Annotated in this window: 108 protein-coding genes, 2 tRNA genes and 3 pseudogenes (1 of these 113 only partly in view); 60 read left to right on the top strand and 53 right to left on the bottom strand. The window is 68.2% G+C overall.

Annotated features, from left to right (window positions below; translation table 11 throughout):
• Together ACNKFW_RS05150 and ACNKFW_RS05145 are read right to left on the bottom strand one after the other, a co-directional pair.
• Positions 1 to 544, bottom strand: the 5' portion of a protein-coding gene (locus tag ACNKFW_RS05150) for a branched-chain amino acid ABC transporter permease (RefSeq protein WP_024845103.1). Its footprint begins 311 nt before the window's first position; the window shows 544 of its 855 coding nt (coding positions 1-544); the start codon lies at positions 542 to 544; its stop codon lies off the left edge, out of view.
• A 66-nt stretch (positions 545 to 610) separates the two neighbouring features.
• Positions 611 to 1,822, bottom strand: a complete 1,212-nt coding sequence (locus ACNKFW_RS05145; protein WP_147427751.1) for an ABC transporter substrate-binding protein — start codon at positions 1,820 to 1,822, stop codon at positions 611 to 613.
• Between the two features lie 334 nt (positions 1,823 to 2,156).
• Between ACNKFW_RS05145 and tpa the strand changes: the two genes are divergently transcribed.
• Together tpa and ACNKFW_RS05135 are read left to right on the top strand one after the other, a co-directional pair.
• A complete protein-coding gene (gene tpa / locus ACNKFW_RS05140; protein WP_147427750.1) occupies positions 2,157 to 3,536 on the top strand; it encodes a hypotaurine--pyruvate aminotransferase Tpa in 1,380 nt (459 codons plus the stop codon).
• Positions 3,537 to 3,611: 75 nt separating this feature from the next.
• Positions 3,612 to 5,105 (top strand): PLP-dependent aminotransferase family protein, encoded by a 1,494-nt coding sequence (locus ACNKFW_RS05135; protein WP_024845100.1) that lies wholly within the window; start codon positions 3,612 to 3,614, stop codon positions 5,103 to 5,105.
• A 1-nt stretch (position 5,106) separates the two neighbouring features.
• Here ACNKFW_RS05135 and zapE read toward each other — a convergent pair whose 3' ends face one another.
• From zapE to ACNKFW_RS05095, 8 genes are all read right to left on the bottom strand, one after another.
• Positions 5,107 to 6,210 (bottom strand): cell division protein ZapE, encoded by a 1,104-nt coding sequence (gene zapE / locus ACNKFW_RS05130; RefSeq protein ID WP_024845099.1) that lies wholly within the window; start codon positions 6,208 to 6,210, stop codon positions 5,107 to 5,109.
• A gap of 71 nt (positions 6,211 to 6,281) precedes the next feature.
• Entirely contained in the window at positions 6,282 to 6,887 is a 606-nt protein-coding gene (locus ACNKFW_RS05125) for a DUF6778 family protein (RefSeq protein WP_418024794.1), read from the bottom strand.
• Between the two features lie 683 nt (positions 6,888 to 7,570).
• On the bottom strand, positions 7,571 to 8,881 hold the full coding sequence (locus tag ACNKFW_RS05120; RefSeq protein WP_024845097.1) for an MFS transporter: 1,311 nt from the start codon (positions 8,879 to 8,881) through the stop codon (positions 7,571 to 7,573).
• Positions 8,882 to 9,073: 192 nt separating this feature from the next.
• Complete coding sequence (locus tag ACNKFW_RS05115) at positions 9,074 to 10,588, bottom strand: hypothetical protein (protein ID WP_024845096.1); 1,515 nt, start codon at positions 10,586 to 10,588, stop codon at positions 9,074 to 9,076.
• Positions 10,589 to 10,766: 178 nt separating this feature from the next.
• Positions 10,767 to 10,842, bottom strand: a tRNA-Thr gene (locus tag ACNKFW_RS05110).
• Positions 10,843 to 10,893: 51 nt separating this feature from the next.
• Complete coding sequence (locus ACNKFW_RS05105) at positions 10,894 to 12,660, bottom strand: heme biosynthesis protein HemY (RefSeq protein WP_024845007.1); 1,767 nt, start codon at positions 12,658 to 12,660, stop codon at positions 10,894 to 10,896.
• A gap of 10 nt (positions 12,661 to 12,670) precedes the next feature.
• A complete protein-coding gene (locus tag ACNKFW_RS05100) occupies positions 12,671 to 14,152 on the bottom strand; it encodes a hypothetical protein (protein WP_024845008.1) in 1,482 nt (493 codons plus the stop codon).
• 127 nt (positions 14,153 to 14,279) lie between these two features.
• Complete coding sequence (locus ACNKFW_RS05095; RefSeq protein WP_024845009.1) at positions 14,280 to 14,954, bottom strand: uroporphyrinogen-III synthase; 675 nt, start codon at positions 14,952 to 14,954, stop codon at positions 14,280 to 14,282.
• 64 nt (positions 14,955 to 15,018) lie between these two features.
• Between ACNKFW_RS05095 and tsaD the strand changes: the two genes are divergently transcribed.
• From tsaD to ACNKFW_RS05070, 5 genes are read left to right on the top strand one after another with little or no spacing between them, the layout of a single operon-like run.
• Positions 15,019 to 16,089 carry a tRNA (adenosine(37)-N6)-threonylcarbamoyltransferase complex transferase subunit TsaD gene (tsaD, locus tag ACNKFW_RS05090; protein WP_024845010.1) on the top strand — a complete coding sequence of 357 codons (1,071 nt, stop codon included), beginning with the start codon at positions 15,019 to 15,021 and terminating at the stop codon, positions 16,087 to 16,089.
• A complete protein-coding gene (locus ACNKFW_RS05085; RefSeq protein ID WP_024845011.1) occupies positions 16,086 to 17,030 on the top strand; it encodes an NAD(P)H-dependent glycerol-3-phosphate dehydrogenase in 945 nt (314 codons plus the stop codon). The genes tsaD and ACNKFW_RS05085 overlap by 4 nt, the downstream gene beginning before the upstream one ends.
• Positions 17,030 to 17,302: a YciI family protein gene (locus ACNKFW_RS05080; protein WP_167521815.1), complete on the top strand. Its 273-nt coding sequence runs from the start codon at positions 17,030 to 17,032 to the stop codon at positions 17,300 to 17,302. The genes ACNKFW_RS05085 and ACNKFW_RS05080 overlap by 1 nt, the downstream gene beginning before the upstream one ends.
• A complete protein-coding gene (locus tag ACNKFW_RS05075) occupies positions 17,302 to 17,727 on the top strand; it encodes an EVE domain-containing protein (RefSeq protein WP_024845013.1) in 426 nt (141 codons plus the stop codon). Before ACNKFW_RS05080 ends, ACNKFW_RS05075 begins: the two co-directional genes overlap by 1 nt.
• A 41-nt stretch (positions 17,728 to 17,768) precedes the next feature.
• Positions 17,769 to 19,580 carry an ABC transporter transmembrane domain-containing protein gene (locus ACNKFW_RS05070; RefSeq protein ID WP_024845014.1) on the top strand — a complete coding sequence of 604 codons (1,812 nt, stop codon included), beginning with the start codon at positions 17,769 to 17,771 and terminating at the stop codon, positions 19,578 to 19,580.
• Positions 19,581 to 19,708: 128 nt separating this feature from the next.
• Here the strand turns inward: ACNKFW_RS05070 and ACNKFW_RS05065 are convergent, their stop codons facing one another.
• A complete protein-coding gene (locus ACNKFW_RS05065; RefSeq protein WP_231486838.1) occupies positions 19,709 to 20,170 on the bottom strand; it encodes a CAP domain-containing protein in 462 nt (153 codons plus the stop codon).
• Positions 20,171 to 20,384: 214 nt separating this feature from the next.
• Between ACNKFW_RS05065 and lysM the strand changes: the two genes are divergently transcribed.
• From lysM to ACNKFW_RS05045, 4 genes are all read left to right on the top strand, one after another.
• Complete coding sequence (lysM, locus tag ACNKFW_RS05060; protein WP_024845016.1) at positions 20,385 to 20,879, top strand: peptidoglycan-binding protein LysM; 495 nt, start codon at positions 20,385 to 20,387, stop codon at positions 20,877 to 20,879.
• Positions 20,880 to 21,007: 128 nt separating this feature from the next.
• On the top strand, positions 21,008 to 22,894 hold the full coding sequence (locus ACNKFW_RS05055) for an acyl-CoA synthetase (protein WP_147427748.1): 1,887 nt from the start codon (positions 21,008 to 21,010) through the stop codon (positions 22,892 to 22,894).
• Between the two features lie 158 nt (positions 22,895 to 23,052).
• Positions 23,053 to 24,123 carry a glycosyltransferase family 61 protein gene (locus ACNKFW_RS05050; protein ID WP_418024790.1) on the top strand — a complete coding sequence of 357 codons (1,071 nt, stop codon included), beginning with the start codon at positions 23,053 to 23,055 and terminating at the stop codon, positions 24,121 to 24,123.
• On the top strand, positions 24,120 to 24,950 hold the full coding sequence (locus ACNKFW_RS05045) for a glycosyltransferase (protein WP_418024787.1): 831 nt from the start codon (positions 24,120 to 24,122) through the stop codon (positions 24,948 to 24,950). The genes ACNKFW_RS05050 and ACNKFW_RS05045 overlap by 4 nt, the downstream gene beginning before the upstream one ends.
• A gap of 50 nt (positions 24,951 to 25,000) precedes the next feature.
• On the opposite strand, the gene ettA is transcribed toward ACNKFW_RS05045, so the two are convergent.
• The 3 genes from ettA to rimO form a co-directional block, all read right to left on the bottom strand.
• Positions 25,001 to 26,656 carry an energy-dependent translational throttle protein EttA gene (gene ettA, locus ACNKFW_RS05040; protein WP_147427744.1) on the bottom strand — a complete coding sequence of 552 codons (1,656 nt, stop codon included), beginning with the start codon at positions 26,654 to 26,656 and terminating at the stop codon, positions 25,001 to 25,003.
• 69 nt (positions 26,657 to 26,725) lie between these two features.
• Positions 26,726 to 27,583, bottom strand: coding sequence for a sulfotransferase family protein (locus ACNKFW_RS05035; RefSeq protein ID WP_024845021.1), 858 nt, complete (start codon positions 27,581 to 27,583; stop codon positions 26,726 to 26,728).
• A gap of 79 nt (positions 27,584 to 27,662) precedes the next feature.
• Positions 27,663 to 29,045, bottom strand: a complete 1,383-nt coding sequence (gene rimO / locus ACNKFW_RS05030) for a 30S ribosomal protein S12 methylthiotransferase RimO (protein WP_024845022.1) — start codon at positions 29,043 to 29,045, stop codon at positions 27,663 to 27,665.
• A gap of 109 nt (positions 29,046 to 29,154) precedes the next feature.
• On the opposite strand from rimO, the gene ACNKFW_RS05025 reads away from it, so the two are divergent.
• Positions 29,155 to 29,631, top strand: coding sequence for a hypothetical protein (locus tag ACNKFW_RS05025; protein ID WP_114669383.1), 477 nt, complete (start codon positions 29,155 to 29,157; stop codon positions 29,629 to 29,631).
• A gap of 64 nt (positions 29,632 to 29,695) precedes the next feature.
• Positions 29,696 to 30,052, top strand: coding sequence for a hypothetical protein (locus ACNKFW_RS05020; RefSeq protein WP_418024785.1), 357 nt, complete (start codon positions 29,696 to 29,698; stop codon positions 30,050 to 30,052).
• Between the two features lie 34 nt (positions 30,053 to 30,086).
• On the opposite strand, the gene ACNKFW_RS05015 is transcribed toward ACNKFW_RS05020, so the two are convergent.
• The 5 genes from ACNKFW_RS05015 to ACNKFW_RS04995 form a co-directional block, all read right to left on the bottom strand.
• Positions 30,087 to 30,848: an ABC transporter permease gene (locus tag ACNKFW_RS05015; protein ID WP_147427742.1), complete on the bottom strand. Its 762-nt coding sequence runs from the start codon at positions 30,846 to 30,848 to the stop codon at positions 30,087 to 30,089.
• Entirely contained in the window at positions 30,845 to 31,774 is a 930-nt protein-coding gene (locus ACNKFW_RS05010; protein WP_147427741.1) for an ABC transporter ATP-binding protein, read from the bottom strand. Before ACNKFW_RS05010 ends, ACNKFW_RS05015 begins: the two co-directional genes overlap by 4 nt.
• A gap of 106 nt (positions 31,775 to 31,880) precedes the next feature.
• Positions 31,881 to 32,645 (bottom strand): lysophospholipid acyltransferase family protein, encoded by a 765-nt coding sequence (locus ACNKFW_RS05005; RefSeq protein WP_024845027.1) that lies wholly within the window; start codon positions 32,643 to 32,645, stop codon positions 31,881 to 31,883.
• On the bottom strand, positions 32,645 to 33,574 hold the full coding sequence (locus tag ACNKFW_RS05000) for a cell division protein FtsX (RefSeq protein ID WP_036747884.1): 930 nt from the start codon (positions 33,572 to 33,574) through the stop codon (positions 32,645 to 32,647). Before ACNKFW_RS05000 ends, ACNKFW_RS05005 begins: the two co-directional genes overlap by 1 nt.
• On the bottom strand, positions 33,571 to 34,245 hold the full coding sequence (locus ACNKFW_RS04995; RefSeq protein ID WP_024845029.1) for a cell division ATP-binding protein FtsE: 675 nt from the start codon (positions 34,243 to 34,245) through the stop codon (positions 33,571 to 33,573). Before ACNKFW_RS04995 ends, ACNKFW_RS05000 begins: the two co-directional genes overlap by 4 nt.
• 125 nt (positions 34,246 to 34,370) lie before the next feature.
• Between ACNKFW_RS04995 and ACNKFW_RS04990 the strand changes: the two genes are divergently transcribed.
• Positions 34,371 to 35,345: a zinc-ribbon domain-containing protein gene (locus tag ACNKFW_RS04990; protein ID WP_167521783.1), complete on the top strand. Its 975-nt coding sequence runs from the start codon at positions 34,371 to 34,373 to the stop codon at positions 35,343 to 35,345.
• Between the two features lie 49 nt (positions 35,346 to 35,394).
• On the opposite strand, the gene ACNKFW_RS04985 is transcribed toward ACNKFW_RS04990, so the two are convergent.
• From ACNKFW_RS04985 to argH, 5 genes are all read right to left on the bottom strand, one after another.
• Positions 35,395 to 37,896: a DUF4175 domain-containing protein gene (locus ACNKFW_RS04985; protein ID WP_418024782.1), complete on the bottom strand. Its 2,502-nt coding sequence runs from the start codon at positions 37,894 to 37,896 to the stop codon at positions 35,395 to 35,397.
• A gap of 81 nt (positions 37,897 to 37,977) precedes the next feature.
• On the bottom strand, positions 37,978 to 39,243 hold the full coding sequence (lysA, locus tag ACNKFW_RS04980; protein WP_147427739.1) for a diaminopimelate decarboxylase: 1,266 nt from the start codon (positions 39,241 to 39,243) through the stop codon (positions 37,978 to 37,980).
• Positions 39,243 to 39,518, bottom strand: coding sequence for a DUF2834 domain-containing protein (locus ACNKFW_RS04975; RefSeq protein WP_147427738.1), 276 nt, complete (start codon positions 39,516 to 39,518; stop codon positions 39,243 to 39,245). Before ACNKFW_RS04975 ends, lysA begins: the two co-directional genes overlap by 1 nt.
• A complete protein-coding gene (locus tag ACNKFW_RS04970; protein ID WP_024845034.1) occupies positions 39,499 to 39,666 on the bottom strand; it encodes a hypothetical protein in 168 nt (55 codons plus the stop codon). The genes ACNKFW_RS04975 and ACNKFW_RS04970 overlap by 20 nt, the downstream gene beginning before the upstream one ends.
• Positions 39,663 to 41,072, bottom strand: a complete 1,410-nt coding sequence (gene argH, locus ACNKFW_RS04965) for an argininosuccinate lyase (RefSeq protein ID WP_024845035.1) — start codon at positions 41,070 to 41,072, stop codon at positions 39,663 to 39,665. The genes ACNKFW_RS04970 and argH overlap by 4 nt, the downstream gene beginning before the upstream one ends.
• Before the next feature lie 22 nt (positions 41,073 to 41,094).
• Here argH and ACNKFW_RS04960 point away from each other — a divergent pair, with 22 nt between their 5' ends.
• Positions 41,095 to 41,649, top strand: coding sequence for a TlpA disulfide reductase family protein (locus ACNKFW_RS04960; protein WP_024845036.1), 555 nt, complete (start codon positions 41,095 to 41,097; stop codon positions 41,647 to 41,649).
• On the opposite strand, the gene ACNKFW_RS04955 is transcribed toward ACNKFW_RS04960, so the two are convergent.
• Entirely contained in the window at positions 41,627 to 42,211 is a 585-nt protein-coding gene (locus ACNKFW_RS04955; protein ID WP_147427737.1) for a DNA-3-methyladenine glycosylase I, read from the bottom strand. The two genes, ACNKFW_RS04960 and ACNKFW_RS04955, sit on opposite strands and share 23 nt — an antisense overlap.
• 92 nt (positions 42,212 to 42,303) lie before the next feature.
• Between ACNKFW_RS04955 and ACNKFW_RS04950 the strand changes: the two genes are divergently transcribed.
• The 3 genes from ACNKFW_RS04950 (at position 42,304) to ACNKFW_RS04940 (ending at position 45,417) form a co-directional block, all read left to right on the top strand.
• On the top strand, positions 42,304 to 43,131 hold the full coding sequence (locus tag ACNKFW_RS04950; protein ID WP_024845038.1) for an EAL domain-containing protein: 828 nt from the start codon (positions 42,304 to 42,306) through the stop codon (positions 43,129 to 43,131).
• 298 nt (positions 43,132 to 43,429) lie between these two features.
• A complete protein-coding gene (locus ACNKFW_RS04945; RefSeq protein ID WP_024845040.1) occupies positions 43,430 to 44,605 on the top strand; it encodes an acetyl-CoA C-acetyltransferase in 1,176 nt (391 codons plus the stop codon).
• Between the two features lie 86 nt (positions 44,606 to 44,691).
• On the top strand, positions 44,692 to 45,417 hold the full coding sequence (locus tag ACNKFW_RS04940; RefSeq protein WP_024845041.1) for a beta-ketoacyl-ACP reductase: 726 nt from the start codon (positions 44,692 to 44,694) through the stop codon (positions 45,415 to 45,417).
• Positions 45,418 to 45,518: 101 nt separating this feature from the next.
• On the opposite strand, the gene ACNKFW_RS04935 is transcribed toward ACNKFW_RS04940, so the two are convergent.
• From ACNKFW_RS04935 to ACNKFW_RS04925, 3 genes are read right to left on the bottom strand one after another with little or no spacing between them, the layout of a single operon-like run.
• Entirely contained in the window at positions 45,519 to 45,683 is a 165-nt protein-coding gene (locus ACNKFW_RS04935; RefSeq protein WP_072461905.1) for a YdcH family protein, read from the bottom strand.
• Between the two features lie 58 nt (positions 45,684 to 45,741).
• On the bottom strand, positions 45,742 to 46,500 hold the full coding sequence (locus ACNKFW_RS04930) for a tRNA1(Val) (adenine(37)-N6)-methyltransferase (protein ID WP_418024778.1): 759 nt from the start codon (positions 46,498 to 46,500) through the stop codon (positions 45,742 to 45,744).
• Positions 46,493 to 46,705, bottom strand: a complete 213-nt coding sequence (locus tag ACNKFW_RS04925) for a DUF2007 domain-containing protein (RefSeq protein WP_024845043.1) — start codon at positions 46,703 to 46,705, stop codon at positions 46,493 to 46,495. The genes ACNKFW_RS04930 and ACNKFW_RS04925 overlap by 8 nt, the downstream gene beginning before the upstream one ends.
• A 75-nt stretch (positions 46,706 to 46,780) precedes the next feature.
• Between ACNKFW_RS04925 and ACNKFW_RS04920 the strand changes: the two genes are divergently transcribed.
• On the top strand, positions 46,781 to 47,782 hold the full coding sequence (locus ACNKFW_RS04920; RefSeq protein ID WP_024845044.1) for a polyprenyl synthetase family protein: 1,002 nt from the start codon (positions 46,781 to 46,783) through the stop codon (positions 47,780 to 47,782).
• Between the two features lie 70 nt (positions 47,783 to 47,852).
• On the opposite strand, the gene ACNKFW_RS04915 is transcribed toward ACNKFW_RS04920, so the two are convergent.
• Entirely contained in the window at positions 47,853 to 49,298 is a 1,446-nt protein-coding gene (locus ACNKFW_RS04915; protein ID WP_197029443.1) for an ammonium transporter, read from the bottom strand.
• Positions 49,299 to 49,557: 259 nt separating this feature from the next.
• Between ACNKFW_RS04915 and ACNKFW_RS04910 the strand changes: the two genes are divergently transcribed.
• Positions 49,558 to 51,897 (top strand): transglycosylase domain-containing protein, encoded by a 2,340-nt coding sequence (locus ACNKFW_RS04910; protein ID WP_147427735.1) that lies wholly within the window; start codon positions 49,558 to 49,560, stop codon positions 51,895 to 51,897.
• Between the two features lie 148 nt (positions 51,898 to 52,045).
• Here the strand turns inward: ACNKFW_RS04910 and ACNKFW_RS04905 are convergent, their stop codons facing one another.
• A complete protein-coding gene (locus tag ACNKFW_RS04905; protein ID WP_024845047.1) occupies positions 52,046 to 52,642 on the bottom strand; it encodes an MlaC/ttg2D family ABC transporter substrate-binding protein in 597 nt (198 codons plus the stop codon).
• The gene (locus ACNKFW_RS04900) at positions 52,632 to 53,360 is read right to left on the bottom strand and encodes a VacJ family lipoprotein (protein ID WP_024845048.1); all 729 of its coding nucleotides are present in this window, start codon (positions 53,358 to 53,360) and stop codon (positions 52,632 to 52,634) included. The genes ACNKFW_RS04905 and ACNKFW_RS04900 overlap by 11 nt, the downstream gene beginning before the upstream one ends.
• A gap of 160 nt (positions 53,361 to 53,520) precedes the next feature.
• Here ACNKFW_RS04900 and ACNKFW_RS04895 point away from each other — a divergent pair, with 160 nt between their 5' ends.
• Positions 53,521 to 55,263 carry a type I secretion system permease/ATPase gene (locus tag ACNKFW_RS04895; RefSeq protein WP_024845049.1) on the top strand — a complete coding sequence of 581 codons (1,743 nt, stop codon included), beginning with the start codon at positions 53,521 to 53,523 and terminating at the stop codon, positions 55,261 to 55,263.
• Entirely contained in the window at positions 55,260 to 56,663 is a 1,404-nt protein-coding gene (locus ACNKFW_RS04890; protein ID WP_024845050.1) for an HlyD family type I secretion periplasmic adaptor subunit, read from the top strand. The genes ACNKFW_RS04895 and ACNKFW_RS04890 overlap by 4 nt, the downstream gene beginning before the upstream one ends.
• Here the strand turns inward: ACNKFW_RS04890 and ACNKFW_RS04885 are convergent.
• Entirely contained in the window at positions 56,633 to 57,058 is a 426-nt protein-coding gene (locus ACNKFW_RS04885) for a hypothetical protein (RefSeq protein WP_024845051.1), read from the bottom strand. The two genes, ACNKFW_RS04890 and ACNKFW_RS04885, sit on opposite strands and share 31 nt — an antisense overlap.
• A 112-nt stretch (positions 57,059 to 57,170) precedes the next feature.
• Between ACNKFW_RS04885 and ACNKFW_RS04880 the strand changes: the two genes are divergently transcribed.
• Positions 57,171 to 58,161, top strand: a protein-coding gene (locus tag ACNKFW_RS04880; RefSeq protein WP_418024774.1) for an IS630 family transposase whose coding sequence is annotated in 2 segments (ribosomal slippage) — positions 57,171 to 57,536 and positions 57,538 to 58,161 — 990 coding nt in all. Because the reading frame shifts where the segments join, the coding sequence is not laid out codon by codon here.
• Positions 58,162 to 58,245: 84 nt separating this feature from the next.
• Positions 58,246 to 59,003 (top strand): IS5 family transposase gene (locus ACNKFW_RS04875; protein ID WP_418024772.1). Its coding sequence is split into 2 segments (ribosomal slippage): positions 58,246 to 58,561 and positions 58,561 to 59,003, totalling 759 coding nucleotides; the frame shifts between segments, so codons are not numbered across the junction.
• A 112-nt stretch (positions 59,004 to 59,115) separates the two neighbouring features.
• Here ACNKFW_RS04875 and ACNKFW_RS04870 read toward each other — a convergent pair.
• Together ACNKFW_RS04870 and ACNKFW_RS04865 are read right to left on the bottom strand one after the other, a co-directional pair.
• Positions 59,116 to 59,667 carry a recombinase family protein gene (locus ACNKFW_RS04870; protein WP_208852065.1) on the bottom strand — a complete coding sequence of 184 codons (552 nt, stop codon included), beginning with the start codon at positions 59,665 to 59,667 and terminating at the stop codon, positions 59,116 to 59,118.
• Entirely contained in the window at positions 59,657 to 59,920 is a 264-nt protein-coding gene (locus ACNKFW_RS04865) for a recombinase family protein (RefSeq protein ID WP_244314540.1), read from the bottom strand. The genes ACNKFW_RS04870 and ACNKFW_RS04865 overlap by 11 nt, the downstream gene beginning before the upstream one ends.
• A 198-nt stretch (positions 59,921 to 60,118) precedes the next feature.
• Between ACNKFW_RS04865 and ACNKFW_RS04860 the strand changes: the two genes are divergently transcribed.
• Both ACNKFW_RS04860 and ACNKFW_RS04855 read left to right on the top strand, forming a co-directional pair.
• Positions 60,119 to 60,382, top strand: a complete 264-nt coding sequence (locus ACNKFW_RS04860; RefSeq protein ID WP_167521755.1) for a hypothetical protein — start codon at positions 60,119 to 60,121, stop codon at positions 60,380 to 60,382.
• A gap of 199 nt (positions 60,383 to 60,581) precedes the next feature.
• On the top strand, positions 60,582 to 61,070 hold the full coding sequence (locus ACNKFW_RS04855; protein ID WP_211331210.1) for a DDE-type integrase/transposase/recombinase: 489 nt from the start codon (positions 60,582 to 60,584) through the stop codon (positions 61,068 to 61,070).
• Positions 61,071 to 61,750: 680 nt separating this feature from the next.
• Here the strand turns inward: ACNKFW_RS04855 and argF are convergent.
• The 4 genes from argF to ACNKFW_RS04835 all read right to left on the bottom strand — a co-directional run bounded on the left by argF (position 61,751) and on the right by ACNKFW_RS04835 (position 65,411).
• Positions 61,751 to 62,677 carry an ornithine carbamoyltransferase gene (gene argF, locus ACNKFW_RS04850; RefSeq protein ID WP_024845710.1) on the bottom strand — a complete coding sequence of 309 codons (927 nt, stop codon included), beginning with the start codon at positions 62,675 to 62,677 and terminating at the stop codon, positions 61,751 to 61,753.
• A 97-nt stretch (positions 62,678 to 62,774) separates the two neighbouring features.
• A complete protein-coding gene (locus tag ACNKFW_RS04845) occupies positions 62,775 to 63,251 on the bottom strand; it encodes a GNAT family N-acetyltransferase (RefSeq protein WP_024845711.1) in 477 nt (158 codons plus the stop codon).
• Positions 63,244 to 64,416 (bottom strand): aspartate aminotransferase family protein, encoded by a 1,173-nt coding sequence (locus tag ACNKFW_RS04840; RefSeq protein WP_024845712.1) that lies wholly within the window; start codon positions 64,414 to 64,416, stop codon positions 63,244 to 63,246. The genes ACNKFW_RS04845 and ACNKFW_RS04840 overlap by 8 nt, the downstream gene beginning before the upstream one ends.
• A 173-nt stretch (positions 64,417 to 64,589) precedes the next feature.
• Positions 64,590 to 65,411, bottom strand: a complete 822-nt coding sequence (locus ACNKFW_RS04835) for an ABC transporter permease (protein WP_147427732.1) — start codon at positions 65,409 to 65,411, stop codon at positions 64,590 to 64,592.
• 131 nt (positions 65,412 to 65,542) lie between these two features.
• Here ACNKFW_RS04835 and ACNKFW_RS04830 point away from each other — a divergent pair, with 131 nt between their 5' ends.
• From ACNKFW_RS04830 to lpxK, 10 genes are all read left to right on the top strand, one after another.
• The gene (locus tag ACNKFW_RS04830; RefSeq protein WP_147427731.1) at positions 65,543 to 66,148 is read left to right on the top strand and encodes a GcrA family cell cycle regulator; all 606 of its coding nucleotides are present in this window, start codon (positions 65,543 to 65,545) and stop codon (positions 66,146 to 66,148) included.
• Complete coding sequence (locus tag ACNKFW_RS04825; RefSeq protein ID WP_024845715.1) at positions 66,149 to 66,592, top strand: NUDIX hydrolase; 444 nt, start codon at positions 66,149 to 66,151, stop codon at positions 66,590 to 66,592. It begins immediately after the preceding gene.
• Positions 66,593 to 66,687: 95 nt separating this feature from the next.
• Positions 66,688 to 68,406, top strand: a complete 1,719-nt coding sequence (metG, locus tag ACNKFW_RS04820; protein WP_147427730.1) for a methionine--tRNA ligase — start codon at positions 66,688 to 66,690, stop codon at positions 68,404 to 68,406.
• Between the two features lie 243 nt (positions 68,407 to 68,649).
• Complete coding sequence (locus ACNKFW_RS04815) at positions 68,650 to 69,105, top strand: TonB-dependent receptor plug domain-containing protein (RefSeq protein WP_418024768.1); 456 nt, start codon at positions 68,650 to 68,652, stop codon at positions 69,103 to 69,105.
• Positions 69,054 to 70,739 carry a TonB-dependent receptor domain-containing protein gene (locus ACNKFW_RS04810; protein ID WP_418024766.1) on the top strand — a complete coding sequence of 562 codons (1,686 nt, stop codon included), beginning with the start codon at positions 69,054 to 69,056 and terminating at the stop codon, positions 70,737 to 70,739. The genes ACNKFW_RS04815 and ACNKFW_RS04810 overlap by 52 nt, the downstream gene beginning before the upstream one ends.
• A 97-nt stretch (positions 70,740 to 70,836) precedes the next feature.
• Positions 70,837 to 71,757 carry an arginase gene (rocF, locus tag ACNKFW_RS04805; protein WP_024845718.1) on the top strand — a complete coding sequence of 307 codons (921 nt, stop codon included), beginning with the start codon at positions 70,837 to 70,839 and terminating at the stop codon, positions 71,755 to 71,757.
• A gap of 72 nt (positions 71,758 to 71,829) precedes the next feature.
• Positions 71,830 to 71,915 (top strand) — tRNA-Leu (locus ACNKFW_RS04800).
• A 343-nt stretch (positions 71,916 to 72,258) separates the two neighbouring features.
• Positions 72,259 to 72,504 (top strand): DUF4170 domain-containing protein, encoded by a 246-nt coding sequence (locus ACNKFW_RS04795; protein ID WP_024845719.1) that lies wholly within the window; start codon positions 72,259 to 72,261, stop codon positions 72,502 to 72,504.
• A gap of 16 nt (positions 72,505 to 72,520) precedes the next feature.
• Positions 72,521 to 73,753 (top strand): 3-deoxy-D-manno-octulosonic acid transferase, encoded by a 1,233-nt coding sequence (locus tag ACNKFW_RS04790; RefSeq protein WP_024845720.1) that lies wholly within the window; start codon positions 72,521 to 72,523, stop codon positions 73,751 to 73,753.
• Positions 73,750 to 74,739, top strand: a complete 990-nt coding sequence (gene lpxK / locus ACNKFW_RS04785; RefSeq protein WP_024845721.1) for a tetraacyldisaccharide 4'-kinase — start codon at positions 73,750 to 73,752, stop codon at positions 74,737 to 74,739. The genes ACNKFW_RS04790 and lpxK overlap by 4 nt, the downstream gene beginning before the upstream one ends.
• 79 nt (positions 74,740 to 74,818) lie before the next feature.
• Here the strand turns inward: lpxK and ACNKFW_RS04780 are convergent, their stop codons facing one another.
• Both ACNKFW_RS04780 and ACNKFW_RS04775 read right to left on the bottom strand, forming a co-directional pair.
• Positions 74,819 to 75,475: a DsbA family protein gene (locus ACNKFW_RS04780; protein WP_024845722.1), complete on the bottom strand. Its 657-nt coding sequence runs from the start codon at positions 75,473 to 75,475 to the stop codon at positions 74,819 to 74,821.
• A complete protein-coding gene (locus ACNKFW_RS04775; RefSeq protein WP_024845723.1) occupies positions 75,472 to 76,032 on the bottom strand; it encodes a DUF721 domain-containing protein in 561 nt (186 codons plus the stop codon). Before ACNKFW_RS04775 ends, ACNKFW_RS04780 begins: the two co-directional genes overlap by 4 nt.
• A gap of 76 nt (positions 76,033 to 76,108) precedes the next feature.
• Between ACNKFW_RS04775 and ACNKFW_RS04770 the strand changes: the two genes are divergently transcribed.
• Positions 76,109 to 77,170 (top strand): A/G-specific adenine glycosylase, encoded by a 1,062-nt coding sequence (locus ACNKFW_RS04770; RefSeq protein ID WP_024845724.1) that lies wholly within the window; start codon positions 76,109 to 76,111, stop codon positions 77,168 to 77,170.
• Positions 77,171 to 77,252: 82 nt separating this feature from the next.
• Positions 77,253 to 78,389: an alkane 1-monooxygenase gene (locus ACNKFW_RS04765; RefSeq protein WP_147427728.1), complete on the top strand. Its 1,137-nt coding sequence runs from the start codon at positions 77,253 to 77,255 to the stop codon at positions 78,387 to 78,389.
• 132 nt (positions 78,390 to 78,521) lie between these two features.
• Here the strand turns inward: ACNKFW_RS04765 and ACNKFW_RS04760 are convergent, their stop codons facing one another.
• The 4 genes from ACNKFW_RS04760 to ACNKFW_RS04745 form a co-directional block, all read right to left on the bottom strand.
• On the bottom strand, positions 78,522 to 79,652 hold the full coding sequence (locus tag ACNKFW_RS04760; RefSeq protein ID WP_147427727.1) for a site-specific DNA-methyltransferase: 1,131 nt from the start codon (positions 79,650 to 79,652) through the stop codon (positions 78,522 to 78,524).
• Positions 79,653 to 79,739: 87 nt separating this feature from the next.
• Positions 79,740 to 80,372 carry a ribonuclease HII gene (locus tag ACNKFW_RS04755; protein WP_024845726.1) on the bottom strand — a complete coding sequence of 211 codons (633 nt, stop codon included), beginning with the start codon at positions 80,370 to 80,372 and terminating at the stop codon, positions 79,740 to 79,742.
• Positions 80,369 to 80,851: an ureidoglycolate lyase gene (locus tag ACNKFW_RS04750; RefSeq protein WP_147427726.1), complete on the bottom strand. Its 483-nt coding sequence runs from the start codon at positions 80,849 to 80,851 to the stop codon at positions 80,369 to 80,371. The genes ACNKFW_RS04755 and ACNKFW_RS04750 overlap by 4 nt, the downstream gene beginning before the upstream one ends.
• A 57-nt stretch (positions 80,852 to 80,908) precedes the next feature.
• Positions 80,909 to 82,084, bottom strand: a complete 1,176-nt coding sequence (locus ACNKFW_RS04745; RefSeq protein ID WP_028710823.1) for an MFS transporter — start codon at positions 82,082 to 82,084, stop codon at positions 80,909 to 80,911.
• Positions 82,085 to 82,362: 278 nt separating this feature from the next.
• On the opposite strand from ACNKFW_RS04745, the gene ACNKFW_RS04740 reads away from it, so the two are divergent.
• From ACNKFW_RS04740 to ACNKFW_RS04725, 4 genes and pseudogenes are all read left to right on the top strand, one after another.
• The gene (locus ACNKFW_RS04740; protein WP_147427725.1) at positions 82,363 to 83,112 is read left to right on the top strand and encodes a GntR family transcriptional regulator; all 750 of its coding nucleotides are present in this window, start codon (positions 82,363 to 82,365) and stop codon (positions 83,110 to 83,112) included.
• 110 nt (positions 83,113 to 83,222) lie between these two features.
• Positions 83,223 to 84,671, top strand: a complete 1,449-nt coding sequence (locus ACNKFW_RS04735) for a L,D-transpeptidase family protein (RefSeq protein ID WP_147427724.1) — start codon at positions 83,223 to 83,225, stop codon at positions 84,669 to 84,671.
• A gap of 2 nt (positions 84,672 to 84,673) precedes the next feature.
• A complete protein-coding gene (locus ACNKFW_RS04730; RefSeq protein WP_147427723.1) occupies positions 84,674 to 85,510 on the top strand; it encodes an extensin family protein in 837 nt (278 codons plus the stop codon).
• 94 nt (positions 85,511 to 85,604) lie between these two features.
• A pseudogene (locus tag ACNKFW_RS04725) lies at positions 85,605 to 86,519 on the top strand (IS630 family transposase); the annotation flags it as partial.
• Between the two features lie 81 nt (positions 86,520 to 86,600).
• On the opposite strand, the gene ACNKFW_RS04720 reads toward ACNKFW_RS04725, so the two are convergent.
• Both ACNKFW_RS04720 and ACNKFW_RS04715 read right to left on the bottom strand, forming a co-directional pair.
• Positions 86,601 to 87,332 carry a Crp/Fnr family transcriptional regulator gene (locus ACNKFW_RS04720; RefSeq protein ID WP_024845997.1) on the bottom strand — a complete coding sequence of 244 codons (732 nt, stop codon included), beginning with the start codon at positions 87,330 to 87,332 and terminating at the stop codon, positions 86,601 to 86,603.
• A 125-nt stretch (positions 87,333 to 87,457) separates the two neighbouring features.
• The gene (locus ACNKFW_RS04715) at positions 87,458 to 88,774 is read right to left on the bottom strand and encodes a FliI/YscN family ATPase (protein WP_036748507.1); all 1,317 of its coding nucleotides are present in this window, start codon (positions 88,772 to 88,774) and stop codon (positions 87,458 to 87,460) included.
• A gap of 108 nt (positions 88,775 to 88,882) precedes the next feature.
• Between ACNKFW_RS04715 and ACNKFW_RS04710 the strand changes: the two genes are divergently transcribed.
• Genes ACNKFW_RS04710 through ACNKFW_RS04665 form a run of 10 tightly spaced genes read left to right on the top strand, consistent with a single transcriptional unit; the run spans position 88,883 to position 93,505 of the window.
• Positions 88,883 to 89,272, top strand: a complete 390-nt coding sequence (locus tag ACNKFW_RS04710) for a FlgB family protein (protein WP_024845995.1) — start codon at positions 88,883 to 88,885, stop codon at positions 89,270 to 89,272.
• A gap of 10 nt (positions 89,273 to 89,282) precedes the next feature.
• Complete coding sequence (flgC, locus tag ACNKFW_RS04705; RefSeq protein WP_024845994.1) at positions 89,283 to 89,675, top strand: flagellar basal body rod protein FlgC; 393 nt, start codon at positions 89,283 to 89,285, stop codon at positions 89,673 to 89,675.
• A gap of 11 nt (positions 89,676 to 89,686) precedes the next feature.
• Positions 89,687 to 89,980 carry a flagellar hook-basal body complex protein FliE gene (locus ACNKFW_RS04700; RefSeq protein ID WP_418024761.1) on the top strand — a complete coding sequence of 98 codons (294 nt, stop codon included), beginning with the start codon at positions 89,687 to 89,689 and terminating at the stop codon, positions 89,978 to 89,980.
• A 9-nt stretch (positions 89,981 to 89,989) separates the two neighbouring features.
• Entirely contained in the window at positions 89,990 to 90,256 is a 267-nt protein-coding gene (locus ACNKFW_RS04695) for a flagellar biosynthetic protein FliQ (RefSeq protein ID WP_024845992.1), read from the top strand.
• 3 nt (positions 90,257 to 90,259) lie between these two features.
• A complete protein-coding gene (locus ACNKFW_RS04690) occupies positions 90,260 to 90,976 on the top strand; it encodes a flagellar hook-basal body complex protein (protein WP_028710903.1) in 717 nt (238 codons plus the stop codon).
• Between the two features lie 11 nt (positions 90,977 to 90,987).
• On the top strand, positions 90,988 to 91,773 hold the full coding sequence (gene flgG / locus ACNKFW_RS04685; RefSeq protein WP_147427721.1) for a flagellar basal-body rod protein FlgG: 786 nt from the start codon (positions 90,988 to 90,990) through the stop codon (positions 91,771 to 91,773).
• A complete protein-coding gene (gene flgA / locus ACNKFW_RS04680; protein ID WP_147427720.1) occupies positions 91,773 to 92,189 on the top strand; it encodes a flagellar basal body P-ring formation chaperone FlgA in 417 nt (138 codons plus the stop codon). Before flgG ends, flgA begins: the two co-directional genes overlap by 1 nt.
• 10 nt (positions 92,190 to 92,199) lie before the next feature.
• Complete coding sequence (gene flgH / locus ACNKFW_RS04675) at positions 92,200 to 92,952, top strand: flagellar basal body L-ring protein FlgH (RefSeq protein ID WP_051419843.1); 753 nt, start codon at positions 92,200 to 92,202, stop codon at positions 92,950 to 92,952.
• A 17-nt stretch (positions 92,953 to 92,969) separates the two neighbouring features.
• The gene (locus ACNKFW_RS04670) at positions 92,970 to 93,257 is read left to right on the top strand and encodes a hypothetical protein (protein ID WP_418024758.1); all 288 of its coding nucleotides are present in this window, start codon (positions 92,970 to 92,972) and stop codon (positions 93,255 to 93,257) included.
• Positions 93,254 to 93,505 carry a hypothetical protein gene (locus ACNKFW_RS04665; RefSeq protein ID WP_418024757.1) on the top strand — a complete coding sequence of 84 codons (252 nt, stop codon included), beginning with the start codon at positions 93,254 to 93,256 and terminating at the stop codon, positions 93,503 to 93,505. Before ACNKFW_RS04670 ends, ACNKFW_RS04665 begins: the two co-directional genes overlap by 4 nt.
• A gap of 225 nt (positions 93,506 to 93,730) precedes the next feature.
• Here ACNKFW_RS04665 and ACNKFW_RS04660 read toward each other — a convergent pair whose 3' ends face one another.
• The 5 genes from ACNKFW_RS04660 to rfbC form a co-directional block, all read right to left on the bottom strand.
• The gene (locus ACNKFW_RS04660; RefSeq protein WP_024845986.1) at positions 93,731 to 94,780 is read right to left on the bottom strand and encodes a glycosyltransferase; all 1,050 of its coding nucleotides are present in this window, start codon (positions 94,778 to 94,780) and stop codon (positions 93,731 to 93,733) included.
• 215 nt (positions 94,781 to 94,995) lie between these two features.
• Complete coding sequence (rfbA, locus tag ACNKFW_RS04655; RefSeq protein WP_024845985.1) at positions 94,996 to 95,898, bottom strand: glucose-1-phosphate thymidylyltransferase RfbA; 903 nt, start codon at positions 95,896 to 95,898, stop codon at positions 94,996 to 94,998.
• Positions 95,895 to 96,746: a dTDP-4-dehydrorhamnose reductase gene (gene rfbD, locus ACNKFW_RS04650; protein ID WP_147427719.1), complete on the bottom strand. Its 852-nt coding sequence runs from the start codon at positions 96,744 to 96,746 to the stop codon at positions 95,895 to 95,897. The genes rfbA and rfbD overlap by 4 nt, the downstream gene beginning before the upstream one ends.
• A complete protein-coding gene (gene rfbB, locus ACNKFW_RS04645) occupies positions 96,743 to 97,780 on the bottom strand; it encodes a dTDP-glucose 4,6-dehydratase (RefSeq protein ID WP_147427718.1) in 1,038 nt (345 codons plus the stop codon). The genes rfbD and rfbB overlap by 4 nt, the downstream gene beginning before the upstream one ends.
• Positions 97,777 to 98,358: a dTDP-4-dehydrorhamnose 3,5-epimerase gene (rfbC, locus tag ACNKFW_RS04640; protein WP_024845982.1), complete on the bottom strand. Its 582-nt coding sequence runs from the start codon at positions 98,356 to 98,358 to the stop codon at positions 97,777 to 97,779. Before rfbC ends, rfbB begins: the two co-directional genes overlap by 4 nt.
• 200 nt (positions 98,359 to 98,558) lie before the next feature.
• On the opposite strand from rfbC, the gene ACNKFW_RS04635 reads away from it, so the two are divergent.
• Positions 98,559 to 101,504: a M10 family metallopeptidase C-terminal domain-containing protein gene (locus ACNKFW_RS04635; protein WP_418024754.1), complete on the top strand. Its 2,946-nt coding sequence runs from the start codon at positions 98,559 to 98,561 to the stop codon at positions 101,502 to 101,504.
• Positions 101,505 to 101,521: 17 nt separating this feature from the next.
• A pseudogene (locus ACNKFW_RS04630) lies at positions 101,522 to 101,875 on the top strand (transposase); the annotation flags it as partial.
• 104 nt (positions 101,876 to 101,979) lie between these two features.
• On the opposite strand, the gene ACNKFW_RS04625 reads toward ACNKFW_RS04630, so the two are convergent.
• A complete protein-coding gene (locus tag ACNKFW_RS04625) occupies positions 101,980 to 102,732 on the bottom strand; it encodes an ABC transporter permease (protein ID WP_024845634.1) in 753 nt (250 codons plus the stop codon).
• Between the two features lie 1,234 nt (positions 102,733 to 103,966).
• Here ACNKFW_RS04625 and ACNKFW_RS04620 point away from each other — a divergent pair.
• The 6 genes and pseudogenes from ACNKFW_RS04620 to ACNKFW_RS04595 all read left to right on the top strand — a co-directional run.
• On the top strand, positions 103,967 to 105,085 hold the full coding sequence (locus ACNKFW_RS04620; protein WP_036764947.1) for a capsule biosynthesis protein: 1,119 nt from the start codon (positions 103,967 to 103,969) through the stop codon (positions 105,083 to 105,085).
• A gap of 4 nt (positions 105,086 to 105,089) precedes the next feature.
• Complete coding sequence (locus ACNKFW_RS04615) at positions 105,090 to 105,758, top strand: ABC transporter ATP-binding protein (protein WP_024844137.1); 669 nt, start codon at positions 105,090 to 105,092, stop codon at positions 105,756 to 105,758.
• 75 nt (positions 105,759 to 105,833) lie between these two features.
• Complete coding sequence (locus tag ACNKFW_RS04610; protein WP_024844136.1) at positions 105,834 to 106,259, top strand: ketosteroid isomerase-related protein; 426 nt, start codon at positions 105,834 to 105,836, stop codon at positions 106,257 to 106,259.
• Positions 106,256 to 106,837 carry a GNAT family N-acetyltransferase gene (locus ACNKFW_RS04605; protein ID WP_024844135.1) on the top strand — a complete coding sequence of 194 codons (582 nt, stop codon included), beginning with the start codon at positions 106,256 to 106,258 and terminating at the stop codon, positions 106,835 to 106,837. The genes ACNKFW_RS04610 and ACNKFW_RS04605 overlap by 4 nt, the downstream gene beginning before the upstream one ends.
• 8 nt (positions 106,838 to 106,845) lie before the next feature.
• Positions 106,846 to 107,703 carry a carbon-nitrogen hydrolase family protein gene (locus tag ACNKFW_RS04600; protein ID WP_024844134.1) on the top strand — a complete coding sequence of 286 codons (858 nt, stop codon included), beginning with the start codon at positions 106,846 to 106,848 and terminating at the stop codon, positions 107,701 to 107,703.
• Positions 107,704 to 108,252: 549 nt separating this feature from the next.
• Positions 108,253 to 108,402 (top strand): annotated as a pseudogene (locus ACNKFW_RS04595) (IS110 family transposase); the annotation flags it as partial.
• Between the two features lie 219 nt (positions 108,403 to 108,621).
• Here the strand turns inward: ACNKFW_RS04595 and ACNKFW_RS04590 are convergent.
• Complete coding sequence (locus ACNKFW_RS04590) at positions 108,622 to 110,079, bottom strand: MORN repeat-containing protein (RefSeq protein ID WP_147427715.1); 1,458 nt, start codon at positions 110,077 to 110,079, stop codon at positions 108,622 to 108,624.
• Positions 110,080 to 110,102 lie beyond the last annotated feature (23 nt).

Genomic DNA, 110,102 nt, shown 5'->3' with positions numbered 1-110,102 from the left:
AGCCCAGGAGCGCCATGTTCGCGGGCGACTCGGACCCGCCGCGCACGATGGCGCCCAGCCGCGTGCCCTCCAGCAGCCACCACAGCAGCCCGGCCAGAACGGCGGTGAAGCCGATGGTGAACAGCCGGTATTGCGGATAGATGAAATCGCCCAGGATCACGACGCCCTGCAGCCCCTCGGGTGCCGGCACCGAGCCGCCCAGCGGCCCCCAGGCGATGATGACCAGTTCCTGCACGACCAGCGCCAGGCCCACGGTCACCAGGATGTGGAAGGTATGCGGCAGCTTGTAGATGCGATGCAGCAGCACCGCCTCGATCAGCGCGGCGATGCCGGCGACGATCAGCGTGGCCAGCGGCATGGCGGCCCAGAAGCTGAAGCCGCGCATGGTCAGGTCATAGGTCAGATAGGCGCCCAGCAGGTAGAAGGCGCCATGGGCGAAGTTCACGAACTGCAAGAGGCCGAAGATGACGCTGAGGCCGACGGCAAGCAGGAAATACAGCATCCCCAGACCGATGCCGTTCAGAACCTGGAAAAGGTAGATCACGGGCTTCTCCCTGAAACCGGGCGAAAAGGCCCCGCGCGACCTGCGGCCGCGCGGGGAGGCGGGGGATCAGGCGGGCATGGCGCAGCCGGCATCCTCGGGCGCAAGGAAGGATTTGCCGGCGCTGATGACCTCGGCGTAATCGTCCTTGTCGGCCATGTCGGCCTTGGCCTTGCCCTTGAGCAGGTAGTAGTCCTTGATGACCTGATGGTCGGCGGCGCGGATCTCTTCCTCGCCGGTCAGGCCCTGGTATTTCAGCCCGTTCAGCGCCGCGGCGACGCCCGTCCCATCCGGCGAGCCGGCCTTGACAGCGGCTTCCAGCAGCAGTTTCGCGCAGATATAGCTGCCGGCAAAGGAATAGTTCGGGTTGAAGCCGTGCTTTTCCTGCACCTTGGCGACCAGCTCGCGGTTCAGCGCCGAATCGGCGCCGTGCCAGTATTGCGCGCCGAAATAGACGCCTTCGCAGATATCCGGCCCCAGCGCCTCGAACTGCTCCAGCCCCGAGGCCCAGGCGACGACGATGGTCATGCGTTGCTTGAGGCCAAAGCTGACCGCCTGCCGCAGCGTGTCCGAGCTTTGCGCACCGAAGTTCAGCAGCAAGAGCACGTCGGGCTGCGCGGCGATGGCATTGGTCAGGTAGCCGGAAAATTCCTTGTCGGTCAGCGAATGGTAGCTGTTGCCGACATGCTCGATGCCCTTTTCCGCGAACACGTCCTTGGCGGCGTTCAGCAGCCCGTCGCCAAAGACATATTGCGGGGTGATCGTATACCATTTCTTGGCATCGGGCAGCGCGTCGATGATCGGGCGCACGGTTTCGTTGATGGCGCCATAGGTCGGCACCGACCAGCGGAAGGTGGCCTTGTTGCAATCGACGCCAGTGATCTCGTCGGCGCCGGCGGTGGTCATGAAGGCACCGCCGCCGCGCTCGACCTCCTTGCCCATGGCCAGCGATTCCGACGACAGGATGCCGCCCGCGAACAGCTTGACCCCGTCCTGCGCCAGCGCGTCCTGCACCTTGCGCACCGCGGTCGCAGGCTTGCCCTCGGTGTCGAGGTCGAGGGTCGAGACCTGCACGCCATGCGCGGCCGCGACCTCTTCGGCGGCCATCAGCGCGCCGATGGTGGCGAACTTGCCATTGGCGGCGAAGGCGCCCGAAATCGGCACCGGCACACCGATCTTCAGCGCCTCGCCCTGGGCAAGCGCGCGGGTGACAAGTCCCGGCGCGGCCAGCGCGGCGGCGGCCAGGGTGGATGTGGTCAGAAAGCGACGACGATTGAGCATGAGGAAACCCTGTTGTTGGCGTTGCATTGGTTCTTGGGGAGGCAACTTTCAAAACTATACGGATAGATAGGATTATCTGTCCATAAGCAGATTCGCATGTCGCTGCGAATATTTTATATTAAAAACAGCATATTGATTGTTTTTGCAGCGCAGCGTTGCTTTCGCGCTCGCAGAAACGGCAGCGGAAAAATGCGCATTTCCGGCCCGAATCCCAACCCGATTCGGCCCTGCCCGGGAAGAACTGGCTCCATCTATTCACCAAATCTGGCTCTATCGCTTTGCCGCATTCGGGCGCAGTCAGGGGGAAACGCCCTTCACCCGCAGGAGTCCGGCCATGACGCTCGATCTGAACCCCAACGACATGTCCCAGGTGGTCGCGGCCGACCGCAGCCATGTCTGGCACCACCTGAGCCAGCACAAGCAGTATGAGACCATCGACCCGCGCGTCTTCGTCGAGGGCAAGGGCATGCGGCTGTGGGATGCCACCGGGCGCGAATTCCTCGATGCGGTCTCGGGCGGCGTCTGGACCGTGAACGTCGGCTATGGCCGCGAAAGCATCGCCGATGCGATCCGCGACCAGCTGGTCAAGCTGAACTATTACGCCGGCGCCGCCGGCACCGTGCCGGGCGCCATCTTTGCCCAGAAGCTGATCGAGAAGATGCCGGGCATGACCCGGGTCTATTACTCGAACTCCGGCTCCGAAGCGAACGAGAAGGTCTACAAGATGGTGCGCCAGATCGCGGCGCGCCACCATGGCGGCAAGAAATGGAAGATCCTCTATCGCGACCGCGACTATCACGGCACCACCATCGGCACGCTCGCGACCTCGGGCCAGGACCAGCGCGCCATCGCCTATGGCCCCTTCCCCGACGGCTTCGTGCGCGTGCCGCATTGCCTTGAATACCGCAAGCAATGGGATGTGGAAAACTACGGCGAGCGCGCCGCCGACGCCATCGAGGAGGTGATCCTGCGCGAGGGCCCCGACACCGTCGGCGCCATCGTGCTGGAGCCGGTGACGGCCGGCGGCGGCGTCATCACGCCCCCCGAGGGCTATTGGCAGCGCGTGCAGGAAATCTGCCGCAAATACGACATCCTGCTGCATATCGACGAGGTGGTCTGCGGGCTTGGCCGCACCGGCACCTGGTTCGGCTATCAGCAATACGGGATTCAGCCGGATTTCGTGACCATGGCCAAGGGCGTCGCCTCGGGCTATGCCGCGATCTCCTGCACCGTCACCACCGAACGCGTCTTCGAGATGTTCAAGGACGCGCCCGAGGACGGCATGAGCTTCTTCCGCGACATCTCGACCTTCGGCGGCTGCACCTCGGGGCCGGTGGCGGCGATCGAGAACATGCGCATCATCGAGGACGAGGGGCTGCTGGCCAACACCGTCGCCATGGGCGAGCGCACGCTTTCGAACCTGCGCGCGCTGATGGAAAAGCACGCGGTCATCGGCGACGTGCGCGGCAAGGGCCTGTTCTGCGGCGCCGAACTGGTCGCGGACCGCGCCAGCAAGGAACCGATGGACGAGAAGAAGGTGCAGGCCGTGGTCGCCGAATGCCTGGCGCAGGGCGTCATCATCGGCGCGACCAACCGCTCGCTGCCGGGCTTCAACAACACGCTCTGCCTGTCGCCGGCGCTGATCGCGACCGCCGACGACATCGACCGCATCACCGATGCCATCGACAATGCCCTGACCAAGGTCTTTGCCTGACCCTTGATCCGAACCCTTGATCCGGGGCGGCATTCGGGGGAGTGATGAACCCCGCCAGCCGCCGCGGATCACCCCATGCCGATTCCCCCCGACGCCTTCTTCCTGGACCATGCCGCCGGCCTGCCCTTGCAGGTCCAGCTGCGGCGCCAGATCATCGCCGCGGTAACGGCCGGCCGCTTTCGCGCGGGCGAGAAACTGCCCTCGACCCGCGCCCTGGCCCGGCACCTGGGCGTGGCACGGGTGACGGTGGCGCAGGCCTTCGCCGAACTCGTCTCGACCGATTACCTGGCCAGCCGCGACCGGTCCGGCCATTACATCTCGGACAGCATCGAGCGGCGGCTGGAAGCCGAGCCGCCCGCGCCCGACACGCCGCGCTTTGACTGGGACAGCCAGATCGAGGGCCGCTTCGTGCGCGCGCAACGCACCGATCGCGAGCGCGACTGGCGCGGCTTTGCCTATCCCTTCGTCTATGGCCAGGCCGATCCGGCGCTGGTCGACCACGCCGCCTGGCGCGACTGCGCCATGCGCGCGCTTGGCCGGCGCGAGTTTGACAGCCTGACCGGCGATCTCTACGACGCCGACGACCCGGAACTGGTCGACCATATCGCCCGCCAGATCCTGCCCCGGCGCGGCATCAGCGCCGGGCGCGACGAAATCCTGCTGACCCTGGGGGCGCAGAACGCGCTGTGGCTGGTGGCGCAGGTGCTCTTGCGCCCCGGCGCCTCCTGCGCGGTCGAGGATCCCTCCTATCCCGGCCAGCGCGAGATCCTGCTGGCCAGCCGCGCCCGCATCCTGCCGGTCCCCGTCGATGCGCGCGGCCTGCCGCCCGACGCCATCCCGCCCGGGGTCGCGGCGGTCTTCACCACCGCCAGCCACCAATGCCCGACCAATTCCACCATGCCGCTGGCCCGGCGCAAGGAACTGCTGGCGCGCGCCCAGGCGCAGGGCTTCGCCGTGGTCGAGGACGATTACGAATTCGAGATGTCCTTCGCCGGCGCGCCCTCGCCGGCGCTCAAGGCCATCGACCGCGCAGGGGCGGTGATCTATATCGGCTCGTTTTCGAAATCGGTCTTTCCCGGCGTGCGGCTGGGCTATGTCGTGGCCGATCCGCGCGTCATCGCCGAGGCCCGCGCCCTGCGCGGCATGGTGCTGCGCCACCCGCCCGGCCACATGCAGCGCACGCTGGCGCATTTCCTGTCGCTGGGCCATTACGACGCGCAGGCGAACCGCATGCGCCGCGCCTATGCCCGGCGGCGCGAGGTGATGCTGGCCGCCATCGCGCGCGAAGGGCTGCGGCTTGCCTCACCCGAGGCGACCGGGGGTTCCAGCTTCTGGCTGGCGACACCCGAGGGGGTGGATTCCTCGGCGCTTGCTACCCGGCTCAAGGCGCGCGGGGTTCTGATCGAGGGCGGCGCGGCCTTCTTCGCCCAGCCGGCGCGGGGGCGGGGCTTCTTTCGCCTCGCCTATTCCTCGATCTCGGCCGAGCGTATCCCCGAAGGCATCCGCCGCATCGCCGAGGCCCTGCGCGAACAGGGCCAAGACGCGCTGCCACCCGCGCCCGAGGGCTAGGCTAGCCCCTGCCCCAATCGGCGTCGCGCATCTCGCGCAGCCGGCTGGCGGTGCGCTCGAACTCAAAGGCGCCCTCGCCCTCGGCGTAAAGCTGCTCGGGCTCGTCCGCGGCGCTGGCGACCAGCCGCACCCTGGCCTCGTAGAGCGCGTCGATCAGGGTCACGAAGCGCTTGGCCTCGTTGTAGTTCGACTGGCCCAGGCGGGGGATGGCGTCGATGAACAGCAGGTCCAGCACCTCGGCCATGGCCAGGTAATCGGCCGGGCCCAGGGGCTTGCCGCAAAGATCCCAGAAGCCCGCGCGCCCGATGCGGCCGGCATGCCGCGGGATCTCGACCTTGCGGCCCTTGACCTCCAGCAGCAGGGGCGCGGCGGCCGCGCCGCCGGTTTCGGCCTGCCACAACGCATCCATCTGCGCCCGCGCCGCCGCATCGGCGGGAACGAACCAGACCTGCCCGCCCTCGTCGCGGTTCTGGCGGTGGTCGGTGGCGCTGGCCAGTTCCACCACCTCCAGCTTTTCGCGGATCAGCGCGATGAAGGGCAGGAAAAGCTGGCGGTTAAGGCCATTCTTGTAAAGATCCTCGGGCACCCGGTTCGAGGTGGTGACGATGGTCACGCCTTCCTCGAACAGCACCTGGAACAGCCGGCCGACGATCATCGCATCGGCGATGTCGGTGATCTGCATCTCGTCGAAGCACAAGAGCCGCGCCTGCTGCGCCACCGCCTTGGCGACCGGGCGCACGGCGTCCTGCTGGCCGGTCTTGCGCACGCCTTCCAGCGCAGCCTGGATCTCCTGCATGAATTCGTGGAAATGCACCCGGCGCTTGGCCGCGACGGGAGCCGCCTCCATCACCAGGTCCATCAGCATGGACTTGCCGCGGCCGACGCCGCCCCACAGGTACAGCCCGCGCACCGCGGCCGCCGCAGGCGCGGGGGCACCGCCCCGCAACCGCGCGAGCCAGCCATTCTTCTGCGGCGCTGGCACAGGAGCCGCGGCCAATTCCCGCACCAGCCGGTCCAGCACCGGCAGGACGCCGCGCTGCGCCGCGTCGGGTTCCAGCCGCCCCGCCGTCACGCGGGCCTCGTAAAGTTCGGATACGCTTGCCATATCCGCCCCCTGCCAAAGAAAGGACCGGCCCGCAAGGGCCGGCCCGGCAATTCCCATGAATTTCGTCGGGTTCAGCGCCCGCGGCGCTGGAAACTGCCGCGCGGATCGGGGCCGCGGCCCAGCCAGCTCTGCGTCGCCGCGGCGATCTGGTTCACGATCTGCACCCGCTGGGTCTGGCCCTTGGCATCGGCCTCGTCCCCGGCCCGGCCGACAAGGGCGGGAAGCTCGACCTTGACCAGTTGCGGCTGGCTCAGCGCGGCGCCGCTGCGGGCGTCGAAGACCTGCACGGTATAGTGGATGCTATGCACGCCGGAATTCTGCAGCCGCTCGCGCACCACCGGGGTGATGGCATGGAAACGGGTAAGCGTGGCGACGATGCGCACGCCCGTCTTGCCCTTCAGCCCGGCCCCGCCCCTTTCGATGCCTTCCTTCAGGATGGCAGCCACCTGGACGCGCCGGTCGCCCGCCGGCTCGCCATGCCAGACGATGTCGACATTGGGCATATAGCTGTTCGCCTCGGTGGTGGTCAGTGTGTCGGGCACCGCGACCTCGACCGCGGCAAGGCGCCAGCCGGCGGTCTGGGCCGGCTCAAGTTGCTCGTAAGCGGTTTCCCAGGTGCTCGCGCAGCCCGAAAGGCCAAGGGCCAGGCCAAGCACCAGAAGCGCAGGTTTCAACATGGGGTGGTTCCTCGTTAAAATCGAATGGATGGAAGGCCGCCGACAGGCCGGCCGTTGAAATTGCGCCAGGGTCTTTGGGCATGATCATGACCAGGAGAGAAGGGATGGATCAGAAAAGCGCCTTTCGCAAATTGGCAGGCTAGCCCCGCCCTCGGGCCACGGGGAGAATCCCGCAAACCGATCAAAGGATAGACATTCTCTTTCAATCCGCAAGAGATTCAGCTTCATGCGCCGCCGGCACAAGCGGTGGACAGGACCATGATCGGCAAGCGGCTCGGCGCCGGCCGGACCTGCGGCGCCCGTCTGGCGACACAGCGCCGGTCCCAGGCGGCCGCGGATGCCGCGGCCGATCGTGATCGGCACAGAGGGTCCGCCGAGATCTGCGGCCCCGGCCGGCGGCCGATTCCCCTGCGACAGACCGCGCGGGGTCGTGGATCACATCCCCGCTTCGCAGCGGCCGCCGGCCCCTTATCCCTTTCCCCAGGACGACGAGCCGTTGGCGCGGCGGTGTCACGGCCAGCGGCACGCCGCACAGCGGCATGGGCGCCTGGCGCCGCGCAGCGGGCCCGGCCGCATGTCGCATCCGGTGCCGGGACTCAGCCAGGCGCGGCGAAACGACGCAGGGCGGCTTGCCTCGCCCATGTCGCGCGGTTCCGCATGCCGATGCGCCGGATGCCGCGGCTCTAGACGATGGACTGGTTGCGGGTCTCGGCCCGGATGAACAGCGTGCCGATGGCGGCCAGCAGCAGCAGCGCCGCGAAGACGCCGATGGCGACCCCGAAGCCGCGCGCCACCACATAGCCCATGAGCGAGGGCGCAAGCAGCCCGCCCACCCGCGCCACCGCGCTGGCCGTGCCCATGCCGGTGCCGCGCAGCCCGGTCGGGTAAAGCTCGGGCGTATAGGCGTAAAGCGCGCCCCAGGTGCCCAGAAGCGCAAAGCTCATCAGCAGCAGCGCGAGGGCGACCAGCCAGGGGCTGACGGCAACGGTGAAAAGGAAGCAGCCCGCGGCGCTGAGCAGCAGGAAGACCTGCAGGGTGGGTTTTCTGCCCCAGCTTTCCACGCCATGCGCCGCCAGCGCATAGCCCGGCAGCTGCGCCAGCGCCATCAGCACCAGGAAGCCATAGCCGCGCACGAAGCCGAAACCGCCCTTGGCCAGTTCCGCCGGCAGCCAGACGAAGACGCCGTAATAAGACAGCGATACCAGGAACCAGGCGGCAAAGATGCCCAGGCTGCGGTTGCGCAGCTCGGGGCCGAAAAGCCGCGCCTCGGCGGTGACGGGCGGCGCGGTCAGGCGGGTGCTCTGGGGCAGCGCGCGGGCGCCGTTCGCGGTCAGCACCCGGTCGACCACCCTTCGCGCGCCGGCCTCGTCGCCCTTGCGCAGCAGGTACATCGGCGATTCCGGCACCCAGAGCCGCAGCCAGATGCCGATCAGCGCCGGCAGCGCCGCCACAGCAAAGATCCAGCGCCAGGGCTCGGCCGCACCAGCCAGATGCGCGATCCAGGCGGTCAGGGCGATGGCGATGGTTCCGATGGCCCAGAACCCCTCCAGCCAGACCAGCCAGCGGCCGCGGTTCCGCGGCGGCAGGAACTCGGCCATCATGGCGTAATCCACGGGCAGCGTGCCGCCGACCGCCATGCCGGTCAGGAAGCGCAGCAGCATCAGCGACCAGATGTCCGGCGCGAAGACCGAGGCCAGGCCGAAGACCGCGTCGCAGCCCACCGTCAGAAGCAGCACGTTGCGCCGCCCGATCCGGTCGGCGATGCGCCCGAACAGCGTCGCGCCCGCGAACATGCCCAGGAAGAACAGCGTGCCGGTCTGCAAGGCCTGCGGCACGGTCAGCCCGAAGCTCGTCGCGATCGAGGCGGCGGTGAAGCCTATGGCGATGACCTGCATCGCATCCGCCGCCCAGACCAGGCCGAAGATGCCCAGCAGCCGCTGCTGGAAACGGCCCGCGCCGCCCTGGGCCAGCGCCTCGTCGATGGTCAGGTTCATGGGTCTTCTCCGCCTTGACGCCTGCGCCGCGGTCTTGCAGCGATCACCGCCATGTCCCACAGGGAAACGCCCGCCGACAAGCGGTTTTGCGCAAGGCGATGCGGGGCTGGCCGCACAGGCATGAAAAGCAGGCATGAAAAAGGCCGCCCCGGCAGGGCGACCGCTGGCAGAACGGGCAGGGCTGCGGGGCCGTCAGGCGGACAGGAAATCCTCGATCACCTGCTCGAAGCTGGCGGCAAAGCTGCCGCCCGCCGGGCGGCCGAACAGCGCCGCGCGCGTCAGCGTGCCGTGCAGCCTCTGGCCGATGGCGACGGTCCCGTATTCCACGCCCGGAATGCCTGGCACGCTGAAGGTCGCGATGCTTCCCCCCCGCGTATAGGCGCGCACCGTCTGCGCCGCATTGTCGATCTCGATCCCGATCACGAAGGCCTCGGGCGTGGCGGGTGCCCCGCCGAGATTGACCACGCGCGAGGTTTCCCCGTCGTGGTAATAGGCTTGCAGCTTGCCCTTGTTGCTGGTGATCGAGACGGGGCCGCCGGCGGGATTGGTCGCGAAAAGCTGCGCCACCCCGGAGTTGTGATGCTCGATCGCCACGCGCAGGACGAGGAACATCCCGCCGATGCCGCTGGTCGATATCCCCGAGGCCTGCAGGAAGCTGCCGCCGTCGAAGCGGATGCCCGCGGGCGTCATGGCGATAGCCTGTCCCGAGCCGACCCGCGCAAGGTCCCAGCCGCCATTGCCGCCGTTCGCCACCCCCGAGACGGCCTCGGCCGTGCCGGAAAACACGGAACCGGCGTGAAAATACCCCGCCGCCCGCGCGTAATCCAGGCCCGGCGCCCCCGGCTCGGCGACCGTCAGCAGCGCCGGGGCGGCGGCGGCCGTGCCCGAGGCATTGCTCCAGTTGACGGCCAGCGCATATTCGCCGGGCTCGGACAGGTCCATGCTCAGTTGGTCCGGGTCGACCTGGTCGCGAATCGAGCTTTCGCCCAGCGTCAGATCCCATTCCGCGACTGGCGGCGGCGCGCCCTCCGCCGCGCCCAGGTCCAGGGTGATGCTGTCGCCCAGCCCCGCCCCTTCGGGCAGCAACGCGGGCTGGCGGGTGATCGTCGGGGCCGCCGCAGGGACGGAGGATTGCGCTTCGATCAGCACTGCGCCGCTCGCCTCCAGCAAGGCCGCCGGCTCGCCGCCCAGATAGACCTGCTGCACCCCCTGGAACAGGCTGCGCTCGATGGTGCCATGGATCACCGGCGCCGCTTCCCGCCCGTCCACGACCAGCAGGTCGTTCGGCCGCCTCTGGCTTTCGGGCAGGGCCAGGTAGCGGTCGTAATCCGGGACGCTGATCAGCCGCGCCGCGTTGCCCTCGCGCGCGGCCCGCAGGTTCGGCGCGCTGCTCCGCTCCAGATCGCCCAGCGTCGTCGCCAGCGCCGAGGCCAAAAACAGCGATTTCGCCTCGAACACCTTGGCCACATATTGGTTGTAGCCCGTGATCGTCCAGGTCGTGCCCGCCCGCTCGCCCTCGCCGTTCACGATCAGATCCAGCGACCAGCCGCCCTGCGCATCCGTCGTCGCCTCGACCTGCTGCGTCACCACCCGCAGCCCGCCGTCGAATATGTCCGAGCCCTGAAGCGTCGCGACGATCTTGCCCGAAGCGATCGGCGCAAGCGTCGCATCCATCAAAACGCCCCTGACCGTGGCCTTGTTCGGCATCTCACCCTCTCCTCATCCGAAATCGCCACGCATTATCGGGGAAGGGAAAGGGCGTTGCGCCGCGGCCGGGTGCAACGGCCGGGCCAGGGGGCGTGCCGGACGAACGGGGCCGAAAACGGGACGGAAACGCAAAAATCCCAGGGAAACCAGCGCAATGCGTCGATTTCCCTGGGATTTCTGGTGCCGGTGAAGGGACTCGAACCCCCGACCCCATCATTACGAATGACGTGCTCTACCAGCTGAGCTACACCGGCCTCTCATGTGCCGCGCCGGATAGCAGGTTCCGGCGCGGGCGAAAAGGGGGGTCAGCGATTTTTCCCCGCCATCTTCACTTCCTCCTCGTCGATCGGCTCGACATCGGGGCGCACGGGCAGCAGATCGCCCGGTTCGTCAAGCGCCGGCCGGCCTGCGGGTTCGGGCGCAGACGGCGCGGCCAGCACCGGTTCGGGATCGGTGACGGTCATCGCCGGCTCGGATGCGGCCGCAGCCGGAGAGACGCGGCGATAATCCGATTCGCGCGGCACCATGCCGGGCGAAACATCCGCGATCTCGACCGGGCCGGTCGTCTCCGGCGGCTTGCGCGGCTCGGGTTGCGGACCGCCCATGCCGGCGGGGCCGGCGGCAACCGCAGGATCCGCGGCGGCCGGGGCGCTCGGCTCGGCCGCCGCGGTTCCCGCTGCCGTGCCATGCGCCGTGCCCACCAGCAGCGGCAGCATCTCGACCCCGTTCGGGGCGGTGGCGCCCCAAGCGGGGGTGTCGGGCTCACGCCATGTCAGCGTGTCGAAACCGCCGCAGCTGTCGCAGGTCGGCGACCAATCGGCCATGACATTGTGGCACTTGTCGCAGACCCATTGCGGGCCGCGGCTGGCAACCAGCGCCCGCGCCAGGATGCCGCGCACCACCGCGTCGTCCGAACCCTCACCCCGTTCCACGGCGGCCAGGATCGACAGCGAACGCACCGTGGGATGCTTCTCTGCCAGATTGCCGAGCGCGCGGCGGGCGCCGGGGAAATCCTCGGCCGCCAGCAGCAGTTCGGCACGCAGCAGCCGGGTTTCCTCGTCATCCGGGTTCTGCCGCATCAGATCCTCGAAGCGGCGCAGCCGCGCGGCCGGCTTTTCATCCGGCACGATCTCGGCATAGGCCGCGGCGACCGAGGGATGCGGGCGCACGCTCCAGGTCTTTTGCAGCACCCGGCTGGCGTTGCGCGGATCGTTCTGCGCGATATAGCTGCGCGCCGCCAGCACCGCGGCCGGGATCAGGTCGGGGCTGGCGCGGTTGGCGGAAATCGCCGCCTCGCGGGCGCTGATCGAATTGCCATGCGCCAGCACCTCGGAGGCCTCCTTCAGCGCCAGGACCGCGTCGCGGCGGACATGCACGTCCTTGGGCAGCTGGCCCTGCTGGCGCTTGTCCTTGAGCACGGCGCGCGCGCCCTTCCAGTCGCCCTCGCGGGTCTGCAGTTGCAAGAGCGTGTCCTGCAACTCGGCGTGCTTCGGCTTCAGCGCATAGGCTTTCTCGGCCAGTTTCAACGCGGTAGCCGTATCGCCTTCATCCAGTTTCTGGCGCATCAGCCCGCGGATGCCGACAAAGCGCGTGCGCGGATCCGACAGCAGCCGGCGATAGACCTCGCCGGCCTTGCGGCGGTCGCCCGCCACCTCGGCCGCCTGGGCGGCCAGAAGGTCGGTGACATGCGGCTTGTCCAGAAGCTTGGCCGCCTTGGCGGCCTTGTCCTGCGCAAGCTTGCCCTCGCCCGAGGCGACGGCCAGCATGCCCTCGGACAGCGCATCATAGCCCTTGCGCTCGCGCGAGCGGGCGAAATAGCGATTGATCGCCGTCTCGTCGCCCAGAAGGAAGCGCAGGAAGGCCAGAAGCAGCCCCAGCAGCCGCACGGTGATCCAGCCCAGCAGCACGACGACCAGCGCCGCGATCACCAGTTGCACCGGACCCAGCGTGTATTCGGTGCCGCCATAGACCATGCTCAAGCCCTGGCCGGTTTCCGAAAGCTGCATCGCACCCAGCGTCAAAACCAGCACGATGGCGAAAAAGATCAGGATTTTCAGTGCCGAAAGCAGCATGGCGCGCCCCTTACATGCTGCCCGCGGCCAAAGCGGCCAGCGCGGCATTGGCTTCGACCCAGGCCTGGGCCCCGGCAGTCCAGTCGGCCATCGCCGCCTGGGCCGATTGCGGCAGGGCGGCGATCTCGGCCAGCGCGCCCTTGATGTCGCCGGCATTCACCGCGGCATCGGCGCGCGACAGCACGGCATCGGGATCGCTGCCTTCGCGCGGTTCGACCGAGCGGGCGCCGGTCTGCACGCGCAGGAAATTCCCGATCGCCCCCAGCGCGCCGTCCTGCGGCGCCTCCTGGCGCGCGGCGGCCAGTGCCTCGCGCGCGGCGGCGGGAAAGCCCGCGCGCAACTGGGCCAGCGTCGGGATATCGCCGGTCAGCGCGGCCGGCGGCTCGACCCCGGCGGCGCGCAGATCGGCCAGCGCCTGATCGCGGGGGCCGCCGGTCTCGATCGCGGCCTGCAGCGCGGCGGCGGCCTTGGCCGCCTGGGCGCGGCGGTTCGCCGCCTCGGCCGTCTCCTGCAGCACGGATGCCTGCGCCTGGGCGGCAGCGATGCGCTTTTCGGCCTCATCCGCCGCGGCGGTGATGCGGGCTTGCAGCGCCTCGGCCTGGGCGGTCAGTTCCTGGACCTGCCCTGCCGCCGCCTGCGCGTCGGGCCGCGCGGCCAGCGCATCGATGCGGTTCTGCTGCGCCGCCAGTCGCGCGGTCAATTCGTTCAGCACCTGCTGCAGCCCGTCGCTGCCCTCGCCCGAGACCACGGGCGCCACCACGGGCCGCGCGGCCAGATCGGCCAGGGTCTTTTCCAGCGCGGCCAGCTTTTCCTGCTGCGCCTGCAACGCCTCGGCATCGCCGCCCCGCGCCTCGACATCGGCCAGCGCCTGTCGTGCCGCATCCGCACCCGCCTCGGAGGCGCGGTTGGCAAAGGCGTCGGCCTGGGTCTGGATCTCTTCGCGCGCCGCCTCGACGGCCGCCTCGCGGGCAGCGGCGATCTGCGCCTCGGTCGGGGCCGGGTCGGCACCGAGCGGCTGCCAGGCTGGCGGCAGATGCGGGATCGCCCACCAGGCTGCGGCAGCACCCAGGCCGGCGGCGACGACGCCGCCCAGGAAGGTCGGCATGAAACCGGCCTTGCGCACCTCGACCACGCGGGTCTCGACCTTGGCCGGCTGGGGCGGGATCGGCACAGCCTCCGGCCTGGCGACCGGCGGCACGCCGCCATGCTTCGCTTCGGTCGCAGCCTGGGATGAAGGGGGCTTCGATTCGGCAACCGCCTCGCCGGCAGCGGACCGGCCCGCGTCCGGCTTGGGCGCGGCGGCTTCGGGACCGGGGCCGGTGCCGACCAGCCTTGATTCGATCTGCGGCTTGGGCTCGGGCTTTGCGGCCTGGGCACCTTCACCGGAACCGACCGGGCGGCTGTCGATGACCGAGCCCGAAACCGCCTTCTTCTTGCCGTCTTTTCCGGGGCTTGCCTTGTTCTCGCTGGAATTGGTTTCTGGCTTCTTCACAATTCTTCCCCGTTCCCTTTCGCATCGCGGCCCGGCTGGCATGGGGCGAGGCCCGCCCCTGCCGCCCGCAATCATGATTGGCTCCAGCCGGCAGTCTAGTCGGCGGTGCGTGGCGCCTCAACCGCCCTCATGTGGATTGTTCCGCGGCCAGCAGCCGCTGGATGGCGCGAAGCACCCCCTCGGCGTCCGGGGTCGGCGCCGGCACGCAGCGCGCTGCCGGACCCTGCCAGGCATCCCGCGCCGCCGGGCTGATCGGCGCCAGCCACAAGGGCGCCCGCGCGCCCGCCGCCTGGCCCGAGAGCAGCCGCGCCGAGCGGGGCGAGAACAGCGGCAGGATCACCGGCGCGCGCCCCGCCAGCGCCGCCAGCGCCACGGCATTCAGCGGTTCGGGCAACTGGTCATAGACCACCATGCCCGGCACCGGCAGCACCTTGGCGACATGGGCGCCGTGCGGATGCAGCCAGCCCTCGCCCAGCCCGTCCAGCATCGGCAGCATCCGCGCCGCGTCGCCCGGCCCTTCGGTCACGTCGAAACCCGCCGCCTGCGCCGCCTCGGCCGTAGCGGGGCCGACGCAGATCGCCGGCCGGCCGCGTCCCGCCCCCGCCGCCGGCACCGCGTTGACCGAGGTGAAGACCAGCCCCTGCGCCGCGGCCAGCCGCGCCGCGTCATGCACGACTGGACGGATGCGCAGCACGGGCGAGATCAGCACCTCCAGCCCAAGCGGCGCGACCTCTGCGGCAAATCGCCGCGAGGCCGGCTCGGGTCGGGTCAGAAGCAGGATGGGCGCGGGGTTCGGCGGCATGGCAATCGGCCTGACAAGATGTTACTTCGCATCTGCCTAGGCCCTTGGCGGCGCGGGAACAAGGATGAGCATGGGACTGACCTTTCTGGGCATCGAAAGCAGCTGCGACGACAGTGCCGCGGCGGTGGTGCGCGGCGACCGCGCGATCCTGGCCTCGGTCGTGGCCGGGCAGACGGCGCTGCATGCCGATTTCGGCGGCGTGGTGCCCGAGATCGCCGCCCGCGCCCATGCCGAAAGGCTGGATCTTTGCGTCGAAGAGGCGCTGGCCCAAGCCGGGCTGCGGCTGCCAGACCTGGACGGCATCGCCGTCACCGCCGGGCCGGGGCTGATCGGCGGCGTGCTGTCGGGGGTGATGCTGGCCAAGGGGCTGGCGGCGGGCAGCGGCCTGCCGCTGGTCGGCGTGAACCACCTGGCCGGCCATGCGCTGACGCCGCGGCTGACCGACGGCGTTCCCTTTCCCTATCTGATGCTGCTGGTCTCGGGCGGGCATTGCCAGTTCCTGCGCGTGGACGGCCCCCAGGACTTCACCCGGCTGGGCGGCACCATCGACGACGCGCCGGGCGAGGCTTTCGACAAGGCGGCCAAGCTTCTGGGTCTGCCGCAACCCGGCGGTCCCTCGGTCGAGGCCGCCGCGCGGGCGGGCGATCCGCGCCGCTTCGCCCTGCCCCGGCCGTTGCTGGACCGGCCGGGCTGCGACCTCAGCTTTTCCGGTCTCAAGACCGCCGTGCTGCGCCAGCGCGACGACCTGGTCGCGGCGCAGGGCGGCCTGCACGAACAGGACCGCGCCGATCTATGCGCCGGCTTCCAGGCGGCGGTCGCCGAAGTGCTGGCCGAAAAGACCCGCCGGGCGCTGGCGCTGACCCCTGCCCCGGTGCTTGCCGTGGCGGGCGGGGTCGCGGCCAACGAAACCCTGCGCGCGGCCTTGCAGCGGGTCGCGGCCGAGGCCGGCGCGACCTTCCTGGCGCCGCCGTTGCGGCTTTGCACCGACAATGCCGCGATGATCGCCTGGGCCGGGATCGAGGCCTACCAGGCCGGCCGGCGCGACGGCATGGAACTGGCCGCGCGCCCGCGCTGGCCGCTGGACCAGAAGGCCGCGCCGATGCTGGGCGCCGGCAAGCGGGGGGCCAAGGCATGAGCGTGGCGATCATCGGCGCAGGCGCATTCGGCACGGCGCTGGCGGTTTCGCTGGCAAGCAAGGGGCCGGTCACGCTCTGGGGCCGCGATACCGGCTGGGCCGCGGCGCGCGAGAACCCGCGCCTGCCCGGCGTCGCCCTGCCGCCGGCGCTGCATGTCACCGGCCGGCTGGACCAGATCGCGGCCGAAACCGTGCTGCTCGCGCTGCCCGCGCAGGTGCTGGGCGGGTTTCTGGCCGAGCATGGCGCGCGCTTCGACCGCCGCAACCTGGTCAGTTGCGCCAAGGGCATCGACCTCGCCACGCTGACCGGGCCCTCGGCGCTGATCGCCGCCGCCTGCCCGCATGCCACGGTGGCGGTGCTGACCGGCCCCAGCTTTGCCGCCGACATCGCCCGCGGCCTGCCCACGGCGCTAACGCTTGCCTGCGCCGATGCAGGGGCGGCCGAGGCGCTGCAACGCCAGCTTTCCACCGCCACGCTGCGGCTTTACCGCACCACCGACATGGCCGGGGCCGAGCTGGGCGGGGCGCTGAAGAACATCATCGCCATCGCCGCCGGCGCCGCCATCGGCGCGGGCTATGGCGACAGCGCGCGGGCCAGCATCGTCACCCGCGGCTTTGCCGAGATGCTGCGGCTGGCCACCGCGCTCGGCGCCCGGCCCGAGACCTTGCCGGGCCTGTCGGGCCTGGGCGACCTTGTGCTGACCTGCACCTCGGAACAGTCGCGCAATTTCCGCTATGGGCTGGCCCTGGGCGCCGGGCGCGACTTCGCCGCCGGCACCACGGTCGAGGGCGCCGCCACCGCCCGCGCCGTCACCCGGCTGGCCGAAAGGCTGGGGATCGAGATGCCGATCTCGAATCTGGTGGCGGGGCTTGCCCAAGGCAGCATCGCCATGGAACATGCGCTGGATTTTCTGCTCAACCGCCCCCTCAAGGAGGAATGATGCCCCTTTTCGCCGTCATCTGCCGCGACCATGCCGGCAAGCTGCAAACCCGTCTCGACACCCGCGAAAGCCATCTGGCCTTCCTGGGCGCGCAGCCCGGCGTCAAGCTGGCCGGCCCGCTGATCGAGAACGGCCAGCCCTGCGGCTCGCTGCTGCTGGTCGAGGGCGAGAGCTTGACGGAGGTCAAGGAATGGGCGGCACAGGATCCCTACAAGGCAGCCGGACTGTTCGCCTCGGTCGAGGTGATCGAGTGGAAGAAGGTGATCGGCTGATGGCGTATTGGCTGTTCAAATCCGAGCCGGACGTCTTCAGCTTCGACGACCTGATCGGCCGCGGCGAGACGGGCGAGCAATGGGACGGCGTGCGCAACTACCAGGCCCGCAACAACATGCGCGCCATGAAGAAGGGCGAGCGCGGCTTCTTCTATCACTCGAACATCGGCAAGGAGATCGTCGGCATCTGCGAGGTGGTGGCCGAGGCACATCCCGACACGACAGCCGCCGACCCGAAATGGGAATGCGTCGATGTCCGCGCCGTCGCCCGCGTCAACCGCCCCGTCTCGCTGGACGAGGCCAAGGCCGAGCCGCGGCTGAAGGACATGGTGCTGGTCAACAATTCGCGCCTTTCGGTGCAGCCGGTCTCGGATGCGGAATGGGAAATCATTCTGGAACTGGCCGGCGGCACCAAGCCGCTGTGAACGCGCCAGCAGGCAGCCATCCGGCGACCCAGGGAGGATAAATGGCACGCGGACCCAAACCCATCGTGGATCGGCCGACCACGAAACGTATCGGCGCGCTGCGTGCGCTTTGGCCCTTCATCCGGCCCTATCGCGGCTTGCTGGCGGCGGCGCTGCTGGCGCTGGCGGTCACGGCGGGCATCAGCCTGGTCCTGCCGCTGGCGGTGCGACGCGTCGTGGACGGCTTCGACGCCGGCGCGCATCTCCTGGACCAGTATTTCGGCGCGGCGCTGGCCATCGTGGCGCTGCTCGCGCTGGGGACGGGGATGCGCTATTACCTCGTCACCCGGCTGGGCGAGCGGGTGGTCGCCGACATCCGCAAGGCCGTCTTCCAGCGCGTCATCGCCATGAGCCCGGCCTTCTACGAGCGGGTGCTGACCGGCGAGATCATCAGCCGCATCACCACCGATACCACGCTGATCCAGTCGGTGATCGGCTCGTCCGTGTCGATCGCGCTGCGCAACTTCCTGATCCTGGTCGGCGGCATGGCGATGCTGGTCTGGACCTCGGCCAAGCTGTCGGGCCTGGTGCTGCTGCTGGTGCCGGTGATCGTGGTGCCCATCGTGGTGCTGGGCCGGCGGCTGCGCAAGCTGTCGCGCGAGAACCAGGACTGGATCGCGCAATCATCGGGCGCGGCATCGGAAAGCCTGCTTTCGGCGCAGACCGTGCAGGCCTTTACCCAAGAGGGGCCGACGCGCGCGCGCTTCGACGACGTGACCGAGCGGTCCTATGATTCGGCGCTGAACCGGGTCAGGACGCGGACGGTGATGACGGTGATCGTCATCTTCCTGATCTTCTCGGGCGTTCTGGGGGTGCTGTGGATCGGCGCCCGCGACGTGCGGCTGGAGATGATGACCGTGGGCGAGCTGGTGCAGTTCGTCATCTACGCGGTGCTGGTCGCCGGCGCGGTGGGCGCGCTGTCCGAGATCTGGGGCGAATTGCAGCGTGCCGCCGGCGCCACCGAGCGGCTGACCGAGCTGCTGACGGCGCAGGATTCGCTGACCGATCCGGCCCAGCCGATTGCCCTGCCCCGGCCGGTCCAGGGCGCGATCCGCCTCGACGATGTGACCTTCCACTATCCCTCGCGTCCCGACCGCTCGGCGCTGGAAGGGGTCACGCTGGACATCCGCCCCGGCGAGACGGTGGCGCTGGTCGGGCCTTCGGGCGCCGGCAAGACCACGGTGATCCAGCTGCTGCTGCGCTTCTGGGATCCCGATTCCGGCGCGGTGCGCATCGACGGCATCGACCTGCGCGACATGGCGCGGGGCGATTTCCGCCAGGCCATCGCGCTGGTGCCGCAAGACCCGGTGATCTTTGCCGCCACAGCGCGCGAGAACATCCGCTTCGGCCGCCCCGACGCCTCGGATGCCGAAGTCGAGGCCGCGGCCCGCGCCGCCCATGCCGACGAGTTCCTGAACCTGCTGCCCGAAGGCTATGACAGTTATGTCGGCGAGCGCGGGGTGATGCTGTCGGGCGGGCAGAAGCAGCGCATCGCCATCGCCCGCGCCATCCTGCGCGACGCGCCGATCCTGCTTCTGGACGAGGCGACCTCGGCGCTGGATGCCGAATCCGAGCGGCTGGTGCAGCATGCCGTGGACGAGCTGGCCCGGACCCGCACCACGATCATCATCGCGCATCGGCTGGCCACGGTGAAGAAGGCCGACCGGATCGTCGTCTTCGACCATGGCCGCATCGTGGCCCAGGGCCGGCACGAGGAACTGGTGGCGCAGGGCGGGCTTTATGCCCGGCTGGCACGGCTGCAATTCACCGAGGGAACCATGGAAGCGGCGGAAGTGGTGGAGGGTATCGCCTGACCGCAAGGACAGGCCGCGGGCCAAGCCGCCGGCAACCAGTCGCGCGACCAGGCGACGCAAGCCCGCAGGCACGGCCGGGGATGAAAAGCCTGCGGCCCCGGCTTGCCGGCCGCAGCGCGCGCCGCCGCTCAGCGCGGCGCGCTATAGACCGCCGCCCAGAAGACGGTCCTGCCATCCGCCCCCAAGGCCTTGCCGATGCCGTAATGGCGGGCCTGCGGGATCAGGATATTGGCCAGGTGCCCGCTGGAACGCGCCCATTCGACCAGAACGCGATCCTGCCCCCAGGGACCGGCGGCGATGTTTTCGGCCGCGATGCTCGGGCGGTAGCCTTCCTGCTTCAGCCGCTGCATCGGCCCCTTGGTCTTGCTGCCCCGATGCGACATCACCCCGCGCCGGGCCATGTCGCAGGCATGGCGGGCCGCAGCCGCGGCCAGGTCGCGATTCGGCTTCAGCGGCGACAGCCCGCGCGCCTGGCGCGTGGCATTGGTGGCGCGGACCGCTGCCTCATTTTCGCGCATCGAGGTCTGGAAGCAGGTGACGCTTCCCGGACGCGCCGGATCCCCCGCATTGGACTTGGTCGAGATTCGCACCCCATCCTCGGCAAGGGCGGGCAGCGCCGCCAATCCAAGAAAAGACGCCAAAACCAGTGATTTGCAGTATTTGTTCAAATTTTCTATCCCCTAAGACCCGCGAAAGCTAGGGATCGGCCCGGCATTCCTCAACCTCAGATTGCTGAAATTTGTCTGGAACCGCCGCTTTCGGCGAAACGTTGCCGCTCCAGACACAGCCCTGAAAGGAGAGGTCATGGCCATCTGGGATTTCGTGAAGGACGCCGGAAAATCGCTTTTCGGATCCGAGGCCGAGGCGCAAGAGGCACCCGCCCCCGCCCCTGCCCCGCAAAGCGACACCGACCGCAAGGTGGCCGCGCTCAAGGCCGAACTCTCGGCCCTGGGCCTGACCGGCAAGGACGTGCACCTGACCCTGCGCGGCGATACGGTGGTCATCTCGGGCAAGGCGCGCGATCAGGAGACCCTGGAAAAGCTGATCCTGGCGGTCGGCAACATCAAGGGCATCGCCCATGTCGAGCTGGCCGAGGGCGCCGGCACCGAAACCCCCGCCCCCGCGGCGGCGATGCCCGTGTTCCATACCGTGCAGAAAGGCGAGACGCTGTCGGCCATCGCGCAGAAATACCTGGGCAAAGCCGGCCGCTACCCCGAGATCTTCGAGGCCAACAAGCCCATGCTCAGCCATCCCGACAAGATCTATCCCGGCCAGACCCTGCGCATTCCCCAGGGCTGAGCCCGCGAAGCGACGCAGCGTTTTGACGCCGGCATGGCGTCGCGGAATGCTTGCCATCATGCTGATCGTTGCACCATTCTGCCTGTCAGTGGGGCACGACCCCGAATGGGAGAACGGGAGGTAAGGGAATGGCCAGGTTCGCGAGCGTCGCAGACCGCGATGCGGTCGAGACGGAAATGTCCTATGCGCAGCGCCAGGTGCCGCGCACCGTCTATCAGGCGCTGACCCAGACCCGCGACCGCCATCCCCAGCGTCCCGCGATCAGCTTCCAGCTGTTCTCGGACCCCAAGGCACCGGCCCGGACCCTGACCTGGAGCGAGCTGCACGAGCGCGTGACCGAGACGGCGAACCTGTTTCGCAGCCTGGGCGTCGGGCCGGGCGATGTCGTGGCCTATCTGCTGCCCAATTGCGTCGAGGCGCCGGTCGTGCTGCTGGCCGGCGCGACGGCGGGGATCGTGAACCCGATCAACCCGCTGCTGGAGCCCGACCACATCGCGGCCATCCTGCGCGAAACCGGCGCCAAGGTGTTGGTGACACTGAAAAGCTTTCCGAAATCCGAGGTCGCGCAAAAGGCGGCCGAGGCGGTGGCGCAGGCCCCGGACGTGCAGACCGTGCTGGAGGTCGACCTGCGCGGCTACCTGACCGGGATCAAGCGCCTGCTGGTGCCGCTGATGCGGCCCAAGGTTCCCGCCCGGCACCATGCCAAGGTCATGGATTTCGAAGCCGCCGCCAGCGCGCAAAAGCACGACCGCCTGACCTTCGACGAGCCGGCCGAGGACCGCGTCGCCGCCTTTTTCCACACCGGCGGCACCACCGGCATGCCCAAGGTCGCCCAGCACAAGCAATCGGGCATGGTCTATAACGGCTGGCTGGGCGCCACGCTCTTGTTCACCGAGACCGACGTGCTGATGTGCCCCTTGCCGATGTTCCACGTCTTCGCGGCCTATCCGGTGCTGATGTCCTGCCTGATGTCGGGGGCGCAGCTGGTCATGCCGACGCCCGCCGGCTATCGCGGCGAGGGCGTGTTCGACAATTTCTGGAAGCTGATCGAACGCTGGCAGGCGACCTTCCTGATCACCGTGCCCACCGCCATCGCCGCGCTGATGCAGCGCCCGGTCGATGCCGATGTCACCTCGCTCAAGACCGCGATCTCGGGCTCGGCGCCGCTGCCGATCGAGCTTTACAACCGCTTCAAGGCTGCGACCGGGGTCGAGATCGCCGAAGGCTACGGGCTGACCGAAGCGACCTGCCTGGTCTCCTGCAACCCCATCGACGGGCTCAAGAAGGTCGGCTCGGTCGGCATCCCGCTGCCCTATACCCATGTGCGCATCCTGCAGCGCCGCAACGGCGATTTCCACGAATGCGCCACCGACGAGATCGGCGAGATCTGCGTGGCCAATCCCGGCGTCTTCGAGGGCTCGACCTATACCGAGGCCGACAAGAACCACGACCTGTTCGCCGAAAGCCGCTTCCTGCGCACCGGCGACCTGGGCCGGATGGACGCCGACGGCTATCTGTGGATCACCGGGCGCGCCAAGGATCTGATCATCCGCGGCGGCCACAATATCGACCCCGCCGAGATCGAGGACGCGCTGCTGTCCCACCCCAAGGTCGCCGCCGCCGCCGCCATCGGCCAGCCCGACTCCTTCGCGGGCGAACTGCCCTGCGCCTATGTCGAGCTGATCGCCGGGGCCGAGGTCTCGCTGGACGAGTTGATGGAGCATGCCCGCGCCCATATCCACGAACGCGCGGCGGTGCCCAAGCACGTCGAGATCCTGCCCGAGCTGCCCAAGACCGCGGTGGGCAAGATCTTCAAGCCCGACCTGCGCAAGCTGGCGATCCGCCGCGTCTATGACGCCGCCCTGGCCGAGGCCGGGCTGGCGGCCGCTGTGGCCGCGGTGGTCGACGACCGCAAGCGCGGCCTGGTCGCCCGCATCCGGCCGAACGGCGAGGTCGACCGCAGCGCCGTCGCCCAGCTGCTTGGCCAATACGCCCTGCCCTGGGAATGGGAATAGGGATCAGCCGACCTTTGGCGGAGCGCCGTCACAGGCCGGTTTGACTTGCATTGTCAAGGAGGTGTTGCCAAACAGGGCGGTGATTGGGATGTTCGCCTTTTCTGGCGAATCGCTGTGTATGAGTTTGAGAGCGTAAATTGAACGAGCCTTGTCCCCCGTTGCCCGATCAGGGTTGGTCCAGAAAAACGATTACCCTGCAAAATGCGATTGTGGTCCCTCCGTGGGAATCCCGCCCCCGAACCCCAAGCGGCGTCTGGAAGGACGGCGACATCGCCGAGGCGGCCGCCTGGCGTGGTGCTGGACGCATGTCGCTTGCGCTTGAAGAGGCTCCCGAGCCGGTTGAAAAGCTGGAAGGGCATTTCCTTTTCGCGGGGATGTTTTATGGCCATTTCGGGCATTTCATTACCGAAACGATCAGCAGGCTTTGGGCCGCGAACAGCGATTATGATGGGGTCTTGTTCACTCCCAAGCACTCGACCCTGACGCATTTCAAGAAGCCGCATCGAGAGATTTTCGATATTTTCGGCATCAGGTGCCCGACCCTGGTCGTCAAACAGCCTTCTCTGGTCGAAAACCTCACCATCCCCGGCCAGGGATTTGGACTTGGTGAAATCGCCACCGGCACGGAAGAGTTCCGAAATTTCCTGCGCGAGACCGTGGGCAAGCTTCCCCCAAACGGGCCGGAAAAGATCTATATCTCCAGAACGAAATATGTTGCAAACGGCGGGTTGCTGGCTGAAGCGATCCTCGAGGAAAACCTGAGGCGTTCCGGCTATGTCCCCGTTTTCCCCGAGCAGCTGTCCTGGAAAGATCAGTTCGCACTTTACCGTGCCGCCCGGAAAATCATCAGCCTGGACACATCCGCCCTGCACATGGCCGGGATGGCAGCCGACCCGGACAAGGATATTGCCGTCATCCTGCGCAGGAACAATGCCGAACACCATAGCATGCGCCTGCAGCTTCGGGGAATGACGGGAAAGGATCCCTTGCTCATCAACAGCCTCGTCGCCGAATATCTGACGCCAGGCAAGAAGCCGAACCACAACAGCTGGGGCCAGGCGGATTTCACGGAAATCCATGCGGCATTGCTGGAACATGGCTATCTGGACGCTGATGCGGTCTGGGACATTCCTTCGGACGAAATCATTAAGGCCGACGTCGCCGAGGCCGAGCGGCGCGCAAAGGGAAGCCTTGTCTACACACCGGTCACGAAACGGTTCGCACTATGAAGAACACGATGACCATAGTCGGGATTTGCCGCTTTTCCATGATCGGGCGCGGCGACTGGAAAGCCTATCGCAACGTCGCGGAAAGCGACCTGGAGCCGATCTACAAGCAAAAGGAGCAGGAGCTTTTCGGCGACGAGCGGATGAAGGCCCGTTTCGTGACGTTCGAGCAGTTGACGCTCGCCTCCCTGGACGCGCAAACCGATCCCGATTTCAAGCTGCTCGTCATCTCTTCGGACCGGATGCCCAAGGTCTATCGCGACCAGCTGCAAAGGCTTTGCGACGCGCGCCCCTATGTGGTTCTGCGCTTTGTCCCGCCGATGCATGTCGCCGATGCCCAGGTCCAGACCCTCAAGGAAATCGGACTGGAACTGCAGGATTGCCTTCAATTCCGCCTCGATGACGATGATTGCCTCTCCAAGGATTATATCAGGAAGCTGCGCAAGCATGGCGATACCCTGTGGAAGGCGCATGGGGTCTTCGCCGTCAGCTTCCCCACGGTGATCTATTCGGTCATCGACGGGCCGACGCAGGGGCTTTACCGCTGGTTCAACCCCTTCCTTGGCGTGGGTGTCGCCGTGCGCCATCCCCAGCGCACGGTATTCGGCTTTGCCCATTATCGCATCCCGACAGTGATGGTCGCCCTGACCGACCCCTCGGTTCCCAGCATCGTGACCCATTATGGGATGAACGACACGCCGCGGCACGCCAAGGAAATCCTGGCCAAGAGGGGCATGAAGAAAGCCCCGCGCGACGAATTGGACCGCCTGATCACGCGGCATTTCGACTACCTGTCGGAAACGGGCATGAAGGCCGCCGGATTTCGATAACGGCCTGCGAAGAAAAAAGGGGGCAGATCTGCCCCCTTTCCTCCATCTTATTACCGCGTGAACTTCTTGTATTTCACCCGCTTCGGCTCGACCGAATCGGGGCCGAGGCGGCGGATCTTGTCGGCCTCGTAATCCTCGAAGTTGCCCTCGAACCATTCCACATGCGCGTCGCCCTCGAAGGCCAGGATATGCGTGCAGAGCCGGTCGAGGAAGAAGCGGTCGTGCGAGATGATGACCGCGCAGCCGGCGAAATCCTCCAGCGCCGCCTCCAGCGCCTGCAGGGTTTCCACGTCCAGGTCGTTGGTCGGCTCGTCCAGCAGCAGCACGTTGCCGCCGGATTTCAGCAGCTTGGCCATATGCACCCGGTTGCGTTCGCCGCCCGAGAGCAGGCCGACCTTCTTCTGCTGGTCGCCGCCCTTGAAGTTGAAGGCCGAGCAATAGGCGCGGCTGTTCATCGTGGCGTCGCCCAGCTCGATCTGCTCGGCCCCGCCCGAGATTTCCTCCCACACCGTCTTGTTGGGATCCAGCGCGTCGCGCGACTGGTCCACATAGGAAAGCTTCACCGTGTCGCCATAGGTGATTTCGCCGGCATCGGGCTGTTCCTGCCCGGTCAGCATCTTGAACAGCGTCGATTTGCCGGCGCCGTTCGGGCCGATCACGCCGACGATGCCGCCCGGCGGCAGGCTGAAACTCAGATCCTCGATCAGCAGCTTGTCGCCCATGGCCTTTTTCAGCCCGTTGACCTCGATCACCTTGCTGCCCAGCCGCTCGCCGTTGGGGATGATGATCTGGGCGCGGGTCAGCTTCTCGCGCTCGGACTGGCTGGCCAGTTCGTTATAGGCGTTGATCCGGGCCTTCTGCTTGGCCTGCCGCGCCTTGGCGCCGGCGCGGATCCATTCCAGTTCGCGCTCCAGCGTCTTCTGCTTGGCCTTGTCCTCGCGCGCTTCCTGTTCCAGCCGCTTGGCCTTCTGCTCCAGCCAGGCCGAGTAATTGCCCTCATAGGGGATGCCGCGGCCGCGATCGAGTTCCAGGATCCAGCCGGTGATGTCGTCCAGGAAATAGCGGTCGTGGGTGACGATCAGGATGGTGCCGGGATATTCGATCAGGTGCTTTTGCAGCCAGGCGATGGTCTCGGCATCCAGGTGGTTGGTCGGTTCGTCCAGAAGCAGCATGTCGGGCTGTTCCAAGAGCAGCTTGCACAGCGCGACGCGGCGGCGCTCGCCGCCCGACAGGCTTTCCACATCGGCATCGTCCGGCGGGCAGCGCAGCGCCTCCATGGCCACGTCGATCTGGCTGTCGAGATCCCAGAGGTTCTCGGCATCGATCTCGTCCTGCAGCTTGGCCATCTCCTCGGCGGTCTCGTCCGAGTAGTTCATGGCCAGCTCGTTATAGCGGTCGAGCTTGGCCTGCTTGGCCTTGACGCCCTCCATGACGTTGCCGCGCACGTTCAAGGCGGGGTCGAGCTGCGGCTCTTGCGGCAGGTAGCCTACGGTCGCGCCCTTCGCCGCCCAGGCCTCGCCGGTAAAGTCCTTGTCGATGCCGGCCATGATGCGCAGCAGCGTGGATTTGCCGGCGCCGTTGACGCCCACGACGCCGATCTTGACGCCGGGCAGAAAGTTCAGGCGGATGTTCTCGAAGGTCTTCTTGCCGCCCGGATAGGTCTTGGACACCCCGTCCATGTAGTAAACGAACTGGTAGGAGGCCATGATCTTTCCTCGTTGCTGAACCCGTGAAGTTGCGCGCTATGTAGTCGAGCAGCGGCGAAAGGGGAAGGCTCAGCGGAACTGCCGGATGAATTCCGGCCCGAAGGTCCGGTCGAGAAACTCGAATTGCGGTTCCAGCTTCTCGCGCAGCCGGGCGCGGGCCCGGTCGGGCACCACCAGCGCATTGTCCGAGGCGAAGACCTTCTTGCCGAGGTCGCGATAGTCGTGCGGGGCCAGGCCCAGGAAGTCCTCGACCCGGCGCAGGAAGCTCAGCGGATCGCGGGCGATCATGCCGAAGGGCAGGTAAAGCAGCCGGTCGGGGCCGAAATGCGCGTTCCAGCGCGGCACATAGCTCATGTAATCGCCACGATCCATCAGCTCGGGGGCCTCGACCTCCTTGAGCCAGTCCTCGACGGTCGCCGGCTTTCGCCCCGCCCGCGTCAGGTTCATCTTGAGCTGCGAGATGGCGCGATCGACGGGGTGGCGGATGATATAGACGAACTTCGCCTGCGGCAGGAATTTCGTTACGAAATCCACGCCTTCCGGCGGAAGGGTCGAATATTCCGGGGTAACGTCGATCGCCTTTGTCCCCTGGGGCGCGGGGGCGAAGACCAGCTTGTACCAATGGTTGGTGAACATCGGTTCACGGGTGACGCGGTCCAGATAGCGCACCATCGCGCGCGGCATCTCCTCGCCGCGGGCGGCCCAGCGTTTCTCGATGTTCTGGCGGCCGCGGCGGAAATGCCAGGGCAGCCATTTGCGATGCTCTTCGACGAAGCGGTGATTGAAGAACTGCACCTCCTTGAAGGGGGGAGCCCAGACATCAGGATGCTGGCCCAGCATCTGCGACAGCCAGGTGGTGCCGGCCTTTTGCGCGCCGATGCCCAGGACATCGGGTTTTCGGGGTTTGCCTTCGGGATCCCAGTTCATCCATGCCGCCTTGTTGCGTCGCGCTGCCGCCTGATTAAGCCAGCGGCGCCGGCGCCACAACCGGCACGATTGTCGCCGCCTAGAGCCGGCCCCAGAGGTCGTATTCGCCGGCCTCGTCCACGGTGACGCTGACGATGTCGCCCGGCGCCAGTGCCTCGAACCCCTGGTCGATGAACAGGTTGCCGTCGATTTCCGGCGCATCGGCCTTGGTGCGGCAGGTCGCGCCCTCGTCGTCCACGCTGTCCACGATCACCTCGATGCGGCTGCCGACCTTGGCCGCCAGCTTGGCCTCGGAAATCGCCTGCGCCTTCTGCATGAAGCGGTCCCAACGGTCCTGCTTGACCTCGTCGGGCAGGTGGTCGGGCAACTCGTTGGCGCGCGCGCCCTTGACGTTTTCGTATTGGAAGCAGCCGACCCGGTCCAGCTGCGCCTCGTCCAGCCAGTCCAGCAGGGTCTGGAACTCGGCCTCGGTCTCGCCGGGATAGCCGACGATGAAGGTCGAGCGCAGGGTGATCTCGGGACAGGCGGCCCGCCAGGCGGCGATCTCGTCCAGGGTCTTGGCCGCCGCCGCCGGCCGCGCCATGCGCTTCAGCACATCCGGGTGGGCGTGCTGGAAGGGGATGTCCAGATAGGGCAGCACCAGCCCCTCGGCCATCAAGGGGATCAGGTCGCGCACATGCGGATAGGGATAGACGTAATGCAGCCGCACCCAGGCGCCCAAAGACCCCAGGTCGCGCGCCAGGTCGGTGATATGCGCCCGATGCCCGCGCTCCTCCGCGAACTTGCGGTCGAGCCCATAGGCCGAGGTGTCCTGCGAGATCACCAGAAGCTCGCGCACGCCGGCCTCGACCAGCTTCTCGGCCTCGCGGATCACCGCATGCGCCGGGCGGCTGACCAGTTTCCCGCGCATGTCGGGGATGATGCAAAACTTGCAGGCGTGGTTGCAGCCCTCGGAAATCTTCAGGTAGCTGTAATGGCGCGGCGTCAGCTTCACGCCCGAGGCCGGCAGCAGGTCCACGAAGGGATCGGGCGAGGGCGGCACGGCAGAATGCACCGCATCCAGCACCTGCTCGTATTGCTGCGGCCCCGTCACGGCCAGGACCGAGGGATGCGCGCCGGTGATATATTCGGGCTCGGCGCCCAGGCAGCCGGTGACGATGACCTTGCCGTTTTCCGCCAGCGCCTCGCCAATGGCCTGCAGCGATTCCGCCTTGGCCGAATCGAGGAAGCCGCAGGTGTTCACGATCACCGCGCCGGCGCCCTTGTAGTCGGGGCTGATGGCATAGCCCTCGGCCCGCAGGCGGGTCAGGATGCGCTCGCTGTCCACCAGCGCCTTGGGACAGCCGAGGCTGACCATGCCGATGGTCGGTTGCCCGTCCCTTCGCCCCCCCTCCCCTTGTGCAGAGTCGAAGATCGGGCTGGGGGCTAGATCGGGGCGCAACAGGGGCGGGTTCTGGCTCATGATGCGCGGCATATAGTGGCAAGCAGGCCGCTTGTTAAGCAGGAAGCGCGGCTCGCCGGAACGTCATTTGGACTTGCGCGTTCAGCGAGGCATAGCAAAGGACATGAACATGTCTTCCCTTCTGACCCGCCTTTCTTCGGCGCTTGCCCTGTCGCTGGCCCTTGGCACCGGCGTCGCCGGTGTCGCCGGCCTGCCCGCGCCCGCCGAGGCGCAGCCGCGCGGCAAGCCGATCGTGATCATGAACAATCGTGGCGGCAATGTCGTCGAGGCGATCCGCTATCGCAACAAGCTGGCCGCCAGCGGCCGCCCGGTCGAGGTGCGCGGCTATTGCCGTTCGGCCTGCACGATCTATATCACCCTGCCCAATGCCTGTCTGGGACCGAAGGCGACGGTCGGCTTTCACGCCCCCCGCATCCCCGGCACCACCATCATCCCGCCCATCGTGGACGAGTTGATGGCGCAATATTACCGAAACGGCATCCTGCGTATGTGGAACACGCAATGGAAGCATTCGCTGAAGATGCACAGGATCTCGGCCCGCGAATATGTCCGGCTGGACCCGCAGACCCGGCTGTGCCGGGGCTGAGGCGCATCCCAAGGGATGACCGGGGCGCGGTTTTATGGCAGGCTCGGCGCAAAGGAGGACAGCCATGTCGGGACAAGGATGGGCCGCGGTCGCCGCGGCCGTGATCTGGGCTGGCGCGGCCGGCGCGCAGACGCCGTGGTTCGACGCCGGAAACCAGGCGATGATCATGCATCAGGGCGACCTGCTGGAACAGCAGACCGCACCGAACGGCGGCGCGCCCGCCGGCAAGGCGGGCAAGAAGCCGGTGCGGACGGCCGATTGCTCGATCTCGGCCAGCCGCGAGCAGTTGCGGCCGGAATACCACCGGCGGGTACAGGCGCAGGGGCGCAAGGCGGCGGATGCCTGGCTGCAACGGCAGGCGGCGGCGCTTGGCCGGCACGCGGCGCAGATGGCCAAGGCCGGGACACCGTGCCGGCCGTAAATGGGCGGCGCCTGAACGCACCCCATAGGCGCGGTCACTCCCGCAGCCGCCAACCGGTCAGGAAGATCCAGCGGATCGCGCCCATGCAGACCAGGATCATCAGCGCCACCGCGCCCAAGGACAGCCCGACCGGCACATCGGCAAAGCCGAAGAAGCTCCAGCGGAAGCCCGAGATCAGGTAAAGCACCGGGTTGAGTTTGGCGACCCCCTCCCAGAAGGGCGGCAGCATCGAGGCCGAATAGAAGGCGCCGCCCAGGAACACCAGCGGCGTGATGACCATCATCGGCACGATCTGCAACTGCTCGAAATTCTTGGCCCAAAGGCCGATGATGAAGCCCAGCAGCGAAAAGGCGATGGCGGTCAGGACCAGGAAGGCCAGCATCCAGAACGGATGCGCGATATGCACGCCGGTGAACCAGAAGCTGGTCAGAAGGATCACCAGCGCGATCATCACCGCCTTGGTGGCGGCGGCGCCGACGAAGCCCAGCGTGACCTCGATCCAGCCGGTGGGCGCGACGAGGATCTCGTAGATCGTGCCGGCGAATTTCGGGAAATAGATGCCGAAGCTGGCATTGGCCACCGATTGCTGCAGCACGGTCAGCATCATCAGCCCCGGCACGATGAAGGCGCCATAGGCCACGCCCTCGACCGCCTGGATGCGCCCGCCGATGGCGGCGCCGAAGACAACGAAGTAAAGCACCGTGGACAGCACCGGCGAGGCCAGCGACTGCCAGATCGTGCGGAAGAACCGCGCCATCTCATGTCCGAAGACGGCGCGGGCGGAACGCCAGTTCATACGGTTTCCTCCTCGACCAGCGACATGAAGATTTCCTCAAGGCTGCTTTGCTTGGTCGACACGTCGCGCACCGCCAGGCCCAGCCCCGCCAGTTCGGCCAGCAGATGCGCGATCCCGGTGCGCTCGGCCCTGGTGTCGTAGTCATAGCCCAGTTCGCGCCCGTCGGCCGAAAGCACCAGCCCGCGCCCCGCCAGTTCGGCGGGCAGCGCCGCCAGCGGCTCGGAAAGCGAGACGGTCAGGCGCTTCTTGCCGAATTCGCCCATCAGCGCGTCCTTGGACCGGACCAGCAGCAATTCGCCGCGGTTGATGACGCCGATGCGGTCAGCCATGTCCTCGGCCTCTTCCAGGTAATGCGTGGTCAGGATGATGGTCACGCCCTCGGCGCGCAACTGCCGCACCACCTGCCACATCTCGCGCCGCAGCGTCACGTCCACGCCCGCCGTGGGCTCGTCCAGGAACAGCACCTTGGGCCGGTGCGACAGCGCCTTGGCGATCAGCACCCGGCGCTTCATGCCGCCCGACAGCTCGCGCGTCTTGGCCTCGCGCTTGTCCCACAGCGCCAGGCTGCGCAGCAATTGCTCGATATAGGCGTCGTCCGGCGGCTCGCCGTAAAGCCCGCGGGTAAAGCGCACGCAGTCGATGACGCTCTCGAAGGGCTCCAGCGCGACCTCTTGCGGGACCAGACCGATCAGCTTACGCGCCGCGCGCCAGTCGCGGCCGATGTCGTGGCCGCCGACGCGCACCGTGCCGCCGCTGGGCACCACCAGGCCGCAGATGATCGAGATCAGCGTGGTCTTGCCCGCCCCGTTCGGGCCGAGCAGCGCCAGGATCTCGCCCTCCTCGATCTGCAGCGAGACGTCGTTCAGCGCCACCGTGCCGCTGCCGTAGCGCTTGGAAACATGGTCGATGTCGATGATCGGACGCATCCCGTCCCCCTGTTCTGGCCCGAAGGCCCGCAAATCCGCCGGGCAGGGTGGACCGCAACCACGGGCGGGCGCAATGGCGAAAACGCCCCTGACCTTGCGTCAACCGTCAGGCCGGCGGCAGGCCGCCCGCTTCGGCCAGCAGCCGGTCGCTGGCGGCCTCGATCCGCGCCTCCAGAAGCTCCATCACCGCGCTCGAGCGCGGGCCGGCCGGGATCGGCGGCAGGAACTCGATCACCGCGATGCCGCCGCGGATCGGGATGCCGCGCTTGGGCCAGAACAGGCCGCAATTCACCGCAACGGGACGGATGGAGAGGCCGGTCGCGCGCTGAATCGTGCCGGCGCCGTGCTTGTAGGGCAGTTTCTGCCCCGGCCGGGTGCGGGTGCCCTCGGGATAGATGATAAGCTGGCCCAGACCCTCGGGGCGGGCGCGGGCAGCCTCGATGCCGGCGATGATCTGCTTCATCGCCTCCTTGCCGCGCGCGCGGTCGATGGGGATGCAGCCGACCTTGCGCGCGAACCAGCCCATGACCGGCACCCGCAGCACCTCGCGCTTCATCACGAAGGCGCGGCGCGGGCAGGCGCGGGCCAGCGCGAGGATGTCGAGAAAGCTCTGGTGCTTCGAGGCCACGATGCATTCTCCCGCGGGCGGCGTGCCGCGATATTCGATACGCACCCCCAGGAGCAGCCGCGCCGCGCCCAGCATCTGGTCCAGCCACAGGCTGGCCACGCGATGCGCGCGCTCGGGATGGACCAGCACCTGCGGCAGGCCCCACAGCCCCAGAACCAGCGTCACCAGAACCGCATAAAGGTAATAAAGCACCGTGCGCGGCCAGTCGAGGATCGAGGCCCGACGCGGGTGATAGGCGCTCATCAGCGCACCTCGCGCAGCATCTTCAGCGCCGCCCAGCGGGTCGCGACGAATCCGATGGCGGCGGCGGCGGGCGGGATCAGCAGGGGCCAGAGCCAGCCCCAGCCCTGAAACCCCAGCCCGGTCAGGAAACTGCCCGCCTGGTCCATCGAGGGCAGCGCCCAGATCGCCGCCATGCCCAGCACCGTGCCCCCGGCCGCACCCATGGCGGCGCGGCGGGTAAAGCGGCGCACGAAGGCGGTGGCGATGGTGATGTCGCGCGCCCCGATCAGGCGCAGCACCCGGATCACCTGCCCGTTTGCCGCCAGCGCCGCCTTCGCGGCCAGCGTGATCATCGCCCCCGAGGCGGCAGCGATCAGCAGCAGCGAGACAAGCCCCAGCACCCGCAGCCGGTTCGCCGCCGAGACCAGCGGCTGGCGCCAGCGGGTATGGTCGTCCAGCACCGCGCCCGGCGCCTCGCCCTCCAGCCGCAGGCGCAGCGCCTCGGCATCGAAACCCTCGGCGGCCTGGGCGATCTCGATCAGGCGCGGCACCGGCAGGGCCTCGACCGGGACATCGGGACCGAACCAGGGCTCGAGCAGCCTTTCCACCTCGTCATCGGGCAAGAGCCGCGCCTCGGCGATGCCGGGGGTGGTCTTCAACGCCTCCATCACCGTCACGGTCTGCTCGTCGATCTGGTCCTCGGGGGCCGAGATGCGCACGGTCACGGTCTGGGCCAGCTCGGTCGACCAGCGTTCGGCCAGCCGGCCGGTGGCCAGCGCCAGCGCCAGGGCAAAGACCGCCAGGAAGGCCATGGCGCCAGCCGAGAACACCGTCAGCTGCGCGGTGAAGCCGGTCGGCGGCACCACGCGGTCCGTTCCCGCCGGGTCGGGCCGGGTCAGCCCCCGCCACAGCGTTGCCAGGTCCAGCGATTTCAGATCGGCTTTCTTCACAGGTCCGCCCCCGCCAGTTGCAGCCTCTTGCCCGCGATGCGCAGCACCCGCGCCTGCACCTGCTGCTTGGCGGCACGGATCAGGTTCAGGTCATGGGTGGCGATCAGCACCGCCTTGCCAGAACGGTTCAGTTCGATCAGCAATTGCAAGAGCCGCATCGACATGTCCCAGTCCAGGTTCCCCGTCGGCTCGTCCGCCAGGATCAGGTCGGGCGACATGATGACGGCGCGGGCCAGCGCGGCGCGCTGCCGCTCGCCCCCCGACAGTTCCGGCGGCATGGCGCGGGCATGGCCCGACAGCTGCACCCAGGCCAGCAATTCGCCCAGGGCGCCCATGTCCACCTGCTCGCCCGAGACCAGCAGCGGCAGGGCGATGTTTTCCGCGACAGGCAGGTGGTCCAGGAACTGCGTGTCCTGATGCACCACGCCCACCCGCCGCCGCAGCCCGGCGATGCCGTCGCGCGACAGCGCCTGCACGTCCTGGCCGAAGGCCGTCATCCGCCCGCCGCTGGGCAGCAGGTCGGCATAGCACAGCCGCAGGAAGGTGGTCTTGCCCGCGCCCGAGGGACCGGTCAGGAAATGGAAGGAACCCGGCTGAAGCGTCAGCGACATGTCGGCAAGCAGCGGATCGTTGCCGCTGTAGCCGAAGGACAGGTTCTGCATCTCGATCACTGGTGGTCCCTTTCCGAGCGGGCTGCTTGGCGCGCGGTTCGTGGCTTGATAGAACAGTCGTGCGGCGAATGCGAGACGCCCGCATGATCGAAACCATCCCCCTACCGGAGCCGAAAGACCAGCCCATGCGCCTGACCTGCCCCCGCTGCGCTGCCCAGTACGAGATCGCGGAATCCGCCATTCCCGCCTCGGGGCGCGAGGTCGAATGCTCGGCCTGCGGCCATGTCTGGCGCCAGCCCGGCGCGGGAAAATCCGCGCCGCCCGCCCCTGCTGCCGCCGCTGCCGCCGCCCCTGGCGCCTATGACCCGCAGGCGCGCCCGGTCCTGAACCGGCCGCTGGACGAATCGGTGCTGGCCATCCTGCGCGAGGAAGCTGCGCGCGAGTTGCGCGCCCGCGAGGCGCCGGCACGAAAATCCAGCCCCGATCACATTCCCGCGACGACCCCGGCAGCGGCACAGGAGGCGGCACAGGACGCGGCACAGCCTGCCGCAGGCGAACGCCGCGCCAAGGCCGAGCCACCGATCGACTGGCCTGCCGTCACCGTGACCGAAACCGGCAGCGCCGCGGCGCCTGCCGAACCCGTCGCCGGCAAGGAGGCCCCCGCCAACCCGCAAATGCCGCCTGTGCCCCAGCAGGAAAGCCCGGCCGCGGAAGCCCCTGCCGCCAGGCCCGCGTCCCCGGACCGGCCCGAGCCGGTCGCCCCCGCCCTGCCCGATGCCGAGGAACTGGCCGCGACCCTGACCCGCACCGGCCCGCCACGGCCCGACGCGGCCATCACGGCCGAGGAGCCGCCCCCGGCCGTCGCGCCGCTGATCCGTCCGGCCTTGCCGGAAATCCCGGCCGCGGCTACGCCGCCAGCGACCGCCGCGGCGACCGTCCCGCGCGAGGCGCCGGTCCCCGCCCTGGTGCCGGTGCGCCGACAGCGCGGCGGCTATGGCATGGGCTTCGGCCTTGCCGCGATGCTGGCGCTGGGGGCGGTGATCCTCTATGTGCTGGCTCCCCAGATCCCGGCCGAGGAAGGCGGCGGCTGGCTCGCCGACTGGCGCCAGCAGGTCGACCAGGCCCGGCTCTGGCTCCACGACCGCCTCCTGGATCGATAGGGGCTTCGCCGAACCGAACGGCCCCGCCGCAAGGGCCGGCAGCGCGTCTTCAGAAATTCTCCAGCAGCCGCCCCAGGTAGTCGCGCTCGTCGCGCGGCCGTTCGCGTTCGCCGCTGCGCCGCCGGATCTCGTCCTGCAATTCGCGGGCCTTGCGCGAGGGATCCCCCCCCTCGGCCAGGGGATCGCCCGAAGTGATCGAGCCGCCGTCGCCCGACAGCGCCCGTCCCAGCGGATCGGTCTGCGGCTGGCGGTCATAGGGCTGCGCCAGCCCGCGCCGCCCGCGCGGATCGCCCGAGGGCCCTTCGGGGCCGTCCTGCTGCCCGCCTTGCTGCGGCTGGCCGTCCTGGCCCTGCTGCCGGTCCTGCGCCATCATGTCGCCAAGCGCCCGCATTCCCTCGCGCATGGACTGGATCGCCTGGGCCTGGCGCTCCATCGCGCCGGCCGCATCGCCCTCGCGCAGCGCCTGTTCGGCATCCTCCATGGCGCGGCCGGCCTCGTCCAACTGGCGCCGCGCCTCCTCGCCCTGCGGGGTGCCGCGGCCGGGCAGCAGACCGCGCTGGCGGCCCAGATCCTCGCGCAATTCGCGCTGGCGGTCGGCAAGCTGCTGGTTGTCCTGGCTGCCCTGCCCCTCCTCCTCGCCCGGCTGCCATTGGCCGAACCGATCCTGCATCTGGCGCATGGCCTCGTCGGCCAGCTTCTGCTGGTCGCGCAGGGTCTCGGCCAGCCTGTTCATCGGCCGCTGGCGGCCGCCCTCGCCGCCTTCGGATTGCGTCACCCGCATGTTCTGCATCATGCGGTTGAACTGCTCCAGCAATTCCTGGGCCTCGGCCATGCGGCCCTCGTTCATCAGGCGCTGGATCTCGTCCATCATCTGCTGGATCTGGTCGCCGGTGATCTGCTGGCGGTCCCGGGCCGAGCGGTCGAAGCGCTCGGCCGGATCCTCGCCCTGCTGCTGGGCCAGCATGTCCAGGTAATCGTCTGTGGCCTGCTTCAACTCGTCCATCAGGCGCTGGATCTCGTCGGGGCTGGCGCCGTTGCGGATCGCCTCGCTCAGCCGCTCCTGCGCCTGGCTCATCCGTTCCAGCGCATCGGCCAGCCCGCCATCCTCCAGCGCCACGGCGGCATCCCACAGCTGCTGCGCCAGCTTGTTGCGCGCCTCCTCGCCCAGGTTGCCGGATTCCAGCGTGCCGATGGCGCCGCGCAGACCGCGATAAAGCTCCTCCTCCATGAAACCCTCGGGCTGCCAGCTCGCCGCGCGCAGGATCTGGGCGCTGCGGGCGGCATTGTCGCGCGACCACAGCAGGTCGCGCCGCACCTCGATCAGCGCCGCCGCCAGCGGATCGAAGAAGCGCCGCCCCGGCAGGACCATGCGCATGGGGGCCGAGACGCCCTGCTGCTCGATCCCGTCCTCGACCTTCAGCGAAACCGTCACCGGCAGATTGGCCCAGGGGTGGCGCGCCAGGTCGCCCACCAGCCGGCCGCGGATCTGCTTGCGGCTGCCGGTCGCGGGCAGCGGCAGCACCAGTTCCACCGCCTCGCGCGGCTCGGGCTCCGGGGCCAGGCCAAAGCGGCGGTCCACCGCATCCAGGTCCAGCACGATGACCGCCTGGCCCGCCGCGATGCCGTTGTCGTCGCTGGCGGTGAATTCCTGCACCAGCCGACCGTCGGCACGCCGCTCGGGCGCCTTGCCGGGCGCCACGACCGGCACCGCATCGGGCAGCACCGTCACGTCGAAGCGCCGCCCGGCGACCTCGATCATCCCGTCGCGCTCGGCCATGAACTCCGGCGTGGCAGGCTCGCCGCCCGGCACCGCCGCGCCGATGTCCTGCGCGATCTCGGCGCCCTCGCCGTAAAGCCGGAAGCTCAGCTTCGAGCCCTTGGGCAGTTCCAGCCCCTGCCCCTCGGGCAGGGCGTTCAGATACAGCGTCGGGCGTCGGGTATAGGTGGGGGGCTCGGCCCAGCCCTCCCATGACGGGCCGGCCTCGGCGCCAGGCCGCGCCTCGGGCAGGGGCCGGAAGGTCGCGCCCAGGGCGGCAAGGCCCTGCCCCAGCTGCCCCGCCGGCGCAAAGACCAGCGCCATGACCAGCGCCACCACGCTGGCCAGCCGCAGGGCGGCCGGATCGCGCCAGCGCAGCCGTGCATCGGGCGGCACGGGGCGCGCCGCCGCCGCCGCCATCTGCATCCGCGCCAGATGCGCGCGCCACAACGCATCCGCACCCTCGTCCCCGGCCCCCAGGGCCAGGCGGTCGCGCAGGGCCGATAGCGGCCGCCCCGGCAGGGTCAGGTCGACCCGCACCCGCGCCGCCAGGGCCGAGGGTCGACGAAAGCGCCGCAGCCCCCGGCCGAAAGCCAGCACGGCGACCAGGGCCACCAGGCCCATCAGCCCCATCAGCGCCTGCGAGGAGAAAAGCTCGGCCGCGCCAAAGGCCAACGCCGCCAGGACCAGCGCCAGCAATACGCCCAGGGGCCAGAAGGCCGCGGCCAGCGCCTCCCACCACATGCCGGCACGGGTCAGTCCGACCGCCCATCCGATGCGGCGCGGTTCAGCCATGGCCGCTTCTTTCTTGGGCAAATATCCCACGGGGGTCCGGGGGTGTGAAACCCCCGGCGACCACGCAGCAGGAAGCGATACCTAAAGCCATTCCGGGATGGTATCGCGTCCCAGCATTTCCTCAAGCGTCGGTCGCGCCCGGATGACGGCGAATTGATCGCCGCTGACCAGGACCTCGGGCACCAAGGGCCGCGAATTGTATTCCGAGGCCATCACCGCCCCATAGGCCCCGGCCGAGCGCAGCGCCACCAGGTCGCCGGGCCCCAGCACCGGCAGATCGACCGCCTTCTGGAAGGTGTCGCCGGTCTCGCAGACCGGGCCGACCACGTCATGGGGCGCGGCCTCCGCCCCCGGCGCCGGCTCGCGCACCGGGACGATGTCGTGATGGGCCGAATACATCGCCGGCCGGATCAGGTCGTTCATGGCGGCGTCGAGGATCAGGAAATCCCGCCCCTCGCCCTGTTTCAGGTAGATCACCGAGGCCAGCAGGATGCCCGCATTGCCGGCGATGTTGCGCCCCGGTTCGATCTCGATCTCGCAGCCCAGGTCGCCCACGGCGTCGCGGATCACCTGGCCGTATTCGATCGGCAGGGGCGGCGCGTTGTTGTCGCGCCGGTAAGGGATGCCCAGGCCGCCGCCCATGTCGAGCCGGGTGATGGCATGGCCGTCGGCGCGCAGCGCGCGGGTCAGCTCGGCCATCTTGGCATAGGCCTGGCGATAGGGCTCCAGGTCGGTCAGCTGGCTGCCGATATGCATGTCGATGCCGACCACCCGGATGCCGGGCAGGCGCGCGGCATGGGCATAGACCTCGCGCGCCCGCGCGATGGGGATGCCGAACTTGTTTTCCGACTTGCCGGTGGCGATCTTCTCATGCGTCCTGGCATCCACGTCCGGGTTCACCCGCACGGCGATCGGCGCCTCGACGCCCATCGAGGTGGCGACGCGCGACAGCAATTCCAGCTCCGGCTCGGATTCGACGTTGAACTGGCGGACGCCGCCTTCCAGCGCCATGCGCATCTCGGATTCAAGCTTGCCGACGCCGGAGAACACGATTCGCTCGCCCGGCACACCTGCCGCCCTGGCCCGCGCATATTCCCCGGCCGAGACGATGTCCATGCCCGCGCCCAGGTCGCCCAGAAGCTTCAGCACGGCGATGTTCGAATTCGCCTTGACCGCAAAGCAGACCAGGTGGTCGGTCCAATCCAGCGCCTGCTGGAACAGCTTGAAATGCCGGGTCAGCGTCGCAGTGGAATAGACATAGACCGGGGTGCCGACCTCGGCCGCGATGCGGGCCAGCGGCACCTCCTCGGCATGCAGCCAGCCATCGACATAGTTGAAGTGATCCATCAGGTGATCCTGCGAGAGCGGATGAACAGATAAAGCGGCAGCGCAAAGCCGATCCCCAGCGCCAGCGCCGGCAGCGTCAGCAGCGCCGCCCAGTTGCGGCGCTGCATGGTCTCGACCAGGCACCACAGCGCCAGCGTTGCGTGTGCCACCAGCTCGGACCCGCCCGCGCCCTGCCACGACGCCTCGCCCCGCCACAGCGCCGCCACCAGGCCGGCCAGCGCAAGCGCGGCCCAGGCCAGCCGCAGCGGCGTCAGCTCAGAGCTGCGTGACGACACCGAAACGCGCCTCTCCGCTGATATGCACGCCGGGTTCCGGCACGGTTTCGCGGGCGGGCTCGGGACGGGTCGGGGCGCCGTCGACGCCGCAAGCGGCCAGGCTTGCCAGGATCAGCGCGAAAGCGGCCAAAAGCAGATGCTGCGTCATGCGGATTTCTCCTCCAGTTTCTCTTTCCAGCGGGCGATCTGGGCGCGCACCTGCCGGGGTGCGGTGCCGCCATAGGACATGCGCGAGGCGACCGAGTTATGCACGCCCAGCACGTTATAGACATCCGCGGTGATCGCGGGGTTGACCGATTGCATCTGCTCAAGCGTCAGCTCCGGCAGGTCGATGCCGGCCTGCTCGGCCATGGCGACCAGCGCGCCGGTCGCGTGATGGGCGTCGCGGAAGGGCAGCCCGGCCTCGCGCACCAGCCAGTCGGCCAGGTCGGTCGCGGTGGAAAAGCCCGAGCCCGCCGCCGCCTCCAGCCGCTCGCGGTTCGCCGTCAGGTCCGACAGCATCCCGGTCATCGCCGCCAAGGCCAGCATCAGGTTGTCCGCGGCATCGAAGACCTGCTCCTTGTCCTCCTGCATGTCCTTGGAATAGGCCAAGGGCAGGCCCTTCATCACCACGAACAGCGCCACGGCCGCCCCAAGGATGCGGCCGATCTTGGCCCGGATCAGCTCGGCCGCGTCGGGGTTCTTCTTCTGCGGCATGATCGACGAGCCGGTCGAGAAGCGGTCCGACATGGTGACGAAACGGAACTGCGCCGAGGACCAGATCACCAGCTCCTCGGCCAGCCGCGACAGGTGGACGGCGCAGATCGCGGCCGAGGACAGGAACTCCAGCGCGAAATCCCGGTCGCTGACCGCGTCCAGGCTGTTGGCCATCGGCCGGTCGAAGCCAAGCGCGCGCGCCGTCGCCTCGCGGTCGATGGGAAAGCCGGTGCCGGCCAGGGCGGCGGCGCCCAGGGGCGATTCGTTCATGCGCTTGCGCGCGTCCCGGAAACGCGACAGGTCGCGGCCGAACATCTCGACATAGGCCATCATGTGATGGCCCCAGGTGACCGGCTGCGCCGTCTGCAGATGGGTAAAGCCGGGCATGACCCAATCCGCGCCCCGCTCGGCCTGCGACAGGGCGACGCGGATCAGCGCATCGAGCCCCTGGATGGCCGCATCGCATTGGTCGCGCACCCAGAGCCGGAAATCGGTCGCCACCTGGTCGTTGCGGCTCCGCGCCGTGTGCAGCCGCCCCGCCGGCTCGCCGATGATCTCCTTGAGCCGCGATTCCACGTTCATGTGGATATCTTCCAGCGCGGTCGAGAAGGGGAAGTCGCCCGCCTCGATCTCTGACAAGACCGTGAGCAGCCCTTCCCCGATCGCCTCGGCATCGCTAGTGCTGATGATGCCTTGTGCCGCAAGCATCGCGGCATGGGCGCGGCTGCCCCGGATGTCCTGGGCATAGAGCCGCCGGTCGAAGCCGATCGAGGCGTTGATCGCCTCCATGATCGCGTCCGGGCCTGCGGCGAAACGTCCGCCCCACATCTGGTTGGCGGTGGTGGGCTGCTCGGTCATGACTTGTCCTTCGGGGGGTGGAATGCGTTGGCTGGTTCTTTATACGGCGCTGCTGATCGGTGCAAATGCGGGTTTCGGCCCGGCATTTGCCGGCGAAATCGACTGGCAGGCCGCCCGTGACGGCGGGCTTGCCAAGCTGGCGCCCACCGATCCGACCCCGGTGCCCGCAACCGGCTTCACCGACCCCGAGGGCGGCACGCACAGCCTGGCCGACTGGCGGGGCAAGGTGGTGCTGCTGAATTTCTGGGCCACCTGGTGCGCCCCCTGCCGCGAGGAAATGCCCTCGCTCGACGCGCTTCAGGCCGAGATGGGCGGCGAGGATTTCGAGGTCCTGGCCATTGCCGCCGGCCACAACCCGCCGCCCGCGGTCAGGAAATTCCTGGACGAGGAAGGCATCACCCATCTGCCGGTGCATCTGGACCCGCGCCAGCAACTTGCGCGCGAAATGGGGGTGATGGGCATGCCGGTGACGGTGCTGATCGACCGCGACGGCAACGAGATCGCCCGGTTGATCGGCGGCGCCGACTGGTCCTCGGAGGCGGCCAAGGAACTGGTCAGGCAGGCGACAGCGCCTTGACGCGGGCATGGGCCGGGCAATGGGTCATGTGGTCGTTGACCAGCCCGCAGGCCTGCATGAAGGCATAAGTGATCACCGGCCCGCAGAAGTTGAAGCCACGCTTTTTCAATGCCTTGGCCATGGCCTCGGATTCCGCGGTCTTGACGGGAACCTGGCTCATGGCGGTGAAATGGTTCTGGATCGGCCGACCGCCGACGAAGGACCAGATGAAGGGCGAGAACCCCTCGCCCGCCTCGATCTCCAGGAACAGCCGGGCGCCCCGGACGGCGGCCTCGATCTTGCCACGATGGCGGATGATGCCGGGGTTTTGCAGGGCGCGCGTGATCTGCGGCTCGCCCCAGGCGGCGACGCGCTCGGGGTCGAAGCCCTCGAAGGTCTCGCGGAAGGCCTCGCGCTTGCGCAGGATGGTGATCCAGCTCAGCCCCGCCTGAAAACCGTCCAGCACCAGCTTTTCCCAAAGCGCGCGGGAATCGTATTCCGGCACGCCCCATTCATGGTCGTGATAGGCGACGTAAAGCGGGTCGGAGCCGCACCAGGCGCAGCGTTCGGACAGGTCGGGCAAGGATCCGTTAACCTCGAGTCGAGAATGCGGCTTCAGTTTACGCGATCTTAGGAGATGATCGCCAGAGTGCCGTGGATGACAGGAGTCTTGGCATGACCGACAAAATCGATTCGCGACTGGAAATGGGCTCTCCGCTGGATTTCGCCGTGGACCGGCAGGCGCGGGTGACAATGGCGACGGTGCGGCGGGCGGTCTCGCGCGGCGACGCCGTCCTGGCCTATCAGCCGGTGGTGCAGGCGGATCGCACCGACCACGCAGCCTTCCACGAGGGGCTGATCCGAATCATCGATGAAACCGGGCGCATCGTGCCGCTGCGCGATTTCCTGCCGCTGGCCGAAACCACGGAACTGGGACGGCAGATCGACTGCCTGTCGCTGTCGCTGGGGCTGAAATCCCTGGCCGAAGCGCCCTCGCTCAGGCTTTCGATCAACATGTCGGCGCGCTCCATCGGCTATCCGGCCTGGCTGCGCACCCTGCGCAAGGGCATCGCCGGGGATGTCAGCATCGCCGAGCGGCTGATCCTCGAGATCACCGAAAGCTCGGCCATGGGCATGCCCGAGCTGGTCGAACAATTCATGCAGGAGTTGCAGGCCCAGGGCGTCAGCTTCGCGCTGGACGATTTCGGCGCCGGCTATACCTCGTTCCGCTACCTGCGGGATTTCTGCTTCGACATGGTCAAGATCGACGGACAGTTCGTCCGCGATATCGCCACGCAGCGCGACAACCAGGTGCTGGCGCGGGCACTGCAATCCATTGCCCGGCATTTCGACATGTTCACCGTCGCGGAATCGGTCGAGACGGCCGAGGACGCGGCCTTCCTGATCGACATGGGCATAGACTGCCTGCAGGGCTATTATTTCGGCGCCCCGACCATCGTGCCGCCCTGGAAATCGCCCAGCACCGCCGCCCGGCGCAGCTGAACCCGATTCACCCTGCGGTAGAAATGCCCGCCGCCGCCATGGTGACCGGCGGCGCCCTGGCCCGCGGTCCAGAGCGATGGCGGACGATTTCCCGACCGACCGGCCGGCCGGCGCGGATCGGCCTGGCAGGCGTCACGACCACGCGGCTTGCCGGCCTGCGCGAACGGGCGCCCAAGCCTCGCGGCCATGCCGCCTATTGGCAGCAGCACAGCATCAAGTCCGCTTGACCTCGGGTAACGAAACGGCAAACAGTCTTCCTGTAACCGAATATTTTCGGCCATCTGGGAAGGAGCCCGTCATGACCAAAGCCGTAATCGTTTCCGCTGCCCGCACCCCCGTCGGCAGCTTTCTGGGATCCTTTGCGAACCTGCCGGCGCATGAGCTTGGCGCCATCGTCCTGAAAGCGGTCGTCGAGCGCGCCGGAATCGATCCTTCCGAAGTGTCCGAAACCATCCTGGGCCAGGTGCTGACCGCCGCCCAGGGCCAGAACCCCGCCCGCCAGGCGCATATCAAGGCCGGCTTCCCGCGGGAATCGGCGGCCTGGGTCATCAACCAGGTCTGCGGCTCGGGTCTGCGTACGGTGGCGCTGGCGGCGCAGCAGGTTCTGCTGGGCGACGCCAGGATCGTCGTGGCCGGCGGCCAGGAATCCATGTCGCTGGCACCCCATGCCGCCTATATCCGCGCCGGGCAGAAGATGGGCGACATGAAGATGCTCGACACCATGATCAAGGACGGGCTCTGGGACGCCTTCAACGATTACCACATGGGCACCACGGCCGAAAACGTCGCCGGCAAATGGGAAATCTCGCGGGCCGAGCAGGACCAGTTCGCCGTCGCCTCGCAGAACAAGGCCGAGGCTGCGCAGAAGGCCGGCAAGTTCGCCGACGAGATCGTGCCCGTGACCATCAAGTCCCGCAAGGGCGAGACGGTGGTCGATGCCGATGAATACATCCGCCACGGCGCCACGCTGGAGGCAATGGAGAAGCTGCGCCCCGCCTTTAGCAAGGAGGGGACGGTGACGGCCGGCAATGCCTCGGGCCTGAACGACGGCGCCGCCGCCGTGCTGGTCATGACCGAGGACGAGGCCGCTCGCCGCGGCCTGACGCCGCTGGCCCGCATCGCCTCCTATGCGACCGCCGGTGTGGACCCGCAGATCATGGGCACCGGCCCGATCCCCGCCAGCCGCAAGGCGCTGGAAAAGGCCGGCTGGTCGGTCGGCGACCTGGACCTGGTCGAGGCGAACGAGGCCTTCGCTGCCCAGGCCATCGCCGTGAACCGCGACATGGGCTGGGATCCCTCGATCGTGAACGTGAACGGCGGCGCCATCGCCATCGGCCATCCCATCGGCGCCTCGGGCTGCCGCATCCTGAACACGCTGCTGTTCGAAATGCAGCGCCGCGACGCGAAAAAGGGCCTGGCCACGCTGTGCATCGGCGGCGGCATGGGCGTCGCCCTGTGCCTCGAGCGCCCCTGACCCGAAAAGGCGCGCGCAACTATCTTGCGCGCGCCGTGCCAGTTCGGTAACACAATTTCACGACCATTTTCAAAGGGGGACGAAAAATGGCAAAAGTGGCCCTTGTGACCGGCGGGTCGCGCGGCATCGGCGCGGCAATCTCGAAGGCGCTGAAGGAGGCCGGCTATACGGTCGCGGCGAATTACGCCGGCAATGACGATGCCGCCCGCGCCTTTACCGAGGAAACCGGCATCAAGACCTACAAATGGTCGGTGGCGGATTACGACGCCTGCGCGGCGGGCATCAAGCAGGTGGAGGAGGAGCTTGGCCCCATCGCCGTGCTGGTCAACAATGCCGGCATCACCCGCGACGCGATGTTCCACAAGATGACCCCCCAGCAGTGGAAAGAGGTCATCGACACCAACCTGACGGGCCTGTTCAACATGACCCATCCGGTCTGGTCGGGCATGCGCGACCGCAAATACGGCCGTATCGTCAACATCAGCTCGATCAACGGCCAGAAGGGCCAGGCCGGCCAGGCGAACTATTCGGCGGCCAAGGCAGGCGACCTGGGCTTTACCAAGGCGCTGGCCCAGGAAGGCGCCCGTGCCGGCATCACCGTGAACGCGATCTGCCCCGGCTATATCGGCACCGAGATGGTCCGCGCCATCGACGAGAAGGTGCTGAACGAGCGCATCATCCCCCAGATCCCGGTCGGCCGCCTGGGCGAGCCCGAGGAAATCGCGCGCTGCGTGGTCTTCCTGGCTTCCGAGGATGCCGGTTTCATCACCGGCTCGACCATCAGCGCCAATGGCGGCCAGTTCTTCGTCTGAGCCGGCTCCCCCGACAGGCAACGGCCCGCGAGATGTCGCGGGCCGTTTCTCATTCCATGGTCCTAGCCTTCGGGCGGGCACGGGCCCGCCCGCGCCGCAGGTCAATGCGACAGGCGCGTGATCTCTTCCTTGAGGCGAAGTTTTTCCTTCTTCATCCGGGCGATGGTGAGGTCATCCGTGCCGGGGCTGCGATGCGCGGCCTCGATGGCGTTCGAAAGTGACTGATGTTTGCGGCGAAGCTCCTGCACATGGGATTCAACCGACATTCCGTCCTCCTCTTGGATTGATCGAACCAAGGGATTGCAGCATAGAATCGTCACATTGTCACCGAAAATTCGGCCCGCCGAGCGAAAGTGCCGCACCCTCGCGCAAAACCGCCTGTGCGGCCCCGGTCAGGTCTTCTTCATCGGCCGAATGTAACGGTTTTGCATGCATGACAAAGGGCGACAGCAGGCGCAGCGGCGCCCGCGCGCCCTTGCGCGCGGCGACGATGATCCGCCCCGCTTCGCGCCCCTCGCGCGCCGCGACCGGCAGGATCGTGATCGCCCCGGCCGCGGCCGAAAGCGCGGCCAGGATCTCGGCCAGCCGCTCGCTGCGCTGGATCAGCGTCAGCCAGCCGCCCGGCCGCAACCGGCGCAGCCCGGCCTCGATCCACAGCGGCAGGGGCGTGGCCTCGTGCCGGGCGCGGCCGCGGCCGGCATCGGGCGCCGGCGGGCCGCCGGTGAAATAGGGCGGGTTGGCGATCACATGGTCGAAGCTTTGGCCGCGCAGGGCGGCAGGCATCCGGGCCAGGTCGCCCTCATGCAGCTCGGCCGGAATGGCATTGGCCGCGGCATTGCGTCGCGCCAGCTCGGCATAAGCCGGCTGGAGTTCCAGCCCGGCCAGCCGCAGGCCCGGCACCCGCGCGCCCAGGCACAACAGCGCCGCCCCTGCCCCGCAGCCCAGTTCCAGCACGCTGTCGCCGGGTCGCGCCGGGCAGGCCGCCGCCAGCATCACCGCATCCGCCCCGGCGCGATAGCCCTGCGCGGGCTGGGCAATGCGCAGCCGGCCGCCGAGGAATCCGTCCTCGCGCAGTTCAGTCATGATGGATGCGATTGTCCCGCAGGATGGCGCGCGCCATGAACAGGTCGCGATCCGCCACCATCAGCCGCCGCGGCAGGATGCCCAGCGAACCTTCCAGCACGCTCATGTGCTGGTCCAGCGGAAAGGCATGGATCCCCTCGGCCGCCAGCAGGTCGGCGGCGCGGGTGATGAGAAGTGGATCGGTGGTGCGCAGAAGCTCTTTCATGACACAGCAAAGTTACGCGGCTGTTGCGCATGTGTCCATGGCGTGGCAATGGCTGGCAGCGAAAGGGGATCGCTGATGGGCATGAACGAAAACGTCTCCAAGCCGCTCGACCGGCTCTCCGTGGAACTGGCCGGGGATATGGGCCGGGTCAATGCGCTGATCCGCGAACGCATGGCCAGCCGCCACGCCCCCCGCATTCCGGAAGTGACCGCGCATCTGGTCGAGGCCGGCGGCAAGCGGCTGCGGCCGATGCTGGTGCTGGCGGCCGCGCGGCTGTGCGGCTATGGCGGCGACAGCCATGTGCTGCTGGCCGCGGCGGTCGAGTTCATCCATACCGCAACGCTTCTGCATGACGACGTGGTCGACGAAAGCCGGCAGCGGCGCGGCCGGCCGACGGCCAACCTGCTGTGGGACAACAAGTCCAGCGTGCTGGTCGGCGATTACCTGTTCGCGCGCAGCTTCCAGCTGATGGCGGATACGGAGAGCATGCAGGTCATGCGCATCCTGGCCAATGCCAGCGCCACCATCGCCGAGGGCGAGGTGCTGCAGCTGACCGCCGCGCAGGACGTCTCGACCACCGAGGACACCTATATCCAGATCGTGCGCGGCAAGACAGCGGCGCTGTTTTCCGCCGCGACCGAGGCAGGCGCGGTGGTGGCCGGCGCCGACCCGGCGGTGCAGCGGGCGCTGTTCGATTACGGCGATGCGCTGGGGATCGCCTTCCAGATCGTCGACGACCTCTTGGATTACGGCGGCTCGACCACCACGATCGGCAAGAATGTCGGCGACGATTTCCGCGAGCGCAAGCTGACTCTGCCGGTGATCAAGGCCATCGCCCGCGCCGACGAGGCCGAGCGCGCCTTCTGGGAACGCACCATCGGCCAGGGCCGGCAGGACGAGGCCGACCTGGCCACTGCGCTGGAGATCCTGCGCCGCCGCGAGGCGCTGGAGGCCGCCCGCGCCGATGCCATCGCCTGGGCCGGCCGCGCCAAGGCGGCGCTGCAAGCCGCGCCCGACCAGCCCCTGCGCCGCATCCTGGCGGACTTGGCGGATTTCGTGGTCTCGCGCCTGTCCTGACCATCAAGCCCCGCGCCGACGAAAAAGCCCGGCAAGAAGCCGGGCTTTTCCTTTTGCCTGAAGCCCTGCCTCAGCTGTTATAGGCGTTCTCGCCATGGGTGGTGACATCGAGGCCCTGCCGCTCGTCGCCGCCCGAGACGCGCAGGCCGATCACCGCCTTAACGATCATCAGCGCGATGAACGAGACCACGGCCGACCAGACCACCGCCACGGTCACGCCCAACGTCTGGGTCATCACCTGGCCGGCGATGTCATAGCCGGCCACGACCGATTCGGTGGCATAGTCGTAGATGCCCGAGCCGCCCAGCGACGGCGCGGCGAAGACGCCAGTCAGGATGGCGCCGACGATGCCGCCGATACCGTGGATGCCGAACACGTCCAGGCTTTCGTCCACGCCCAGCTTCGCCTTCAGGCTGACGACGAACCACATGCACAGGAAGCCCGCGGCCAGGCCGATGACGATGGCGCCCATCGGGCCGACGAAGCCGGCGGCGGGGGTGATGCCGACGAGGCCGGCGATGGCACCCGAGACCCCGCCCAGAAGCGAGGGGTGGCCGCGCAGCAGCCATTCGCCGAAGGCCCAGGCCAGCGCGGCGGCGGCGGTGGCGACGGTGGTGTTCAGGATCGCCATGGCGGCGGTGCCGGTGGCCTCCATGTTCGAGCCGGCGTTGAAGCCGAACCAGCCGATCCACAGCAGGCAGCCGCCCAGGAAGGTAAAGGGCAGGTTGTGCGGCGCCATCAACTCCTTGCCGTAGCCCAGCCGCGGCCCGACGACCAGCGCCGCCACCAGCCCGGCGACGCCGGCGTTGATGTGGATGACCGTGCCGCCGGCGAAGTCCAGGTCGCCATGGCCGAACAGGAAGCCGCCCGGCGCGTCATAGGCCGAGGGCCCGCCCCACCACCAGACCATATGCGCCATGGGCAGGTAGGAGAAGAAGAACCAGATCACCACGAAGGCCAGCACGGCCGCGAATTTCATCCTCTCGACCGTGGCGCCGACGATCAGCGCCGGCGCGATGCAGGCGAAGGCCATCTGGAAGATGATGAAGACATATTCCGGCACATAGACATTGGTGGTGAAGGTCTCGGCAAGGGACGCGCTGTCCACCCCCGCCAGGAACGCCTTGGAGAGGCCGCCGATGAAGGGCGTGAGCCAGGTCGCCTCCTCGGCCGAGCCGGCGCCGGTGAAGGCCAGCGAATAGCCGAAACAGACCCACAGGATCGACATGATGCAGAAGATGGTGAAGACCTGCATCAGCACCGAGAGCATGTTCTTGGCCCGCACCAGCCCGCCATAGAACAGCGCCAGCCCCGGAATGGACATGGCCATGACCAGGATGGCCGAAATCATCATCCAGGTCGTGTCGCCCTTGTCGACGATGGGCGCCAGGGTCTCGACGACGGTTTCGACGGTCGCCGCCGGGGCCTCGGCATCCTGCGCCAGGGCCGGCACCGCCAGCCCGATCAGCGGGAGGGCGAGCGCCGGGATCATGGGTTTGATCGCGGTAGGTCTCATCATGTTTCCTGCACCTTCTTTCTGCGTTGCAGCAGTTCCATGTCCCGGTCAGGAAACCCGCCGCCCCCCTCCAGGCACAAGGTTTGTGCAGCTTTCGGCCCGGCCCGCCCCTCGCCTGCACGAAATAAGGGCAGGAATGCCGGGTTCTGCAGCCTGCGGGGGCAGTTCACTGATAGGTCATCTCGGTTCTCAAGCCCCTGGCTTTGATGTATGTTGCGCGCCAATGGGCCGGAGCAATCGGCCGGGCAGGAAAGCAGGCATGAAGAAACCGACCGGCAAGGGCCGCATCGTCGCGGACAAGCGCAATTTCGACCAAGCCCCTCAGAAAGCGCAGAAACGAACCGGCGGATCATCCCCTGGCAAGCCCCCCAGGCGGCGGCGCGGCGGCAATGTGGTGACGCGGGGAATCGCCGGAATCATCGCGCTGGTCTGGCGGGTGATCTGGGGCGCCTTCTGGCGGCTGGGGCTGACGGTGGCGCTGATTCTGCTGGCCGCCAGCTTCTATTATTACACCACGCTGCCCGAACCTGCGGCGCTTTTCGACGGCCGTGCCCGCGGTTCCGTCACCATGCTGGACACCGAGGGCCGGGTCTTTGCCTGGCGTGGCGAAACTTTCGGCATGGTCAGCGCCGACAAGATCGCACCGGTGCTGAAGGACGCGGTGGTCGCCACCGAGGACAAGCGATTCTATCGCCATCCGGGCGTGGACCCGCAGGGCATCGCCAGCGCCATCAAGATCAACCTGGCCGCCGGCCGCGGCCCGCTGGAGGGCAACGGCGGCTCGACCATCACCCAGCAGGTCGCCAAGCTTCTGTGCCTGGGCGAGAGCTTCGACCCGATCCGCTGGAAATCCGAGGCCGAGTTCGAGGCCGAGTGCCGCAAGTCCTCGATCTGGCGCAAGGTCAAGGAAGTGCCCTATGCGCTGGCGATGGAGTTCAAGTATTCCAAGCAGGACATCCTGAACATCTACATGAACCGCTCGTATCTGGGTGCCGGGGCGCGCGGCTTCGAGGCGGCGGCGCAGCGTTACTTCGACAAGTCGGCCGCCGAGGTGAACGCGGCCGAGGCGGCGATGCTGGCCGGGCTGCTCAAGGCGCCCAGCTATTTCGCGCCGACCTCGAACCTGCAGCGCGCCCAGGACCGGGCCACGGTGATCCTGGGGCTGATGCATGACCAGGGCTATCTGGACGACAGGCAGTTCGCCGAGGCCAAGGCGCAACCGGCGGCGCTGTCCAAGGCGGCGGCGGCGCGGGCCGGCGGCTATTTTGCCGATTGGGTAATGGAATCCGGCCCCGGCTTCCTGACCAGCGAGACGACCGAGGACGTCACCATCACCACCACCTTCGACCAGCGCGTGCAGCGCGCCGCCGAACGTGCGCTGAAGCGCATCTTCGACGAAAAGGTCGCCGAGGGCTCCAAGGCGCAGGCGGCCGTGGTGGTGATGTCGCCCGACGGCGCCGTGCGCGCCATGATCGGCGGGCGCGACAATACCGCGACCGGCACCTTCAACCGCGCGACCCAGGCCAAGCGGCAGACCGGCTCCAGCTTCAAGCCCTTCGTCTTTGCCGCCGCGCTGGACCAGGGCTACAGCCCGAACGACACGGTGCTGGACGCGCCGCTGACCATCAACGTGCGCGGCTCGGGACCGTGGTCGCCGCAGAACTACACCCGCCGCTATTCGGGCGAGGTGACGCTGACCCGCGCCCTGTCGCAATCGCTGAACACCGCCACCATCCGCCTGCAGGAAATCGCCGGCCGCGATGCCGTGCGCCGCGTGGCGCAGGATTTCGGCTTTGCCAGCGACCTGGCCAGCGGCCCCTCGCTGGGGCTGGGCGTCTCGGAATCGACGCTGCTGGCGATGACCGGCGCCTATGCCGGCATCCGCAACGGCGGCACCGCCGTCAGCCCCTACGGCCTGGTGGAGCTGCGCATCAAGGGCGACGACCAGGCGCTGATCGGCCAGGCCGGCGGCATGGGCCAGCGCGTGATCTCGCAAAAGGCGGCGCGCGAGCTGATCGGCATGATGCAGCAGGTGATCGAGCGCGGCACCGGCACCCGCGCCAGGCTGTCGGGCCGTCCGGCGGCGGGCAAGACCGGCACCACCTCGAGCTATCGCGACGCCTGGTTCATCGGCTTCACCGGGCAATATGTCACCGGCGTCTGGATGGGCTATGACGACAACACGCCGCTGAAGGGCGTGACCGGCGGCGGGCTGCCGGCCGAGATCTGGCAGGCGGTGATGGCCGAGATCCACGAGGGCCTGCCGGTCGAATCGCTGGGCAGTTTCGCCTTCGACCCGGACAGTGCCGTCCCGCAGGTGGTCAGCACCGGCGGCGATGGCGCGGCCGATCCCCTGGCCGCGGCGCTGTCCGAGGCGCTTGGCCAGCCCTTGCCGCAAGGCCAGCGCCAGGATCAGACGCAGCCGGGGGACGGGGCCGGGCGCGCCCTGCCCGATCCCGGCGTGCAGACGCCCGGCGGCCCGCCCACCTTCCCGGCCGAGACCATCACCAGCGGCCCCGAAGCCGAGATGCCGCCGCCCGGCGCCGACGACGCGCTGACCCAGGCGCTGCGCGGCATCCAGGGTGTCTATCAGGAATGAGGAACGGCCGGTTCCGCGGGACCGGCCTTCCTGTTTTTCGTGCAGGCCGCAGGCGTCATCACTGTGCCCGCCCGGCCGCGCCGCCGCGGTGGGTATTTGGGGAACGAAGAAGCCGCTTTGTCCTTGGCGCCGGGACGCGCGCCGGGGCTCAGCCTGCCTGCTGCAAGTCCGCCGTCAGCGCCGCCAGATCGCCCTTGCGCCGCGCCAGCATCGCCCCGATCTCGGCCCGTTCCGAGGCGAGCATGTTCACCCCCTCGATGATGATGTTGAAATAGCGGCTCTTCCCGGACTTGTCCGAGACATGCCATTCCACTTCCATCGGGCTGCGACCCTTGAGATAGGCGACCGAGGTCACGGCAAAGAAGGATTTCACCGGCCTGGCGCCCGTGACCTCGATCTTCGAGCCGATGAACTCGCGGAAGCGCTTGCCGTATTTGCGCCCGATATAGCCCTGGAACGCCTGGCGATAGGCCGCAAACTCGGCCGCCCCGGCCTGGCGCGCCGCCGGACCCAGGGCCGAGCGGGCGATGATCTCGACATCGGCATAGCGCGCGAAGATCGCCTCGAAGGCGCGATACATCTGCGCCGGCGGCTGGCCGGAATTGATCACGGCATAGACTTCGCCCAGGGATTTCTCGATCAGCGCCCGCGCCTCGCCGGTGTCCAGCGCCCAGGCGGGCCGGACGGCGATGGCCAGCCCCGCGCCGACCAGGCCCAGGAACCCGCGGCGGGTTTCATTCGGCATAAGGGTCAATGTGCTCTCCTTCCTCGCCCAGTTCGTGACGGCGATGCTGCAACCAGATCAGCCGCGTCTGGGCATAACTATCGGCGCTTTCGTGCAGGATGGAATCGACGGAATCGCCGAAACGGCCCCGCTCACCGGCTTTTGAGGCGACGCGTGCCCCCATGCCGATCAGGTATTGGTCGCGGTTCAGCCAGCCCCGCATCGGGTCGATGACCAGATCGACGACGCGGCCCGCCGCATCGCGCTGGGTCGAGGGACCAATCAGCGGCAGTTCCAGATAGGCCCCCTCGCCCACCCCCCAGGTGGCAAGGGTCTGGCCGAAATCCGTGTCCTCCTCGGGCAGGGAGAAATCGCTGGCGGCCGGATCGAGAAAGCCCGCCAGCCCGACCGTCGTGTTCACCAGGAACCGCAGGGTCATGCGCGCGGCCGGCCCCGGCTTGCCTTGCAGCAAGTGGTTCACCACCCTGCCCGGCTGTGCCAGGTTCGAGCCGAAATTGCCAAGGCCCGCGACGACATGGCTGCCGATCCCGCTCCCTTCGCCGCCCGACATGCCTGCGCCCAGCGGCTTGACGACATGCGCGTCGATCCCGCGGTTGAAGGCATGGACCTTGCGGTTCATCGGTTCGTAAGGGTCATGGATGCCGTCACCGTCGCGGTTCGAACAGGCCACCAGCACGACGGCCGCGACAAGAAGCAGGGGGAGATTCCACGCAGGCAAGCTTTTGATAACCTTCTGAAGCTAAGACTGGTCGGACCGGCGGCGATTCGCCTCGGGGCAGACGGCGGGGCGGCGGCGGACTGTTTCACGGCTGCGCTTTGGGATATGCGCTGGGGCGATTCCGGGCAAGCCCGGTCATGGTAACGAGGAAGGAACCGGCATGGCCTTGCCGCCGATGCGACATGACGGCCAGCGCGAACTGCAATCCGCGCGCAGCCTGGCCTGGCAGCTTTACGCCATTGTCGGCCTGTTTTCCTTTGCGGTGAACCTGCTGATGCTGACCGGGCCGCTGTTCATGATGCAGGTCTATGATCGCGTGCTGGCCAGCCGCTCGGTCGAAACATTGACCGCCCTGTTTCTGCTGGTCGCGTTCCTGTTCACGCTGATGGGGGTGATCGACCTGGCGCGCAACCGCGTGATGTCCCGCATCGCCGCCCGTTTCCAGGACCGGATGGAGGGGCGGGTCTTCACCGCCGCGCTTCAGGACGGCCAGGCCGCCGGCTCGGACCTTGTGGTGCGCGGCGGCATGCGCGACCTCGAGGCAGTGCAGCGGCTGATCGCCTCGCCGGTGCTGATGGCGCTGTTCGACCTGCCCTGGGCGCCCTTTTTCCTGGCAGCGGTCTTCATCTTCCACCCGATCCTGGGCGCGGTGGCGACGGCGGGCATGGCGGTGCTGGTCGCGGCGACGCTCTTGAACCAATGGCTCAGCCGCGATCTGCTGCAGCAGGCCGGCGTCGCCGCGCAATCGGCCGAGCGCATGTCCGACCTCTACCGCGACGAGGGCGAGTTGATCGGCTCGCTCGGCATGCGGGCGGCGGCCTTCCGCCGCTGGCAGGCGGCGCGCGACCGTGCGACCGAGGCGACGCTGCGCGCCAGCGACCGCGCCACCGGCTTCACCGTCTTCTCCCGCACCTTCCGGCTGTTTCTGCAAAGCGCGCTGCTGGCCGCCGGCGCCTGGCTGGTGCTGCGCCAGCAGGTGACGCCGGGCGCCATGATCGCCTCGTCGATCCTGATGGGCCGGGCGCTGGCCCCGGTCGAGCAGGTGGTGGGCGGCTGGTCCATGGTCCAGCGCGCCCAGGACGGCTGGAAACGGCTGGCCGAGCTGCTGTCGCGCCACCCGCCGGTCGCGCAGCGCACGCCCCTGCCCCGGCCCGAGGCCCGGCTCGAGCTGCGCAACCTGGCCGTCGTGCCCCCCGGCCAGGGCGCGGCGATGCTGCGCGGGGTCAGCTTCGACCTTGCCCCCGGCCAGGCGCTCGGGGTGATCGGCCCCTCGGGCGCCGGCAAGACCACGCTGGCGCGGGCGCTGATCGCCGCCTGGCCCGTCGCCTCGGGCTCGATCCGGCTCGGGGGGGCGACGCTGGACCAATACGACCCGGACGCACTCGGCCGGCTGATCGGCTATCTGCCGCAGCAGGTCACGCTGTTCGACGGCACCATCGCCGAGAACATCGCCCGCCTCTCGCCCCAGCCCGATCCGCAGCGCGTCGTCGCCGCCGCCACGGCCGCCGCCGCGCATCGCATGATCCTGGACCTGCCGCAGGGCTACGACACCCGCGTCAGCCAGGCCGGCGGGCAGCTTTCCGGCGGCCAGATCCAGCGCATCGGCCTGGCCCGCGCGCTTTACGCCGACCCGGTCATCTTCGTCCTGGACGAGCCGAACTCGAATCTCGATAATGAGGGATCGACGGCGCTGAACCTGGCGATCCGCACCATCAAGGCGCGCGGCGGCGCCGTCATCATCATGGCCCATCGCCCGGCTGCGATCACCGAATGCGACCTGCTGCTGGTGCTGGACCAGGGCCTGCGCCGTGCGTTCGGCCCGCGCGACGAGGTGCTGAAATCCCTGGTCAAGAACGCCGAGCAGATCGCCCGTGCCCAGGGCCACGGCGGAGGGGTGACATGAGCGATCCGAACCGATCCGGCCGCGCGCCGGCCGACGACATGCCCGGCGACGTGGCCCGCGTTTCCGCCGGGCCGCATCCGGCCCCGGGGCCATCCCCACCGCCCAGGCGCCCCGACTGGTCGGCGCGTGGCCCGGTCATCCTGGGGCTGGCGGCGATGCTGGTTCTGGTCGGCGGCTTCGGGCTCTGGTCCTGGACCGCGCGTATCGCCGGCGCTGTGGTCGCACCCGGCCAGGTCGAGGTCGAGCAGCGCCGCCAGGTCGTCCAGCACCCCGATGGCGGGGTGGTGGCCGGGATCCTGATCCATGACGGCGAAAGCGTGACCGCCGGCCAGCCGCTGATCCGGCTGGACGGCGCGCTTCTGGGGACCGAGCTCGCCATCGTCGAGGGCCAGTATTTCGAGATCCTCGCCCGCCGCGGCCGGCTCGAGGCCGAACGCGCCGACCGCAAGCGGATCGCCTTCCCGCAGGAACTGGTCGAGGCCGCCGCCAACCGCCCCGAACTCGCCGCGCTGATGGAGGGGCAGGCCAGCCTGTTCCAGGCCCGGCTCGACACGCTCGAACAATCCCTGGGCCAATTGGCCAAGCAATCCGAACAGGTGCAGTCGCAGATCGGCGGCGTGGACGCGCAAACCCAGGCGCTGGAGCAGCAGCGCGGCTTCATCGCCCAGGAATTGCGCGACCAGCGGTCCTTGCTGGAAAAGGGCCTGGCGCAGGCCCCGCGCGTGCTGGCGCTGGAACGCGAGGCCGCCCGGCTCGACGGGCTTCTGGGCGAGGCGACGGCGACCCGCGCCCGCGCCGTGACGCAGCTGGCCGAAATCGACCTGTCGCGGCTGGAAAAGACCGCCACCCGCCGCGAAGTCGCCGAAACCGAACTGCGCGAACTGGGCTATCGCGAGCTGGAACTGGCCGAGCGCCGCCGTGCGCTGGCCGAGCGCATCGCCCGGTTGGACATCCGCGCCCCGGTCTCGGGCGTGGTACAGGAATTGCAGATCACCACCCCGCGCTCGGTGATCCGCCCGGCCGATCCGATCCTGTTCATCATCCCGCAGGACCGGCCGCTGCTGGTCGCCGCCCGCATCGCCACCATCAATATCGACGAGGTCCAACCCGGACAAAGGGTGGTGCTGCGCTTCTCGTCCTTCTCGTCGCGCACCACGCCCGAGATCGACGGGATGCTCAGCCGCGTCTCCCCCGACACCCTGGTCGACCCGGCCACGCATGTACCCTATTATCGCGGCGAGGTGACGATCCCCGCCACCGAGGCCGAAAAACTGAAGGGGCTGGACCTGATGCCCGGCATGCCGGTCGAGGTCTATGTCCAGACGGGCGAACGCAGCCCGATGGCCTATCTGGCCAAGCCCCTGACGGATTACTTCACCCGTGCCTTCCGCGAGAACTGAACGGCCCCGGCCCCCCCGTCATTCTCCCTTGTCCAAATATCCCGGGGGAGTCGCGCCCCCGGCGTGATGATGGATGACAAAAGGTTTGAGACTCTGCAGTTTTTCGGGTGTTTAAAATCAATGGCTTCCCAATGCTTCTCAAGCTGGGCCGCGATAAGCCGGTTCTCCGGGTCGCAGGCGGCATAGCGCCGTTCCGCCAGCGAAGCATCGTATTCTGACTGCTGCAGGCCGAGTTCGGCTATGCGCCGGCGCTCGGCCTCTCCTTCCCTGTGCATCCGCTCTGCCTCCAGCGCGGCCTCGACCGCCATCGGCTCGACCACCCGCAGTATCTCCGATGCGATCGCGGCGTCCACACGGGATCCGCCGAAGCTGAGACAGCGCAGCAGGCCGAGCATGAGATTGGGCCGATCGCAGCGATAGGTCGGACGCCTAGAGCGAATTTGACCAACACCGGGTCGCTTTGAGGATTCACGCGATGAACAATGTCTGATTCACTGCTCCTGTGATTTGCCAGGAGGAGATGATGACGAGGAGCCTGAGACGAGGAGCCTGAGCGGAGACCTTCGCGGTCGGGTAATTGCCGCGATCGAAGATGGGGTTTCGACGCGGGAGGCGGCACGACGCTTCCGCATCGGCATCTCGACGGCCGGGGCCTGGTATCGCCGCTATCGCGAGACCGGCGAGATGGAAGCGCGCAAGCAGGGACAGCCGTCGCGCTCGAAGCTTGATACGCACGCGGCCTTCATTCCGGGCCTCATCGAGAAGACACCGGACATCACTCTTGCTGAGATCGGCGAGCGCCTTGCTGGCGAGCGCGGCGTGCGGGTGGCGCCCTCGACGGTCTGGCTGTTTCTTGACCGGCGCGGCATCACGTTCAAAAAAAGACGGCCAAAAAAAGACGGCGCATGCCTCAGAGCAGCAGCGTCCCGATGTCTTGCGCCGCCGCATAGCCTGGTTCGACGGCCAGCTCGATCTCGATCCCGAGAGGCTCATCTTCATCGATGAGACCGCGGCATCCACGAAGATGGCGCGGCTGCGAGGACGAGCGCCATGTGGCGAGCGATGCCGGGCGCCCATTCCACACGGACATTGGAAGACCACCACCTTTACCGCGGGCCTGCGGCTATCTGGCATGGCGGCACCGATGCTGCTCGATGGGCCAATGAACGGACCAGCCTTCCTCGCCTATGCCGAGCAGGTGCTCGCACCAGAGCTGCGCCCCGGTGACGTCGTGGTCATGGATAATCTGCCCGCCCACAAGATCAGCGGCGTGCGCGACGCCATCGAAAAAGTTGGAGCACGGCTCCTGTTCCGCCCGCCATACTCGCCGGACTTCAACCCCATCGAGATGGCTTTCTCCAAGCTCAAGGCACTGCTCAGAAAGGTCGCTGCCAGAACCGTTGACGATCTCTGGTCAGCCGTCGCCGACTGTCTATCCGCCTTCACCCCCGAGGAATGCCGGAACTACTTCGAGCCCGCCGGATATGACCCGGACTAAGTCGAATCCGCGCTAGGTAGTGTCTTCATTTAAGGATTCCCATACTGTCTGAGTTCTGTTTCAAGATCGAAAACGGAGGCGATCTTGAGCAGGCGGACGCTGACAGACGAGCAATGGGAACGGATCGGGCCTCTGTTGCCCGGCAAGGCTGGTGATCGGGGCCGCAGCGCTGCGGACAATCGGCTGTTCATCGACGCGATCCTGTGGTTGGCACGAGGTGCTTCGCCCTGGCGCGACCTGCCGCCGGAACTGGGGCACTGGAAGAGCGTCTACACCCGGTTCCGCCGCTGGTCCCGCGCCGGGGTCTGGGAGCGTCTTTTCAGGGAGTTGAGCGCCGATCCCGACTTCGAATATGTGCTGGTCGATGCCACCATTTCCAAGGTCCACGCAGATGCGACCTCGCAAAACGGGGGCTTGAGGCTCACGCCATCGGCCGCTCTCGGGGTGGGCTGACGACCAAGATCCATGCTGCGGTGGACGCGCTTGGCCTCCCGGTCCGGTTCGCGATCACGCCGGGCCATTGGGCCGACAGCCCGCAGGCCCGGGGGCTGATCCGCGGCCTTGCGGGCGGCGGCCATGTCATCGCCGACGCCGGATACGACACCGAGGCGTTGCGCCGCTTCATCGCCGGCGACCTGCGCGCCACCGCACAGATCAAGCGCAACCGAAGCCGCGCCGGAAGCCGGCCGCTGGATCGGGCGCTCTCCGGGGAACGCCACCTTGTGGAGTGCTTCTTCAACCGCCTCAAACGATTCCGCCGGATCGCGCTCCGATGCGAGAAAACCGTCGCCTCCTTAAAGGCATTCGTCGACCTCGCCTGCGCAATGGCAGCGATCGCCTAAATGAAGACACCGCCTAGGCTGGGGCGCCGGCAGGGGCGACCGCCAGGCCGCGGCCACAGCGCCCGCAGGTCAGCATGCCCGCAAGAAGGGCACGGCCGCCCCGCCCGGACTTCTATCCTCCCGCACGTCCATAGGCATTGGCTGCGAGCAGCATCCGGTTCCGCTCGTATTCCGCCCAACCGATATAGGCGGCATGATGATCGCGGATCAACACGTCCCACGCCTCCGGCGGCTTGCCATGGCCGTAGGACTTGCGGGCGCGGCCGTCGACCAGTTCGATGCGCTTCTCACTCTTTCCATAGACATAGGCCCCGGCGTAGAAGGGATTCTTCAGCATCCCGATGACGTTGCGGTAGCGGATCGCTGTCCAGTCGAAGGAGGTCAGGCGCTTGCCGTCCGAGGGGCGTGGAAAGACCACCCCCTCCGCCGCCAGCGACAGATGCGCCTGCCGTGCGCTGCCGAGCTGGCGAAACCGCTCGAAGACCAGCCGGATGACCTGCTGGAGCCGGAAGTCAGGATCGAGGCCGAGGCCGGTCTCGCGATGCCGGATGTAACCGAGCGGCACGCTGATCCGAAGTTCGCCACGGCGCGCCTTCGCCCGGGCAGCGTCAAGCATGCGCGCCCGGATCACCCCGAGCTCGAACTCGCTGATGCTACCCCTCATGCCGAGCAGCAGGCGGTCGTTCGGCAGGCAGGGATCGTGAGAGCCCATCGAGGTCGATGACACGCGCCTCGACAAGCCCGCACAGTTCGAGCAGGTGGTGCCAGTCCCTGCCATTGCGTGCCTGCCGCGAAGCGTCAAAGCAGAGCACGGCGCCGACTTCCCCGGCGCACAAGGCGGTGACAAGCTTCTCGAAGCCGGGCCGGGCCACCATGCCGCTGGCGGAGCGGCCGAGATCGTCGTCGATCACATCCACGGTCCGGAAACCACGACGACATGCGATCTCAACCAGTTCATATTGAGCCATCCGCCGAGAATCGGACAGTGAGGCAAGCTGCGATCCGCCGTCTTCTGGTCTCCAGGGACGAGGGGATCGGACGATGCCGAAAGGCAGGAACCATGACGCGGGCTTCAAGGCTCGGGTGCGCCGGAGGCCGCGAAGGGCGGGCGCATCGTGCCGGAGCTGGCCGCGGAATACCGCGTGCGCCCGACGATGATCCATCAATGGAAGAAGGCGCTGCTCGAAGGGGCATCGGACATCTTCGAACGCGGCGGGAAGAAGGCCGAGATCGATGAGGCCACGATGCGGTCGCTGCACGCCCGGATCGGGGAGCCGGCCGGCGCCAACGCTTCCTGTCCGGAAAGCCCAGGCCCTGGACCGGCCAGTGACGAGGGATCGAAGCCGCCACCGGTTCAAGGCCGATCCCGAACGCGATGATTGAACGCTCCCGTCCCGCGCTGTCGCTCGGGGCGCCATGCCGCCTGCTGTCGATCCCGCGGTCCTCGATCCCGCGGTCCGCGTCCTGTTGCGCAGCAAGGGACGAGACCGGGATGAACCTCGCCCCTATGCGGCTGATCGACCGGCAGTTTCCGGAAACGCCCTGCTACGGCGTGCAGCAGATGACGGCGTGCAGCAGATGACCCGGCCCCTGCACAACGAAGGCCATGCCGTGAACGTCACGCGCAGCCGGCGGCTGATGCGGCTCATGCGCTTGATGCCGATCCGCCGGAAACCCGCTGCCAGCAGGCCCGCGCCCGGGCGCAAGACCTATCCCTATCCGCTGGGGGGGCGGGTCGAGCAACCCGACCAGGTCGGGTGCGCCGGCATCGCCGACCTGCCGATGCGGCGGGGCTGCCTCTGCCCGGTCGCCGTCATGGACCGGTTCCCCCGCAAGCTGCTGGCCTGGCGCATCTCGAACACGCCGGCGGCGGATTTCTGCGTTGCGGCCCGAAACGAGGCGGTCCACCACTGTGGCCCACCCGAGATCATGAACGCCGATCGAGCTTCGCAGTTCACGTCCTGCGCTTGGGTTGATCGGCTGAAACGGGCCGGCACCCGCATCTCGATGGATGGCAGGGGCGCTGTCTCGACACCGTCTTCATCGAGCGCCTCCGGCGATCCCTGATGCATGAATGCGCCTACCCGCACGCCTGGGAGACCGGCGCGCAGGCCAAGGCCGGCGCCGGCAGATGGATCGCCTTCTGCAGCCACCAGAGCGGCCTCGCACCGCCCATGGCGGACAGCCGCCCGCCGCGGTCTGCGTCAACCAGAGCGAAACCGACCGGCAGAGCCAGAGAGCGGCTTAAGTCACCCCAGAGCCCGCCCAATGATCGCGGAGTGGCTCATTATACCTCATTAGGTTATAATATGACCTGATGAGGGCGCTTTTTCAGCTTCTAACACCTATCATGCCAATCTTCCCGCGCACCATCTCAAAATCTGCGTGGCTTTTGCTGCTCGCGGCACATCGCTGCACGCTTGGTGCCAAGAATCGGGCGTGAAAATGCAAAACGCCCGGGCATCGCTGTTGGGACAATGGCGGGGTCCAAAGGCTCAACAACTCATCGAGCGCATACTGGAAGCAGCGGAGCGGCCTCACGGATGTATGGTGCCGCTCTCAAATCTTGCTGGCATAGGACCACTGCCTGCAACGCGCATGGGTATTCCCACCTGATCCCACGAAAAACGGGCTCAAACCTTTTGACGCCGTAGATCAAAGGTTTTGACACATGACATCCCTGCCACAGGCGCAGGGCCCCCACCTCCCGGCGGCCCTGAAAGGATCGGGATGCGCTGCGGACCGGGTCAAAGACCCAGGCACCAGCGCATGATGGCCTTTTGCGCATGCAGCCGGTTCTCGGCCTCATCGAAGATGACCGAGTTCGGACCGTCCATCACCGCGCTGGTCGCCTCGTCGTCGCGATGCGCGGGCAGGCAATGCATGAACAGCGCATCAGACTTGGCACGCGCCATCAGCGCCTCGTTCACCTGATAGGGGCGCAGCTGGTTGTGCCGCCGCTCGCGCGCCGATTGCGGGTCGTGCATCGACACCCAGGTATCGGTCACCACCAGGTCGGCGCCCTCGACCGCCTTGACCGGATCGCGCTCGATCACCGCCTGCACGCCCTGGGCGCGGGCAAACTCCAGCGCCTCGCGCTCGGGGTCCAGCGTCGGCGGGCCGGTAAAGGTGAAGTCATAGCCGAACTGCCCGGCGGCATGGATCATCGAGCAGCAGACATTGTTGCCGTCGCCCGACCAGACCACCTTCCTGCCGGCAATGGGGCCGCGATGCTCCTCGAAGGTCATCACATCGGCCATGATCTGGCAGGGATGGGTGCGGTTCGTCAGCCCGTTGATCACCGGAACGCTGGCATATTCCGCCATCTCCAGCAGCGTCGCCTCTTCGAAGGTGCGGATCATGATCAGGTCCACATAGCGCGACAGCACCCGCGCCGTATCGGCGATGGTCTCGCCATGACCCAGCTGCATCTCGCTGCCCGACAGCACCATGGTCTGCCCGCCCATCTGCCGCACGCCCAGGTCGAAGCTGACGCGGGTCCGGGTCGAGGGCTTTTCGAAGATCAGCGCCACCATGCGGTTCCTGAGCGGCAAATCGGCGTCGGGCGCACCCTTGGGCTGGCCGTTGCGCGCATCCTTCATCCGGCGCGCGGAATCGATCATGTCGCGCAGATCGGACCTGTCGGTGGTATGGATGTCGAGGAAACTGTTCATGTGTGACTGTCTTTCGGATTGGTCCGGCAAGCAAGCCGCTTTGCCTGGGGGAGGTCAAGGCCAAAGGCCCCGCGTCGTGACGGAAATCGGCCTCTCCTCATCGGTGCCGCGTCATGATGCGCGCCGGAGTTCCATCCTCCGAGGGACGCAGCTCCTCGCCGCGAAAGCCGGCCTTTTCATAGGCGCGAATGGCGCGCAGGTTGTCGGGCTCGGGGTCGATGACCAGGACCGGCGCCTCGGCCAGCAGCGTGTCGGCCAGGGCGCGCAGCCAAAGCCCGCCATGGCCGAAGCCGCCGGGCCCGGAAAAACAGTCGATCGCCAGCGCCTCGGCCGGCAGGCCGGCGAAATGCGGCGCGCCCCAGTGATGCGCCGGATAGAACTGCGCATAGGCAATGGGCGCGCCGTCCATCAGCGCCAGCCATTGCCGCATGGCCGGCTCGTCCAGGTCTTCCTCGATCCCGGCCAGCTCCTTCTCGGCCCCGCGCCACCAGCGCGCGACCTCGGGCTGGCGCAGCCAATCCGCCAGCATGGGCAGATCGGCGCGCGTGACCGGCCGGAAGCCGAACCTATCCATCGATCCTTCCGGCCGCCCGGTCCAGCCGGACGACCGCCTCGGCGATCTCCTCATCGCTGATGGTCAGCGGCGGCAGCAGGCGCAGCGTATCGTCCGCCGCGGCCACGGTCAGGATATGCTCGCCGTAGCCGGCCTTGACCAGGTCGCCCGGCGCGACCTTGCATTTCAGGCCCAGCATCAGCCCCTGTCCGCGTACGAAGTCGAAGACATCGGGATGCGCGGCCACCAGCCCCTCGAGCTTCTGGCGAAACAGCGCGGCCTTGCGATTCACCTCGGCCAGGAACTCGGGCGCCGCGACGATCTGCATCACCCTGGCGCCGACCGCGCAGGCCAGCGGATTGCCGCCATAGGTCGAGCCATGCGTACCCGCGGCCATGCCGGCGGCGGCCTTTTCCGTCGCCAGCACCGCGCCCAGCGGGAAGCCGCCGCCGATGCCCTTGGCGATCATCATGATGTCGGGGGTGATGCCGGCATATTCATGCGCGAACAGCTTGCCGGTGCGGCCCATGCCCGATTGCACCTCATCCAGCACCAGCAGCGCGCCGGTCTGGTCGCAAAGCTGGCGGATCAGGCGCAGGTCGGCATCGGGCAGCGGGCGGATGCCGCCCTCGCCCTGCACCGGCTCCAGCATGACGGCGGCGGTGCGGTCCGAGATCGCGGCTTTCAGCGCCTCCATGTCGCCCCAGGGCAGCTGGCGGAAGCCCGGCATCAGCGGGCCGAAGCCCTTGACCATCTTTTCCGAACCCGCCGCCGCGATGGCGCCGGTCGAGCGGCCGTGAAAGGCGCCCTCGAAGGTCAGGATCTCGTAGCGGTCGGGATCGCCCTGCTCGTGCCAGTACTTGCGCACCATCTTGATCGCCAGCTCTGCCGCCTCGGTGCCGGAATTGGTGATGAAAGCGGTATCGGCGAAGGTATGCTCGACCAGCAGGTCCGCCAGCTTCTCCTGCTCGGGGATCTGGTAGAGGTTCGAGACATGCCAGATGCGGTTCGCCTGCTCGGTCAGTGTGGCGACCAAGTCGGGGTTGGCGTGACCCAGCGCGTTCACCGCGATACCGGCGCCAAGGTCCAGGTATCGCGTCCCGTCCGTCGCGATGGCCCAGGAGCCCTCGCCCCGCTCGAAGGCGATGGGCGCGCGGTTATAGGTCGGCAGGACGTGCGAAATCATGGAGTTACCCTCTCTGGGAACGGCCGCTTGGCGGCACCATGGCTGACGGAAAGGCGGAAAGGCAGGCGGGATCGGACGTTGAGGGCGTCAACGTCGGGGACGGGCGATCTGGATGGTCCGCGTGATCATGCTTCGTCGCATAGCGCGGAAGCGTGTCCCATGCAACGGGGTTTTCAGGGCTTCATCCGATAGCCCGAGGCCAGCCAGCGCCAGGCCGTGAACAGCACCAGCGCCACCGTCAGCGCGCAGACCGCCAGCCCGCGCAGCACCGGCGCGTCGGAAACCCCGGCGATGCCGTAGCGCGCGCCGTCGATCAGGTAGAAGATCGGGTTCCAATGCGCCAATGCTCGGAAGGGCTCGGGCAGCGCCTCGACCGAATAGAAGGTGCCGGACAGAAACGAGAGCGGCGTGACGATGAAATTGGTGATGACCGCCATCTGGTCGAATTTCTGCGCCACGATGGCGGCCAGCAGCCCCAGCCCGCCCATCAGCGCCGCGCCCAGCACGACGAAGGTCAGCGCCCAGAAGGGATGCGCCACCCCCTGCCCGATGACCAGTGCCATGCCCAGGGCGATGGCGGCGGCGACGATCAGCGCGCGCGCCACGGCGCCGATCAGATAGCCGGCCAGGATCTCGCCCGCCGAGAGCGGCGGCATCAGCGTATCGACGATATTGCCCTGCATCTTGGCCGAGATGATGCTGGAGGAGGTATTGGCGAAGGCGTTCTGGATCACCGTCATCATCAGGATGCCGGGGCCGAGGAACGCCAGGTAGGGCAGGCCCATGACTTCGCCGCGGTTTTGCCCCAGTGCCAGCGCAAAGACGATCACGAACAGCGCCGAGGTCATCAGCGGCGCAAAGATGGTCTGCTGCCAGACGCTCATGAAGCGCATGATCTCGCGCCGGCTGAGCGTATAAAGGCCCAGCCAGTTCACCCGGCCAAAGCGGCGCACACCCATCTGGCGGAATCCGGGGCTGGTCGGGTCTGGCTGCATCGGGGCTCCTTGAATTTGCGGGCTCGGATGGGTAAATCTGGCTATCCCCGGATTTAAGGCCGGGTCTTGCGGAATTGAAGCCACTAGCACGAAGAGCGCCGGGACGCATCCCGGCGCAGGAAAGGCAAGCCATGTCCTGGACCGACGAGCGCGTCGAGACGTTGAAACGCATGTGGGCCGAAGGCCAGTCGGCCAGCCAGATCGCCAAGGAGCTGGGCGGCGTGACCCGCAACGCGGTGATCGGCAAGGTGCATCGCCTGGGCCTGTCGAATCGCGCCGAGGAAGGCGCCGATCCGGCACCCGAACCCGTCGCCAAGCCCGCCGTCACCGCGGCCCCCCCCGCGCCCGAGCCCAAGCCCGCCCCCGAGCCGGCCCCGGCGCCCGAGCCCAAGCCCGCCGCTGCGGCCGCCCCCGCGCCGGCGCCCGAACCCGCGCCGCAGCCGGCCAGCTTCAATCGCCGGCCCATCGTGCCGGCCGGCCAGCCGCTGCCGCCCCAGCCCTCGGCCAACGAGATCAGCCCCGAGGCGCTGGCCTCGGTCCGCGAGGTCGAGAAGCGCGCCCGCAAGCTGACGCTGATGGAACTGACCGAGCGCACCTGCAAATGGCCGATCGGCGACCCGGCGACCGACAAGTTCTGGTTCTGCGGCCTGCCCTCGATGCCCGGCAAGCCCTATTGCGAGGCGCATGTCGGCGTGGCCTTCCAGCCGATGAGCTCGCGCCGCGACCGCAGGCGCTAGGTGCCCGATTTTCCCCGGCTCGCCGCGCTGGCCGTCACGCTGGACGGCTGCGGCGACGCGGCCCGCGCGCTGCTGGTGCGCCGCCGCAATCCGCCCGATGCCGGGCTTTGGGGCTTTCCCGGCGGCCATGTCGAGCCGGGCGAGACCGCGCTGGCCGCCGCCGCCCGCGAACTGGCCGAGGAAACCGGCATCACCGGCCGGCCCCGCGCCTATCTGGACAATATCGACGTGATCGAGCGCGGCGCGGACGGCGCACTGCGCTTTCACTTCCTGCTGGCGGCGGTGCTCTGCGACCATGTCGCGGGCGAGCCGGTGGCGGCGGACGATGCGCTGGACGCGCGCTGGGTGGCGGTTGCGGACATCCTGGCCGGCCGCCTGCCGCTCAGCGCCAGCGTGCCCGATGTCATCCGCAAGGCGCTGGCCTGCCGGGACGCCCCCTGCTGACCCGGCGGCCCGGCCCGCGGCGAAAACCGTGCGAACCGCTGGCCTTCGCCGCCGGTGCTGGATAAAGAAGCGCCAGAGAATAATAGGACCGGATCATGGCGCGGCATCTCATCACCTCGGCGATCCCTTATATCAACGGGATCAAGCACCTCGGCAATCTTGTCGGCTCTCAGCTTCCGGCGGATCTCTATGCCCGCTACCTGCGCGGCCGCGACCACGAGGTGATGTTCATCTGCGCCACCGACGAACACGGCACCCCGGCCGAGCTTGCCGCCGCCAAGGCCGGTAAGCCGATAGCCGTCTATTGCGCCGAGATGCACGAGATCCAGGCGGAAATCGCGCGCAATTTCGGCCTGTCCTTCGACCATTTCGGCCGCTCGTCCTCGGAACGCAACCATGTGCTGACCCAGCATTTCGCCGGCAAGCTGGACGAGAACGGCTATATCGCCGAGGTCGAGGAGCGGCAGGTCTATTCCATCGACGACGGCCGCTTCCTGCCCGACCGCTATATCGAGGGCACCTGTCCCAACTGCGGCTATGACAAGGCGCGCGGCGACCAGTGCGAGAACTGCACCAAGCAGCTCGATCCGACCGACCTGATCGAGCCGCGCTCGGCGATTTCCGGCTCGACCAACCTTGAGGTGCGGGCGACCAAGCATCTCTACCTGCGCCAGCGCGCGCTGAAGGACCAGATCGCCGCCTGGATCGACAGCAAGACCGACTGGCCGATCCTGACCACCTCGATCGCGCGGAAATGGCTCAACGACGGCGACGGCTTGCAGGATCGCGGCATCACCCGCGACCTCGACTGGGGCATCCCGGTGAAGAAGGGCGACCAGCCCTGGCCGGGAATGGAGGGCAAGGTCTTCTACGTCTGGTTCGACGCGCCCATCGAATATATCGCTGCCACCGCCGAGGGCGCCGACAAGCGCGGCGAGCCCGACAGCGCCTGGCGCCGCTGGTGGCGGCTCGACGAGGGTGCCGGGGACGTTACCTATACGCAGTTCATGGGCAAGGACAACGTGCCTTTCCACACGCTGAGCTTCCCGGCCACGATCATCGGCTCGGGCGAGCCCTGGAAGCTGGTCGACTACATCAAGTCATTCAACTACCTGACCTATGACGGCGGCCAGTTTTCGACCAGCCAGGGACGCGGCGTGTTCATGGACCAGGCGCTGTCGATCCTGCCCGCCGATTACTGGCGCTGGTGGCTGCTCTCTCACGCCCCCGAATCGGGCGACAGCGAGTTCACCTGGGAGAATTTCCAGCAATCGGTGAACAAGGATCTGGCCGACGTACTGGGCAATTTCGTCAGCCGCATCACCAAGTTCTGCCGCTCGAAATTCGGCGAGACCATCCCCGAGGGCGGCAGCTACGGCCCCGAGGAAGAGGCGCTGGTCGAGGCGTTGACCGCCCGCATCCGCGCCTATGAAGGCTTCATGGACCATATCGAGATCCGCAAGGCGGCCGCCGAGCTGCGCGCGATCTGGGTGCTCGGCAACGAATACCTGCAATCGGCGGCACCCTGGTCGACCTTCAAGACCGACCCGGACCGCGCGGCGATGCAGGTGCGGCTGGGGCTGAACCTGATCCGGCTTTACGCGGTGCTGTCGGCGCCCTTCATCCCCTTTGCGGCCGATGCGATGCTGGCGGCGATGCGGACCCAGGACCGCATCTGGCCCGACGATGTCCGTGCCGCGCTGGAGGCCCTGCCCGCCGGCCATGCCTTCACCGTGCCCGATGTTCTGTTCGCCAAGATCAGCGACGAGCAACGCGACGAATGGCAGGACCGCTTCAAGGGCATCCGCGGCTGACCTTGCTCCACGCCTTGCGGCAAGGCGACGCGATTCTGTGGCATTCGCGCCACAGAGTCCTTCCTGGGCGGGATGGTCCCTTGTCCTGGGAAAGGGTGGCTGATTAACCGCCGGCAGCTACCCAGGTCACGGCATTCCCCTCTCGCCCTCTCGGCCCAGGCAAAAACCTGTTCCTGTTGTCGAGAGGTGTCGATGCCGTCCTTTCCCGTATTTCCCCCAGCCCGCGCCTGCGGTAGCCGCAACATGCGCGCGGCCCTGCTGTCGCTGACGGCGCTTTGCGTGCCTGCGATGGCCCTGGCGCAAGCGGAAGATGCCGATGTAGTCGTCCTGGACAACATCGTCATCACCGCCGCCGGGTTCGAACAGAACATCAAGGAAGCGCCCGCCAGCATCTCGGTCATCACCGCCGAGGAACTGCAAAAGGGCAATTTCACCAGCCTGACCGATGCGCTGAAAGAGGTGCAAGGCGTCGTCACCACCGGCACCGCCAATGAATCGGACATCTTCATCCGCGGCCTGCCGGGGCAATACACGCTGATCCTGGTGGACGGCAAACGCCAGAGCACCCGCGATTCGCGTGTAAACGGCAATGCCGGCTATGAGCAAGCTTCATCCCGCCGATCGCCGCCATCGACCGGATCGAGGTCGTGCGCGGGCCGATGTCCTCGCTTTACGGCTCGGATGCCATGGGCGGCGTGATCAACATTATCACCAAGCCGGTCGCCGACACTTGGACCGGCTCAGTCTCGGTCGAGACGGTCGTCCAGGACGAGGAAGGCTTCGAAAACAGCCGGCAGACCTCGTTCTACGCCTCGGGCCCGCTGGTCGCCGACGTGCTGGGCCTGCAAGTCTGGGGTCGCAAGCTCGACCAGGACGCCTCGTCGATTTCGGGTGGTCCCGGCGGATCGGACGATTACGACCTGGGCGCGCGGCTGACCTGGCACGTAGATGACCAGAACCAGGTGCTGCTGGAGGCCGGCCGCACCCAGATCACCGCCGAGGATTATGGCGACCTGGGTTATCGCGACCATGACCGCGACCACTGGTCGCTGACCCACAAGGGCAGCTTTGCGGATCTGGATACCGAGCTCAGCTTCTCGCAGGAAACCGGCGAACGCACCTCCTACAGCAGGACTGCGGCCGGCGCCGATTTCGTCGAGAACCTGCGCTCGCCGGAAGTACGCAACTCGGTCCTGGACGGCAAAGCGACCCGGACCCTGTCCTGGAACGGCGAACACCGGCTGACCGTTGGCGGGCAATTCATCCGCACCGAAATCACCGACCAGAACCCCGGCGCCGTGGCTCCGGGCGAGGATCCCCGTGACGAGAAGTTCCAGGGCGACGAATGGTCACTTTATGTCGAGGACGAATGGCGTCTGCGCGACGATTTCGCCCTGACCCTGGGGCTGCGCTATACCGACAACGAATTCTATGGCGGCCATGTCGCACCCCGTATCTACGGGGTCTGGAACGCGACCGAGAACCTGACCGTGAAGGGCGGCATCTCGACCGGCTACAAGACGCCCGAGCTGCGTTCGATCATTCCTGGTTACGCCTATACCAGCGGCGGCGCCGGCTGCGCCAGCAACACGCCGCCTTCCTGCGCCGTCATCCTGGGCAACCCGAACCTGAAGCCGGAAGAAACCCTGAACTTCGAGCTGTCCACCGTCTATGAGGCCGACGCCTTCACCCTGAGCGCCACGGCCTTCCATACGAAGTTCGACAACAAGCTTCAGCAAAAAAGCCTGGGTGTCGGCGACAACGACCCGGCCAATGGCATTGAAGACGGATACTGGACTGGGGGACCGCAGTATCTCGGGACTGACGGCGAGCTGTATTACCGCCGCGTTATCCAGAACTTCAACGTCGATGAGGCCGAGATCAGCGGCCTGGAACTGGCAGGCGATTGGGACATCACCCCGACCCTGTCGGCGCGCGCCTCCTATACCTACACGAAGTCCGAGCAGAAGACCGGCGAATTTGCAGGCTTCCCGCTGGCGCGCACGCCGGAACACATGGCCAGCCTGCGTTTTGACTGGATGACCCCGGTGGAAGGGTTGGATAGCTGGCTGTCGGCGAACTATCACGGTTCGGAAATCGCCTCGGGTCTGCGCATCGGCAGCAACGGCCGCGAAGTCGAGATCAACGGCCAGACCGGGCGCAAATATTCACCCTACACCACGGTCGACATCGGCGCGAACTACAGAATCAACGAGATGGCGACCCTAAACGCGGCCGTCTACAACGTCTTCAACGAAGAGGTTCGCGAGGCCGAGTTCAACACCGTCCAGGAGGGCCGCCGCCTCTGGCTGGGCGTGACGGCGAACTTCTAGGCGTCCCTTTTTTCCCGAAACGCCTGCCTGCCCGGCTGTGGACTTTCCACCGCCGGGCATGTTCTTTTCGGAAGGCAGGAGACAGGAAGGAACGCGCATGACCCATTGCATCCTGATCGGCGCCCCGGTGGACGAGGGGCAGCGGCGGCCCGGCTGCCTGATGGGTCCGGCCGCCTATCGCGTGGCGGGGCTGGCCTCGACGCTTGCCGAGCTGGGCCATACGGTCGAGGATCGCGGCGACCTGCGCCCCGCCGCCGGCCGCGGCCAGACCTGCGCCAACCCCGCCGTCCATCACCTGCCCGAGATCGTCGCCTGGACCGAGGCGCTGCGTGCCGCCGGCTGCGCCGCGATGGAAGAGGGGATGCCGATCTTCCTGGGCGGCGACCACGCGCTGGCGCTTGGCACCCTCGCCGGGGTGGCGGCCCATGCCCGCGCGGCGGGACGGCCGCAATTCGTGCTGTGGCTGGACGCGCATAGCGATTTTCATACCATTGAGACCACGGGCTCGGGCAACCTGCACGGCACGCCGCTGGCCTATGCCTCGGGGCGGCCGGGATTCGAACCGTTCCCCGCCTTTCCGGCGCCGATCCCGGGCCGCAACATCTGCATGTTCGGCATCCGCAGCGTGGACGGCCCCGAACTGGCCGCGCTGCGCGAGACCGAGATCGTGGTAAACGACATGCGCGTGCTCGACGAACGCGGCATCATCGCACCCCTGCGCGAATTCCTGGACCGGGTCCGGGCCGAGAGCGGCATGCTGCATGTCAGCCTGGACGTGGATTTCCTCGACCCCTCGATCGCGCCGGCCGTCGGTACCACCGTCCCCGGCGGCGCCACCTTCCGCGAGGCGCATCTGGTCTGCGAACTGCTGCACGAAAGCGGGCTGATGACCTCGCTCGACCTGGTCGAGCTGAACCCGTTCCTGGACGAGCGCGGCCGCACCGCCAAGCTGATGGTGGATCTGGTCGGCTCGCTGATGGGGCGCAAGGTCTTCGACCGGCCGACCCGCAGCTTCTGAGCCCGCGCCCTGCGGCACCAGCGGCGACCGAGGCTTGCCAATCCCCCGCCCGCCCGCTAGCCAATGCCCGGCGCGGGCGTGGCGGAATGGTAGACGCATGGGACTTAAACTCCCTGGGGCGCAAGCCTGTGCGGGTTCGAGTCCCGCCGCCCGCACCATATCCCCCCCCTCGTGGTCCTGCGACCTGCCATCGACCCATCCGCACCGCCAATCCCTTCCAGCCCTGCCGGCGGCATATTCGTTGCAAGCACCAGCCGCCCCCTGCCCCGCAATCCGAAAAAGAAGCAGGGAAAGGCGCACCGGTTCGCCTTTCCCTGCCGCCCGAACAGCCCTGACCACCACGCTCGGGCCCATCCGGGGGTGCGGCTTGCACCGCAAGATGCCTAATCCGGCGCCGCTTTCGCAGCAAACGCCAAGCGCGGGCGATTTTAAACAAATCGCCTTGGTTCCCCTGCCCGGCTCGGATAGGTTCGCGGCGGAATCCGAACCCAGGAGAACATGATGGCACAGCGCCTCCACCTCGTTTTCGGCGGTGAACTTGTCGACCCCACCCGCACCGAGTTCCGCGACACCAAGGACATCCATATCGTCGGCATCTTTCCGAACTACGCCCAGGCCCATGCCGCCTGGAAGGCCGAGGCGCAGCGCACCGTGGACAGCGCCCATACCCGCTATTTCATCGCCCACCTGCACCGGCTTCGCGACGAGGAGCGCGAGGTCAGCCCGACCGAGGAACTGGGCAGCTAGGCGCCCGCGAATCGCGATGCCGCCCGCCGATGCCACCGCGTCCCTGGCGCTCTGGCTGCACCTGCGCCGCCGCGCGGCGCTGGCCGGCGGCCCGGTCGAGCCCGTCGATGCCCCGCCGGGCGAAGGGCCGCTGGTCGTGGTGCATCTTGCCGAACAGGCCGAAGAACCGCCGCAGCCGGGCGCGCTGGTCAGGGCGCTCCTGGCGCGGCGACCGGGGCTGCGCTTTGCCTTTCTGGGCGCGCCCTTGGCCCCCGACGCCTTGCCTGCCGGGCTGCGCGCCGTCTTCCTGCCGCGGCCGCGCGATCCGGCCTCGGTGCGCGAGATGATCCGGGCGCTGCAACCGCGGGTGCTGCTGGTCCTGGGCGACCAGCTTCCGGCCTCGCTGATCTCGGGCGCGGCCGAGCAGCGCCTGCCAGTCATCCTGTGCGAGGCGCGGCTGGCGGCCCATGCCCGGCGCGGAACCTGGCGCGGCGCGGTCGATCGCGGGCTGATGGGCAAGATCGCCCGCATCCTCGCCCCGGACGCGACCGCCGCCGCCGCCGCCCGGCAGATGGGCGCCCCGCCCGCCCGGATCGAGCTGACCGGCCCGATCACCGAGACCCGGCCGCCCCTGGCCGCCAACGAGGCAGAGCGGCGCGCCCTGGCCCAGATCCTTGCCGGCCGGCATGTCTGGCTGGCGGCCTGTCCCACCCTGCCCGAGGCCAGGGCGGCGCTGGCCGCCCATCAGGCCGCGCTGCATCACAATCACCGCGCCTTGCTGATCCTGGCCGGGCTGCCGGCCGGGACGATCCCCCAGGTCCGGGCCGAGGTCGAGGCGCTCGGCCTGGCCGCGGTGCTGCGCTCGGACGACGAAGACCCCTCGCCGGACGATCACCTGCTGATCGCCGAGGACACGCAGGAAATGGGGCTGTGGTACCGGCTGGCGCCGGTCTGCTTCATGGGCGGCACGCTTCTGCCCGGTCCGGGCCTGGCGCCGCGCCACCCGTTCGAGCCGGCGGCACTTGGCTCGGCCATCATCCACGGCCCGCTGACCGAGGCGCATGGGCCGGAATGGGTACAGCTCGACGGAGCCGCGGCCGCGCGGCTGGTGACCGAGGCGGCGGGGCTGACGCGCGCGGTCGCGGACCTGTCGGCGCCGGACCAGGCAGCGGTGCTGGCCGGCAATGCCTGGTCGGTCAGCACCGGCGGCGCCGCCGTGCTGGGCCGCATCGCCGATACGGTCATCGAGGCCATGGAGAACCCGCAATGAGCCGCCGCGCCCCCGATTTCTGGTTCCGGCAGCCGGGGCTGCGGGCCCGCCTGCTGGCGCCGCTGGGTGCGCTTTACGCCCAGGCTACCGCCCGCCGCCTGGCGCGCGGCCCCCGGATGCGACCGGGCGTGCCGGTGATCTGCATCGGCAACCTGAACGCCGGCGGCACCGGCAAGACGCCCACCGCCATCATGCTGGCCCAGTTCTTGCAGGGCCGGGGCGTGGCGGTGCATGTGGTCTCGCGCGGCTATGGCGGCCGCGAAAAGGGACCGCTGCGGGTCGAGGAGGCGCGCCACAAGGCGGCCCAGGTCGGCGACGAGCCGCTGCTGATGGCGGCCTTTGCCCCGGTCTGGGTCGCGGACGACCGGCAGGCGGGCGCACGGGCGGCAATCGCAGCCGGGGCGCAGGCGATCCTGCTTGACGACGGTTTCCAGGATCCGGCCCTGGCGCATGACCTGGCGCTGGTGGTGGTCGATGCGGCCAAGGGTTTCGGCAACGGGCTTTGCCTGCCCGCAGGGCCGCTGCGCGAGCCGGTGGATCGCGGCCTGGCCCGCGCCGACCTGCTGCTTTCGATCGGCGAGCCGCCGGCCCAGGAACGCTTCGCCGCCGCCTGGGGCGCGCATTTGCCCCTGCCGCACCTGACCGGGCGGCTGGCGCCCCTGCAGACCGGCATGGACTGGCAGGGCCAGCGCGTGCTGGCCTTTGCCGGCATCGGCCATCCCGAGAAATTCTTCGCCACCCTGCGCGGCCTTGGCGCCGAGGTGGTGCGCGCCGAGGCGCTGGAGGACCACCAGCCCTTCACCCCGCAGCTTTTGACCCGGCTCGAGGCCGAATCGCGGCTGGTCGGCGCGCAGATGGTGACGACGGAAAAGGATGCCGTGCGGCTGCCGCGCAGCTTCCGGCCCAAGGTGCTGGCCCTGCCGGTGCGGCTGCAACTGGACGACCCGGCGCCGCTCGCCGACCGGCTGGCCGCGCTGGGATTGTGAAAGGCCCCGGAGCAGGTCCGGGGCCTTCCGCCTTCACCGTTTTCCAAATACCCCGGCGGCCGCGCCACCGGAGCGGCGGTCAGCCCTTCTCGGCCAGCTTGGCGTCGATGATCTTCTTCAGCTCCGCCCAGGGCTGGTTCTGCACCTTTTCGCCGGCAATGATGAAGGTCGGCGTGCCCTCGATCTGGTCGGCGGTGGCATGGGTCTGGAAGGTGGTGACCAGGTCCGCGACCTTCTGCTTGTCGTTCCAGCAGGCATCCATCTGCTCGGTCGTCATGCCGGCCTTGGCCCCGATCTTGCGCAGGTTCGCCGCGATCTCGTCGCCCGATTTGGCGTTCAGCCAGTTCTTCTGGTCGCCGAAGATCAGGTCCGAGACGGCGTAGTATTTCTCGTCGCCGCCGCAGCGGGCGAGGATGCCGGCCCAAAGCCCGACGGCATCGAAATAGACGTCGCGCTGGATGAAGCGCACCTTGCCGGTATCGACATATTCCGCTTTCAGCCTGGGCAGGTTCTCGTCATGAAAAACCGCGCAATGGCTGCAGGTGAAGCTGGCATATTCGATGATCGTGACCGGCGCATCGGCCTGGCCCAGGGCGATGTCGGGCAGAACCTTGCCCTCGGGCATCTGCTCGGCGGCATTGTCGGCAGGTTTCGCCTCTTGCGCCATCGCGGGCAGCGCGGAAAGGGTCAGCGCGGCCGTGGCGGCGGCGATCAGGGAACGGCGAAGCAGCATCATGGATTGGCCTTTCGGTCGTTGGCGTCCCGGCGGGACAGGATGTTCAGCGCCAGCCGCCGCATGGCGGCGGACAGCGCCGGATTGTCGAAGCCCGAGGCGATGGCCTCGGCCTGGGCGATGTCTTGCGGACCGGGCGCGGCCGCGCGGCGCGGCGCGGCCAGGAACCCCGCCTGCCCCTCGGCAAAGCCCCCCGCCCCTTCGCCAAAGCCGACAGGCGCGGTCTGGGTCAGCACGACGCGCGAGACGGCGTTGAAGCCGTAACAGGCATTCACCCGCGCGCGGATCTGTTCCAGCTGCATGGCGACCAAGGGCGCCTGCGCCCCCGGCACCAACAGGGTCAGCGTGGCGCCGAAACCCTTGCCGTGGCTGATCCTGACCGGGCGGGCATGGGCGGCAAGCTCGGGGCCGACCACCTCGGGCCAATGGGTCAGCAGCCGGGCGATGGCAAAGCCCCGGCCTTCGCCCGCCGCCTTGACCCGATGCGCGACCAGCTGGGCCGCGGTCTCGAAGCCGCGCATCCGGCGGCGGGGCTGGGTTTCGGGTTTCTTCTGGGCCATCGGGCGACCATATGGTTTATCTGGCGCGCAGTCTGGACCGCCGCGCGCCCGGATACCAGAGAGACGAGGCTGAAAATTGCGTGACCCCAGGGTGATCCCGACCGAGCTGCTGGCATGGTACGACCGCCATGCCCGCGTGCTGCCATGGCGCGTGCCGCCCGGTCGCGGCCCGGCCGATCCCTATCGCGTCTGGCTGTCCGAGGTCATGCTGCAACAGACCACCGTCGCCGCGGTGAAAGCCTATTTCGAGCGTTTCACCAGCCTCTGGCCCACGGTCCACGACCTTGCCGCGGCCGAGGATGCGCAGGTCATGGCGGAATGGGCCGGGCTCGGCTATTACGCCCGCGCCCGCAACCTGGTCGCCTGCGCCCGCGCAGTCGCGGCCATGGGCGGGTTTCCCGACACGCGCGAAGGGCTGGCGGCCCTGCCCGGCATCGGCGCCTATACCTCGGCCGCAATCGCCGCCATCGCCTTCGACCGCCCCGAGACGGTGGTGGACGGCAATGTCGAGCGCGTGGTCGCGCGGCTTTTCGCGGTCGAGACCCCGCTGCCCGCCGCCAAGCCGGAACTGGTGGCGCTGGCCACCGGCCTGACCCCGCCCGAACGGCCGGGCGATTTCGCCCAGGCCATGATGGACCTGGGCGCGACGATCTGCACGCCGCGCAGCCCGGCCTGCGGCATCTGCCCGATCTTCCCCCATTGCGCGGCCCGCGCGCAGGGCATCGCCGCCGACCTGCCGCGCAAGGCGCCGAAAAAGCCCAAGCCCCTGCGCCGCGGCATCGTCTGGATCGGCTTTGCCGAAAATGCGGTCCTGGTCGAGACCCGGCCGGACAAGGGCCTTCTGGGCGGCACGCTGGCCTTTCCCTCGACCGGCTGGGACGGCTCGGACCTGCCGCCACCCGCGCCGGCGGACTGGCAGGAGATCGGGCTCGTCCGCCATGTCTTCACCCATTTCGCGCTGGACCTGACGGTGATGTCCGCCCCCTTGACCGCGGCGCCGCTGCGCGGCAGTCTGGCGCCGTTCAGCGAGTTCAGACCTGCCGCCCTTCCGGGGCTGATGCGCAAGGCCTGGGCGCTTGCCCGCCCCGAAGCCGCAACCGGATCTGCGACAACCGGTCGCCGTGGCAAGGCATGGTGAAACCCGCCACAGCCTTGCCCGCGACATGCATTTTTCCGGCTGCTCACGCCCGCATCAAGTTTGATCCATTTCGTTGCCACCCATGCAAACCGCTTTTCGTTCCCGTCTGATCGACGCCCTGCCCTTCTGGCTTTCGCTGGGCATGGTTCCCCTTTTCCTCATTGCCGCGCGTTTCGGCAGCTGGTGGTTTTTGCTGATGCCGGTCTATGCTTGGTATCTGATGACCTTGCTGGACGCGATCCTGGGCCCGAACGAGGAAAACCCCGACACCGAAACCCCCGAGGCGCAATTGTTCTGGTATCGCGCCATCACGATCATCTGGTTCCCGATCCAGGCGGCGATGATCTTCGGCGCCATCTGGCATGTCACGCGCAGCGACCTCGCCGGCTGGGAAAAACTGGGGCTGTTCTTCGGGGTCGGCGTGGCCTCGGGCACCATCGGCATCGTCTATTCCCATGAATTGCTGCACCAGAAGAACCGGCTGGAACGCTGGATGGGCGACCTGCTTCTGGCCTCGACGCTTTATTCGCATTTCCGCACCGAACACCTGCTGGTGCATCACTCCTGGGTGGCGACGCCGCGCGACGCGGTCTCGGCCCGTTATAACGAGGGGTTCTTCCGCTTCTTCCTGCGCGTTCTGGCCCAATGCCCGAAAAGCGCATGGGCGGCCGAGGCGCGGCGGCTGACCCGAGCCGGCCGGTCGAAATTCGACCGCCGCAACCCGTTCTGGCGCTACGCTGCGCTGCAACTGGCGATGCTGGCGCTGGCGGCGGCGCTTGGCGGCTGGCAGGGGGTTCTGCTGTTCCTCTGGCAGGCCTTCATCGCCATCTGGCAACTTGAGCTGACCAATTACGTCGAACATTACGGGCTGACGCGCAAATACCTGGGCGAGGGCCGCTATGAACATGTGCTGCCGCGCCACAGCTGGAACAGCGCGCACACGGCAACGAACTGGCTGCTCATCAACCTGCAGCGCCATTCCGACCATCACTACAAGCCCGACCGCCGCTTTCCTCTGCTGCAAAACTACAGCGAGGACGAGGCGCCGCAATTGCCGATGGGCTATCCGGCCATGACCTTCCTGGCCATGGTTCCGCCCTTGTGGCGGCGGCGGATGAACCCCCGCGTCCGGGCCTGGCGGCGGCAGTTCTATCCCGAGATCACCGATTGGCAGCCCTATAACCGCGGCGAGCTGCCGATGCCGCGCGGCGCGCTCTAGCGCCGCCGCCGGCCAGGCCCGTTCCGGCACAACAGAAAAGGCCCCGCCCGGCGGCATGCCGCAGGACGGGGCAAGGCGGTCCCGGCCGCACCAGAGCTTGCGGAGCCTCGGGACTTGGCGAAACCGGGAAACTCAGTGGGCGCGGCCCTTGTCGGCCTCCATCTCGGCGCGGATCTGCTGGCGCAGGATGTCGATGGGCACCATCCGTCCCTCGCGCCGGAAATGCCAATAGGTCCAGCCGTTGCAGCTGGGAGCCCCTTCCAGCGCCGCGCCGACCTGGTGGATCGAGCCCTTCACGTCATTGCCGATCAGGCTGCCATCGGCGCGCACCTTGGCCTTGTGGCGGTTGTTGAGCGAATAAAGCTCCTCGCCCGGCCGCAGCATGCCGCGCTCGACCACCTGGCCGAAGGGCACCCGCGGCTCGGCGCGCTTGGGCTTGAGGGTGGCGATGGCCTCGCTGTCGAACTTGCGGATGCGGGCCAGCCGCTTCTCGGCCACCTCGCGATAGGCCTGTTCGCGCTCGATGCCGATGAAATCGCGGCCCAGCATCTTGGCCACGGCGCCGGTGGTGCCGGTGCCGAAGAACGGGTCCAGCACCACGTCGCCGGGATTGGTGGATCCGACCAGGATGCGGTGCAGCAGCGCCTCGGGTTTCTGGGTCGGATGCGCCTTGGCGCCGCCGGCATCCTTCAGCCGCTCGGAGCCGGTGCAGATCGGCAGCACCCAGTCCGACCGCATCTGCACGCCCTCGTTCAGCGATTTCAGCGCCTCGTAGTTGAAGGTGTATTTCGCGCCCTCGGATTTGCTGGCCCAGATCATCGTCTCATGCGCATTGGTCAGCCGCTTGCCGCGGAAATTCGGCATCGGGTTGGCCTTGCGCCAGACCACGTCGTTCAGGATCCAGAAACCCTGGTTCTGCAGCTCGGCCCCGACGCGGAAGATGTTGTGATAGGAGCCGATGACCCAGATCGCCCCGTCCGGCTTCAGGATGCGCCGCGCCGCCGCCAGCCAGTCGCAGGTAAAGCGGTCATAGGCGGCAAAGCCGGAAAACTGATCCCAATGGTCGTCCACCGCATCGACGCGGGAATTGTCCGGCCGGTGCAGTTCGCCCTTCAGCTGCAGGTTATAGGGCGGGTCGGCAAAGATCAGGTCGACGCTGGCCTCGGGCAGCGCATTCATGACCTCGATGCAATCGCCGGCGAGAATCTGGTTGAGCGGAAGGGTTCGCGCCGCGGCGCGGGATTTGGTGTCAAGCTTGGTCATCACTGCCTCGGGTTTCGGCTATTGGGTTGCCGATTGGATGGGCCGATAATGATTCACCGCCGATTCGCCGTCAAATTCTTTTTCGAATCAACGGCTTGCGATTTCTTCTTTACACAATATCTTGTGGACCGGGGCAAAGCTGCGCCTATGATATGGGGTCACGCCCAGATCTAGCAGCGCCCGGCGATGCGCCGGGGTCGGATAACCGGCATTCGCCTCCCAGCCGTATCCGGGATGCTGTTGCGCCAAATCCACCATGATGCGATCGCGCAACAGTTTCGCCAGGATCGAGGCCGCGGCGATGGACAGGCAACGCGCATCGCCGCCGACCACCGCCTGCCCCGGCAGGTCCAGCTCGCGCGGCAGCATGTTGCCGTCGACCAGCACCAGGCAGGGCCGCCGGCGCAGCCCGGCGATGGCCCGGCACATCGCCAGATGCGAGGCACGCAGGATGTTCAGCCGGTCGATCTCCTCGACGCTGGCATGGCCGACGGCCCAGTCGCAGCGCGCCATGATCAGCTCGGCCAGCGCCTCGCGGCGCTTGGCGGTCAGCTTCTTGGAATCGTTCAGCCCCTCGGGGATGCAGGCGGCATCCAGGATCACCGCTGCCGCCGTGACCGGACCGGCCAGCGGCCCGCGCCCGACCTCGTCCACGCCGGCAACCAACTGCGCCCCACCACGCAGCGCGGCATCCTCCAGGGAATAGTCGGGCAGGCTCATGCCTCGACGGTGACGGGGGCGATCTCGACTTCTTCCAGGTTCACGCCCTCGCCCTCGCGATCCACGACCAGGAAATCGGCCGGCCGGTCCAGCGGCGTCAGCACGCCGTGCCAGACCCCGGCCCGCAGGTTCACGCCCATGCCTGCCGGCACCAGAAAGGCGATCGGCGCGCCCGGCCGGCCGCCCTGGTCGGGGGCGACGATCGACAGCCAGGGATCCGGCCCCAGCGGCACGAAGGCCTGCGAGCCCAGCGGATGCCGCTCCAGCAGGGTGCAGTCATAGGGCAGGCGCACCGGCTCGGAGCGGAAGATCGAGATGATCGCCTCGCCGCCGCCGCGCTCGACCGTGGCCAGGGCGTGATGGCGCTCGCAGCGCCCGGCATTGATCATCTTGCTGGGCGCCTCGCGTGGGGTCAGCAGCTCGCCATAGGGAGCGAATTCCTCGGCCGTGATCGGCCTTGCCTTGATCGTCGTCGTCATGTTTCTTTCTTGCCCAAATATCCCGGGGGTCCGGGGGCAGCGCCCCCGGCCCGGCCTCTACAAACGCCCCATCCGCGGCAGGAAGATGGTCAGCAGACCCATCAGCGGCAGATAGGAGCAGATCTGGTAGACGAATTCGATCCCCTTCGCATCCGCGATCACCCCCAGCACCGCGGCGGCAATCCCGCCCATGCCGAAGGCGAAGCCGAAGAAGATACCGGCGATCATCCCGGTCCGCCCCGGTACCAGCTCCTGCGCAAAGACCACGATGGCCGGAAAGGCCGAGGCCAGGATCACCCCGATCACCACGGTCAGAAGCCCGGTCGCGACCAGCCCGACATGCGGCAGGACCAGGGTAAAGGGCAGGATGCCCAGGATCGAGAACCAGATCACCTTCAAGGGACCGACCCGGTCGCCGACCAGCCCGCCCAGCATGACGCCCGCCGCCATGCCGCCCAGAAACAGGAACAGCATCACCTGCGCATGCTGGGTGCTGAGCCCGAATTTCTCGATCAGGAAGAAGGTGTAATAGCTGGAAATGCTGGCGGTGTAGATGTTCTTGGTGAAGGTCAGCAGCGCCAGCACCACGATGGCCAGCGCCACCCGCTGCCGGGTGAATGGCAGGGCCTCGGCGGGACGCGCGGCGGCGGCCTTGCGCCGCCCGTCGGCCCAGCTGCCGATCCGCCACAGGATCGCCGATCCCGCCATGGCGGCGATCGAGAAGATCGCGACCGAGGGCCGGCCCAGCGGCACCACGATGAAGGCGGCCAGAAGCGGCCCCAGCGCCGATCCGAAATTGCCGCCCAGCTGGAACAGCGACTGCGCCGTGCCGAATCGCCCGCCCGAGGCGATGCGGGCCACGCGCGAGCTTTCGGGATGGAACACGGCCGAACCGATGCCGATCAGCATCGCCCCCGACAGAAGCACCCAATATTCATGCGCGAGCGCCAGCAGCAGCACGCCGATAAAGGTCGAGCCCATGCCCACCGCCAGCGAACGCGGCATCGGGTTGCGATCCGTCACCATGCCCACCACCGGCTGCAAGAGCGAGGCGGTGACCTGGAACGCAAAGGTCATCATGCCGATCTGCCAATAGGACAGCGCGAATTCCTCGCGCAGCAAGGGATAGATCGCGGCCAGCATGGACTGCATGATGTCGTTGATCATGTGGCACAGGCTGATCGCCACCAGTACCGTCCAGGCCGTGGCGGAAACGCCCTGGCCGCGGAACATCGAAGCTTCCGACACGGCATCACCTCTTGAGAATCGCCCGATTTGTCCTGTCCGGCCGGGAAAATGTCAACCGCGGCAGGCGGATCACGGCCGATCCGTGCGATTGCCCTTGACCCTCACGGGAATTTGCACTCAAAAACTAAACCAATAAGTTTACTTAAGTCTCCGGCCGGGCGAGACATGGATTTCGGCCTTGTTGCAGCCTCGACGCCGCGAAACCGCTTGTTCCAGACATATCGAGTTCTGCCGCCACCTCGACACAAAGACATATTCCAGAGATGATTGAACTTCCCCGCCACCTGGCACAGGCGCTTTCGGCCGAAGCACAAGACCGGAAGCGCCGCAACATGACCTGGCAGGCCGTCCAGGAAGAGGTTCTGACCCGCATCCACGACGGCCAATGGCCCGAGGGCGAGTTGATTCCGACCGAAGCCGAACTGGCGACCGAGTTCGGCTGCGCCCGCGCCACCGTGAACCGCGCCCTGCAGACCTTGGCGCAAAGCGGCGTCCTGGAACGCCGGCGCAAGGTCGGAACCCGCGTCGCGCAGCATCCGCGCGTGCAGATGGTGCGCTTCCTGCTGAAGCGCGAGATCGAGGCGGCGGGCAAGGCCTATGGCTATGCGTTGCTGGACTATCAGGAATGCGCGCCCCCGGCGGATGTCGCGCAGGCCATGCTGCTGCGCACCGATGACAGCCTCTTGCGGGTCCGGGCCCGGTTCAGCGCCGACGAGGCGCCCTATTGCTGCGAGGAACGCTGGATCAACAACTATGCCACCCCCGGCCTGACGCGCGAGGCGCTGGTGCAGATGAGCCCCTGCGAATGGCTGCTGGGCCATGTGCCGATCAACCGCGCCAGCATGGCGATCGGGGCGACGCTGGCCGGTTCGGGCTTCATCGCCGAGGCGCTGGGACTGGCGCCGGGCGACCCGGTCCTGCTGGCCGAACGGATCGACTGGCTGAACAACATGCCGGTTTCGCTGACGCGGCGCTATTTCCCGCAGCATCACCGCTTCGCCGCCACGATCTGAAGGACGCGTTCAACCCGAGTTGACCGGCTCTTGCTTGCCTTGGGCGGCACATTTGGCCAAATGTGCCCGACAAAACCAGAAGACCACAGGCAAACAGAACGGTTCCGAGCATGTTCCCGACCCGACCCCGCGCGGGCCTTTTTTCGCATCTCTCCCTGGCCGCGGCGGCCCTGGTGCTGCCGCTTTCCGCCGGCTGGGCGCAAACCGCGGCCGTGGCGCCCGCCTCCGGCGCCGCCGCGCCGGTCGTAGCCCCCCCCAAGCCCCGCGCCCTGACCTCGATCACCCCGGCCGAGATCGAGGCGGCCGTCTATGGCGGCACCGACCTGCCCGCGGGCCAATCCGCGCTGACTGCCAAGGTGCAGATCCTGCTGGACCGCGCCGGCATCTCGCCCGGCGTGGTGGACGGCTGGCGCGGCGGCATGAGCGAAAGCGCCATCATGGCCTTCCAGCGCCGCTCGGGCCTGCCGATGACCGGGCGCATGGATCACGCGGTCTGGGAACTGCTTCAGGGCTATGCCGCCGCGCCGCTGACCACGACCTATACCATCACCGAGGAGGACGCGGCCGGCCTGGTAGACCGCATCCCCCCGGACTATGCCGAAAAGGCCGCGATGACTTCGCAGGGCTATACCAGCGTGCTGGAAAAGCTGGCCGAACGGTTCCACATGGACGAAAAGTTCCTGGCCAAGCTGAACCCCGGCGCCCGCTTCCAGCCCGGCGAGACGATCCATGCCACCGTGCCCGCCAAGCCGATCCGCGCCACCGTCACCCGCATCATCGTGGACAAGGAAACCCGCCGCGTCGCCGCCTATGACGCCAAGGGCAACATGGTCGCGGATTACCCGGCCACGGTCGGTTCGTCCGACACCCCCTCGCCCCATGGCAATCATGTCGTGGACGCGGTGGCGCTGAACCCGACCTATACCTACAACCCGCATCGCAACTTCAAGCAGGGCGAGAACGACCGGGTGCTGATCATCCCGCCGGGACCGAACGGACCGGTCGGCAATGTCTGGATCGACCTGTCCGAGCCGACCTATGGCATCCACGGAACCGCCACGCCCTCGCAGCTGTTCCTGAACCAGTCGCATGGCTGCGTGCGGCTGACCAACTGGGACGCATGGGAACTGGCGCATATGGTCAAGCCCAAGGTGACGACGGTCGAGTTCCTGCCCCCCGGCGTACGGATCGCCGACGTGACCGGCATCTCGCCCGTGGCGGCGGCGACGCAGACCGCGGCGGTCGCGGCCATCGCCGGAACCCGCCCGCTGGCCCGCGGCGACCGGCTGCCGCCGGCCGCATCCGCGGCGATGGCCATCCCCGCCGCCGCGACCGCGGCCGAGGCCGCCGCTGCAACCGCCGCCACCGTGGTCACACCCGAACCGCTGGTCATCACCCCCGCCGGCCCGGCCCCGGACGAGCCGCTGGTCCCCGAGACGGCCCCCACCCTGCCCGCACAGGACGAGCCAGAATACCCCTCGGACGCGGTGCTGCCGGAAAGCCTGCCCGGACAGGCACCGGGCAGCGTGACGCTGTATCCCCAGGCCGGACAGCCCTGAGGATGCGCGGGCTGGCGCCGATGCTGGTGGCGATGGCCGCGCTGTTGGCCGGCCCGGCATCGGGGCAGGATGCGCCTGCCCCGCGTCCCGACCATCCCGCCGCCGACCGCCCCGCGCCCCGGCCGGAACCCGAGGCGGAGGCAGAGGCAGAGGTAGCGCCCGAGCCGGCTGCCGAGCCCGTCCCGGAGCCCGAGACCCCGGAGAACGCCGCAGCAGAGGCCGCACCCGCAGCCCCTGCCCCGACCGGCCCGCCGATTCGTGCGACCCTGCGCGAAAGCGATTTCGATCATTCCGCCTGCCTGCTGGAACTGACGCTGCTGGGCGCCGATTACAGCGAGGCGCCGCCGATCCTCGACCCCGATCAGCGCGATTGCGGCATCGACCGCCCGGTCCTGCTGCGCCAGCCCCTGCCGGGGATCGAGATTCCGGGCGGCGCGCCCATGCGCTGCGACCTGGCGCGGCACCTGGCGCATTGGCTGCGCGATTTCGTCCGCCCCGCCGCGGCGCTGCTGCCGGGCCAACCGCGGCTGGTGGCGCTGGAGCCGGGCTCGACCTATCAATGCCGGCCGACCGTCGGGACCGCGGGCGAGAGCCTGTCGGAACATGCCTTCGGCAACGCTTTCGACATCGCCGCCTTCCGCTTCGACGACGGCTCCCGCATCGAGGTCGGCCCGCGCCAGGACAACGGCGACTTGCAGGAGGCCTTCCAGCGCGCGGCGCGCGGCACCGCCTGCCTGCATTTCACCACCGTCCTCGGGCCCGGGGCCAATGCCGCGCATGACGACCACCTGCACCTGGACATCAAGGCCCGGCGCGGCGGCTTTCGGCTGTGCCAATAGCGCCTAAAGCCTGATCGTTTCAGGCTGGATCGGGCGTTCCCAGATCGGGGGTGGTCTGCTTCGACATGGCTGCTGGGAAAGGAGGCCGGCATGCATGGCGAGACCTTTGTCCAGCGATCTTCGGACACGCGTTGTTGCGCGCGTTGCTGAGGGAGAGACGGTGCGCGCGGTTGCGTCTATGTTCGGCCTCAGCGTGCCGAGCGTTGTGAAATGGTCCCGGAGATGGCGCGCGACAGGCAGTTGCGAGGCCAGTCCGATGGGCGGTAAGCGGCGCGATGTGATGGCGCCGGGACGGGACGACGCGCTGGCCCGGCTTGCGGAACACCCCTCGCTGCCCCTGCGCCGGCTCCGGGCCGGGCTGGCCGCGCGCGGGGTCAGGGTCAGCTATGGCGCGTTGTGGCGTTTCGTCCATGCCGAGGGGGTGTCGTTCAAAAAAAGGCCGTCCTTGCCGCCGAGACCGGACGGCCCGACATCGCCCGCCGCCGCGCCCGCTGGCGGCGGCACCAGCACAGGATCGACCCGCGCCGGCTCGTGTTCATCGAGGAAACCCGGGCGCAGACAAACATGGCCCCGCGGCGCGGCCGGGGGCCGAGGGGCACCCGCCTGCCGGGCCGTGCGCCACAGGGGCACTGGCGCAGGATGACCTTCGTGGGGGCGCCGCGGGTGGAGCGGATCGACGCGCCCTGCGTCATCGATGGCCCGATCAATGGGGATCTGTTCCGCGCCTGTGTCGAGCCGGTGCTTCTTCCCGACCCTGCGTCCGGGCGACGTGGTGGTCATGGACGATCTCGGCAGCCACAAGGGCGGCGCGGTGCGAAAGGCCATGCGGGCGGCAGGCGCGCATCTGCTGTTCCTCCCGCCATACAGCCCGGATCTGAGCTCCATCGAACACGATCGGGGGCTCACTCGAACGCATGGCGTTCGCCCCCTCATGTTCGCCGCGCCCAAGCCCCTCATGCGCTCCGCCGCCGAACGCACCGTCGAAGCCGCCTGGAAACGCCTCGGCACATGACCTGACAGCTTCTCCGCAAAGGAATGCGCCAACCACCTCAAAAACGCAGGCTATGCTTGGATTTGATATGGGCAGGATCTAGCGCCGGGCCCGGCCCAGTTCCAGATATTCGGGATCGAACCGCGCCAACCGCGCCAGCCTCTGCCAGTCGAGGATCTCGACCTCGGTGCCGATCCAGCGGATCAGCCCGTCGGCGCGCAGGTCGCGCACGGCGCGGTTCACATGGATCGGCGTATAGCCCAGGATGTCGGCCAGTTCCCTTTGCAGCAGCGGCAGGGTGAAGCGGTGGTCCTGCGCCGCGCCCACACTGGCCAGCCGCGTGTAAAGCTCGCATAGAAGATGGGCCAGATGCGCGCTGGAGCGCAGCGAAGCGGCCGCGACCAGCCATTGCCGGTGAATCGCCGCGTCGATCGCGGTGGACATCCACAAGAGCCGGGTCAGATGCGGGAAGTTCTGGGTGATCTGCCGCAGCTCGGCATGATCGACGAACTCGACCTCGGATTCACCGACCGAGATCACGTCATGTTCCAGCCCCGCCAGCACGAAGGCGTGCAGGTCCACGAAATCCCCCGGAACATGCAGGGCGGTGATCACCCGCTCGCCCGGACGCCCGACCAGCTCATGCTGGCGGGCCGACATGCCGCGCAGCATCATGCAGCTGCGCCTGGCCATCCGCCCGCGTGGCACGATCACCTCGCCGGGACGAAAGCAGACATGCTGGGTCGGAATGGCGCGCAGGCAGGCAATATCGGATTCGGAAAGCAGGTCTCGTCTTTGCAAATATCGGACGAAATATTCGGTGATGGCCATGACGCTCCTCGGCTCGACCGCCGAAGATTGTCAACGCGCCGCGGGCGGTGCAATGATCTCGGGACTCCGGTTAACATTCATCAATCATGTCATAGCCCCGCCGGATTCATAGGCTTCTTTCGCCTTCAGCCCGGTTTCGGCGCCGGAACGCCCAGAGCCTCGGCCAAGAGCGCAAAGCTTTGCCCCGCATCGGCGCCTTGCCGGGTGAAGAAGGCGTCCAGGGCCGGGTAAAGCCGCACCGCCTCGTCCAGCCGGGGGTCCGAGCCCGGCGCATAAAGCCCGGCGCGGATCATCAGCTCGGATTCGGCATAGGTGCCCAGCGTCGCCCGCGCCCGCGCGATCAGCGCGTTCTCGGCCGCACTGGCCGCCTGCGGCAGGGAACGCGAGACCGAGCGCAGCACGTCCACCGCCGGGAACCGCCCGCGCTCGGCGATGGCGCGGTCCAGCACGACATGGCCGTCCAGCACGCCGCGCAGGATGTCGGCCACCGGTTCCTCCATGTCCGAGCCGGCGACCAGCACGCTGAAGATCGCGGTGATGTCGCCCGACCCCTCGGGGCCCGGCCCGGAACGCTCGGCCAGCGACATGATCAGATGCGAGGTCGAGGGCGGAAAGCCGCGATAGCTGGGGCTTTCCCCCGCCGCCAAGGCGATTTCCCGATGGGCCTCGGCAAAGCGGGTGATCGAATCGGCCAGGAACAGCACATGCCGGCCCTGGTCGCGGAAATGCTCGGCCACCGTCATCGCCGCCCAGGCGCAACGCCGCCGCATCAGCGGCGACTGATCCGAGGTCGCCACCACCACGACGGCGCGGGCCATCCCTGCCTCACCCAGCGTCTCCTCGACGAATTCGCGCAGTTCGCGCCCGCGCTCGCCCACCAGCGCGATCACCACGACATCGGCCGAGACCCCCTGGGCCAGCGCCGAAAGCAGCGTCGACTTGCCGACGCCCGAGCCGGCGAACAGCCCCATCCGCTGGCCGCGCACCAGGGGCAGCAGCGTGTCGAAGACCGCAAGCCCGGTATCCAGCCGCCCGCCCAGCCGGTTGCGCAGGGCGGCCGGCGGCGGGGCGGGCCGAAAGCCGCGTTCCTCGCCGCCGGCGACCAGAGGACGGCCGTCGAGGGGCCTGCCGAAAGGGTCGATGATTCGCCCGATCCAGCCATTCGCCGGCGCCAGCATCGGCGCAAAAACCAGCTCGACCCGCGTGCCGATCGACAACCCGTCCATCGGCCCCTCGGGCAGGATCGCCGCCTGGTCGGCATGCAGCGCAATGATCTCGCCGCCGAGGTTTTCGCCGGAACGCATTAAAAAGACGACGCGATCACCCAGGGACGCATGGCTGTTCAGCCCGCCCGCCAGGATCACCCCGGCCTGGATCGCGCTGACCTGGCCGAAATGCCGGGTCAGGCGGACCCGCCGTATCCGCGTCGCGATAGATTGCATTTTATCCATTTCGTCCTCGCTTTTTTCGGCGGGCGCCCCTGCCTCGAAAGGGTTTCTAAACCAGTCGAGGTTAAGACCGGGTTTATCGGAACCTGAGGAGAAGCCTCGATGTTTGACCGTATCGACACCCTGCGGATGGCCAGTTCGCTGACGGCCCATGCCGCCGAACGGCAAAAACTGATCGCCCGGAACGTCGCCAATGCCGACACCCCCGGCTTCCGGTCACGCGATCTTGCCGGCTTTGCCGAAACCTATCGCAGCCAGAGGACCACGGGCATGCGCGTCTCGCGGCCGGGGCATCTGGCGGGGGCCGGCTGGGGGGCGGGCTCCGCGCGCATCGCCGATGCCGGTGGCGAGCCCGCGCCCAACGGCAACTCCGTCTCGCTCGAAGACGAGATGTTTCGCAGCGCCGCCGCCAAGCGCCAGTTCGACCTGTCGCTGGCGGTGACCAAGTCCTCGCTTGCGCTGGTCCGCACCAGCCTTGGCCGCCGCGGCTGAGGGGGCGATCATGACCCAGCCGCTTTCCGCGACCGAACTGGCCGTGTCGGGGATGAAATCCCAGGCCGTGCGCCTGCGCCATATTTCGGAAAACATCGCCAATGCCGACACACCCGGCTATCGCCGCAAGCTGGTGGCGTTCCAGGAACAGGTCGATTTCGGCCGCCCGACCGGCGCGGTCGCCGCGGGGCCGACCCGGCTGGACCGGCGCGAATTGCCGCGCGTCTACGACCCCGCGCATCCGATGGCCGACGACGGAGGCTATTACGCGGGCTCCAACGTGGACCTGATCGTCGAGATCGCCGACGCGAAAGAGGCAAGCCGCAGCTACGAGGCCAATCTGCGCGTCTTTGAACAATCCCGCCAGATGGGCAGTTCGCTGCTGGATCTGATCCGCCGCTAAGGGGCAATGCCATGATTTCTTCACCGACAATCGCCGCCACCTCCGCCGCAACCGCCTATGACCGCGCCCGCCATGCCGTCGCCCCGGCCGCGGGCCTGCCGCAGGGTGTGACCAACGCCGCGACGGATTTTGCCCGCGTGATGGAACGGGTCGACCTGGCCGCCACCGGCGCCATGACCGGCAAGACCGAGACGCATGACCTGGTCCACAGCATCGCCCAGGCCGAGATCGCGCTCGAGACCGTGGTAACGATCCGCGACAAGGTGGTCGAGGCCTATCAGGAAATCCTGCGCATGCCGGTCTGAGGGGTAGTCATGGACGAGAACCAGATCTTCGACCTGACCCGGCAGGCGCTGTGGATCGCGGTGCGCATGTCGGCGCCGCTGCTGATCGTGGCGCTGGTGACCGGCGTGGTCATCGGCCTCTTTCAGGCGCTGACCTCGGTACAGGAGATGACGCTGACCTTCGTGCCCAAGATCGGCCTGATGCTGGTGGTGTTCTGGGTCAGTATGAGCTTCATGACCGCGACGCTGACCAGCTTCTTCACCGACCGGATCCTGCCGCAGATCGCGGGGTCATAGGCCATGGAGAACGCGATCTATGCCGCATTGACCCGGCAATCCGGCCTGATGCGAGAGATGCACACCGTCGCCAACAACATCGCCAACGCCAATACCGCCGGCTTCCGGCGCGAGGGCGTGGTGTTTTCGGAATACATGGTGGCGCTGGACGGGCGTGGCGAAACCCTGGCCATGGCCAATGGCCGCGGCCGATTGGTGGATCTTGCCCCCGGCGGCATGACCCAGACCAACGGCCGCTTCGACATGGCCATCGACGGCGAGGGATTCCTGATGGTCCAGACCCCGCAGGGCAACCGCCTGACCCGCGCCGGTGCCTTCATGACCAATGCCGAGGGCGAGCTGGTCAATCCCGACGGCTATCCGCTGCTCGACGACGGCGAGGCCCCGATCGTGATCCCGGCCGGGGTGGGCAGCGTCGGGATCGGCACCGACGGCACCATCTCGGCCGACGGCAGCCCGATCGGCCGGATCGGCGTCTTCGCCAGCCCCGACCCGGCACGGCTGCGTCATATCGCCGGCACGCTCTTCGATCCCGGCGGCGCGGTCGAGCCGCTGGACCAGGCGGTGCTGCGCCAGGGCTTTCTGGAGGATTCCAACGTCGATCCGGTGCTGGAAATCGCCCGCATGATCGAGGTCCAGCGCGCCTATCAGCTGGGCCAGAGCTTCCTCGACCAGGAAGACCAGCGCATCCGCCAGACCATCACCTCGCTGACCCGGTGAAAGGACAAAGCATGAGAGCACTTCAGATCGCGGCATCGGGCATGAGCGCGCAGCAGATGCGCGTCGATGTCATCTCGAACAACCTCGCGAACATGTCCACGACGGGCTACAACCCGCGGCGGGCGGAGTTCGCCGACCTGCAATACCAGCAGGCCACCCGGCCCGGCACGCTGACCGCCGCCACCGGCGCCATGGTCCCGGCGGGCGTGCAGCTTGGCCTGGGCGTGCGCCCGGCCAGCGTGACGGTCATGCTGGCGCAGGGCACCCCGGTCCAGACCAACGGCGATCTGGACATCGCCATCGACGGCAACGGCTATCTGGAGGTCACGATGCCCTCGGGCATCTCGGCCTATACCCGCGACGGCAGCCTGAAACGCTCGGCCGAAGGGCAGGTCGTCACCTCCGAGGGCTATCCGCTGGTGCCCGACATCACCATCCCCGAGGAGGCCCGCAGCATCGCGATCAATGCCGACGGCCAGGTCTTCGCCTATTTCGACGACCGGGTCGAGCCCGAGAACCTGGGCCAGATCACCCTGGCCAATTTCGTCAATGCCAAAGGGCTCGAGGCGATCGGCTCGAACCTGTTCCTGGAAACCGCGGCCTCGGGCGCGCCCCAGGTCGCCACGCCGGGACAAGAGGGGCTGGGCACGATCCGCGCCGGCTTCCTCGAGGAAAGCGCGGTCGATCCGGTGCGCGAGATCGCCGAGCTGATCAAGGCGCAGCGCGGCTACGAGCTGAACTCCAAGGTGATCACCGCCGCGGACCAGATGCTTGGCACCACGGTGCAGGTGCGCTGATGCGGGGGCTCGTGCTTTTGCTGATGCTGCTGCCGCAAGGGACGCTTGCCGGGTCGGTGGTGGCCAACCGCACGCTGCCGGCCGGCACGGTGATCGCGGCCGGCGACGTCTCGCTGGTCCCCGACCAACCCGGCGGTATCGAGGAGATCGCCGCGGTCCTGGGCCAGCAGTTGCGCGTCATGGTCTACCAGGGCCGCCGCATCGACCCCTCGACCCTGACTGCGCCGACCCTGGTCGGGCGCAACCAGATCGTCACCATCGCCTATGAAAAGGCCGCCCTGCGGATCGAGGCCGAGGGCCGCGCGCTTTCGGCCGGCAGCGCCGGGCAGGTCATCCGCGTCATGAACAACGCCTCGCGCGTGACCGTCTCGGGCCGGGTGGCCCCGGACGGGACGGTCATCGTCCGGCAGAACTGAAAGGCAGCCCATGCTCCAGCCCATGTCTCCCCGCCCCGCGCTGCTGCTTGGCGCCCTGTCCCTTGCCCTGTCGCTTTCGGCCTGCGGCCGGGTCTCGCAGATCGGGCAGGTGCCCAACATGACCGCCCCCGAAAGCAGCGTCGAATACCAGGCGATGACCTCGTCGGGCCATGGCGTACAGGAGCTGCCCTATCGGGCGGACAGCACGGCCTCGCTCTGGAGCATGTCGCAGAATTCGCTGGTCGCGGACCGGCGCGCCTCGACGCGCGGCGACATCCTGACCGTGGTGATCGAGATCGACGACAGCGCCGAAATCCAGAACAGTTCGGGGCGCAGCCGCAGTTCGGCCGACAAGGTCGGCATCCCCTCGCTGGCAGGCCTGCCGCAGCGCATCGACCGCATCCTGCCGGAAGGCGCCAGCATGGAGGAACTGGCCGAGGCCAAGGCATCCTCCAGCTACAAGGGCAGCGGCAATATCTCGCGCCGCGACAAGCTGACCCTGCGCGTCGCGGCGACGGTGGTGGACCGGCTGCCCAACGGCGTCCTGCGCATCCAGGGCACGCAGGAGGTGCGGGTGAACTACGAGCTGCGCGAACTGACCGTCAGCGGCTTCGTCCGCCCCTCGGATATCGGGCGGCGCAACGAGATCGCCTATGACCGCATCGCGGGCGCGCGCATTTCCTATGGCGGCCGCGGCCAGATCAGCGATGTCCAGCAGCCACGCTATGGCCAGCAGCTGGCCGACATCCTCTTGCCTTACTGAAGACGGAGGGGGGCCCGGTGAAAAAGATCCTGCTTATCCTGATCCCCCTGCTGGCCTTTCTGGGCGGCGCGGTCGGCGGCGACATGCTGGGCGGCGCGAAGCCGGCTGCCTCCGTCCAGGGCGACGCCGCCACGGCGGCCGAGCCGGGCCATCAGGTGTCCGAATCCGCCGATCCCGCGCAGGGCCATGGCGGCGAGGGCAGCGGCGACGGCGGCGGCGCTGCCGAGGCCAGCCTCGACTGGTTCGCGTTTCCCAACCAGTTTTCGTGCCGATCCTGCGCAACGGCACGCCATCGGCGATCATGATCCTGTCGCTGAGCGTCGAGATGCCCGCCTCGGCCCGCGCAGAGATCGAGGCGCAGGAGCATCGGCTGCGGGACGCCTTGCTGAACGCGCTGATGATCGAGGCGAATACCGGCGGCTTCAACGGCAATTTCACCGCCGAACCCGCCCTGCAACGCCTGCGCGCCGCCCTGCTTGCGGCGGGGCAAAAGGCCGCGGGGCCGAATGTCAGGCGCATCCTGATCGAGGATATCGGCCAGCAGATCCAGTAAGGCTCGGCGATCCGGGCCGGCAGCCATGGCCGAACCGCTTCAAGTGGACGCCCGGTCGGCAGCCTGTTTTCGCACCCGCTGGCACGGCCCTGCTCTTGGCCGATGCATTCCACCGTGGCCGGGGCAACGCATTTTCCGGCCTTCCAAGGCAGGCGTGGCGCCCCGCAACCGCACGGGATTCCGCCAAAAAGGGGGCCGGTGAGCGGCTTCGGATCGCCGGGCGGCTCAGCGGTCGTCGCCGGCGGCCGGCGAGCCGCTCGCGGTGCCCTCGGCCCAGGGGGCAGTCGTGCCGACGCCATCGGCCAGGGCCATGATCTGGGCATGGCTGCGGCCCAGTTCGCCGCGAAAGGCGTCCCGCACCGCCAGCCGGATCAGCCGGCGGCAGATGCGCCGCTCGGCGGCGGGCAGCAACCGGCCCTTGCGCAGCCATTTCAGCAGCATCAGCGCCATCAGCGGCGGAAAGAACAGCCGGCCTGCGACCCGGCGATAGACGAACCAGGCGTTGCGATGCAGGTAATACACCTTCCAGAGCGGCCGGGGCGTCGCCCCCGCGGTCTGGGTCGCGCAATCATGCTCGAACTCCAGGTCCGGGGCGAAAAGCAGCCGGCCGCCGGCCTGGGTCAGTCCCAGGGAATAGAGCACGTCGTCGCCATAGATGAACAGCCGGCCATCGGGATAGCCGGCACGGGCCACCCCGGCGCGCGACACGAAGAAGCCGACGAAGGAGGTGCCGTCCAGGGGCCGCGGCACCGGCGCATCGTAATCGCTGTCGGGAATGTGAAAGGCCGCCCGGCCGCCCCCCGCCAGCACGCGCAGGAAGACCGGCAGGTCGCCGAAGGGGTTGACCCAGGGCCGGTTCATCTCGCAGATCCGGCCGCCGGGAAAGCGCACCGCCGCCGCCAGCGCCTCGGCGCCGGGCCAGCGACCCTCGGCCAGGCCTTGCCGGAACCGGGCGATGGCGCCGGTCGCGGGCCGGGCATCGTCGTCCATCAGGACCAGCCAGTCGGGGTCGAGCCTGCGGCCGGTCTCGCGCATGCCCACCTCGAACCCCAGCGCGCCGCCGCCGTTTTCCGGCATCTCGATGACGACCAGCCGCGGATCGCCCTGCCCGGCCAGCCATTCCCGCGTGCCATCAGTCGAGCCGTTCTCGACCACCACGACATGGTCGAGCGGCTCGGCCAGCAGGCGGGCCAGCGTCTTTTCCAGATGCGCCAGCCGGTTGAAGGTAACGACGACCGCCGCAATGACCGGAGGGGGAGGATCAGGCTGGTTCAAGGCGGGCTCACGGATTGGCTGGCGGAACGGGCGCGAAGCCGGGGCTTCTTAGCAAGAGACGCGGCGGGGATAAAGCGGCCGTGCCCGCCCGCCTGGACGGCAGGCACCCGATTCGCGGCAAGCCGCGCCAAGATCCGGACGTCGCGGAATGCGGGCCGTCCGGCCAGGCCGGGCCCGGACGGGTCCGCAATGCATTCGGACGGTTGCCGGGCCAGCTATTCCCCCTCGCCCAGCAGGCGCAGCAGATAGCGGCCATAGGCATTCTTGGCGCATTGCCCCGCCCTGGCCCGCAGTTCGTCAGCGGAAATCCAGCCGGCCTGGAAGGCGATCTCCTCGGGGCAGCCGGTCTGCAGGCCCTGGCGGTTTTCCAGCGTGCGCACGAAATTCCCCGCATCCAGCAGGCTGGCATGGGTGCCGGTATCCAGCCAGGCGAAGCCGCGGCCCATCTTCTCGACGCTCAGCTGGCCCTCGTGCAGATAGCTCTCCAGAAGCGTGGTGATCTCCAGCTCACCCCGGTCCGAGGGGCGGACCTCGGCCGCGCGCCGCGGCGCCGTGCCGTCCAGGAAGTAAAGCCCGGTGACGGCGAAATTCGACGGCGGCTCGGCCGGTTTCTCGACAATGGCCCGCACCCGGCCCGCCTGATCGAAGTCGACGACGCCATAGCGTTCGGGGTCGGACACCTGGTAGCCGAAGACCGTGCCGCCCGTGTCGCGCCGGTCTGCGGCCTCCAGCAGCAGGGGCAGGCCGTGGCCGAAGAAGATGTTGTCGCCCAGCACCATGGCCGAGGGCGCGCCCGCCAGGAAATCCTCGGCCAGCAGATAGGCCTGCGCCAGCCCGTCGGGCGAGGGCTGCACCAGGTAGTGAAAGCCGAGCCCCCATTGGCTGCCGTCGCCCAACAGGCGGCGGAACTGGTCCTGGTCCTCGGGGGTGGTGATGATGGCGATCTCGCGGATGCCCGACAGCATCAGCACGGTGATCGGGTAATAGATCATCGGCTTGTCATAGATCGGCAGCAGCTGCTTGGACAGGCCCATGGTGATCGGATAAAGCCGCGTGCCCGAGCCGCCGGCCAGGATGATGCCCTTGCGGCGGCTGGCGGAATTTTCGGATTGGGTCATGGTTTCAGCTCCTGCAAGACCTTGGCGAGACCGGCGCGCCAGTCGGGGCGACTGATGCCGAAATCCCGCTGAATGGCGGCGCAGTTCAGGCACGAATTGGCCGGGCGCCGGGCGGGGGTGGGATAATCCGCCGTGGAAATCTCGGTGACGCGGCAGGAAAGTCCGGCCTGCGCCATGATCTCGCGCGCAAAGCCGGCCCAGCTGGTGTCGGGGCTGCCCGCGAAGTGATAGATCCCCCCGCGCGAGGCGTCACCGCGCATCGCGCCCAGCATGGCCAGGCAGGCTGCGGCGATATCGGCCGCCGGGGTCGGGCCGCCCTGCTGGTCGGCGACGACGCGCAGTTCCTCGCGCTCGGCGCCCAGCCGCAGCATGGTCCTGACGAAATTCGCGCCATGGGCCGAGAACACCCAGGAGGTGCGCATGACCGCCCATTGCCCGCCGGCGGCGGCGATGCCCCGCTCTCCGGCCAGCTTGGTCGCGCCATAGACGCCCAGCGGGCCGGTCGGGTCGGTTTCCACCCAAGGTCGCTCGCCCGAGCCGTCGAAGACGTAATCGGTCGAAATATGCAGGAAAGGCACGCCGATCTCCGTCGCGGCCCGGGCCATGGCAGCGGGGGCCTCGGCATTGATGGCGCGGGCCAGGTCGGGCTCGGATTCGGCGCGGTCCACGGCGGTATAGGCCGCGGCGTTCAGCACCGCCGCACAGTCGGATGCCCGGATCGCCGCGGCGCAGGCGGCTGGATCGGTCAGATCGGCCTGGTCGCGGCCGAGGAATCGCGCCCCGGGCGCCAGCCGCGCCAGCTCGGTCGCGACCTGTCCGGTGCGGCCGAAGACCAGAAGGTCCTTCATGCCGTGCCGAGCCTTTCCCCGACCCCCTGCCGGGTCAGCAGCGGCCGCCACCACTCCTCGTTTTGCAGATACCATTCGACGGTGCGCCTCAGCCCCTCCTCGACCGTGACCGAGGGGCGCCAGCCCAACTCGCTGCGGATGCGGGTCGGGTCGATGGCATAGCGCCGGTCGTGGCCCGGCCGGTCAGCGACGAAGGTAATGAGCCGGTCATGCGGCGCGGCATCCGGGCGCAGCCGGTCCATATGGCCGCAGATGCTGCGCACCAAGTCGATATTCCTGGCCTCGTTCTCGCCGCCGATATTGTAGCTGCGGCCGATGCGGCCCTTTTCCAGCACCAGCAGCAGCGCAGCGGCGTGGTCTTCGACATAAAGCCAGTCGCGGACATTGCCGCCGTCGCCATAGACCGGGATCGGCCGGCCGTGCAGCGCGTTCAGGATCACCACCGGCACCAGCTTTTCCGGGAAATGGAACGGCCCGTAATTGTTCGAGCAATTGGTCAGCACCACCGGCAGGCCATAGGTCTCGTGCCAGGCGCGGACCAGGTGGTCCGAGGCGGCTTTCGAGGCCGAATAGGGGCTGCGCGGGTCGTAGGGCGTGTCTTCGGTGAACTGGCCGGTCTCGCCCAGCGAGCCGAAAACCTCGTCGGTCGAGATGTGGTGGAAACGAAACCCCTCGGGCCGGCCCTGCGCGGTCCACCAGGCCCGCGCCGCCTCAAGCAGGTTGTAGGTGCCGGTCACGTTGGTCTCGATGAAGGCGCCCGGCCCGTCGATCGAGCGGTCCACATGGCTTTCCGCGGCCAGATGCATGATCGCATCGGGCCGGTGCGCGGCCAGGATGCGGTCCAGCGCGGCGCGGTCGCGGATGTCGGCCCGTTCGAAGGCGTAGAGCGGGCTGCCGGCCGCCGAGGCCACGTTCTCCAGATTGGCGGCATAGGTCAGCGAATCGAGGTTCACCACCGAATGTCCCCGCGCCACCGCCAGCCGCACCACCGCCGAACCGATGAATCCCGCGCCGCCGGTCACCAGAATCTTCATAATCTCGCCTCGTACTCAAAAGGCCCCTCATAGGTGAAAGGGCTGTCGAACTCGTTCAATGTCGGTGCGGCCGCATCCTTGGCCGACAGGATCGGCGGGCCGGCGACGCCCCAGTCGATGCCGATACTGTCCCAGACCACCGATCCGTCGCAATCGGGCGCATAATAATCCGTACATTTATACAGGATTTCCGTGTCAGGCTCGCGCGTGACGAAACCGTGCAGGAAGCCCGGCGGAATCCACAGCTGGCGGCCGTTTTCAAAGGACAGCTCGCAGCCGGTCCATTGGCCATAACTCGGGCTGCCCCTGCGGATATCGACCGCCACGTCGAAAAGCCGGCCGCGCCCGCAGCGCACCAGCTTGCCCTGGGCATGGGGCGGGGCCTGGAAATGCAGCCCCCGCAAGGTGCCCGCCGCCGCCGATAGCGAATGGTTGTCCTGCACGAATTCCGGCAGGTCCAGCCCCGCCCGATGCAGGGTCTTTCGGCTCCAGCTTTCGCAAAAGAACCCGCGATCATCGCCGAACCGCCGCGGAACAAGGACCAGCACGCCCGGAAGCGAGGTCTTTTGGATCTGCATCTGTCTCTACCAGATTTGCCTTGCGCAGAATGCGTATGGAGCAACTCCCAAAGGCGCGCAAGCGGCGCGCCGCCGGCGCAGCCTATGTCCGCGGCAATTAAAATGCACGGGGAATTACGCGTGACTTCGTGTGCCGGTTTGGCACCCTGTCGGGGCACGATCCCGACCGCCACGCCCGACCGCCACGAACGAAGCCCGCAATGCGATACCGCCACGTTGCCACCTATATCGGCCCCCAAGCACCCTTCGTGACCAATATCACGAATCTGCGGACCTTTTCCGGCCCGGAGGGGCATGCGCTTTACAGCATCACCCATCTCGGCGGCGGCATCGCGGCCTATCGCGTCACCTCGGCCGACCAGCCGATCGAGATGATCGGCGCCCAGCCCCATGCCGCCGCGCTGGGCTATGGCGGCACCCCGGATGCCAGCATCGTCACGCTGAAGGGCGGGCCGGTGCTGTTCGGCACCGGGCTGCGCGATGCGCTGGGTGCCGGCATCCTGCTGGACGGCCAGGGCGGGTTTCGCGACGGCGCGTCGCTGGCCGGGCCGGCAGGGCTGCCCGCCGACGTGATCCGGCTAGGCCAGTTCCAGACGCCGCAGGGGGATTTCCTCTATTCGGCCCGCGACGGGCAGACGGCCTTCGACATCTGGCGGCTGGCCGCGGACGGCGCCATCGCCCATGTCACCCGGGCGGCGCTGCCGCTCGGCTCGGGCGTGCAGGGGACCGAGATCGACGACATGCTGGTGGCCACGCTGGCCGACCGCAGCTTCATCATCTCGGCCTCGGCCACCGGCAACTATGTCGCGGTGCAAATGATCCATGCCGACGGCTCGGTCGGCACGGCGCATATGCTGTGGTCCTGGCACGGCCTTGGCATGGACCAGCCCAGCCACCTGGCCACGGTCGCGGTGGGCGGCGTAACCTATCTGGTGGTCGCGGCGGCGCAAAGCTCGTCCCTGACCACCATGCGCCTGACCTACGAGGGCGCGCTTCTACCGGCCGATCACGTCATCGACGAACGCAACACCCGCTTTGCCGGCGCCACCGCGCTTGCGACCGCGACCCTGGACGGCCGCGCCTTCGTCTTCGTGGGCGGCGGCGACGACGGGCTGAGCGTCTTCACCGTGCTGCCCGAGGGGCGGCTGCTGCACCTGGCCACGCTGGTCGACACCAACGACCGGGCGCTGGCCGATGTCTCGGCGCTTTCGGCGCTGGTGATCGACGGCAAGATCGCGCTTTTCGCCTCGTCGCGCACGGAAAGCGGCATCACGCAATTCGTTTTCGAACCGGGCGGCATCGGCCTGACGCGGGTGGTCGGCGCGGGCTGGCAGTCGGGGACCGAGGGCAACGACATGATGCAGGCCAGCGCCGAGACGAGCAGGCTGGAGGGCGGCGCCGGCGACGACATCCTGATCGCCGGCAGCAGCCCGGTGCAGATGACCGGCGGCGCCGGCGCGGACATCTTTGTGGCGGCCGAGGTCAACGGCAAGATCACCATCACCGATTTCGAGCCGGGGGTGGACCGTCTGGACCTGTCCTTCCTGGGCATGGTCCGCAATGTCGGGCAGTTGGGGTTCAGGCCGGAAAGCTATGGAATCAGGATATTTTACGGAAATTCGGTTATCTGGGTCATGACACGGGACAATACGATGCTGCAGGCCAGCGCCTTTGACAATTCGCTTTTCCCCATCGCGCATTACGCGGCCCCCGACATGCGCACGACGGTGGTGGGCACGGCGGGCAACGACACGCTGAGCGCAGGCCACAACGGCTCGGACGTCTTCGGCCATGCCGGCGACGACCTGCTTCTGGGCGGACCGGGGGACGACAATCTCCAGGGCGGGCCGGGCAACGACACGCTGGAGGGGCGGGACGGCAACGACCTGATCTATGGCGGCAACGGCAATGACAGCCTGGTCGGAGGGGCTGGCGCCGATACGCTGTATGGGGACGCCGGGCATGACACGCTGGCCGGACATGCTGGCGATGACCAACTGTTCGGCGGCGACCTGCTGTTCGGTGGCAACGGCAATGACAGCCTCGTCGGCGGATCCGGGGCCGATACCTTGCGCGGTGAACCTGGCAACGACACGCTGGCCGGACATGACGGCGATGACCAACTGTTCGGCGGCGATGGCAACGACCTGCTGTTCGGTGGCAACGGCAATGACAGCCTCGTCGGCGGATCCGGGGCCGATACCTTGCGCGGCGAGCACGGAAACGACACGCTGGCCGGACATGACGGCGATGACCAGTTGTTCGGCGGCGATGGCAATGACCTGCTGTTCGGTGGCAACGGCAATGACAGCCTCGTCGGCGGATCCGGGGCCGATACCTTGCGCGGCGAGCACGGAAACGACACGCTGGCCGGACATGACGGCAATGACCAGCTGTTCGGCGGCGACGGTAACGACCTGTTGCAAGGAGACGCGGGCAACGACCTTCTGGAAGGCGGTCCGGGCAACGACACCCTCCTCGGCGGCGAGGGGTATGACCTGATGCGGGGCGGCGACGGCAACGACGTGCTAAGGGGCGGTCCGGGCCATGACACGCTTCATGGCGATGCCGGCGCAGATGAACTCAATGGCGACGACGGCCACGACCTGCTTTACGGCGGCGAAGGCAATGACACCCTGCGCGGCGGCCCCGGCCATGACAGCCTGTCCGGCGGTCTCGGCGATGACCTGCTGGACGGCGGCCCGGGCAATGACGAAATTTTCGGCGGCGAGGGCAACGACACCCTGATCGGCGGGACCGGTCATGACAGCTTGCTTGGAGGGGCCGGCGACGACCTGCTTCAGGGCGGTGACGGCAGTGACACGCTGGCAGGCGGGGCGGGCTCCGACACGCTGGTCGGCGGGCTTGGCGCCGACGTGTTCGTGTTCTCGGCCACCGAAGACCTGGACGGCAGCATCGATGTCATCCTGGATTTCCAGCCTGGCGAGGACAGGATCGACCTTGCAGGCCTGGGACTGACCTTTATCGGCAGCGAGAATTTTTCCGCTCCGGGTCAGCTTCGCGCCGACTGGTCGCAGGCCGGCGCGCATCGGCTTCTGGTCGACCTGGACGGCGATGGCACGGCCGAGCTGACGATCGAGCTGGGCGGGCTGGAGCAGTTGAACGCCTCGGACCTGCTTCTCTAGCCTTGGCCGAGGCGAAGGTCCGCCCGATCCGGATGTTCCTCTCGGCAGACCAGACCTCCGACTATATCGGGACGCGGGCGCTCCTGTCGTCTATCCCACGGGCCGGGGCGCTGCTCGGGGAGCGGGGCTAGGATGCCGACGGGTTCCGCAACGCGCTGATCGAGACGGGCATTTCACCCTGCATCCCCTCCCGCACCGGTCGCAAGATACCAATCCCGCACAACGCCGACCTCTACCGCCAACGCCGCAGGATTGAGAACATGTTCGCCAGACTGAAGGACTGGCGGCGCAGCGCAGCCCGCTACGATCGCCGCCCCATCCTGTTTCTCTCGGCCTGCGCCCTCGCCGCGACCGTCATCTATTGGTTGTGAGGCCTGACCATAGGGACGAGCCCCCTTCCCGTTTGCCTTGGCATGCCGGGGATCCGTCCTTCTGTCCTGGCCTTCTGTTCCGGCCGCCCCGTCCGCTTGGGGCTTCACCTTTCGAGGAGCTTGCGGTGGTTTCTCTCGAGCAGGGCGAGGCCCGCCAGCATGAGGGCGAGGGCGAGGGCGACGACATAGGCCTGGCTGAGATAGCCGGCCTCGTAGGTGGGATAGAAGCCGCGCCGCATCAGCCCGGTGCAATGGATCAGCGGGTTGTACCACAGCAGGTTCTGCGCCTGGACCGGCATCATGTCGTAAAGGAAGATCACCCCCGAGATCAGGAACAGCGGCCGGGTCAGGATGTGCCAGACCCGCTCCCAGACCGGGAAGGCGTTCATCAGGTAGCAGTTCAGCACCCCCACCCCGGTGCCCAGCAGCGCCACCAGCAGCAGCGCCTCGAAGACCGAGGGCATGTCCACCGGCCCCGGCAGCTGATAGGCTAGGAAGATGCCGCCGATCACGATGGCGATCACCGCGACATGGGTCAGCGCGTTCAGCACCACCCGCGCCAGCAGCGCATCGAGGAAGGTCACGCTGGGATAGGCCAGCAAGGGCCGCGAGAAGCGGATCGAGGCGGCGGTCTTGTTGGCCAGGTCGGTGAACATGGCAAAGGGCAGGTAGCCGGTGGCATAGAACAGCGGGAAGTTCGAGCCGAGGCCGGGGCTGCGCAGCGCCATGCTGAACAGCACCGACAGAAGCGCCACGCCCAGCACCGGCTCGAGCACCGCCCAGACATAGCCGCCGGCCGAGCGGCCATAGCTGGTGGCCATCTCGCGCAGCATCAGCGCCACCACGGTGCGCGGCATGCGAAAGCGCGGCCCGTTGCGCGACGGGTGCTGCGGCCGGCGGACCCGCGGCGGGCGGGCTGCGCCGGCCTGGCCCTGGGGGCGGCGGATTTCTGGGGCGGTATCGGACATGTGAACGCAAACACTGGCCTGGACGGGCGGCAATATGTAACAACTGCGGCCGAAAGGTAAACCAGCGAAAGCGCAGCTGCCCGTGACCACCCCCTCCATACCGGCCGGCGACCAGGCCGGCCAGCCGGCCGAGCCGGCCAGCCGGGCGCCGGGCGCCGCCCCGCGGCCGGTCGAGGCCGCCGCGCCCCGGCCGGCCGCACCCGCATCGCAATCCACAACCCCGGCCGCAACCCCGGCCGCAACCCCGGCCGCATCCCAGCCTGCAATCCAGCCCGCCTCCCAGCCCGCCCCAGGCGCCCGGCCCCGGCCCGGCCCGGCCCCCCGCCCCTTCCAGGGCCAGCAGGGCCTGGGCGCCCAGGCACGGATCCAGGCGCATATCCAGGCCCAGGCCCAGCCACAGGCACAGGCCCAATCGCGGGGCCAGGGGCCGGGCGACGCCGCGGCGGCGGGGACGCAGCCGCAGGCGCGGCCGCAAGAGCCGCCGCCAAGGCCGGCGGCAGGCAGCAGGCCGGGCCGGCCGCCCGCCGCCCCGGCCGGCCCGCAACAAGGCCCGCAACAGGATGGGCCGCAGGAGCGGCCGCAGGATCGGCGGGGCTCGGGCGGAAAGCCGCCGAGCGGCAGCCCCGCCCGGCCATCCGGCCCGCAACAAGGCCCGCAACCCGGCCCGCAAGCCCAGATCCCCGAATCCCATACCCCCGAATCCCGGAGCGCGACGATGGACCAGGACCGGCCTTCCCAGGAACCCGCCGGCCCGGCCGGCCGGCAGCAGGGCCCAGGATCGGGCCAGGCGGCGCAGAAGCCGCCCGCCGCCCCGGCCGGCCCGCAACAAGGCCCGCAACAAGGCCAGCCATCGGGCCAGCCATCGGGGCAGCCATCGGGGCAAGGCGGGCCGGCGGCGCAGGATCGCCAGCCGGCCCCGGCCGCCTCCCAGGCGCAGCCCCAATCCAGGGCCCCATCCCAGGCTCCATCCCAGGCCGGCCCCCAGCCGCAAGCCCAGGCCAGGCCGCCGGCGCTGCGCCCGCAAGGCCAGCCGATCCCGGTCCGGCCCATGCCGCCTGCCGCGCCCCCTGCCTCCCGGCCGCCCGCCCCCGCTCCGGCCCAGCCCCTGCGCCCGCCGGCCCGCATGGCCGAGCCCCGGCGCCGGCACTGGCTGATCCTGGGCTCCTTCCTGGCGCTGGTGGTGCTGCCCAGCCTCGCCTGGGCCGGCTATCTCTGGCTGCGCGCCGAGGACCAATATGTCTCGACCGTCGGCTTCTCGGTGCGCAAGGAACAGTCCACCTCCTCGATCGATCTCCTGGGCGGGCTGGCGCCGCTGACCGGCGCCGGCGGCAGCGCCTCGGATACCGACATCCTCTACGAATACATCCGCAGCCAGGACATGGTCGAAAGGATCGATGCCAGCCTCGACCTGCGCGCCCGCTTCTCGCGCGCCTGGCCGCATGACTTCGTCTTCGCCTTCGACCCCGAGGGCCATGTCGAGGATCTGACCGATTACTGGCAGCGCCAGGTCAAGGTGCTCTACGACAGCACCACCCAGCTGATCACCCTCAAGGTCAGCGCCTTCACCCCCGAGGACGCCCAGCAGATCGCCGCGGCGGTGTTCCAGGAAAGCTCGGACAAGATCAACCAGCTCTCGACCATCGCCCAGGACGACGCCACCCGCCTGGCCAAGGCCGAGCTCGACAAGGCCCGCGCCGAGCTGACCGAGACCCGCCAGGCCATGACCGCCTTCCGCATGCGCTCGCAGATCGTCGATCCCGAGGCCGATCTCGCCGGGCAGATGGGGGTGCTGAGCGGGCTGCAGGCGCAGCTGGCCGAGGCGCTGGTCGCCCATGACCTGCTTTTGGACAATGCCCAGCCCACCGACCACCGCGTCACCCAGTCCCAGCAGAAGATCGACGCGCTGCGCCGGCTGATCGAGGCCGAGCGCGCCAAGTTCGGCGCCGAGGGCCAGGGCCCGGCCGGCGAAAGCTATGCCCAGCTGATGGCGGAATACGAAAAGCTGGCCGTGGACCGCGAATTCGCCGAGGGCGCCTATCGCTCGGCCCGCATCGCCCATGAGACGGCGCTGGCCGAGGCGCAGCGCCAGGCCCGCTACCTGGCCGCCCATATCGAGCCCAAGGTGGCGCAAAGCCCGACCGAGCCGGACCGGCCCTGGCTCTGGGCGATGATCACCGGCATGCTGCTGGCCGGCTGGTCGATCCTGGTGCTGGTCTATTACAGCGTCCGCGACCGCCGCTAGCGCCATGATCCGGCTCGAGAACCTGACCAAGATCTACCGGCTCAACGGCCGCGAGACCCTGGTGGCGGACAATCTGAACGCCGAGTTCCCGACCGGGGCCTCGGTGGCGCTTCTGGGCCGCAACGGCGCCGGCAAGTCGACGCTCCTGCGCATCATCGCCGGCACCGTGCTGCCCACGGCCGGCCGGGTGCTGTCGGACGGCACGATTTCCTGGCCGGTGGGGTTCTCGGGCAGTTTCCACCCCGATCTGACCGGGGCGCAGAACGTGCGATTCGTGGCCCGCATCTACGGCGTGGACACCGACGAGCTGGTCGATTACGTCGCCGATTTCGCCGAGCTGGGCCAGCATTACCACCAGCCCTTCGGCAGCTATTCCTCGGGCATGCGCTCGCGGCTGGCCATGGGCACCTCGATGGGCATCCATTTCGACACCTATCTGGTCGACGAGGTCACCAGCGTCGGCGACGCCAATTTCCGCGCCAAGTCCCAGCGCGTCTTCGCCGAGCGCATGGCCCGATCATCCGCCATCGTCGTCAGCCATTCCATGCCCATGATCCGCAACATGTGCACCATGGGCGCCGTCCTGCACAACGCAAGCCTCACAATCTTCGACAACATCGACCAGGCCATCAAAAAACACGAGGAAATCCTCAGACTCCCACAGACAAAATAAAAAAGCATCCGCCAAAGGGCGGAGGTGACGCAGCCAAACAGGCGCGCTAGAGGGGGACCAAAGAAGGAGACCGCCATGGATACCAAGGCCCTGATCGCCGCCTATTACGACGCCTTCAACGCCGGCCGCACCGACGAGATGCTGGGCTATCTGCATGACGAGGTCGAGCATCACGTCAACGAGGGCGGCATCCGCCGCGGCAAGGCGGCCTTCGCCGCGTTCAACGCCCACATGACCCGCAGCTATCGCGAGGAACTGACCGGCATGGTGATCTTCGCCAATGAGGCCGGCGACCGGGCGGCGGCGGAATTCGTGGTCAACGGCACCTACCTGGCCACCGACGAGGGCCTGCCCGAGGCGAAGGGCCAGACCTATGTCCTGCCCGCCGGTGCCTTCTTCACCATCCGCGACGGCAAGATCGCGCGGGTGACGACCTATTACAACCTCGCCGACTGGACGCGGCAGGTCTCGGGGCAGGTCTCGGGGCAGGTCTCGGCGTGATCCGCACCGAATGCCTGACCGGGGATGCGGTTGCCGCCGTGCTGGACGACCTGGCGCGGCTGCGCATCGCGGTATTCCGCGACTGGCCCTATCTCTATGACGGCGACCTGGGTTATGAGCGCGATTACCTGCATGCCTATCAGTCGCCCGGCGCGGTGGTGGTCGCGGCCTGGGACGGCGACCGCATGGTCGGCGCCGCGACCGGCGCGCCGATGGAGGACCATGCCGGCGATTTCGCCGCCGCCTTCGCCAACCGGCCCGAGCGGCTGGACGAGATCTTCTATTGCGCCGAATCGGTGCTGCTGCCGGACTATCGCGGCCATGGCCTGGGCCATGCCTTCTTCGACGGGCGCGAGGCGCAGGCCCGGGCGCTTGGCCGCCGCTACAGCGCCTTTTGCAGCGTGATTCGCCCCGAGGACCACCCACTGCGGCCCCCCGCCTATCGCCCGCTGGACGGGTTCTGGCTGAAGCGCGGCTATGCGCCCTTGCCGGGCGTGGTCGCCGGTTTCGACTGGAAGGACATCGGCGAGAGCCGGTCGACCCGCAAATCCCTGCAATTCTGGATGAAACCCCTGTGAGCCGGATCGTGAAAATCGCCGCCGCCGCCTATCCCTTCGACTGGCTGGCGGATCTGGACGCTTATCGCGCCAAGATCGGCGCCTGGGTCGAGAAGGCCGCCGATTGCGATCTGCTGGTCTTTCCCGAATATGGCGCGATGGAGCTGGCCTCGCTGGGCGGGCGCGAGGTGGCGGGCGACCTGGAGGCCTCGCTGCACGAGGTCGCCCGGCACGAGGCCGCGCGCGACGCGCTGCATGCGGAACTCGCGGCGCGGCATCGGCTGCATATCCTGGCCGCCTCGGGGCCCTGTTTCGACGGGCCGCGCCCGGTCAACCGGGCGGTGCTGTTCGGGCCGCGGGGACGGATCGGCCATCAGGACAAGCAGGTGATGACCCGGTTCGAGCGCGAGGACTGGAACGTGGTCGGCGCCCCCGGCCTGCGGGTCTTTGACACGCCCGTCGGGCGGCTGGGCGTGCTGATCTGCTATGACAGCGAGTTTCCGCTGCTGGGCCGCGCGCTGGCCGAGGCGGGGGTCGAGGTGGTGCTGGTACCCTCCTGCACGGACACGGTGGCGGGGTTCAACCGGGTCCGCATCGGCGCCATGGCCCGCGCGCTGGAAAGCCAATGCGTCGTGGTGCAGGCACCGACGGTGGGCTGCGTGGACTGGAACCCCGCCATCGACGAGAACCGCGGCGCCGCGGCGATCTATGCGCCCCCCGACGGGCTCTGGCCGGAAAGCGGCGTGCTGGCCGAGGGGCTGATGGACGTGCCAGGCTGGGTCAAGGCCGAGCTGGACCTGGACCTGGTGGCCGAAAGCCGGCGGAACGGGCGGGTGCTGCCCTTCGCGCATTGGCCCGAGAGTGCGGCGGTGCGACTGGTGGATTAGAACGGGCCGCAACGCCCGCACCATTAACCGAATCTTGTAACCGAATCTTGGCAGTTTCTGTTGGAGAATCCTCGGCGACACGGGGGTTCTCTGACATGAACATGATTTACACGGAAGCGTATCGGACGACGTTCGATGCTTATCTGTGCAAGGGCATTCCGCTTCGGCTGACCTTGAAGCAGGCAGGGTCGCCAGACCAATACGTCTGGCGCTGCTAGAACGACGATCAGGTGCGGGCGAACCATCGCGCGAACGATGGCCGGGTGTTTTCATGGAACGATCCGCCTGACACCGGCCATCCGGGCGAGGTTTACAACTACCGCTAGCGAGGCCGTGCCCTATATGCCCGGCGAGACAGAGCTCGCGTTTCACGAGTTTACATCCGTGTATTCACGCCAAGCGCCGTTCGCCGTGAAAACCTGGATTTCGTGAATCACTATTGTTTTGGCGGCGGGCAGGCGCCGAAGGATCACGCGACTGGGTGCGGAATCTTGGCGCAATCGGGTGCCGAAAAGCGCAAGAGCATGCAGGGTCAAGAAATGGTCATGGCTGAAAGCCTGGGCCATGAGCCTGGCAAAGCGAGCCGGCCTCAAGAAGGCGGTTGTGGCTCTGGCCCGACGCCTTGCCGTGATCATGCACAGAATGTGGATTGATGGCAGCGATTTCCGCTGGTCGCGGGAGGGAGTCACGGCAGCATAATCGTGTAGGCAAGAAGCAAGAGCTCCACCGCTGGTGGGAAGGTGTCCTTCGCGGGACGACGGGCGAGACGAGTTCGCAATGGGTCCAGTTCCGACAGCACATGTTGTCAGGCCGCGAATCAGATTGGACCGCCTCGCTCTTCTGATCCCATGATGGGAGAGCCGCCCGCAGCATCCGACACGAACAAGGCGAAGGCGGACGGTCGCCCCGAACCCTGGCCTATTCTGCCACGGCAGGCTCCTGCGGCACCGCCCCATCTGGCGTCTCGGCGCCCTCGGGCACTGCCGCGCCCTCGGCGGGCACGGCCAGGCGGTTGTCCTCCCATTCGCCCGAGGCGACCTGGCCGGTGGCATAGCGCATCACCCCCGCGCCCTGGCGCTTGCCCATGACGAAATGGCCGCTATAGACATCGCCATTGGCATAGGTCGCGACGCCCTCGCCGTCGATCTCGCCCTGCTTCCAGCTGCCCTCGTAGCGGAAACCGTCCGGCGCGATCAGCCGGCCCTTGCCATGGCGCAGCCCGTCCACGAAGGAGCCGTCATAGGTGGTGCCGTCGGGATAGGTCGCCTGCCCCTGCCCGTGCCGCTGCCCGTCGCGCCAGGCGCCGTTATAGACATAGCCGTCCGGATAGGTCATGCGGCCCTGCCCCTCGTTGCGGCCGCGCTTGAAGCCGCCCTCGTAGACCAGGCCGTTGGCGTATTTGGCGACGCCCTGCCCCTCGATCACGCCGGCGACCCATTCGCCGTCATAGCTGGCGCCGTCCGGATAGGTGATCAGGCCGCGGCCATGCGGCAGGTCGGCCATCAGCGCGCCCTCATAGACCGAGCCGTCAGGATAGGTGATGCGGCCCAGCCCTTCCATGCGGCCCTCGACCCAGTCGCCGGTATAGACATAGCCGTCGGTGCCGGTGAAGGTGCCGGTGCCCCAGCGCTTGTCAGCGCGGAAATCGCCCTCGTAGCGGTCGCCATTGGCATAGGTGGCGACGCCCTTGCCCTCGCGCTTGCCATTGGCGAAGCGGCCCTCATAGCCGTCGCCCGAGGGCTGGGTCAGCTTGCCCTGCCCGGCCATCTGCCCCGCCGACCAGCTGCCCTCGTAGACCAGCCCGTCCGGCATCCTCAGCTTGCCCTGGCCGGAACGCTGGTTGGCCCGCATCTCGCCTTCGTAGCTGGCGCCGTCGGGATAGGTGATCTTGCCGAGGCCCTCCTTGACGCCGGCCTTCCAGTCGCCCTCGTAGCGATAGCCGTTGGGCTGGGTCAGCACGCCCTTGCCGTCATGCAGCGCGTTCAGGAAGCCGCCTTCGTAGACCGAGCCGTTGGCGTAATGCGCCACGCCCTGCCCGACGATCTGGCCGTCCTGCCAGTCGCCCTCGTAGCTGCCGCCGTCGGCATAGGTGATCTTGCCCTTGCCATGCGGCTTGCCGCCGGCGAAAGCGCCCTCGTAGACCGAGCCGTTGGGGAATTTCGCCACGCCCTGGCCCAGGATCTCGCCCTCGACCCAGTCGCCGGTATATTCGTAGCCCGAGGGCAGCCTGTAGGTGCCGCGGCCGTGCTGCTTGCCGTTGCGGAAGGTGCCCTCATAGACGCCGCCGTCGTCATATTGCTTGGTGATGACCGCCTGCGCGCCGGCCATGCCCGCGCCGGCCAGGATCACCGCGCAGGCGACAAGGGCTGCCTTCATGGGTGCTGCACTCCGCCTCGTTG

The sequence above is a fragment of the Paracoccus sp. TD-10 genome (assembly GCF_048270675.1).
Lineage (GTDB): Bacteria > Pseudomonadota > Alphaproteobacteria > Rhodobacterales > Rhodobacteraceae > Paracoccus > Paracoccus pantotrophus.
The sequence above is the reverse complement of the archived record's forward strand: the minus strand, read 5'-3'. Positions and strand labels throughout refer to the sequence as shown.

What these genes read in the sequence shown, in the direction of transcription:
- ACNKFW_RS05010 (WP_147427741.1), bottom strand. Translation starts at nt 31,774, where the DNA reads ATGCGTCCGATCATCGACATCGACCATGTTTCCAAGCGCTACGGCAGC.
- argH (WP_024845035.1), bottom strand. Translation starts at nt 41,072, where the DNA reads ATGACCGAGCAGCCCACCACCGCCAACCAGATGTGGGGCGGACGTTTC.
- ACNKFW_RS04945 (WP_024845040.1), top strand. Translation starts at nt 43,430, where the DNA reads ATGACCAAAGCCGTAATCGTTTCCGCTGCCCGCACCCCCGTCGGCAGC.
- ACNKFW_RS04915 (WP_197029443.1), bottom strand. Translation starts at nt 49,298, where the DNA reads ATGAGACCTACCGCGATCAAACCCATGATCCCGGCGCTCGCCCTCCCG.
- ACNKFW_RS05085 (WP_024845011.1), top strand. Translation starts at nt 16,086, where the DNA reads ATGAGCGTGGCGATCATCGGCGCAGGCGCATTCGGCACGGCGCTGGCG.
- zapE (WP_024845099.1), bottom strand. Translation starts at nt 6,210, where the DNA reads ATGGCAAGCGTATCCGAACTTTACGAGGCCCGCGTGACGGCGGGGCGG.
- ACNKFW_RS04610 (WP_024844136.1), top strand. Translation starts at nt 105,834, where the DNA reads ATGGATACCAAGGCCCTGATCGCCGCCTATTACGACGCCTTCAACGCC.
- ACNKFW_RS04620 (WP_036764947.1), top strand. Translation starts at nt 103,967, where the DNA reads ATGGCCGAGCCCCGGCGCCGGCACTGGCTGATCCTGGGCTCCTTCCTG.
- ACNKFW_RS04910 (WP_147427735.1), top strand. Translation starts at nt 49,558, where the DNA reads ATGAAGAAACCGACCGGCAAGGGCCGCATCGTCGCGGACAAGCGCAAT.
- ACNKFW_RS05115 (WP_024845096.1), bottom strand. Translation starts at nt 10,588, where the DNA reads ATGCCGAACAAGGCCACGGTCAGGGGCGTTTTGATGGATGCGACGCTT.
- ACNKFW_RS04795 (WP_024845719.1), top strand. Translation starts at nt 72,259, where the DNA reads ATGGCACAGCGCCTCCACCTCGTTTTCGGCGGTGAACTTGTCGACCCC.
- rfbA (WP_024845985.1), bottom strand. Translation starts at nt 95,898, where the DNA reads ATGACCCAATCCGAAAATTCCGCCAGCCGCCGCAAGGGCATCATCCTG.
- argF (WP_024845710.1), bottom strand. Translation starts at nt 62,677, where the DNA reads ATGAACAGTTTCCTCGACATCCATACCACCGACAGGTCCGATCTGCGC.
- ACNKFW_RS05025 (WP_114669383.1), top strand. Translation starts at nt 29,155, where the DNA reads ATGTCTTCCCTTCTGACCCGCCTTTCTTCGGCGCTTGCCCTGTCGCTG.
- rfbB (WP_147427718.1), bottom strand. Translation starts at nt 97,780, where the DNA reads ATGAAGATTCTGGTGACCGGCGGCGCGGGATTCATCGGTTCGGCGGTG.
- ACNKFW_RS04665 (WP_418024757.1), top strand. Translation starts at nt 93,254, where the DNA reads ATGATCCTGTCGCTGAGCGTCGAGATGCCCGCCTCGGCCCGCGCAGAG.
- ACNKFW_RS05120 (WP_024845097.1), bottom strand. Translation starts at nt 8,881, where the DNA reads ATGAACCTGACCATCGACGAGGCGCTGGCCCAGGGCGGCGCGGGCCGT.
- ACNKFW_RS04960 (WP_024845036.1), top strand. Translation starts at nt 41,095, where the DNA reads ATGCGTTGGCTGGTTCTTTATACGGCGCTGCTGATCGGTGCAAATGCG.
- ACNKFW_RS04710 (WP_024845995.1), top strand. Translation starts at nt 88,883, where the DNA reads ATGTTTGACCGTATCGACACCCTGCGGATGGCCAGTTCGCTGACGGCC.
- ACNKFW_RS04905 (WP_024845047.1), bottom strand. Translation starts at nt 52,642, where the DNA reads ATGCCGAATGAAACCCGCCGCGGGTTCCTGGGCCTGGTCGGCGCGGGG.
- ACNKFW_RS04895 (WP_024845049.1), top strand. Translation starts at nt 53,521, where the DNA reads ATGGCCTTGCCGCCGATGCGACATGACGGCCAGCGCGAACTGCAATCC.
- ACNKFW_RS04760 (WP_147427727.1), bottom strand. Translation starts at nt 79,652, where the DNA reads ATGACCAAGCTTGACACCAAATCCCGCGCCGCGGCGCGAACCCTTCCG.
- ACNKFW_RS04715 (WP_036748507.1), bottom strand. Translation starts at nt 88,774, where the DNA reads ATGCAATCTATCGCGACGCGGATACGGCGGGTCCGCCTGACCCGGCAT.
- ACNKFW_RS05015 (WP_147427742.1), bottom strand. Translation starts at nt 30,848, where the DNA reads ATGAACTGGCGTTCCGCCCGCGCCGTCTTCGGACATGAGATGGCGCGG.
- ACNKFW_RS05035 (WP_024845021.1), bottom strand. Translation starts at nt 27,583, where the DNA reads ATGAACTGGGATCCCGAAGGCAAACCCCGAAAACCCGATGTCCTGGGC.
- tpa (WP_147427750.1), top strand. Translation starts at nt 2,157, where the DNA reads ATGACGCTCGATCTGAACCCCAACGACATGTCCCAGGTGGTCGCGGCC.
- tsaD (WP_024845010.1), top strand. Translation starts at nt 15,019, where the DNA reads ATGAGCATGGGACTGACCTTTCTGGGCATCGAAAGCAGCTGCGACGAC.
- ACNKFW_RS04765 (WP_147427728.1), top strand. Translation starts at nt 77,253, where the DNA reads ATGCAAACCGCTTTTCGTTCCCGTCTGATCGACGCCCTGCCCTTCTGG.
- ACNKFW_RS04925 (WP_024845043.1), bottom strand. Translation starts at nt 46,705, where the DNA reads ATGAAAGAGCTTCTGCGCACCACCGATCCACTTCTCATCACCCGCGCC.
- ACNKFW_RS05145 (WP_147427751.1), bottom strand. Translation starts at nt 1,822, where the DNA reads ATGCTCAATCGTCGTCGCTTTCTGACCACATCCACCCTGGCCGCCGCC.
- flgA (WP_147427720.1), top strand. Translation starts at nt 91,773, where the DNA reads ATGCGGGGGCTCGTGCTTTTGCTGATGCTGCTGCCGCAAGGGACGCTT.
- ACNKFW_RS04740 (WP_147427725.1), top strand. Translation starts at nt 82,363, where the DNA reads ATGATTGAACTTCCCCGCCACCTGGCACAGGCGCTTTCGGCCGAAGCA.
- ACNKFW_RS04625 (WP_024845634.1), bottom strand. Translation starts at nt 102,732, where the DNA reads ATGCCGCGCACCGTGGTGGCGCTGATGCTGCGCGAGATGGCCACCAGC.
- ACNKFW_RS04780 (WP_024845722.1), bottom strand. Translation starts at nt 75,475, where the DNA reads ATGATGCTGCTTCGCCGTTCCCTGATCGCCGCCGCCACGGCCGCGCTG.
- ACNKFW_RS04690 (WP_028710903.1), top strand. Translation starts at nt 90,260, where the DNA reads ATGGAGAACGCGATCTATGCCGCATTGACCCGGCAATCCGGCCTGATG.
- ACNKFW_RS04970 (WP_024845034.1), bottom strand. Translation starts at nt 39,666, where the DNA reads ATGACGCAGCATCTGCTTTTGGCCGCTTTCGCGCTGATCCTGGCAAGC.
- ACNKFW_RS04735 (WP_147427724.1), top strand. Translation starts at nt 83,223, where the DNA reads ATGTTCCCGACCCGACCCCGCGCGGGCCTTTTTTCGCATCTCTCCCTG.
- lysA (WP_147427739.1), bottom strand. Translation starts at nt 39,243, where the DNA reads ATGGATCACTTCAACTATGTCGATGGCTGGCTGCATGCCGAGGAGGTG.
- ACNKFW_RS05005 (WP_024845027.1), bottom strand. Translation starts at nt 32,645, where the DNA reads ATGAGCGCCTATCACCCGCGTCGGGCCTCGATCCTCGACTGGCCGCGC.
- rocF (WP_024845718.1), top strand. Translation starts at nt 70,837, where the DNA reads ATGACCCATTGCATCCTGATCGGCGCCCCGGTGGACGAGGGGCAGCGG.
- ACNKFW_RS04885 (WP_024845051.1), bottom strand. Translation starts at nt 57,058, where the DNA reads ATGCTCGGCCTGCTGCGCTGTCTCAGCTTCGGCGGATCCCGTGTGGAC.
- lpxK (WP_024845721.1), top strand. Translation starts at nt 73,750, where the DNA reads ATGAGCCGCCGCGCCCCCGATTTCTGGTTCCGGCAGCCGGGGCTGCGG.
- ACNKFW_RS04700 (WP_418024761.1), top strand. Translation starts at nt 89,687, where the DNA reads ATGATTTCTTCACCGACAATCGCCGCCACCTCCGCCGCAACCGCCTAT.
- ACNKFW_RS04695 (WP_024845992.1), top strand. Translation starts at nt 89,990, where the DNA reads ATGGACGAGAACCAGATCTTCGACCTGACCCGGCAGGCGCTGTGGATC.
- ACNKFW_RS04755 (WP_024845726.1), bottom strand. Translation starts at nt 80,372, where the DNA reads ATGAGCCTGCCCGACTATTCCCTGGAGGATGCCGCGCTGCGTGGTGGG.
- ACNKFW_RS04815 (WP_418024768.1), top strand. Translation starts at nt 68,650, where the DNA reads ATGCGCGCGGCCCTGCTGTCGCTGACGGCGCTTTGCGTGCCTGCGATG.
- rfbD (WP_147427719.1), bottom strand. Translation starts at nt 96,746, where the DNA reads ATGAAGGACCTTCTGGTCTTCGGCCGCACCGGACAGGTCGCGACCGAG.
- flgG (WP_147427721.1), top strand. Translation starts at nt 90,988, where the DNA reads ATGAGAGCACTTCAGATCGCGGCATCGGGCATGAGCGCGCAGCAGATG.
- ACNKFW_RS04750 (WP_147427726.1), bottom strand. Translation starts at nt 80,851, where the DNA reads ATGACGACGACGATCAAGGCAAGGCCGATCACGGCCGAGGAATTCGCT.
- ACNKFW_RS04730 (WP_147427723.1), top strand. Translation starts at nt 84,674, where the DNA reads ATGCGCGGGCTGGCGCCGATGCTGGTGGCGATGGCCGCGCTGTTGGCC.
- ACNKFW_RS04870 (WP_208852065.1), bottom strand. Translation starts at nt 59,667, where the DNA reads ATGAGGGGTAGCATCAGCGAGTTCGAGCTCGGGGTGATCCGGGCGCGC.
- ACNKFW_RS04590 (WP_147427715.1), bottom strand. Translation starts at nt 110,079, where the DNA reads ATGAAGGCAGCCCTTGTCGCCTGCGCGGTGATCCTGGCCGGCGCGGGC.
- ACNKFW_RS04790 (WP_024845720.1), top strand. Translation starts at nt 72,521, where the DNA reads ATGCCGCCCGCCGATGCCACCGCGTCCCTGGCGCTCTGGCTGCACCTG.
- ACNKFW_RS04920 (WP_024845044.1), top strand. Translation starts at nt 46,781, where the DNA reads ATGGGCATGAACGAAAACGTCTCCAAGCCGCTCGACCGGCTCTCCGTG.
- rimO (WP_024845022.1), bottom strand. Translation starts at nt 29,045, where the DNA reads ATGAGCCAGAACCCGCCCCTGTTGCGCCCCGATCTAGCCCCCAGCCCG.
- ACNKFW_RS04845 (WP_024845711.1), bottom strand. Translation starts at nt 63,251, where the DNA reads ATGGATAGGTTCGGCTTCCGGCCGGTCACGCGCGCCGATCTGCCCATG.
- ACNKFW_RS04890 (WP_024845050.1), top strand. Translation starts at nt 55,260, where the DNA reads ATGAGCGATCCGAACCGATCCGGCCGCGCGCCGGCCGACGACATGCCC.
- ACNKFW_RS05020 (WP_418024785.1), top strand. Translation starts at nt 29,696, where the DNA reads ATGTCGGGACAAGGATGGGCCGCGGTCGCCGCGGCCGTGATCTGGGCT.
- lysM (WP_024845016.1), top strand. Translation starts at nt 20,385, where the DNA reads ATGGCCATCTGGGATTTCGTGAAGGACGCCGGAAAATCGCTTTTCGGA.
- ACNKFW_RS04935 (WP_072461905.1), bottom strand. Translation starts at nt 45,683, where the DNA reads ATGTCGGTTGAATCCCATGTGCAGGAGCTTCGCCGCAAACATCAGTCA.
- ACNKFW_RS05125 (WP_418024794.1), bottom strand. Translation starts at nt 6,887, where the DNA reads ATGTTGAAACCTGCGCTTCTGGTGCTTGGCCTGGCCCTTGGCCTTTCG.
- ACNKFW_RS04830 (WP_147427731.1), top strand. Translation starts at nt 65,543, where the DNA reads ATGTCCTGGACCGACGAGCGCGTCGAGACGTTGAAACGCATGTGGGCC.
- ACNKFW_RS05095 (WP_024845009.1), bottom strand. Translation starts at nt 14,954, where the DNA reads ATGCCGCCGAACCCCGCGCCCATCCTGCTTCTGACCCGACCCGAGCCG.
- ACNKFW_RS04615 (WP_024844137.1), top strand. Translation starts at nt 105,090, where the DNA reads ATGATCCGGCTCGAGAACCTGACCAAGATCTACCGGCTCAACGGCCGC.
- ACNKFW_RS04635 (WP_418024754.1), top strand. Translation starts at nt 98,559, where the DNA reads ATGCGATACCGCCACGTTGCCACCTATATCGGCCCCCAAGCACCCTTC.
- ACNKFW_RS05080 (WP_167521815.1), top strand. Translation starts at nt 17,030, where the DNA reads ATGCCCCTTTTCGCCGTCATCTGCCGCGACCATGCCGGCAAGCTGCAA.
- ACNKFW_RS04835 (WP_147427732.1), bottom strand. Translation starts at nt 65,411, where the DNA reads ATGCAGCCAGACCCGACCAGCCCCGGATTCCGCCAGATGGGTGTGCGC.
- ACNKFW_RS05070 (WP_024845014.1), top strand. Translation starts at nt 17,769, where the DNA reads ATGGCACGCGGACCCAAACCCATCGTGGATCGGCCGACCACGAAACGT.
- ettA (WP_147427744.1), bottom strand. Translation starts at nt 26,656, where the DNA reads ATGGCCTCCTACCAGTTCGTTTACTACATGGACGGGGTGTCCAAGACC.
- flgH (WP_051419843.1), top strand. Translation starts at nt 92,200, where the DNA reads ATGCTCCAGCCCATGTCTCCCCGCCCCGCGCTGCTGCTTGGCGCCCTG.
- ACNKFW_RS04985 (WP_418024782.1), bottom strand. Translation starts at nt 37,896, where the DNA reads ATGGCTGAACCGCGCCGCATCGGATGGGCGGTCGGACTGACCCGTGCC.
- ACNKFW_RS04720 (WP_024845997.1), bottom strand. Translation starts at nt 87,332, where the DNA reads ATGGCCATCACCGAATATTTCGTCCGATATTTGCAAAGACGAGACCTG.
- ACNKFW_RS04745 (WP_028710823.1), bottom strand. Translation starts at nt 82,084, where the DNA reads ATGTTCCGCGGCCAGGGCGTTTCCGCCACGGCCTGGACGGTACTGGTG.
- ACNKFW_RS05105 (WP_024845007.1), bottom strand. Translation starts at nt 12,660, where the DNA reads ATGCTGCTTTCGGCACTGAAAATCCTGATCTTTTTCGCCATCGTGCTG.
- ACNKFW_RS04840 (WP_024845712.1), bottom strand. Translation starts at nt 64,416, where the DNA reads ATGATTTCGCACGTCCTGCCGACCTATAACCGCGCGCCCATCGCCTTC.
- ACNKFW_RS05135 (WP_024845100.1), top strand. Translation starts at nt 3,612, where the DNA reads ATGCCGATTCCCCCCGACGCCTTCTTCCTGGACCATGCCGCCGGCCTG.
- metG (WP_147427730.1), top strand. Translation starts at nt 66,688, where the DNA reads ATGGCGCGGCATCTCATCACCTCGGCGATCCCTTATATCAACGGGATC.
- flgC (WP_024845994.1), top strand. Translation starts at nt 89,283, where the DNA reads ATGACCCAGCCGCTTTCCGCGACCGAACTGGCCGTGTCGGGGATGAAA.
- ACNKFW_RS05055 (WP_147427748.1), top strand. Translation starts at nt 21,008, where the DNA reads ATGGCCAGGTTCGCGAGCGTCGCAGACCGCGATGCGGTCGAGACGGAA.
- ACNKFW_RS04930 (WP_418024778.1), bottom strand. Translation starts at nt 46,500, where the DNA reads ATGACTGAACTGCGCGAGGACGGATTCCTCGGCGGCCGGCTGCGCATT.
- ACNKFW_RS05075 (WP_024845013.1), top strand. Translation starts at nt 17,302, where the DNA reads ATGGCGTATTGGCTGTTCAAATCCGAGCCGGACGTCTTCAGCTTCGAC.
- ACNKFW_RS04990 (WP_167521783.1), top strand. Translation starts at nt 34,371, where the DNA reads ATGCGCCTGACCTGCCCCCGCTGCGCTGCCCAGTACGAGATCGCGGAA.
- ACNKFW_RS04950 (WP_024845038.1), top strand. Translation starts at nt 42,304, where the DNA reads ATGACCGACAAAATCGATTCGCGACTGGAAATGGGCTCTCCGCTGGAT.
- ACNKFW_RS04940 (WP_024845041.1), top strand. Translation starts at nt 44,692, where the DNA reads ATGGCAAAAGTGGCCCTTGTGACCGGCGGGTCGCGCGGCATCGGCGCG.
- rfbC (WP_024845982.1), bottom strand. Translation starts at nt 98,358, where the DNA reads ATGCAGATCCAAAAGACCTCGCTTCCGGGCGTGCTGGTCCTTGTTCCG.
- ACNKFW_RS05045 (WP_418024787.1), top strand. Translation starts at nt 24,120, where the DNA reads ATGAAGAACACGATGACCATAGTCGGGATTTGCCGCTTTTCCATGATC.
- ACNKFW_RS04855 (WP_211331210.1), top strand. Translation starts at nt 60,582, where the DNA reads ATGACCCGGCCCCTGCACAACGAAGGCCATGCCGTGAACGTCACGCGC.
- ACNKFW_RS04775 (WP_024845723.1), bottom strand. Translation starts at nt 76,032, where the DNA reads ATGGCCCAGAAGAAACCCGAAACCCAGCCCCGCCGCCGGATGCGCGGC.